115 protein-coding genes and 1 riboswitch (2 of these 116 running past the window's edge) are annotated in these 109,935 nt (G+C 67.2%); of the genes, 47 read left to right on the top strand and 68 right to left on the bottom strand.

Annotation, left to right across the window (positions count from 1 at the left end):
• Positions 1–40, top strand: partial view of a homoserine kinase gene (locus AZL_RS08145; RefSeq protein WP_012974150.1) — the final stretch only. The gene continues 944 nt to the left of window position 1, outside the view; only the last 40 of its 984 coding nucleotides appear in the window; its start codon lies beyond the left edge, outside the window; its stop codon occupies positions 38–40.
• The gene (gene rnhA, locus AZL_RS08150; RefSeq protein ID WP_012974151.1) at positions 37–513 is read left to right on the top strand and encodes a ribonuclease HI; all 477 of its coding nucleotides are present in this window, start codon (positions 37–39) and stop codon (positions 511–513) included. Before AZL_RS08145 ends, rnhA begins: the two co-directional genes overlap by 4 nt.
• Positions 514–656: 143 nt before the next feature.
• Here the strand turns inward: rnhA and AZL_RS08155 are convergent, their stop codons facing one another.
• The 3 genes from AZL_RS08155 to AZL_RS08165 form a co-directional block, all read right to left on the bottom strand.
• The gene (locus AZL_RS08155) at positions 657–1,139 is read right to left on the bottom strand and encodes a peroxiredoxin (protein WP_012974152.1); all 483 of its coding nucleotides are present in this window, start codon (positions 1,137–1,139) and stop codon (positions 657–659) included.
• Positions 1,140–1,323: 184 nt separating this feature from the next.
• Positions 1,324–1,677 carry a zinc ribbon domain-containing protein YjdM gene (locus AZL_RS08160; protein WP_042443656.1) on the bottom strand — a complete coding sequence of 118 codons (354 nt, stop codon included), beginning with the start codon at positions 1,675–1,677 and terminating at the stop codon, positions 1,324–1,326.
• Between the two features lie 92 nt (positions 1,678–1,769).
• Positions 1,770–3,866, bottom strand: coding sequence for a protein-disulfide reductase DsbD family protein (locus AZL_RS08165; protein ID WP_042443658.1), 2,097 nt, complete (start codon positions 3,864–3,866; stop codon positions 1,770–1,772).
• 195 nt (positions 3,867–4,061) lie between these two features.
• Here AZL_RS08165 and AZL_RS08170 point away from each other — a divergent pair, with 195 nt between their 5' ends.
• A complete protein-coding gene (locus tag AZL_RS08170; protein WP_012974155.1) occupies positions 4,062–4,652 on the top strand; it encodes a YqgE/AlgH family protein in 591 nt (196 codons plus the stop codon).
• Between the two features lie 30 nt (positions 4,653–4,682).
• Here the strand turns inward: AZL_RS08170 and moaE are convergent, their stop codons facing one another.
• From moaE to AZL_RS08210, 8 genes are all read right to left on the bottom strand, one after another.
• Positions 4,683–5,135, bottom strand: a complete 453-nt coding sequence (gene moaE, locus AZL_RS08175; RefSeq protein WP_012974156.1) for a molybdopterin synthase catalytic subunit MoaE — start codon at positions 5,133–5,135, stop codon at positions 4,683–4,685.
• A gap of 4 nt (positions 5,136–5,139) precedes the next feature.
• On the bottom strand, positions 5,140–5,391 hold the full coding sequence (moaD, locus tag AZL_RS08180) for a molybdopterin converting factor subunit 1 (protein WP_012974157.1): 252 nt from the start codon (positions 5,389–5,391) through the stop codon (positions 5,140–5,142).
• A gap of 10 nt (positions 5,392–5,401) precedes the next feature.
• On the bottom strand, positions 5,402–6,676 hold the full coding sequence (gene glp, locus AZL_RS08185) for a molybdopterin molybdotransferase MoeA (RefSeq protein WP_012974158.1): 1,275 nt from the start codon (positions 6,674–6,676) through the stop codon (positions 5,402–5,404).
• 9 nt (positions 6,677–6,685) lie between these two features.
• On the bottom strand, positions 6,686–7,381 hold the full coding sequence (locus AZL_RS08190) for an HAD hydrolase-like protein (RefSeq protein WP_012974159.1): 696 nt from the start codon (positions 7,379–7,381) through the stop codon (positions 6,686–6,688).
• Between the two features lie 17 nt (positions 7,382–7,398).
• Positions 7,399–7,899 (bottom strand): molybdopterin-guanine dinucleotide biosynthesis protein B, encoded by a 501-nt coding sequence (mobB, locus tag AZL_RS08195; RefSeq protein WP_012974160.1) that lies wholly within the window; start codon positions 7,897–7,899, stop codon positions 7,399–7,401.
• Positions 7,900–7,928: 29 nt separating this feature from the next.
• A complete protein-coding gene (gene pgsA / locus AZL_RS08200; RefSeq protein WP_012974161.1) occupies positions 7,929–8,531 on the bottom strand; it encodes a CDP-diacylglycerol--glycerol-3-phosphate 3-phosphatidyltransferase in 603 nt (200 codons plus the stop codon).
• Positions 8,532–8,609: 78 nt separating this feature from the next.
• Positions 8,610–10,589, bottom strand: a complete 1,980-nt coding sequence (gene uvrC / locus AZL_RS08205) for an excinuclease ABC subunit UvrC (RefSeq protein ID WP_012974162.1) — start codon at positions 10,587–10,589, stop codon at positions 8,610–8,612.
• 403 nt (positions 10,590–10,992) lie between these two features.
• On the bottom strand, positions 10,993–11,763 hold the full coding sequence (locus AZL_RS08210) for an SDR family oxidoreductase (RefSeq protein WP_012974163.1): 771 nt from the start codon (positions 11,761–11,763) through the stop codon (positions 10,993–10,995).
• 96 nt (positions 11,764–11,859) lie between these two features.
• Between AZL_RS08210 and AZL_RS08215 the strand changes: the two genes are divergently transcribed.
• Positions 11,860–12,684 carry a hypothetical protein gene (locus AZL_RS08215; protein WP_012974164.1) on the top strand — a complete coding sequence of 275 codons (825 nt, stop codon included), beginning with the start codon at positions 11,860–11,862 and terminating at the stop codon, positions 12,682–12,684.
• A 223-nt stretch (positions 12,685–12,907) separates the two neighbouring features.
• Entirely contained in the window at positions 12,908–13,075 is a 168-nt protein-coding gene (locus tag AZL_RS36260) for an RSP_7527 family protein (RefSeq protein ID WP_158305968.1), read from the top strand.
• Positions 13,076–13,195: 120 nt separating this feature from the next.
• Here the strand turns inward: AZL_RS36260 and AZL_RS08220 are convergent, their stop codons facing one another.
• Positions 13,196–13,576 carry a DUF983 domain-containing protein gene (locus AZL_RS08220; protein ID WP_042442813.1) on the bottom strand — a complete coding sequence of 127 codons (381 nt, stop codon included), beginning with the start codon at positions 13,574–13,576 and terminating at the stop codon, positions 13,196–13,198.
• A gap of 163 nt (positions 13,577–13,739) precedes the next feature.
• Here AZL_RS08220 and AZL_RS08225 point away from each other — a divergent pair, with 163 nt between their 5' ends.
• From AZL_RS08225 to AZL_RS08235, 3 genes are all read left to right on the top strand, one after another.
• Positions 13,740–14,720, top strand: coding sequence for an ABC transporter substrate-binding protein (locus AZL_RS08225; protein WP_012974166.1), 981 nt, complete (start codon positions 13,740–13,742; stop codon positions 14,718–14,720).
• Between the two features lie 91 nt (positions 14,721–14,811).
• Positions 14,812–15,708, top strand: a complete 897-nt coding sequence (locus AZL_RS08230) for an ABC transporter permease (protein WP_012974167.1) — start codon at positions 14,812–14,814, stop codon at positions 15,706–15,708.
• Positions 15,705–16,502 carry an ABC transporter ATP-binding protein gene (locus tag AZL_RS08235; RefSeq protein ID WP_012974168.1) on the top strand — a complete coding sequence of 266 codons (798 nt, stop codon included), beginning with the start codon at positions 15,705–15,707 and terminating at the stop codon, positions 16,500–16,502. The genes AZL_RS08230 and AZL_RS08235 overlap by 4 nt, the downstream gene beginning before the upstream one ends.
• On the opposite strand, the gene AZL_RS08240 is transcribed toward AZL_RS08235, so the two are convergent.
• From AZL_RS08240 to AZL_RS08265, 6 genes are all read right to left on the bottom strand, one after another.
• Positions 16,499–18,310 carry a monovalent cation:proton antiporter-2 (CPA2) family protein gene (locus AZL_RS08240; RefSeq protein WP_247894173.1) on the bottom strand — a complete coding sequence of 604 codons (1,812 nt, stop codon included), beginning with the start codon at positions 18,308–18,310 and terminating at the stop codon, positions 16,499–16,501. The two genes, AZL_RS08235 and AZL_RS08240, sit on opposite strands and share 4 nt — an antisense overlap.
• Before the next feature lie 129 nt (positions 18,311–18,439).
• Positions 18,440–19,282 carry an FTR1 family iron permease gene (locus AZL_RS08245; RefSeq protein ID WP_012974170.1) on the bottom strand — a complete coding sequence of 281 codons (843 nt, stop codon included), beginning with the start codon at positions 19,280–19,282 and terminating at the stop codon, positions 18,440–18,442.
• A 35-nt stretch (positions 19,283–19,317) separates the two neighbouring features.
• A complete protein-coding gene (locus AZL_RS08250; protein ID WP_012974171.1) occupies positions 19,318–19,665 on the bottom strand; it encodes a cupredoxin domain-containing protein in 348 nt (115 codons plus the stop codon).
• A gap of 194 nt (positions 19,666–19,859) precedes the next feature.
• Positions 19,860–20,297 carry a GFA family protein gene (locus AZL_RS08255; RefSeq protein WP_012974172.1) on the bottom strand — a complete coding sequence of 146 codons (438 nt, stop codon included), beginning with the start codon at positions 20,295–20,297 and terminating at the stop codon, positions 19,860–19,862.
• Complete coding sequence (locus AZL_RS08260; RefSeq protein WP_012974173.1) at positions 20,294–20,749, bottom strand: GFA family protein; 456 nt, start codon at positions 20,747–20,749, stop codon at positions 20,294–20,296. Before AZL_RS08260 ends, AZL_RS08255 begins: the two co-directional genes overlap by 4 nt.
• 28 nt (positions 20,750–20,777) lie before the next feature.
• Positions 20,778–21,017: a DUF1127 domain-containing protein gene (locus AZL_RS08265; protein ID WP_012974174.1), complete on the bottom strand. Its 240-nt coding sequence runs from the start codon at positions 21,015–21,017 to the stop codon at positions 20,778–20,780.
• 173 nt (positions 21,018–21,190) lie between these two features.
• Between AZL_RS08265 and AZL_RS08270 the strand changes: the two genes are divergently transcribed.
• From AZL_RS08270 to plsY, 4 genes are all read left to right on the top strand, one after another.
• Positions 21,191–22,078: a transcriptional regulator GcvA gene (locus tag AZL_RS08270; RefSeq protein WP_012974175.1), complete on the top strand. Its 888-nt coding sequence runs from the start codon at positions 21,191–21,193 to the stop codon at positions 22,076–22,078.
• 92 nt (positions 22,079–22,170) lie between these two features.
• A complete protein-coding gene (locus AZL_RS08275) occupies positions 22,171–23,148 on the top strand; it encodes an aspartate carbamoyltransferase catalytic subunit (protein ID WP_012974176.1) in 978 nt (325 codons plus the stop codon).
• On the top strand, positions 23,145–24,440 hold the full coding sequence (locus AZL_RS08280) for a dihydroorotase (RefSeq protein ID WP_012974177.1): 1,296 nt from the start codon (positions 23,145–23,147) through the stop codon (positions 24,438–24,440). Before AZL_RS08275 ends, AZL_RS08280 begins: the two co-directional genes overlap by 4 nt.
• Before the next feature lie 4 nt (positions 24,441–24,444).
• Positions 24,445–25,044, top strand: a complete 600-nt coding sequence (gene plsY, locus AZL_RS08285) for a glycerol-3-phosphate 1-O-acyltransferase PlsY (RefSeq protein ID WP_012974178.1) — start codon at positions 24,445–24,447, stop codon at positions 25,042–25,044.
• 19 nt (positions 25,045–25,063) lie between these two features.
• On the opposite strand, the gene AZL_RS08290 is transcribed toward plsY, so the two are convergent.
• Positions 25,064–25,408 (bottom strand): ribbon-helix-helix domain-containing protein, encoded by a 345-nt coding sequence (locus tag AZL_RS08290; protein ID WP_012974179.1) that lies wholly within the window; start codon positions 25,406–25,408, stop codon positions 25,064–25,066.
• Positions 25,409–25,527: 119 nt separating this feature from the next.
• A complete protein-coding gene (locus AZL_RS08295; protein ID WP_012974180.1) occupies positions 25,528–26,109 on the bottom strand; it encodes a DJ-1/PfpI family protein in 582 nt (193 codons plus the stop codon).
• 283 nt (positions 26,110–26,392) lie between these two features.
• Between AZL_RS08295 and AZL_RS08300 the strand changes: the two genes are divergently transcribed.
• Both AZL_RS08300 and AZL_RS08305 read left to right on the top strand, forming a co-directional pair.
• Positions 26,393–28,345: an acetoacetate--CoA ligase gene (locus AZL_RS08300; protein ID WP_042442815.1), complete on the top strand. Its 1,953-nt coding sequence runs from the start codon at positions 26,393–26,395 to the stop codon at positions 28,343–28,345.
• A 1-nt stretch (position 28,346) separates the two neighbouring features.
• Entirely contained in the window at positions 28,347–28,805 is a 459-nt protein-coding gene (locus tag AZL_RS08305) for a hypothetical protein (RefSeq protein WP_012974182.1), read from the top strand.
• Between the two features lie 51 nt (positions 28,806–28,856).
• On the opposite strand, the gene AZL_RS08310 is transcribed toward AZL_RS08305, so the two are convergent.
• Positions 28,857–29,849: a TerC family protein gene (locus tag AZL_RS08310; RefSeq protein ID WP_012974183.1), complete on the bottom strand. Its 993-nt coding sequence runs from the start codon at positions 29,847–29,849 to the stop codon at positions 28,857–28,859.
• 438 nt (positions 29,850–30,287) lie between these two features.
• Here AZL_RS08310 and AZL_RS08315 point away from each other — a divergent pair, with 438 nt between their 5' ends.
• From AZL_RS08315 to AZL_RS08335, 5 genes are all read left to right on the top strand, one after another.
• On the top strand, positions 30,288–30,563 hold the full coding sequence (locus AZL_RS08315; RefSeq protein WP_012974184.1) for an HU family DNA-binding protein: 276 nt from the start codon (positions 30,288–30,290) through the stop codon (positions 30,561–30,563).
• A 35-nt stretch (positions 30,564–30,598) separates the two neighbouring features.
• Positions 30,599–31,009, top strand: a complete 411-nt coding sequence (locus tag AZL_RS08320; protein ID WP_012974185.1) for a MucR family transcriptional regulator — start codon at positions 30,599–30,601, stop codon at positions 31,007–31,009.
• A gap of 735 nt (positions 31,010–31,744) precedes the next feature.
• Positions 31,745–32,635 (top strand): RNA polymerase sigma factor RpoH, encoded by an 891-nt coding sequence (gene rpoH, locus AZL_RS08325; RefSeq protein ID WP_042442817.1) that lies wholly within the window; start codon positions 31,745–31,747, stop codon positions 32,633–32,635.
• 399 nt (positions 32,636–33,034) lie between these two features.
• A complete protein-coding gene (locus AZL_RS08330; RefSeq protein ID WP_012974187.1) occupies positions 33,035–34,381 on the top strand; it encodes a globin-coupled sensor protein in 1,347 nt (448 codons plus the stop codon).
• 239 nt (positions 34,382–34,620) lie between these two features.
• Positions 34,621–35,265, top strand: coding sequence for a GNAT family N-acetyltransferase (locus tag AZL_RS08335; protein WP_012974188.1), 645 nt, complete (start codon positions 34,621–34,623; stop codon positions 35,263–35,265).
• A 3-nt stretch (positions 35,266–35,268) separates the two neighbouring features.
• Here AZL_RS08335 and AZL_RS08340 read toward each other — a convergent pair whose 3' ends face one another.
• Complete coding sequence (locus tag AZL_RS08340) at positions 35,269–35,757, bottom strand: hypothetical protein (protein WP_148219257.1); 489 nt, start codon at positions 35,755–35,757, stop codon at positions 35,269–35,271.
• Between the two features lie 202 nt (positions 35,758–35,959).
• Here AZL_RS08340 and AZL_RS08345 point away from each other — a divergent pair, with 202 nt between their 5' ends.
• The gene (locus AZL_RS08345) at positions 35,960–37,144 is read left to right on the top strand and encodes an alpha/beta hydrolase (RefSeq protein ID WP_012974190.1); all 1,185 of its coding nucleotides are present in this window, start codon (positions 35,960–35,962) and stop codon (positions 37,142–37,144) included.
• Between the two features lie 34 nt (positions 37,145–37,178).
• On the opposite strand, the gene AZL_RS08350 is transcribed toward AZL_RS08345, so the two are convergent.
• The 3 genes from AZL_RS08350 to uvrB all read right to left on the bottom strand — a co-directional run bounded on the left by AZL_RS08350 (position 37,179) and on the right by uvrB (position 41,199).
• Positions 37,179–38,042, bottom strand: coding sequence for an alpha/beta fold hydrolase (locus AZL_RS08350; protein ID WP_086935350.1), 864 nt, complete (start codon positions 38,040–38,042; stop codon positions 37,179–37,181).
• Between the two features lie 46 nt (positions 38,043–38,088).
• Positions 38,089–38,979 (bottom strand): lytic transglycosylase domain-containing protein, encoded by an 891-nt coding sequence (locus AZL_RS08355; RefSeq protein WP_247894174.1) that lies wholly within the window; start codon positions 38,977–38,979, stop codon positions 38,089–38,091.
• Between the two features lie 78 nt (positions 38,980–39,057).
• Positions 39,058–41,199 carry an excinuclease ABC subunit UvrB gene (uvrB, locus tag AZL_RS08360; RefSeq protein WP_012974193.1) on the bottom strand — a complete coding sequence of 714 codons (2,142 nt, stop codon included), beginning with the start codon at positions 41,197–41,199 and terminating at the stop codon, positions 39,058–39,060.
• Between the two features lie 329 nt (positions 41,200–41,528).
• Between uvrB and AZL_RS08365 the strand changes: the two genes are divergently transcribed.
• Positions 41,529–42,545, top strand: a complete 1,017-nt coding sequence (locus AZL_RS08365) for a sensor domain-containing diguanylate cyclase (protein WP_012974194.1) — start codon at positions 41,529–41,531, stop codon at positions 42,543–42,545.
• Positions 42,546–42,585: 40 nt separating this feature from the next.
• Here the strand turns inward: AZL_RS08365 and AZL_RS08370 are convergent, their stop codons facing one another.
• The 3 genes from AZL_RS08370 to AZL_RS08380 form a co-directional block, all read right to left on the bottom strand.
• Positions 42,586–42,972 (bottom strand): DUF6285 domain-containing protein, encoded by a 387-nt coding sequence (locus tag AZL_RS08370; RefSeq protein WP_012974195.1) that lies wholly within the window; start codon positions 42,970–42,972, stop codon positions 42,586–42,588.
• A complete protein-coding gene (locus AZL_RS08375) occupies positions 42,972–44,063 on the bottom strand; it encodes a phosphotransferase family protein (RefSeq protein WP_012974196.1) in 1,092 nt (363 codons plus the stop codon). Before AZL_RS08375 ends, AZL_RS08370 begins: the two co-directional genes overlap by 1 nt.
• 215 nt (positions 44,064–44,278) lie before the next feature.
• Entirely contained in the window at positions 44,279–46,924 is a 2,646-nt protein-coding gene (locus AZL_RS08380) for a glycosyltransferase (RefSeq protein ID WP_012974197.1), read from the bottom strand.
• A 189-nt stretch (positions 46,925–47,113) separates the two neighbouring features.
• On the opposite strand from AZL_RS08380, the gene AZL_RS08385 reads away from it, so the two are divergent.
• Positions 47,114–47,329, top strand: a complete 216-nt coding sequence (locus tag AZL_RS08385; protein WP_042442821.1) for a hypothetical protein — start codon at positions 47,114–47,116, stop codon at positions 47,327–47,329.
• A 49-nt stretch (positions 47,330–47,378) separates the two neighbouring features.
• Here the strand turns inward: AZL_RS08385 and gcvPB are convergent, their stop codons facing one another.
• The 4 genes from gcvPB to gcvT are packed head-to-tail and all read right to left on the bottom strand — an operon-like array spanning position 47,379 to position 51,831.
• Positions 47,379–48,950: an aminomethyl-transferring glycine dehydrogenase subunit GcvPB gene (gene gcvPB / locus AZL_RS08390; RefSeq protein ID WP_012974198.1), complete on the bottom strand. Its 1,572-nt coding sequence runs from the start codon at positions 48,948–48,950 to the stop codon at positions 47,379–47,381.
• The gene (gene gcvPA / locus AZL_RS08395; protein ID WP_012974199.1) at positions 48,947–50,290 is read right to left on the bottom strand and encodes an aminomethyl-transferring glycine dehydrogenase subunit GcvPA; all 1,344 of its coding nucleotides are present in this window, start codon (positions 50,288–50,290) and stop codon (positions 48,947–48,949) included. The genes gcvPB and gcvPA overlap by 4 nt, the downstream gene beginning before the upstream one ends.
• Before the next feature lies 1 nt (position 50,291).
• Positions 50,292–50,666 carry a glycine cleavage system protein GcvH gene (gene gcvH / locus AZL_RS08400; RefSeq protein ID WP_012974200.1) on the bottom strand — a complete coding sequence of 125 codons (375 nt, stop codon included), beginning with the start codon at positions 50,664–50,666 and terminating at the stop codon, positions 50,292–50,294.
• A gap of 52 nt (positions 50,667–50,718) precedes the next feature.
• The gene (gene gcvT / locus AZL_RS08405; protein ID WP_012974201.1) at positions 50,719–51,831 is read right to left on the bottom strand and encodes a glycine cleavage system aminomethyltransferase GcvT; all 1,113 of its coding nucleotides are present in this window, start codon (positions 51,829–51,831) and stop codon (positions 50,719–50,721) included.
• A gap of 168 nt (positions 51,832–51,999) precedes the next feature.
• A riboswitch (glycine riboswitch) is annotated at positions 52,000–52,115 on the bottom strand.
• Positions 52,116–52,239: 124 nt separating this feature from the next.
• On the opposite strand from gcvT, the gene AZL_RS35380 reads away from it, so the two are divergent.
• Complete coding sequence (locus AZL_RS35380; RefSeq protein ID WP_148219258.1) at positions 52,240–52,968, top strand: hypothetical protein; 729 nt, start codon at positions 52,240–52,242, stop codon at positions 52,966–52,968.
• A gap of 201 nt (positions 52,969–53,169) precedes the next feature.
• Here the strand turns inward: AZL_RS35380 and AZL_RS08410 are convergent, their stop codons facing one another.
• Complete coding sequence (locus AZL_RS08410) at positions 53,170–53,706, bottom strand: lipoprotein (RefSeq protein ID WP_012974202.1); 537 nt, start codon at positions 53,704–53,706, stop codon at positions 53,170–53,172.
• Positions 53,707–53,925: 219 nt separating this feature from the next.
• On the opposite strand from AZL_RS08410, the gene ispH reads away from it, so the two are divergent.
• The gene (gene ispH / locus AZL_RS08415) at positions 53,926–54,888 is read left to right on the top strand and encodes a 4-hydroxy-3-methylbut-2-enyl diphosphate reductase (protein ID WP_012974203.1); all 963 of its coding nucleotides are present in this window, start codon (positions 53,926–53,928) and stop codon (positions 54,886–54,888) included.
• Between the two features lie 36 nt (positions 54,889–54,924).
• Here the strand turns inward: ispH and AZL_RS08420 are convergent, their stop codons facing one another.
• The 4 genes from AZL_RS08420 to AZL_RS08435 are packed head-to-tail and all read right to left on the bottom strand — an operon-like array spanning position 54,925 to position 58,022.
• A complete protein-coding gene (locus AZL_RS08420; protein WP_012974204.1) occupies positions 54,925–56,388 on the bottom strand; it encodes a cobyric acid synthase in 1,464 nt (487 codons plus the stop codon).
• A 4-nt stretch (positions 56,389–56,392) separates the two neighbouring features.
• Positions 56,393–57,004 carry a cob(I)yrinic acid a,c-diamide adenosyltransferase gene (cobO, locus tag AZL_RS08425; protein WP_012974205.1) on the bottom strand — a complete coding sequence of 204 codons (612 nt, stop codon included), beginning with the start codon at positions 57,002–57,004 and terminating at the stop codon, positions 56,393–56,395.
• A gap of 20 nt (positions 57,005–57,024) precedes the next feature.
• Positions 57,025–57,564 (bottom strand): bifunctional adenosylcobinamide kinase/adenosylcobinamide-phosphate guanylyltransferase, encoded by a 540-nt coding sequence (gene cobU, locus AZL_RS08430; RefSeq protein WP_012974206.1) that lies wholly within the window; start codon positions 57,562–57,564, stop codon positions 57,025–57,027.
• Positions 57,561–58,022 (bottom strand): cupin domain-containing protein, encoded by a 462-nt coding sequence (locus AZL_RS08435; RefSeq protein ID WP_012974207.1) that lies wholly within the window; start codon positions 58,020–58,022, stop codon positions 57,561–57,563. The genes cobU and AZL_RS08435 overlap by 4 nt, the downstream gene beginning before the upstream one ends.
• A gap of 178 nt (positions 58,023–58,200) precedes the next feature.
• Here AZL_RS08435 and AZL_RS08440 point away from each other — a divergent pair, with 178 nt between their 5' ends.
• Positions 58,201–59,022, top strand: coding sequence for an alpha/beta hydrolase (locus tag AZL_RS08440; RefSeq protein ID WP_012974208.1), 822 nt, complete (start codon positions 58,201–58,203; stop codon positions 59,020–59,022).
• 25 nt (positions 59,023–59,047) lie between these two features.
• On the opposite strand, the gene AZL_RS08445 is transcribed toward AZL_RS08440, so the two are convergent.
• From AZL_RS08445 to AZL_RS08455, 3 genes are all read right to left on the bottom strand, one after another.
• On the bottom strand, positions 59,048–59,275 hold the full coding sequence (locus AZL_RS08445) for an FmdB family zinc ribbon protein (RefSeq protein ID WP_012974209.1): 228 nt from the start codon (positions 59,273–59,275) through the stop codon (positions 59,048–59,050).
• A 102-nt stretch (positions 59,276–59,377) separates the two neighbouring features.
• Positions 59,378–59,584, bottom strand: a complete 207-nt coding sequence (locus AZL_RS08450; RefSeq protein WP_012974210.1) for a heavy-metal-associated domain-containing protein — start codon at positions 59,582–59,584, stop codon at positions 59,378–59,380.
• Positions 59,585–59,609: 25 nt separating this feature from the next.
• Positions 59,610–60,752: a divergent polysaccharide deacetylase family protein gene (locus AZL_RS08455; protein WP_247894175.1), complete on the bottom strand. Its 1,143-nt coding sequence runs from the start codon at positions 60,750–60,752 to the stop codon at positions 59,610–59,612.
• A gap of 84 nt (positions 60,753–60,836) precedes the next feature.
• On the opposite strand from AZL_RS08455, the gene AZL_RS08460 reads away from it, so the two are divergent.
• From AZL_RS08460 to lexA, 8 genes are all read left to right on the top strand, one after another.
• Positions 60,837–61,292, top strand: a complete 456-nt coding sequence (locus AZL_RS08460) for an STY0301 family protein (RefSeq protein ID WP_012974212.1) — start codon at positions 60,837–60,839, stop codon at positions 61,290–61,292.
• A 91-nt stretch (positions 61,293–61,383) separates the two neighbouring features.
• Positions 61,384–61,977: an anthranilate synthase component II gene (locus tag AZL_RS08465; protein ID WP_012974213.1), complete on the top strand. Its 594-nt coding sequence runs from the start codon at positions 61,384–61,386 to the stop codon at positions 61,975–61,977.
• Positions 61,974–63,008: an anthranilate phosphoribosyltransferase gene (trpD, locus tag AZL_RS08470; RefSeq protein WP_012974214.1), complete on the top strand. Its 1,035-nt coding sequence runs from the start codon at positions 61,974–61,976 to the stop codon at positions 63,006–63,008. The genes AZL_RS08465 and trpD overlap by 4 nt, the downstream gene beginning before the upstream one ends.
• Positions 63,008–63,811 (top strand): indole-3-glycerol phosphate synthase TrpC, encoded by an 804-nt coding sequence (trpC, locus tag AZL_RS08475; RefSeq protein WP_012974215.1) that lies wholly within the window; start codon positions 63,008–63,010, stop codon positions 63,809–63,811. The genes trpD and trpC overlap by 1 nt, the downstream gene beginning before the upstream one ends.
• Positions 63,812–63,815: 4 nt before the next feature.
• A complete protein-coding gene (locus AZL_RS08480) occupies positions 63,816–64,319 on the top strand; it encodes a GNAT family N-acetyltransferase (protein ID WP_012974216.1) in 504 nt (167 codons plus the stop codon).
• Positions 64,316–64,825 carry a cyclic pyranopterin monophosphate synthase MoaC gene (moaC, locus tag AZL_RS08485; RefSeq protein ID WP_012974217.1) on the top strand — a complete coding sequence of 170 codons (510 nt, stop codon included), beginning with the start codon at positions 64,316–64,318 and terminating at the stop codon, positions 64,823–64,825. Before AZL_RS08480 ends, moaC begins: the two co-directional genes overlap by 4 nt.
• Before the next feature lie 4 nt (positions 64,826–64,829).
• Positions 64,830–66,059, top strand: coding sequence for a molybdopterin molybdotransferase MoeA (gene glp / locus AZL_RS08490; RefSeq protein WP_012974218.1), 1,230 nt, complete (start codon positions 64,830–64,832; stop codon positions 66,057–66,059).
• Positions 66,060–66,257: 198 nt separating this feature from the next.
• On the top strand, positions 66,258–66,980 hold the full coding sequence (gene lexA, locus AZL_RS08495; RefSeq protein WP_012974219.1) for a transcriptional repressor LexA: 723 nt from the start codon (positions 66,258–66,260) through the stop codon (positions 66,978–66,980).
• Between the two features lie 64 nt (positions 66,981–67,044).
• Here lexA and AZL_RS08500 read toward each other — a convergent pair whose 3' ends face one another.
• Positions 67,045–69,255: a ComEC/Rec2 family competence protein gene (locus AZL_RS08500; RefSeq protein WP_247894176.1), complete on the bottom strand. Its 2,211-nt coding sequence runs from the start codon at positions 69,253–69,255 to the stop codon at positions 67,045–67,047.
• Between the two features lie 99 nt (positions 69,256–69,354).
• Here AZL_RS08500 and gltX point away from each other — a divergent pair, with 99 nt between their 5' ends.
• The 3 genes from gltX to AZL_RS36265 all read left to right on the top strand — a co-directional run bounded on the left by gltX (position 69,355) and on the right by AZL_RS36265 (position 72,371).
• Positions 69,355–70,761 carry a glutamate--tRNA ligase gene (gltX, locus tag AZL_RS08505; RefSeq protein ID WP_012974221.1) on the top strand — a complete coding sequence of 469 codons (1,407 nt, stop codon included), beginning with the start codon at positions 69,355–69,357 and terminating at the stop codon, positions 70,759–70,761.
• Between the two features lie 100 nt (positions 70,762–70,861).
• Positions 70,862–72,175 (top strand): citrate synthase, encoded by a 1,314-nt coding sequence (gltA, locus tag AZL_RS08510; protein ID WP_012974222.1) that lies wholly within the window; start codon positions 70,862–70,864, stop codon positions 72,173–72,175.
• Positions 72,176–72,197: 22 nt separating this feature from the next.
• Positions 72,198–72,371, top strand: a complete 174-nt coding sequence (locus AZL_RS36265) for a hypothetical protein (RefSeq protein ID WP_158305969.1) — start codon at positions 72,198–72,200, stop codon at positions 72,369–72,371.
• A gap of 25 nt (positions 72,372–72,396) precedes the next feature.
• On the opposite strand, the gene AZL_RS08515 is transcribed toward AZL_RS36265, so the two are convergent.
• Positions 72,397–72,795, bottom strand: a complete 399-nt coding sequence (locus AZL_RS08515) for a rhodanese-like domain-containing protein (protein WP_012974223.1) — start codon at positions 72,793–72,795, stop codon at positions 72,397–72,399.
• A 91-nt stretch (positions 72,796–72,886) separates the two neighbouring features.
• Between AZL_RS08515 and ftrA the strand changes: the two genes are divergently transcribed.
• Positions 72,887–73,921 (top strand): transcriptional regulator FtrA, encoded by a 1,035-nt coding sequence (gene ftrA / locus AZL_RS08520; RefSeq protein ID WP_042442823.1) that lies wholly within the window; start codon positions 72,887–72,889, stop codon positions 73,919–73,921.
• Between the two features lie 12 nt (positions 73,922–73,933).
• On the opposite strand, the gene gloA is transcribed toward ftrA, so the two are convergent.
• The 16 genes from gloA to aspS form a co-directional block, all read right to left on the bottom strand.
• Positions 73,934–74,329 carry a lactoylglutathione lyase gene (gloA, locus tag AZL_RS08525; protein WP_012974225.1) on the bottom strand — a complete coding sequence of 132 codons (396 nt, stop codon included), beginning with the start codon at positions 74,327–74,329 and terminating at the stop codon, positions 73,934–73,936.
• 17 nt (positions 74,330–74,346) lie between these two features.
• Positions 74,347–75,558, bottom strand: a complete 1,212-nt coding sequence (gene lpxB, locus AZL_RS08530; RefSeq protein ID WP_012974226.1) for a lipid-A-disaccharide synthase — start codon at positions 75,556–75,558, stop codon at positions 74,347–74,349.
• Positions 75,555–76,406, bottom strand: a complete 852-nt coding sequence (locus AZL_RS08535; protein WP_012974227.1) for an LpxI family protein — start codon at positions 76,404–76,406, stop codon at positions 75,555–75,557. Before AZL_RS08535 ends, lpxB begins: the two co-directional genes overlap by 4 nt.
• 12 nt (positions 76,407–76,418) lie before the next feature.
• Positions 76,419–77,213, bottom strand: coding sequence for an acyl-ACP--UDP-N-acetylglucosamine O-acyltransferase (lpxA, locus tag AZL_RS08540; RefSeq protein ID WP_012974228.1), 795 nt, complete (start codon positions 77,211–77,213; stop codon positions 76,419–76,421).
• Positions 77,210–77,692, bottom strand: a complete 483-nt coding sequence (gene fabZ / locus AZL_RS08545) for a 3-hydroxyacyl-ACP dehydratase FabZ (RefSeq protein WP_012974229.1) — start codon at positions 77,690–77,692, stop codon at positions 77,210–77,212. Before fabZ ends, lpxA begins: the two co-directional genes overlap by 4 nt.
• Before the next feature lie 211 nt (positions 77,693–77,903).
• A complete protein-coding gene (locus AZL_RS08550; protein ID WP_012974230.1) occupies positions 77,904–78,545 on the bottom strand; it encodes an OmpH family outer membrane protein in 642 nt (213 codons plus the stop codon).
• Between the two features lies 1 nt (position 78,546).
• Positions 78,547–80,886 carry an outer membrane protein assembly factor BamA gene (gene bamA, locus AZL_RS08555; RefSeq protein ID WP_042442825.1) on the bottom strand — a complete coding sequence of 780 codons (2,340 nt, stop codon included), beginning with the start codon at positions 80,884–80,886 and terminating at the stop codon, positions 78,547–78,549.
• Between the two features lie 27 nt (positions 80,887–80,913).
• Positions 80,914–82,047 carry an RIP metalloprotease RseP gene (gene rseP, locus AZL_RS08560; RefSeq protein WP_042442827.1) on the bottom strand — a complete coding sequence of 378 codons (1,134 nt, stop codon included), beginning with the start codon at positions 82,045–82,047 and terminating at the stop codon, positions 80,914–80,916.
• 36 nt (positions 82,048–82,083) lie between these two features.
• Entirely contained in the window at positions 82,084–83,292 is a 1,209-nt protein-coding gene (locus tag AZL_RS08565) for a 1-deoxy-D-xylulose-5-phosphate reductoisomerase (protein WP_012974233.1), read from the bottom strand.
• The gene (locus tag AZL_RS08570; RefSeq protein WP_012974234.1) at positions 83,283–84,089 is read right to left on the bottom strand and encodes a phosphatidate cytidylyltransferase; all 807 of its coding nucleotides are present in this window, start codon (positions 84,087–84,089) and stop codon (positions 83,283–83,285) included. Before AZL_RS08570 ends, AZL_RS08565 begins: the two co-directional genes overlap by 10 nt.
• Positions 84,090–84,123: 34 nt before the next feature.
• The gene (locus tag AZL_RS08575) at positions 84,124–84,864 is read right to left on the bottom strand and encodes an isoprenyl transferase (protein WP_012974235.1); all 741 of its coding nucleotides are present in this window, start codon (positions 84,862–84,864) and stop codon (positions 84,124–84,126) included.
• A gap of 6 nt (positions 84,865–84,870) precedes the next feature.
• Positions 84,871–85,392: a ribosome recycling factor gene (gene frr / locus AZL_RS08580; protein WP_042442829.1), complete on the bottom strand. Its 522-nt coding sequence runs from the start codon at positions 85,390–85,392 to the stop codon at positions 84,871–84,873.
• Between the two features lie 40 nt (positions 85,393–85,432).
• Positions 85,433–86,188: a UMP kinase gene (gene pyrH, locus AZL_RS08585; RefSeq protein WP_012974237.1), complete on the bottom strand. Its 756-nt coding sequence runs from the start codon at positions 86,186–86,188 to the stop codon at positions 85,433–85,435.
• Positions 86,189–86,254: 66 nt separating this feature from the next.
• Entirely contained in the window at positions 86,255–87,187 is a 933-nt protein-coding gene (gene tsf / locus AZL_RS08590) for a translation elongation factor Ts (protein WP_012974238.1), read from the bottom strand.
• Positions 87,188–87,336: 149 nt separating this feature from the next.
• Entirely contained in the window at positions 87,337–88,116 is a 780-nt protein-coding gene (gene rpsB / locus AZL_RS08595; RefSeq protein WP_012974239.1) for a 30S ribosomal protein S2, read from the bottom strand.
• Between the two features lie 242 nt (positions 88,117–88,358).
• Complete coding sequence (gene aspS, locus AZL_RS08600; protein ID WP_012974240.1) at positions 88,359–90,185, bottom strand: aspartate--tRNA ligase; 1,827 nt, start codon at positions 90,183–90,185, stop codon at positions 88,359–88,361.
• Between the two features lie 381 nt (positions 90,186–90,566).
• On the opposite strand from aspS, the gene rnd reads away from it, so the two are divergent.
• Complete coding sequence (rnd, locus tag AZL_RS08605; protein ID WP_012974241.1) at positions 90,567–91,757, top strand: ribonuclease D; 1,191 nt, start codon at positions 90,567–90,569, stop codon at positions 91,755–91,757.
• 283 nt (positions 91,758–92,040) lie between these two features.
• On the top strand, positions 92,041–93,327 hold the full coding sequence (locus tag AZL_RS08610; protein WP_042442831.1) for a hypothetical protein: 1,287 nt from the start codon (positions 92,041–92,043) through the stop codon (positions 93,325–93,327).
• Between the two features lie 11 nt (positions 93,328–93,338).
• Here AZL_RS08610 and AZL_RS08615 read toward each other — a convergent pair whose 3' ends face one another.
• A complete protein-coding gene (locus AZL_RS08615) occupies positions 93,339–94,100 on the bottom strand; it encodes an SDR family NAD(P)-dependent oxidoreductase (RefSeq protein ID WP_012974243.1) in 762 nt (253 codons plus the stop codon).
• A 164-nt stretch (positions 94,101–94,264) separates the two neighbouring features.
• Here AZL_RS08615 and AZL_RS08620 point away from each other — a divergent pair, with 164 nt between their 5' ends.
• Positions 94,265–95,131, top strand: coding sequence for a YicC/YloC family endoribonuclease (locus AZL_RS08620; protein WP_042443670.1), 867 nt, complete (start codon positions 94,265–94,267; stop codon positions 95,129–95,131).
• A 39-nt stretch (positions 95,132–95,170) separates the two neighbouring features.
• On the top strand, positions 95,171–95,818 hold the full coding sequence (gene gmk / locus AZL_RS08625; RefSeq protein ID WP_042443671.1) for a guanylate kinase: 648 nt from the start codon (positions 95,171–95,173) through the stop codon (positions 95,816–95,818).
• Here gmk and AZL_RS08630 read toward each other — a convergent pair whose 3' ends face one another.
• A complete protein-coding gene (locus AZL_RS08630; protein ID WP_012974246.1) occupies positions 95,819–96,550 on the bottom strand; it encodes a DUF6065 family protein in 732 nt (243 codons plus the stop codon).
• 189 nt (positions 96,551–96,739) lie between these two features.
• Here AZL_RS08630 and AZL_RS08635 point away from each other — a divergent pair, with 189 nt between their 5' ends.
• Positions 96,740–97,864, top strand: a complete 1,125-nt coding sequence (locus AZL_RS08635; RefSeq protein WP_012974247.1) for a PLP-dependent cysteine synthase family protein — start codon at positions 96,740–96,742, stop codon at positions 97,862–97,864.
• A gap of 17 nt (positions 97,865–97,881) precedes the next feature.
• Positions 97,882–98,301 carry a winged helix-turn-helix domain-containing protein gene (locus AZL_RS08640; protein ID WP_012974248.1) on the top strand — a complete coding sequence of 140 codons (420 nt, stop codon included), beginning with the start codon at positions 97,882–97,884 and terminating at the stop codon, positions 98,299–98,301.
• A gap of 67 nt (positions 98,302–98,368) precedes the next feature.
• Here the strand turns inward: AZL_RS08640 and AZL_RS08645 are convergent, their stop codons facing one another.
• Together AZL_RS08645 and AZL_RS08650 are read right to left on the bottom strand one after the other, a co-directional pair.
• Positions 98,369–98,611, bottom strand: a complete 243-nt coding sequence (locus tag AZL_RS08645; RefSeq protein ID WP_012974249.1) for an Lrp/AsnC ligand binding domain-containing protein — start codon at positions 98,609–98,611, stop codon at positions 98,369–98,371.
• A gap of 4 nt (positions 98,612–98,615) precedes the next feature.
• Entirely contained in the window at positions 98,616–100,181 is a 1,566-nt protein-coding gene (locus tag AZL_RS08650; protein ID WP_012974250.1) for a DEAD/DEAH box helicase, read from the bottom strand.
• 256 nt (positions 100,182–100,437) lie between these two features.
• Between AZL_RS08650 and AZL_RS08655 the strand changes: the two genes are divergently transcribed.
• Positions 100,438–100,983: a hydrolase gene (locus tag AZL_RS08655; protein WP_012974251.1), complete on the top strand. Its 546-nt coding sequence runs from the start codon at positions 100,438–100,440 to the stop codon at positions 100,981–100,983.
• 17 nt (positions 100,984–101,000) lie between these two features.
• Positions 101,001–101,705 (top strand): alpha/beta fold hydrolase, encoded by a 705-nt coding sequence (locus tag AZL_RS08660; RefSeq protein WP_012974252.1) that lies wholly within the window; start codon positions 101,001–101,003, stop codon positions 101,703–101,705.
• A 27-nt stretch (positions 101,706–101,732) separates the two neighbouring features.
• Here the strand turns inward: AZL_RS08660 and AZL_RS08665 are convergent, their stop codons facing one another.
• Both AZL_RS08665 and parE read right to left on the bottom strand, forming a co-directional pair.
• A complete protein-coding gene (locus AZL_RS08665) occupies positions 101,733–102,287 on the bottom strand; it encodes a hypothetical protein (RefSeq protein ID WP_042442833.1) in 555 nt (184 codons plus the stop codon).
• 132 nt (positions 102,288–102,419) lie between these two features.
• Positions 102,420–104,408 (bottom strand): DNA topoisomerase IV subunit B, encoded by a 1,989-nt coding sequence (parE, locus tag AZL_RS08670; protein ID WP_012974254.1) that lies wholly within the window; start codon positions 104,406–104,408, stop codon positions 102,420–102,422.
• A 108-nt stretch (positions 104,409–104,516) separates the two neighbouring features.
• On the opposite strand from parE, the gene AZL_RS08675 reads away from it, so the two are divergent.
• Positions 104,517–104,912, top strand: a complete 396-nt coding sequence (locus AZL_RS08675; RefSeq protein ID WP_012974255.1) for an acyl-CoA thioesterase — start codon at positions 104,517–104,519, stop codon at positions 104,910–104,912.
• Positions 104,913–104,918: 6 nt separating this feature from the next.
• On the opposite strand, the gene AZL_RS08680 is transcribed toward AZL_RS08675, so the two are convergent.
• The 4 genes from AZL_RS08680 to AZL_RS08695 form a co-directional block, all read right to left on the bottom strand.
• Positions 104,919–105,353, bottom strand: coding sequence for an ArsC/Spx/MgsR family protein (locus AZL_RS08680; RefSeq protein ID WP_012974256.1), 435 nt, complete (start codon positions 105,351–105,353; stop codon positions 104,919–104,921).
• Positions 105,354–105,505: 152 nt separating this feature from the next.
• Positions 105,506–106,534, bottom strand: a complete 1,029-nt coding sequence (locus AZL_RS08685; RefSeq protein WP_012974257.1) for an ABC transporter substrate-binding protein — start codon at positions 106,532–106,534, stop codon at positions 105,506–105,508.
• A gap of 23 nt (positions 106,535–106,557) precedes the next feature.
• Positions 106,558–107,358: an ABC transporter permease gene (locus tag AZL_RS08690; protein ID WP_012974258.1), complete on the bottom strand. Its 801-nt coding sequence runs from the start codon at positions 107,356–107,358 to the stop codon at positions 106,558–106,560.
• A 7-nt stretch (positions 107,359–107,365) separates the two neighbouring features.
• Positions 107,366–108,190, bottom strand: coding sequence for an ABC transporter ATP-binding protein (locus tag AZL_RS08695; RefSeq protein WP_012974259.1), 825 nt, complete (start codon positions 108,188–108,190; stop codon positions 107,366–107,368).
• A 268-nt stretch (positions 108,191–108,458) separates the two neighbouring features.
• Here AZL_RS08695 and ftsH point away from each other — a divergent pair, with 268 nt between their 5' ends.
• Positions 108,459–109,935, top strand: the 5' portion of a protein-coding gene (gene ftsH / locus AZL_RS08700) for an ATP-dependent zinc metalloprotease FtsH (protein ID WP_012974260.1). It continues 305 nt past the right edge of the window; 1,477 of the gene's 1,782 nt are visible here — the first part of the coding sequence; it begins with the start codon at positions 108,459–108,461; its stop codon lies off the right edge, out of view.

Consider the following 109,935-nt stretch of genomic DNA (forward strand, 5'->3'; position numbering starts at 1 on the left):
CGATTATTTCCTGGATGATTCCGAGGCGGGCGCGGAATGAACGGCGACGCCATCCCGGCCGAGGCGCGGCCGAAGACCGTCGACATCTTCACCGACGGCGCCTGTAGCGGCAATCCCGGCCCCGGCGGCTGGGGCGCCATCCTGCGCTATGGCGAGGTGGAGAAGGAGCTGTATGGCGGCGAACCGGCGACGACCAACAACCGGATGGAGCTGATGGCCGCCATCATGGCGCTGGAGGCGTTGAAGAAGCCGGTGACCGTCCGCCTCTTCACCGACAGCGAATATGTGAAGAACGGCATCACCAAATGGATCCATGGCTGGAAGGCCAAGGGCTGGATGACCGCCGACCGGAAGCCGGTGAAGAACGTCGATCTGTGGCAGCGCCTGGAAGAGGCGAAGCGGCAGCACCAGATCGAATTCCATTGGGTGCGCGGCCATGCCGGCCACCCGGAGAACGAACGCGCCGACGAACTGGCCCGGCGCGGAGTGGCGGACGTGCGGGCGCAGGGCTGACCATAGAATCCCTCTCCCGCCCCGGCATCCCCTCTCCGCGGAGAGAGGGTCAGGGGATGCGCTGCGGATCTCCACCGAGACTCCAGCCCGTTTCCCCCATCCCCGCTTCCCTCTCCCGAGACGGGAGAGGGAAGGTCTCGCCCTCAGAGCGTCTCGAGCACCGCTTCGGCCGATGACACTTCGAACTTGCCGGGGGCCTCGACGGCGACATGGGTGACCTTGCCGTCCTCCGCCACCAGGGCGAAGCGCTGGCCCCGGGTGCCCAGGCCATAGCCCGAACCATCCATGGTCAGGCCGAGCGCGCCGGTGAAGGTGGCGTTGCCGTCGGGCAGCATCGTGACCTTGTCGCCGACCGAACCCTTGTCGCCCCAGGCGCGCATCACGAACGGGTCGTTGACCGCGAGGCAGATGATGCTGTCGACGCCCTTGGCCTTCAGCGCGTCGGCCTGCTGGACGAAGCCCGGCAGGTGCTTGGCCGAACAGGTCGGGGTGAAGGCGCCGGGAACGGAGAACAGGACGACCTTCTTGCCCTTGAACAGCTCGTCGGTGGTCACTTCCTGCATGCCGTTGTCGGTCAGCCACTTCAGCGTGACGGACGGAATGGTATCGCCAACCTGGATGCTCATCGTCTCTAACCCTTCCCGTTTTGGGGGTTTGACCCGTTTTGGGTTGGCCCGGACCCTCTTGGCGGAGCCCGGTCCTGCATCCCTTCTATCCCCGGCGGCGGATGGCCGCAAGGCGTGGTTGACGCCCCCAACAATCCGCATCCGGCAATCCGCATCCGGCCGATCCATGCCCGGCGGGTCTGCCTCAGGCCTTCTTCACGAATTCCGACTTCAGGTTCATGGCGCCGATGCCGTCGATCTTGCAGGCGATGTTGTGCCCGTCGGCGCCGTCCACGAGACGGATGTTCTTCACCTTGGTCCCGCCCTTCACCACCAGCGACGATCCCTTGACCTTCAGGTCCTTGATCACCGTCACGCTGTCGCCGTCGGCCAGCGGGTTGCCGTTGGCGTCGCGCACGCCCTGCCCAGCCTCGGCATCGGTCGCGGCGGCGGCGGTGTCGGGGTTCCAGTCATGGCCGCAGTCGGGGCAGTTCCACAGGCTCCCGTCATGGTAGGCGTTCTCGGAGTTGCACTGCGGGCAGTTGATCTGATCGTCCATCATCGTCCTCATCGCGCGGGAGACGCTCCCGAAGGCGCCCTGTTACCGCAGAATAGCCGCAACAGCCATAGGACTTTTCCGGCGGTCCCCGATCAGGACGCCCGACCCTGCGCCGTGCCCGCCGCCTTCCCCAGCGCCTCCAGCACCGCGCCATCGCTCAGCAGTTCCGGCAGGGCGATGCCGCCGGGCGCGCCGGGGCCATAAACGATGTTGAAGGGGATGCCGTAGCGGCCATGGTCGGCCAGGAACTTCGCGATCACCGGGTCCGGCCGGGTCCAGTCGGCGCGCATCGCCACCAGGGTCGGATCCTCCAGCCGCCGGGCGACCTCGCCACGGTTCAGCACCAGCTTCTTGTTGGCCTGGCAGGTGATGCACCAATCGGCGGTGACATCGACGAACACCGTGCGGCCGGCGGCGACATGGTCGCGGATCGCCGCTTCGGCGAAGGGCGCCCAGCGCGCCTTGGCGTCGCTGACCACCGGCGCCGCCCCGGCGGACGGGCCGACCACCGCCGGCATGGCGAAGGCCGCCACCGCCAGCACGCCCGCCAGCGCCGGGCCGGCGGTCCGCGCAGCACCACCGGCGCCGCGTCCCAGCCACAGAGCCAGGACCAGCGCCGCCATCATCAGCCCGATGGTGGCGGCGGCCACCTCGCCGATCTGCGCCATCAGAACCGACAGCAGCCACAGCGCCGTCAGCATCAGCGCGAAGCCCAGAACCACCTTCAGCATCGCCATCCAGCGCCCCGGCCGCGGCAGCCATCCTGCCATCCGCGGCCACGCCGCCACCGCCAGATAGGGCAGCGCCAGACCAACGCCCAGCGCGACGAAGATCGCATAGATCTCCAGCGCTCCCTTGGACAGGGCGAAGCCGACCGCCGTGCCCAGGAAGGGCGCCGAGCAGGGAGTCGCCAGCAGCGTCGCGAACATGCCGGTGGCGAACGGCCCGGCCAGCCCGTCGCCGCCCAGCCGGTCGGCCAGGACGCGCGGCAGCGGCACCTCGAACAGCCCCCACAGATTGGCGGAGAACAGGGTGACCAGCACCACCATGAAGACCAGGAACAGCGGCTGCTGGAACTGGATGCCCCAGCCGACCGCCCCGCCCGCCGCCTTCACGGCCACCAGCGCCGACGCCATCAGCAGGAAGGAGGCGAGGATGCCGGCGGCGCTCGCCAGGAAGCCGGCACGCATCGCCGCGGGCGCCCGTCCGCCCTGCTTGACCACCGACATCAGCTTCAGCGACAGCACCGGCAGCACGCAGGGCATCAGGTTCAGGATCAGCCCGCCGAGCAGGGCCACGCCCAGCATCGCCATCAGTCCCGCCGTCCCGCCGGAAGCCGGCGCAGCACCCGCGGCGGACACCGTCACCGGCGCCTCCACCGCCTTCTCGCCGTCGACCAGCGTCAGGGTCAGCGCGCGCCCGGCGAGATCGAGAGCCGGCTGCGGATCGGTCACCGCCAGGGTCAGGCGGACATGGCGGTCATTGTCGGAAAAGACCGTCTTGGGAGCGGAGAAGGTCAGGGGCGGATCGGTCTCGACGAACAGGTCCGGGGAAACGAAACCGTCGATGGCGGTCGCCTCGACCTCCAGCGTGGCGCCCTTGCCCCGGACGGAGTCGACGGTCAGCAGGCCGTTCGGCCCCTTGGGCACCAGCGCCTGGGCACGCGCCACGTCGTTGGCGGCATCGCTCGGCTCCGCCATGCCGGCCGGCAGCGCCAGCGCCAGATCCAGCGTCTGCGGCACGCAGATCTCCGAACAGACCAGCAGTTCGGCGGTCAGCGCCAGGTCGACCGGCTTGCCGGGCGTCGCCGGCACGCCCTGGACCGGGAACAGAACGGCGGTGTCATAGCCCGCCGTCTCGAATCCCAGCACGGAGAAGCGGTGCGGCGCCGGATAGGACAGCGTGGCGGAGCCCAGGTTGACCGACCGGCTCCAATCCAGGCGCGGCGCGAAGCCGGCGTCGCCGGGGGTGCGCCAATAGGTCTTCCACCCCGGCTCCAGCCGCAATTCCAGCCCCAGCGGCAGCGTCGCCAGATCGCCGGTGCCGCGTACGGAGGACATCAGCCGCGCCTCCACCTGGCCGGCCTTGACCCAGGGTCCGACGCCATCCGCGGTCTGCGCGGCGGTAGGCATGGCGCCGCCGGCCAGCACGGCCGAAAGCAGCAGGAGGGCGAGGGCATGTCTTTTCATGGCGCGCACTGTTCTCTTCCCGGGAAGGGGCGTATCGGCGTCCCCGACACCCTATATATGATAGCCCATATAATGGTGACAAAGCTCGACCGGTGCTGTCACACTCCGGTGAAAAGCGTCGCCAGAGCGCCAACCACAACCGACCGTACGGGCGGGGCGGCCTCCGCACCGGACCGACGACAAGGATAATCGCCCATGCCGCGCCTGACCAAGTCTATGGACTCCAGGACCACGGACTCGCTGACCGGCCAACTGCTGATCGCCATGCCCGGCATGGAGGACCCGCGTTTTCAACGTACGGTCATCTATGTCTGCGCCCATAACGAGGACGGCGCGATGGGGCTGGTGGTGAACCGGCTGTTCGGGCAGATCACCTTCGAGGATCTGCTGGAGCAGCTCGACATGGACATCGCGCAGCCGGCCCACAATCTGCCGGTGCATTATGGCGGCCCCGTCGAGTCGGGCCGCGGCTTCGTCCTGCATTCCACCGACTATGTCCGCGACGGTACTTTGGTGGTGAATGACGACGTGGCGCTGACCGCCACCATCGACATCCTGCGCGCCATCTCCGAGGATCGCGGACCGCGCCGCAACCTGCTTCTGCTCGGCTATGCCGGCTGGGGGCCGGGCCAGCTCGATGCCGAATTCCAGGCCAATGGCTGGCTGAACGTGCCCTGCGACGAGAAGCTGCTGTTCGACACCGACCTGGACGCCAAGTGGGAGCGTGCCATCGGCAAGCTGGGTGTCAGCGTCTCCATGCTGTCGGGCGAGGCCGGGCACGCGTAGGCGCGTGCCCCCTCCCCTCGGCTCTCCATCTCACTCGGCCCAGCGCGCCGCCGCCGCGTCGTCGCTCTCCTTCGCCTCGACCCAGCGTTCGCCGTCGGGGGTCGCCTCCAGCTTCCAGAAGGGCGCCTTGGTCTTCAGCCAGTCCATCAGGAAGCGGCACGAGTCGAAGGCGGCGTCGCGGTGGGCCGACGCGGTGGCGACCATGACGATGCGGTCGCCCGGCTCCAGCCGGCCATGGCGGTGGATCACCAGAACGTCGTCGAGCGGCCAGCGGCGCCGCGCCTCCTCCTCGATCGCCTCCAACTGCCTCTCGGTCATGCCGGGATAATGTTCCAGCGTCATGGCGCTGACCGCCGCACCGCCGGCGATGTCGCGCACCAGCCCGACGAACATCGCCACCCCGCCGACGCTGGTGCGGCCGGCGGTGAAGGCGGCATACTCGGCCCCGACGTCGAAATCCCCGGCCTGGACGCGGATCGCCATCCCGTCAGCCCCCCGTCACCGGCGGGAACAGCGCCACCTCGTCGGTCGCGGTGATGGGATGGTCGTAGGGCACATGTTCCTGGTTCACCGCCACCTTGACCACCTTGCTGTTGGCCAGCGCCTCGGCATGGCGGGGGCTGCGGGTCTTCAGCCATTCGACAAGATCACCGGCGGTGGCGACCTCGGCCGGCAGGTCGATGGTTTCGGCCGGCACGCCGATCTTGCTGCGCAGCCAGGCGAAATAGAGAATCTTCATCACGCGCCCTCTACAGGAATTCTTTGAAAGGCAGGAAATCGACGGTCATGCCGGCCTCGACCCGCGCCAGATCCTCCGGCAGCTCGATCAGCCCCTCGGACTCGACCAGCGACGACAGAACGCCGGCGCCGTCGCGCGGATATTTGGTCGCCTCCAGCGTCCCGTCCGCGGCCCGTGTCAGCGACCCACGCAGGAACTCGCGCCGGCCCGGCTTCTTCTTGTGGCCGAAGGCCGCCCGCACCGGGATCGGCCGCGGTGTCTCGGCCGCCGCCCCCATCAGCCGCAGCAGGATGGGCTGGGCGATGCGCAGGAAGGTGACCACCACCGCCACCGGGTTGCCGGGCAGCCCGACGAAGACGGCGTCGCGCACGCGGCCCAGCGCCACCGGACGGCCCGGCTTGATCGCCAGCCGCCAGAAATCGAGCCGCCCGTTCGCCTCGACCGCCGGCTTGACGTGATCCTCCTCCCCCGCCGACATGCCGCCGGAGGTGATCAGCGCATCATGGCCGCCCGCCGCCTCGGCCAGCGCATCACGGATGGTCTCCAACCGGTCAGGCAGGATGCCGAGATCGGTGACGGCACAGCCCAGCCGGGTCAGCAGCGCGATCAGGGCGAAGCGGTTGGCGTCATAGACGGCACCCGGAGCCAGCTCCCGCCCCGGCTGCCGCAGCTCGTCCCCGGTGGAGAAGACCGCCACCCGCAGCCGGCAACGGACCGTCAGCTCCGCATGGCCAAGCGAGGCGGCCAGCGCGATGTCCTCGGGCCGCAGGCGGCGCCCGGCGGCCAGCACGACCGAGCCCTCGCGGACATCCTCGCCGGCCAGCCGGCGGTTGACGCCGCGCCGGATGCCGGCCGGCAGGATTACGGTGGCGCCGCCATCCGTGCCGGCAGCGCTCCCGGTCCGGCAATCCTCCTGCATGAAGACGGTGTCCATACCGGCCGGCATCGGCGCACCGGTGAAGATGCGCACCGCCTCCCCCGGCAGGGCCGGACGGCCCAGCCATTGCCCGGCGGCGACCCGCGCCGTCACCGGCAGCACGGTCGGCCCATCGGCGGCAAGGTCATCGAAGAAGACGGCATAACCGTCCACCGCGGCATTGTCGTGCGGCGGAACGTTGAAGGGCGCCACCAGATCGGCGGCGAGCACCCGGCCCAGCGCCCCGGCCAGCGGCACGGCCTCGGTCGCCGTCACCGGCCCGACCCGTCCGGCCAGCAGGGCCAGCGCCGGACCCACCGCCATCATCGGCCCGCCGAAGGCGAAGCAATCATTGTCGAGCTGCACCATGCCGCCATTCTAGTCCGTCGCGGCACCGGGTGCGAAGGGGGAAATGGCGGCGTTTCCGGGACGCGGCACCTGGCCGCCAAACAGCTCCACCATCTCATCGACCCGCGTCAGCAGCCTGTCGGGCTGGCTGGCGGCCAGCGCGTCGCCACGGGTGTAGCCCCAGGCGACCGCGGCGCAGGCGATGCCGGCCTTTCGCGCCGCCTCGATGTCGCGCAGTTCGTCGCCGATGCCGATGGCCCGGTCGGCTGGAACGCCACTGACGCGCAGCATCCGGCGGAACTTGCCGGCCTTGCCGAACAGCGAGGCGCCGCAAGCGTAATGGTCCACCAGCCCGGCCGCCTGCGGCCCCAGGATCCGGCGGATGTTGGCTTCGGAATTGGAACTGACGATGGCGACGGTCACGCCCCGCTCCCTCACCAGCCGCAGCATCTCCGGCACGCCATCGAACAGCCTTATGCCATCGATGTCGCGCGCCATCAGCCGGCGCATATGGGTGGCGATGAAGGGAAGCTTCCAGGCGGGCACCCGCAGATGTCCGATGATCCGTCGCGCGTCCCAGCCACGCAGCAGTTCCAACTCCTCCGCCCGAACCCGGTTGAAGCCATGGCGGTCGGCGACATCGTTCAGAACGCCGACGAACCAGGGGAAGCTATCGGCCAGCGTGCCGTCGAAATCGAAGATGGCGAGCCGATACGCGCCGATCATCCGGTCCCGGCCGCGTCTCAGCCCAACCCGCAGCGTGCGACGATGAAGGCGGCGACCGCCTCCGCGTCATTCAGGTCCAGCAGCGGAACCGGGCAATTGGGAACGGGACCGTCGCTCGCCACCGCGACGATGGTGGGATCGCCCGGCGCGATCAGCGGCTTCTCCACGTCGGCCCGCCAGATCTCGAGCTTCTCATGCCGGTCGCGCTTGAACCCCTCGATCAGCAGCAGATCGACAGGCGCCACCTTGGTCAGCAGCTCGTCCAGCGTCAGCTCCGGCTCGCCATCGCGCAGCTCATGCATCAGCGCCCAGCGCAGCGGAGAGCTGACCAGCACCTCGGTGGCGCCGGCAAGGCGGTGGTTGTGGCTGTCCTTGCCGGGATGGTCGATGTCGAAGCCCTTATGGGCATGCTTCACGGTGGACACGCTCAGCCCCCGGCCGGTCAGCGCCGGAATCAGGCGCACCATCAGCGAGGTCTTGCCGCTGCCGCTCCAGCCGGTCAGCCCGAAAATCTTCATGGCCAAAGAATCTTCCTGATGTGAAACGCTCAGCCGGCGCTGCGGGCGGATCGGGCGCCGCCGGGCTTCGCCGGCTGTTCGGCCATCATGTGGGTCAACCCCGCGCGCATGTAATCCCACCCGGTGTAGAAGGTCAGCGCCGCGGCGATCCACAAGCCGACCGTGCCGATGAAGGTCACCGGCAGCTCCGCCGGACCATAATCGCCGACGATCAGGAAGCCCAGGGCGATCATCTGGATCGTCGTCTTCCATTTCGCCAGCCAGGTCACCGGCACGCCGACATGCAGACCGGCCAGATACTCGCGCAGTCCCGACACCAACACCTCGCGCAGCAGGATCACCACCGCCGGCAGGATCGACAGGCCGGTCAGCCGGTGGAAGCCGGCCAGCATGATCAACGTCGCCGCCACCAGCAGCTTGTCGGCGATCGGATCCAGGAACTTGCCGATCACGCTTTCCTGGGCCCAGGCACGCGCGAGATAGCCGTCGAACCAGTCGGTGATGCAGGCGGCGGCATAGAGCGAGCAGGCGGTGTAGGCGGCCCAGGCCTCCGGCACATAGAACAGCCCGACCACCACCGGGATCACCGCGATGCGTGACAGGGTCAGCAGGTTGGGCAGGCTGGTCAGCATGACGGAGGACTCGAACCGCTGGAGGATTTCGGCACCCGGCACCCGTGGGAGGGCCGGCTGTTTGCAGATGCCCGCATTCTAACCATCGGGATGGAAGTGATCGTATATCTTTTTCGCAACGGCCCGATTGATCCCTTCCACCGCCTCCAGATCGGCCAGCCCGGCGCGCGACACCGCCGCCCCGCTGCCGAAATGATGCAGCAGCGCCTTCTTGCGGGCGGGGCCGATGCCGGCGATCTCGTCGATCGGCGACTTGCCGATGGCCTTGGTGCGCTTGGCCCGGTGAGTGCCGATGGCGAAGCGGTGGGCTTCGTCGCGCAGCCGTTGCAGGAAATACAGCACCGGGTCGCGCGGCTCCATCTGGAAAGGCGGGCGGTTCTCCATCAGGAAATGCTCGCGCCCGGCGTCACGGTCCGGTCCCTTGGCGATGCCGACCAGCGTCACGTCGTCGATGCCCAGTTCGGCGAACACCTCCAGCGCCACGTTCAATTGGCCGATGCCGCCGTCGATCAGCACCAGATCGGGCCAGCTTCCCAGGCTGCGCTCCGGATCCTCCTTCACCGCCCGGCCGAATCGGCGGGTCAGCACCTCGCGCATCATGGCGAAGTCGTCGCCGGCCGCTCCCTCGCTGCGGATGTTGAACTTGCGGTAGGCGTTCTTGATGAAGCCGTCCGGCCCGGCGACGATCATCGCCCCGATGGCGTGCGCCCCCTGGATGTGGGAGTTGTCGTAGACCTCGACCCGCTCCGGCGCCGAGTCCATGCCGAAGGCCGCCGCCACCCCCTCCAGCAGCCGCGCCTGGCTGGAGCTTTCGGCCAGCCGCCGGCCATGCGCCTCCCGCGCGTTGATCAGGGCATGTTCGACCAGCCGGCGCTTCTCGCCGCGCTTGGGTTCCGCCAGCTCCACCTTGTGGCCGGCGCGGATGGCCAGCGCCTCGGTCAGCAGTTCCAGCTCCGGCAGGGCGTGGCTGACCAGCACCAGCGGCGGCGCCGCCTTGTTCTCGTAGAATTGGGCGATGAAGGCGGCCAGCACTTCCTCGGTCTCCGCCACCTTGTCGTGGCTGGGGAAATAGGCGCGGTTGCCGTAGTTGCGCCCGCCGCGGAAAAAGAAGACCTGGACGCAGGTCGTCCCGCCTTCCGCATAGGCGGCGATGACGTCGGCATCCTCCACCACCCCCTCGACATTGATGTCCTGGTGGGCCTGGATCGCGGTCAGCGCGCGGATACGGTCGCGGTAGCGCGCCGCCGTCTCGAAATCCATCGCGTCGGAGGCCGCCATCATCCGCTCGGCGAACTCGGTCTGGATGTCACGGCTCTTGCCCGACAGGAAGGCGCGGGCCTGATCGACCTGCGCCCGGTACTCCGCCGGACTGACGCGCTCGACGCAAGGCGCCGTGCAGCGCTTGATCTGATATTGCAGGCAGGGCCGGGTCCGGCTGGCGAACACCGTGTCGGCGCAGTTGCGCAGCAGGAAGGCGCGCTGCAACGCCGTGATGGTGCGGTTCACCGCCCCGGCGGAGGCGAAGGGCCCGAAATAATCGGCGTCGCGCCCACGGGCGCCGCGATGCTTGGTCAGCTGCGGATAGTCATGGTCCCTGGTGATCATGATATGCGGAAAAGTCTTGTCATCCCGCAACAAAACGTTGTAACGGGGCATCAGCTTCTTGATCAGATTCGATTCGAGGAGCAGCGCCTCCACCTCGGTATGGGTGTTGACGAACTCCATCGTCTCGGTCTCCGCGACCATGCGCTGGAGCCTGACCGGCAGCTTTCCGACCTGGGTGTAGTTGGTCACCCGGCGCTTGAGGTTGCGCGCCTTGCCGACATACAGCACAGCGCCGTCCCCCGCCAGCATGCGGTAGACGCCGGGGGTCTGCGGCAGCGTCTTCAGATGCTCCCGGATGATCTCGACGCCCCGGTTGATGTCGGCGGGACGGCGCTTCCGGCGCGCGGCACCGCCACCGGAACCATCGCCGGCCGGCGCGTCCGTGGCCGGCGCATCGGTGGGAAGGACGGCCGAGGCGGACGTCAGGGCGTCTGAGGATTGCATTTCGGACATGACCAGAATGTCGTCGAGCAGCCGCCCCGGGTCAACCGTTGGGCAGGAGGACAGCGCATATGGGACGACTCACCCCTCCCGGAGAATATCCACGAAACCTGTGGATAAGTTTGTCGATAACGGAGTGGGTACCCCGTCCGAAGCTAGGCGCCGCAAGGGGTCGCATGCTTCCGCCTAATTTTTGAGCATTTTTGCTAACTCTTTGATTTTCCAAGGTCAGGTTCGAGTCAAGGACAGGAAACGGCGCGCGGCCACAAATTTGTCGCAGGGTCGCAGGCGCCTCTTGCGCGGGGTGGGGCACCTGTGTAAAACGCGCGGTCGTTTTTCTCCCCGCCTCCCCCGCTTCCCCTGGCGCCGGATCCCGCCGGGCCGGATCCGCCAGATGAAAGCCTTGTAACACAGGCTATTCGGTGGGGACGAAGCCATGCACCGGCTGCGCCCATCCCAGATGCTCCCCGCCGTCCAGCGCGATCATCTGGCCAGTCACCGCCGGTGCGGCGATGAGAAAGCGGATGGCCGCGCAGACCTCCTCCGGCGTCGTGCCGCGCCGAAGCGGAGTCGAGTCCCACTGGGCGGCGAACTCCTCCTCGGTCTGGCGGTCGTTGCGCAGGGTGGGACCGGGGCCGATGCCGTTGACGCGGATGCGCGGGGCCAGCGCCATGGCCATGGTGCGCGTCAGCGCCCACAGCCCCATCTTCGACAGCGTGTAGGAGATGAAATGCGGGGTCGGATTCCACACGCGCTGATCGATCACGTTGACGATCAGGCCGCTCTCCCCCTCCGGCAACCTGGACGCGAAATCCTGCGACAGCACGAAGGGTGCCCGCAGGTTCGCCTCCATATGCGCGTCCCACGAGTCGCGGGTGACGGTGGCGACCTCGTCGCACTCGAAGCGGGACGCGTTGTTGACCAGCAGGGTCAGCGGTCCGAGCTGTTCGGCAACAACCGGAACCAGCGCCTTCACCTCCGCCTCGCGATCCAGGTCGGCGGCGAAGGCCATGGCGCGGCCCCCCGCCCGCCCGATCTCGGCGACGACGGCATCCGCCTCCGCGCGGGAACTTCGGTAATGGACGGCCACGTCCCACCCCTGCCCCGCCAGATCGAGCGCGATGGCCCGCCCGATACGCTTGCCGGCCCCGGTCACCAGGGCCGTTTTCTTCTTGATCTCGACCATGGGGCCATAGGTACCTTGCCACCGTCACGGGTCAAGGGGCGAGACGGCCGAAGGCGACACCGGAGAGGGCACGGGGAGAGGGGAGCTCAGCCGACGATGTTGCGCGAAGCCTTCGAATATCTGACCACGCCCTGCCCGCCGCTGGCCCGCCGGTTCGGCTATCTGGCGGAGATGGTGGCGCTGGGCGCCCGTTACCGCCGCCAGCGGCGTGCCTGGGCTCCGCACGTCGCCGCCTGCCATCGCTTCATCGATCAGGCGGTGCGGCGGGCGGAACCGGGCGGGCGGGCTCTGGTCGCCGGCTCCGGGTTGCTGATCGAAGTCCCGCTGGAGACGCTGGCCGCCCGCTTCGACGAGGTGGTGCTGGCGGACCTCCTGCACGGCCGCGCCGTCCGGCGCCGCGCCGCCTCCCTGCCGAACGTCCGGCTGCTGGAGCTGGATGTCAGCGGCGCCCTGGTCCCGCTCGCCGCCGCGCTCGACCATGGCGCTCCGCTCCCCACGGCGTTCGAACCGCCGGTGCCGGCGGGCGGTCCCTTCCGCTTCGTCCTGTCCTGCAACCTGCTGTCCCAGTTGCCGTTGCTCCCCCTCGACGCGGTGGAGCGGCGCGCGCCCGCGACTCCGGAGGCGGAGCGTATGGCCTTCGCGCTGCGGCTGGTCCGCGGCCATCTTTGGTGGCTGTCGGTGATCGCCGAACGGGCGGCGCTATTCACCGACATCGACGCCTCCTGGCTCGATGGCGGCGTGGTCACGGAGGTCGAGGACTCGACCTGGGGCCTCGACCTGCCCGCTCCGGACATGTCCTGGCTGTGGGACATAGCACCAGCGCCCGAACAGCACCGGCGGCAGGATCTGCGCCATAGCGTCGGCGGCTGGTTCGATGTCCGGACGCTGGACATCCCCACCGGCAACCTCCTCAAGCGCTGAGCCTCGGCCATGCCGGCCCCCGCTCGCGGTTGAAAGGAAAATCGTGTCAGGCGGCAATAATCCGCAGATCTGTTGATTGAACGTGCTGATATGGAAAACATCGGTCGGCGTTGCGTACGCTGCGTTTCATCGGGCGGCGGCTCCGCCCTATCCTGGTCTGCACAAGGCAAACGAACCCGAGGGGAGTGGACGCCTCTCACGTCATGTGGAGAGTCCCGGAGTCATGAACACGCAATTCAACGAAGTCCGCGACCTCCGCAGCCATGACGAGATCATGCAGGCCGCCCGCCAGATGCGCGCCAACCATCTGCGCCAGCTGTTCGGCAAGCTGCGCGCCAAGCTGTCCGGGGCCAGCACCGGCCGTGGCGGCGCACTGCCAAGCGCTCGCTGACGGACTCCGCTCCTCCGCCAAAGGGGGAGCGACGGCCGCAAGCAGAGGCATCGGCACATCCACATGGCACCTCGCCACGCCGCGCGGTGCCAGGCGCGTTTCCGGGACTGTCCGGTCCGGCTAATCGCGCTCCGACCCCTGGGCACCGGTGCTCCACAGCAGCCCCAGCACCAGCCCCTTGCAACGCGGCAGCAGAATCAGCGTCAGCACCAGCGTCAGCACGGGCCACACCGTCAGATGCACCCAGGTCGGCGGCTCGTAGGTCTGTTCGACCGCCAGCAGGGCGGGAATGACGATGTGGCCGACGATCAGGATCGTCATCCAGGGCGGCGCATCGTCGGCGCGAAGATGGCCGTAGGCCTCCCCGCAGACCGAACACCGGTCGACCGGCTTCAGAAAGTTCCGCAGCAGCCGGCCGCGCCCGCAATTGGGGCAGCAGCCGATCAGGCCGCGGACGGAGGCGAGAAACTTCGACGGCGCCGCTTCGGTTCCTGCGATCATATCCATTCCTTCGGTTGCGCCCACAATATAGGCTCTTTCGGAACGAACGACATCCCCGATCACGGTGCCGGCCTGCCCTGGGAACTCCCGGCACCGCTGCCGAGTTGACGGCGGACGCCGCGCGGTCTAGGGGAAGATCCTCGCGTTCCGGAGACCCGCAGCCATGTCCTTCACCCGCCTGTTGTGCGCCGCGGTGGCGCTCGCCGCCTTCGCCGCTCCGATCGCCGCGCCGGTTCCGGCGTTGGCGCAGAGCAAGACCGTCGCCATCACCGCCATCGTCCAGCACCCCGCCCTCGACGCGACCCGCGACGGCGTGGTCGAGGCGCTGAAGGAGGCGGGCTATGTCCAGGGCCAGACCCTGAAGGTCGAATACCAGAGCGCCCAGGGCAACCCGGCCACCGCCGCCCAGATCGCCCGCCAGTTCGCCGGCTCCCGTCCCGACGTGATCGTGCCGATCTCCACCCCCTCGGCCCAGGCGGTGGCGGCGGCGACCCGCGACATCCCGGTCGTCTTCACCGCGGTGACCGATCCGGTCTCGGCCCAGATGGTGAAGTCGATGGACAAGCCCGGCGCCAACATCACCGGCCTGTCGGACATGGCCCCGGTGGCCGAGCATGTCGCGCTGATCCGCGAGATCCTGCCGCAGGCCAAGCGCATCGGCGTGCTCTACAACCCCGGTGAACCGAACTCCGTCGTTCTGGTCAAGGCGCTGAAGGACGAGGCGGCCAAGTCCGGTCTCGGTGTCGTCGAGGCCTCCGTGCCCAAATCCTCCGATGCCCAGCCGGCGGTGCGCAGCCTCGTCGGCAAGGCTGACGCCGTCTATATCCCGCTCGACAACACCGTCGTCTCGGCGCTGGAAAGCGTGATCGCGGTCGGCCAGCAGGCCAAGCTGCCGGTCTTCTCCGCCGATACCGACAGTGTCGCCCGCGGCGCGGTCGCCTCCATCGGCTTCGATTATTTCCAGGTCGGCAAGCAGACCGGCGCCATCGTCGCCCGCGTGCTGAAGGGCGAGAAGCCCGGCGACATCCCGGTCACGCTCGCCAAGGGCACCGACCTGTTCGTCAACCCGAAATCCGCCGCCGCCATGGGCGTCACCCTGCCCGACGCGGTGGTGAAACGCGCGACCAAGGTCGTGGGGCAGTAAATCGAGTTCGATTCCCTCTCCCGTGCAGACGGGAGAGGGTTAGGGAGGGGGCGAAACACCCTCTCCGCCAAGTCTCCTCAAAAGCACCGCAATGACCGAAATCGCCCTGTTCGGCGCCATCGAGATCGGCCTCGTCTATGCGCTGGTCGCCATCGGCGTCTATCTGTCCTTCCGCATCCTCGACTTCCCCGACCTGACGGTGGATGGAAGCTTTCCCCTGGGGGCGGCCGTCTGCGCGGTGCTTCTGATCACCGGGGTCAATCCATGGCTCGCCAGCCTCGCCGCAGCTCTGGCCGGCGCGGCGGCCGGGCTGGTGACGGCGACGCTGAACGTGCGCTTCAAGATCCTGCATCTGCTTGCCAGCATCCTGACGATGATCGCCCTGTTCTCGGTCAATCTGCGGGTGATGGGGCGGCCGAACGTGGCGCTGCTGATGCAGGACACCGTCCTGACGCCCTTCTACGGGCTGGGCGTGCCCGACCACATCGTCCGGCCGCTGGTGGTCGGCGCCATCGTCGCCGTGGTCGTCCTGCTGCTCGCCCGCTTCCTCGCCAGCGAGTTCGGGCTGGCGATGCGGGCGACCGGTGTCAACGCGCGGATGGCGCGGGCGCAGGGCGTCGACACCGACGCCCATGTCTATGCCGGCATCGCCCTGTCGAACGGTCTGACCGGTCTGGCCGGCGCCCTGTTCGCCCAGACCAACGGCTTCGCCGACGTCACCACCGGCATCGGCACCATCGTCGTCGGGCTGGCCGCGGTGATCGTCGGCGAGACGGTGCTGCCCGCCCGCGCGCTGGCGCTGGCGCTGGTTGGCTGCGTCGCCGGGTCGATCCTCTACCGCCTCGCGGTGCAGCTGGCGCTGTCGGCCGACGCCATCGGCCTGCAGGCGTCCGACCTCAATCTGGTGACGGCCGTCCTGGTCGCCGTCGCCCTGATCCTGCCACGCCTGAAGGCGAAGGCCAGCCGCACCACAAGAGCCGCCCGATGATCGTCGTCGAGAACATCCACGTCACCTTCGGGCGCGGCACGCCGCTGGAGAAGCACGCGCTGCGCGGCGTCGACCTGACGATCCCGGAAGGGCAGTTCGTCACCGTCATCGGCTCCAACGGCGCCGGGAAATCGACCTTCCTCGGCTCGCTGGCCGGCGACGTGCTGGCGGAGCGGGGCCGTATCGCCATCGACGGCACCGACGTCACCCGCTGGGACACGCCGCGCCGCGCCGGTCTGGTCGCCCGCGTCTTCCAGGACCCGATGGCCGGGAGCTGCGCCGCCCTGACCATCGAGGAGAACATGGCGCTGGCCGCCGCCCGTGGCCGGCGCCGCGGGTTCTCCCTGGCGCTGGGCGGCGACCGCCGCAAGGGCTTCCGCGACCGCATCGCCGCGCTGGGGCTGGGGCTGGAGAACCGCCTGCACGACCGCATGGGGTTGCTGTCCGGCGGCCAGCGCCAGGCGGTCAGCCTGCTGATGGCGACGCTGGCCGGCTCCAAGATCCTGCTGCTGGACGAGCACACCGCGGCACTCGATCCCGCCACCGCCGATTTCGTGCTGGACCTGACCCGGCGCATCGTCCGCGACAACCGGCTGACCACGCTGATGGTCACCCATTCGATGCGCCAGGCGCTGGATTACGGCGACCGCACGCTGATGCTGCACGAGGGCCGGGTCGTCCTCGACGTGGCGGGAGAGGAGCGCGCCGGGCTGGACGTGCCGCATCTGCTGGCGCTGTTCGCCCGGCAGCGCGGCGGGGCGGAGATCAGCGACGACAGCCTGCTGATCGGCTAGGCCTTCGCCGCACCCTTGGCCTCGCGCCCCCCCCCGCCTTCGCTCCCCTCGCCCTCCCGGTCCGCCTCGAACAGCGACAGAAGCTCTTCGGCGGCATCGCGGGAGGTCTGGATCAGCTTGGTCTCGTCATTGTGGACGGCGTGCTGGCTGATCAGGGTGCGTTCGTCATGGGCGCGGAAGGTTTCCAGCATCCGCGTCACCTCGCCCTCGGGAAACCCCATCTCGCGCAGCACGTCGCCGGTCAGGCGGATGCTGGACTCGAAGGTCTCGCGCACGATGTGGGTGACGCCACGGTCCATCAGATGGTGGACATGGCGGCGGTTGCGGGCGCGGGCGAAGATGGTCAGGTTGGGGAAATGGCGAGTCGCCATCTCCACCACCCGCAGCGACTGCTCCATGTCGTCGAGCGCCACCACCAGCACCCTGGCCTTCTCCGCCCCGGCGGCGCGCAGCAGTTCGACCCGCGTGGGGTCGCCGTAATAGGCTTTGCTGCCGAACTTGCGGACGAAATCGACCTGGGCGGCGCTGCTCTCCAGCGCGGTGAAGGGGATGCCGCGCATGCGCAGCACGCGGCCGACCACCTGCCCGACCCGGCCGAAACCGCAGATGATGACCGGCGGGTTCTCGTCGGGCGGGGTGTCGAAGGGACGCTTGGGCTTCCCCGCCATCAAGCGCGGCGCGAACCAGCGCTCCTCCGCCGCGAACAGGAAGGGGGTCGCCAGCATGGACAGCGTGACCACCAGCATCGCCGCCGACGCCTGCCCCCCCGTCATCGCGCCACCACCGGCCGCCAGTCCGAACAGCACGAAGCCGAACTCGCCGCCCTGGCTCAGCACCGTCGCCATCCGCATCGACCCCACCCAGGGCACGCCGGCGGCGCGGGCCAGGACCAGCATGACCAGCCCCTTCACCACCAGCAGTCCGACGGCAAGCCCGAGGAAGCGGACCGGATGCGCCAGCAGGGTCGGCACATCCGCCCCCATGCCGACCGAGACGAAGAACAGGCCGAGCAACAGGCCCTCGAACGGCTCGATATCGGCCTGCACCTCGTGCCGGTATTCCGAGTCCGACAGCAGGACGCCGGCCATGAAGGCGCCCAGCGACATCGACAGCCCGGCCTCCTCGATCAGCACGGCGGTGCCGACCACGATCAGCAGGGCGGTGGCGGTGAAGATCTCCGGCGCGCCGGCCCGGTCGACGGCGTGGAAGATCGGGCGCAGCAGATAGCGCCCGCCGATCAGCACCACAATGACCGCCACCACCGCCTTGGCGACCGCCAGCCAGGCGCCGTCGGCGTGCGGCACGCCGCCATTGCCCAGCAGCGGCAGCAGCGCCACCGCCGGGATGATCGCCAGATCCTGGAACAGCAGGATGGAAAAGGCGTTGCGCCCGGATTGGTTGGCGAGCAGCCCGCGCTCCGCCATCATCGGCAGCGCCATGGCGGTGGAGGACAGGGCGAAGCCGAACCCCAGCACCACGGCGGTCGGCCAGGCGAGCCCCAGCCCGCCGATGCACAGCCCGGCGATCGCGGCACCGGTGACGGCGACTTGCGCGCCACCCAGCCCCAGCACCGATTTCCGCATGACCCACAGGCGGGCGGGTCTCAGTTCCAGCCCGATCAGGAACAGCAGCATGACGACGCCGAGTTCCGAGGCGTGGGCGATCGCCCCCACATTGGTGACCAGCCCCAATCCCGCCGGTCCGACCGCCAGCCCGGCGGCCAGGTAGCCGAGCGGCGCCCCGAACCCGAAGCGTTTCGCCACCGGCACCGCGACCACCATCGCCGCCAGCAACACAACCAACGTCACAAGCTCCGCCATATCCCCCGCCGCCCGATTGTCGCAGCGGCACTATGGCGCGATTTCAAGGGCGGAGGCCAGACGCTTGACCGCCGGCCCGCCCCCACACCTTCATGCTATTGATCATTCCGCCATTGGTCATTCGGCCGGGGATGCCACGCGCGTTCCCTTGCGCGGCGGACCGCCGGCCGCCCAGCGGGTCAGCAGCAGGATGCCGGCCACGACGCCGACATAGGCGATCAGTTGCGCCTCGGTCGGACGGTCGGTGTAGCCGACCAGGACATGCAGCGCCTGCCCGACAAGGCTGTTGTCGCGCAGGATGCCCGAGCTGTCCCACAGCACGGTGCCGCCGGCATCCAGAACGCCGCCCTGGGCCAGGAAATTGACCGCCGTCGCCGCCATGCCGGCGGCCAGCAGGGTCAGCAGCCAGGTGGTGGTGGAGAAGAGGTAGCGCGTCGGAATTTGCACGAGCCCGGCATAGAGCAGGACCGAGACCAGCGCCCCCAACGCCATGCCGCCCAACCCGCCGGCGGCCACGGTGGCGAAACCACCCTCTTCCGACGCCAGGATGCCGGTCAGGAACAGCACGACCTCCGACCCTTCGCGCAGCACGGCGACACCGATGACGACGGCCAAGGCGGCAAGCGACTTGTCGCCGCTCCGCACCGCCTGGCCGACCGCCTTCATGTCGCGCGCCAGTTCGCGGCCATGCTGGGCCATCCAGGCATTGTGCCAGGCCAGCATGGCGACGGCGATCAGCAGCACGGTGGCGTTGAACAGCTCCTGCCCGGTATCGGCGAACAGCGAACTGATGCCGTCGGCGAAGGCGGCGACGATGCAGGAGCCGACGATGCCGCCGACGATGCCGAGCGCGATCCAGCGGCCGCGTCCAACCACCCCCTGGGTGGCGGCCAGCACGATGCCGACGATGAGGCCCGCTTCAAGGACCTCGCGAAAGACGATGATCAGACTGGCGAGCATGGGCGGCTCCGGTACGGGCGGTCTTCAGAACTGCATCACTCGGCGACCACGGCGCCTTGCGCCGTCGCCTCGTGGAATTCGCCGAAGAAGGGATAGCGCCCCGGCTTCAACGGACCGACCATGACCTTGATCTGCTTGCGGCCGCCGACGATCTTCTCGACCTTCATCTCGCCGCTTTCGAACTCCTCCGAGGTGGCGTCCTGGTTGTCGACCAGCAGAGTCACCCGCTTGTTGGCCGGGATCCTGACCTCGGCCGGCTCGAACTTGTGATCCTTGATGACGATGGTCACCACATCCTCGGCCCGCGCGGGACCGGCATGGATCAGGGTCGCGCCAAACAGGGCGATGGCGCAGACGGCGGAAAGCAGCGGAACACGACGCATTCGCGGAAAACCTCAGAGCGGGGCGGCGGAGCCGAAGGACGTTTGCTTGTGAAAATCATTCTCACCGCGATCCCTTCGGGTCAAATGAAAAGGGACCCGTGGGCTCCGCAACGCACCTGCGACGGAACAGCACACCCCGCCGGGCGGCCGCCGTTTCCGTCCCCTTCCTCCTTCGATCCCGGACTACCGGCCGCCTACTCGTCCTCGGAAGACCCGGCGAACTGTTCCAGCCCATCGGCGATGTCATAGTAATCGGCCTTGTCGGCGACATAGCCATGACACAGCGTGGTCAGCCCGGTCGGCTGGTCGAGGCAGCCGGCGGCGATCTCGATCTCCCGCTTGCCGTCGCCCTTCCAGAACAGGGACGACCCGCAACGGCCGCAGAATCCGCGCTCCGCGAAGCTTGAGGAGCGGTACCAGGACAGCGTCCCATCGGCATCGAAGGTGACGGTGTCGCGCGGCACGGTGATGTAGGCGCCGAAATGACCGTGGAAGCGGCGGCACTGGCTGCAATGGCAGGTCACCACCCCGTCGGGCCGCTCCGCCAGCAGGAAGCGCACGCCACCGCACAGGCATCCTCCGGACAATTCCGTCCCGCGTCCGGCACCGCCGCCGCTTACGTCACCGGTCATTCCACGCTCTCCCCCGTGCTGGTCCGCGCCGTGCTGGTCCGTCGCTCGACGCCGTCATCGCCGATGTCGTAATAGGCGCCCTTCCGATCGACGAAGATATGGCGGTCGACCCGGAGCCCCGATGCGTCGTCCAGGCTGCCGGCGGTCACCGTGATGCGCGCGCGCCCCTCGGCATCGGGCTGGTGCAGCGCCTCCCAGAACAGCCCGGCACCGCAACGGCTGCAAAAGCCACGGCGCGCCCGGTCGGAGGAGGCATACCATGTCAGCGTCGTCTCAGTGAGCAGACGCAACGCCGCACGCGGCACGCCGGTGTAGGCGCCGACATGGCTGTGCTGGCGTCTGCACTGGGCGCAGTGACAGAAGGAGATCGGCTCCGGATGGATGCCGATGGCATAGCGCACGCCGCCGCACAGGCAGCCGCCCGTCCAAACCCGGTTCCCGATCCCCGTCATATCCGCCTCCCCCCATCGGTCACGCGCATCAGCCGCGCCAGAACGGCTTTTCGGCCTCATGATCGGCGTCGGCACGCGAGATGCCGATGTCCGACAGCAGGTGATCCGGCAGAGCCTCCAGCGCGCGGCGCTGCCTACGCCGCTCGTTCCAGGTGGCGAGGCCGTCGAACAGCGCCGCCAGACGGTCGCCCAGGCCCTCGCCCGCGCGCGCCGGCTTGCGAACGAACATCCGTGCGCCGGACATCGACGATTGCGTTCCCTTTGTCATGATCCGGTTCCTTATCGCTGGATGGGGAGCGGGGCCGTGGCCTCGCCGCTCCGGTTTGAACGACCGCTTGTGGAACTGAGGATGGGACAAAGGCCGCTTGCCGACAAACGACGCTTTCTCATAGAATCGATTAGCTGTCCTAATCCGAACCCGACACCGGTCCGCCCCACCCCATGTCCCGCCGCCTGCCCCCGCTGAACGCGCTGCGCGCCTTCGAAGCCGCCGCCCGCCATCTTTCCTTTACAAAGGCGGCCGACGAGCTGCATGTGACCCAGGCCGCCATCAGCCACCAGATCAAAGCGCTGGAGGAGTGGCTCGGATTACCGCTGTTTCGCCGAATGAACCGCGCGCTGGCGCTGACAGAAGCCGGGCAGAGCTACCTGCCGCCGGTGCGCGAGGCGATGGACACGCTGTCCCAGGCGACCGACCGGCTGATCCGCGCCGACAGCAGCGGCACCCTGACCATCTCCACCATGCCCAGCTTCGCGTCGAAATGGCTGGTGCCCCGGCTGATGCGCTTCCAGAAACGCCATCCGGAGATGGATGTGCGGGTGCACAGCACGTCGCAGATGGTGGATTTCGCCCGCCACGACGTCGATCTGGCGATCCGCTTCGGCAGCGGCCTCTGGCCCGACCTGCGGGTCGAGCGCCTGCTGACCGAGGACATCTTCCCGGTCGGGCATCCGTCGCTGCTGTCCGGCAACCGGCCGCTGGTCAACCCGGAGGATCTGCGGCATCACACCCTGCTCCACGACGACTACAACATCTCCTGGGCGGTGTGGTGCCGGGCGGCGGGGATCGAGGGGGTGGACACCGAACGCGGCCTGCGCTTCGACGATTCCTCCTTCACCCTCCAGGCGGCGATCAACGGCCACGGCATCGCGCTCGCCCGCGGCGTCCTGGTGGCCGACGACATCGCCGCCGGGCGGCTGGTCCGCCTGTTCGAGGTGCGGCTGCCGGGAAGCCTCGCCTATTACGTGGTGGCGCCACATCACTATTATTCCCGGCCGAAGGTGAAGGCCTTCCACGACTGGCTGTTCGAGGAGGCGGACGCGGTCTGAAAAGCCCCGCGAAAGGCCGGCGGCGCCGCTGTCTTGACCGGGCGTCTTGAACGGCTTGCGGGCGTAACCGACGGCTCCTATAGTCCGCGCCCATGAGCGCGAACCCGTCCCCCGACACGGTCTTCCCGCACCGCCATCTTCTCGGAATCGAGGGACTGCGGGCCGGCGAGATCACCCGGATCCTCGACCTCGCCGATGGCTATGTCGAGCAGAACCGCCGCCCCGTGAAGAAGTCCACCCTGCTGGACGGCCGCACGCAGGTGAACCTGTTCTTCGAGAACTCCACCCGCACCCGCACCAGCTTCGAGCTGGCCGGCAAGCGGCTGGGGGCCGACGTCATCAACATGTCGACCGACAGCAGCTCGGTGAAGAAGGGCGAGACCCTGATCGACACGGCGATGACGCTGAACGCCATGCATCTGGATGCGCTGGTGGTGCGCCACACCGATTCGGGCGCCGTCAAGCTGCTGGCCGACAAGGTCAACTGCTCGGTCATCAATGCCGGCGACGGCCATCACGAACACCCGACCCAAGCCCTGCTCGACGCGCTGGCGATCCGCCGCCGCCTGGGCCGGCTCGACGGGCTGATCGTGGCGATCTGCGGCGACATCCTGCACAGCCGCGTCGCCCGCTCCAACATCCACCTGCTGAACGCCATGGGGGCGCGGGTGCGCTGCGTGGCGCCGCCGACCCTGCTGCCGTCGCAGATCGAACGGCTGGGCGTCGAGGTCCATCATTCGATGAAGACCGGCCTGCGCGACGCCGACGTCGTGATGATGCTGCGCCTGCAAACCGAGCGGATGAGCGGCCAGTATGTCCCCTCGACCCGCGAGTATTTCTACTTCTACGGCCTCGATTACGAGAAGCTGGAGGTGGCGAAGCCCGACGCGGTGATCATGCACCCCGGACCGATGAACCGCGGTGTCGAGATCGACTCGGAGGTCGCCGACGATCTCAAGCGCTCGATGATCCTCGATCAGGTGGAACTGGGCGTGGCGGTGCGCATGGCCGTGCTCGACCTGCTGACCCGTGAACGCCGCCAGTCCGACCTTGCGGGAGTTGCCCGATGACCGCCCGTATCGTCTACCGCGACGCCCGCCTGCTCGATCCGGCGACCGGTCTCGACCAGCGTGGCGACCTGCTGATCGATGGCGAGACCATCGCCGATTTCGGCCCCGGCCTGTTCAACGACTCCACGCCCGACGGCGCCGAGGTGATCGACCTCGCCGGCCTCTGCCTCGCCCCCGGCCTCGTCGACATGCGCGTGCTGATCGGCGAACCGGGCGAGGAGGAGAAGGACACGATCAAGAGCGCGTCCCGCGCCGCGGCGGCCGGCGGCATCACCGCCATGGCGCTGCTGCCCAACACCGACCCGGTGCTGGACGAGGTCGCCGGGCTGGAGTTCATCGCCAGGCGCGCCCGCGAGGTGAAGCTGGTCAAGGTCTTCGCCTATGGCTCCGCCACCCGCGGCACCGAAGGCAACGAGATCACCGAGATGGGCCTGCTGGGTCAGGCCGGTGCGGTCGCCTTCACCGACGGCACCAAGGCCATCGCCAGCGCCAAGACGATGCGCCGGGCGCTCAGCTACGCCAAGACCTTCGGCAAGCTGATCGTCCAGCATCCGGAGGAACCGTCGCTGGCGGCGGGCGGCATGATGAATTCCGGCGAGATCGCCACCCGCCTCGGCCTCGTCGGCATCCCGCGCGAGGCCGAGATCATCATGATCGAGCGCGACCTGCGGCTGGCCGAGCTGACCGGCGGGCGCCTGCATTTCGCCCACGTCACCACCGGTGAATCGGTCGACCTGATCCGCCGCGCCAAGGCGCGCGGGCTGACGGTGACCTGCGACACCGCCCCGCATTACTTCGCGCTGACCGAGACCGACGTCGGCGATTACCGCACCTACGCCAAGGTCTCGCCGCCGCTGCGCGGCGAGATGGACCGCCGCGCCATCGTCGAGGGGCTGGCCGACGGCACCATCGACGCCATCGCGTCGGACCATGTGCCGCAGGACCAGGACCAGAAGCGCCTGCCCTTCGCCCAGGCCGCCCCTGGCGTGATCGGGCTGGAGACCCTGTTCCCGCTGACGCTGGAACTGGTGCACAAGGGCAGGATGCCGCTGCTGAAGGCGCTGGCCTGCGTCACCGCCAACCCGGCGGCGATCCTCGATCTTGCCGTCGGCCGCATCGTCAAGGGCGGGCCGGCCGATCTGGTCGTGTTCGACGCCGACGTGCCGTGGCAGGTCGACGTCAGCCGCTTCAAGTCGAAGTCGAAGAACTCGCCCTTCGAGAACCGTCCGGTCCAGGGCCGGCCGCTGCGCACCATCGTCGACGGCCGCACCGTCTGGCAGGCGGAGGACTGATCCGGTGCCGACCCTCCTGCTTGCCGCTCTGCTGGGCTATCTGCTCGGCTCGATCCCCTTCGGACTGGTGCTGACCCGGATGGCCGGTCTGGGCGACATCCGCCAGATCGGCTCCGGCAACATCGGCGCCACCAACGTCCTGCGCACCGGCAACAAGCCACTGGCGCTGGCGACCCTGCTGCTCGACAGCGGCAAGGGCGCCATCGCGGCATTGCTGGCCCTGTGGTGGGCCGGGCCGGAGGCGGCGGTTCTGGCCGCCGGCGGCGCCATGCTGGGCCACAGCTTCCCGGTCTGGCTCGGCTTCAAGGGAGGCAAGGGGGTGGCGACCGCCATCGGCGTCCTTCTGGCGATTTCCTGGCCGGTCGGGCTGCTGGCCTGCCTGACCTGGGTGGTCATGGCGGCGCTGTTCCGCATCTCGTCGCTGTCGGCGTTGACGGCGATCGCCATCAGCCCGCTGACAGGCTGGTATTTCGGCGGGCCGTTGGTGGGCGGCCTCTGCCTGTTCATCGCCGCTCTCGTCTTCGTCCGGCACGAGGCGAACATCCGCCGCCTGCTGAAGGGCGAGGAACCCAGGATCGGCTCGGGCAAGAAAAAGGCGGCCTGACCGTTACTGGCCCCGACCGTTACAAGCCGGGCCGCAGGCTGACCACATTGTCGGAAAGGCGCCGTGGCGATTGCGACGGCGCCTTTTTGCCTTCCGCCGCATTCACCACCAGCGACAGATAGCGCAGGCAGCTCACCCGCAGGAACGAAGCCAGATTGGGCACTTCGCCGCGATACTCGACGATCTCGTCGTAGAGCTTGGCGATGAGCTGGTTGGTGGTCATGCCGTCGCGGGCGGCGATCTCCGCCAGCACGTCCCAGAACAGCGATTCCAGACGGATCGTGGTGACGACCCCATGGATCCGCACCGAGCGGGAGCGCGGTTCGTACAGGATCGGATCGGCCTTCACATAGATCTCGCACATCGGTGGCATCCTTCCGGTATGAGGCGGCTCCGACGAAAGAAGGCGACGGCACATCGCCGCCGCCGATCACATCCCAACTCACTCACATCCCAATTCGCTCACATCACAGCTCGATCACATCACAGTTCGATGCGGGTTCCCAGCGCCGTGATGAAGCGCGACAGCCAGGCGGGATGGGCGGGCCAGGCCGGCGCGGTGATCAGATGCCCATCGGTGACGGCGTCATCGATGGCGATGTCGGCATACTCGCCGCCCGCCAGTTCGACCTCCGGGCGGCAGGCCGGATAGGCCGAGACCCGGCGCCCCTTCAACACGCCGGCGGCGGCCAGCAGTTGCGCCCCATGGCAGACGGCGGCGATCGGCTTGGCGGCATCGTCGAACGCCCGCACCAGCGCCAGCACGGCCGGGTTGAGCCGCAGATATTCCGGCGCCCGCCCGCCCGGAATCACCAGCCCGTCATAGGCGTCGGCCGACGCCGTCTCGAAAGCGGCGTTGAGGGTGAAGTTATGGCCCCGCTTTTCGCTGTAGGTCTGATCGCCCTCGAAATCATGCACCGCGGTGGCGATGCGGTCACCCGCTGCCTTTCCCGGACACACCGCATCCACCAGATGCCCGACCGCCAGCAAGGTCTGGAACGGCACCATGGTCTCGTAATCCTCGGCATAGTCGCCGACCAGCATCAGGATCTTCTTCGCTGCCATCTCGCCCTTCCCGAAAAGAACGGCCCCAGTCGATTGGCCGACCCGATTGTATGGGCTGGAAACGTGAGGCGGGTAACAACGGGCTATGACATGGCAAGATTGTTTCCCGAAACCGTTGCCGGTAACGCCGCCGTCGGTCCCGAACGGAATTCGCCGGGCCGGGCCCGACGAGAGGGGAAAAGACAAGCGCTTCGCGCTTGCGTTATGCTGCCCCGCAATCCGCGGGGGTCGAACACCCCCATCCGATCATTTGAACGGCAACGAAGACCCGAGGGAACCGAGAATGGACACTCCGCTGTGGAGCCCCAGTGGGGAGCGCATCGCGCAAGCCAACCTGACCGCTTTCCGCACGGCGGCGAATGCGCGGTTCGGACTGCGGCTGGATGATTACGACGCGCTCTACAACTGGTCGATCGCGGAAAAGGAGCGGTTCTGGCGCTTCCTGTGGGAATGGGCCGGGCTGACCGGCGACCTCGGCGCCGTCGATCTTGTGGATGGCGACAGGATGCCGGGCGCCCGCTGGTTCCCGGAAGCCAGCCTGAGCTATGCCGAGAATATGCTGGCCGGCGCGCCCGATGAGAACGCCGTCGTCTTCTGGGGCGAGGACAAGGTGAAATACCGCTGGAGCGGGGCGGAGCTGAAGGCAACCGTCTCCCGCCTGCAACAGGCCTTGAAGGCCAAGGGCGTCGGCAAGGGCGACCGTGTCGCGGCGATCATGCCGAACATGCCGGAAACGCTGGCGGCGATGATCGCCACCGCCAGCCTGGGGGCGGTCTGGTCCTCCTGTTCCCCCGATTTCGGCATCCAGGGCATCACCGACCGCTTCGGCCAAATCGAGCCGAAGGTGGTCTTCGCCCCCGACGCCTACTGGTACAACGGCAAGAGCCACGACGTCCGCGCCAAGGTGGCGGAGGTGCTGAGGGATCTGCCGACCGTCGTCGCCACCGTCATCATCCCCTATGTCGACAAGGCGCCCGACCTGTCGGCGATCCCCGGCGCCGTCGGCTTCGCGGAGTTCATGGCGCCCCACCCGGCGGCCGAACCGGTTTTCGAGCGGGTCGCCTTCGACCACCCGCTCTTCATCCTCTACTCCTCCGGCACCACCGGAAAGCCGAAATGCATCGTCCATGGCACCGGCGGCACCATTCTTCAGCATGTGAAGGAGCACCGCCTGCACTGCGACCTCAAGCCCGGCGACCGGTTGTTCTATTTCACCACCTGCGGCTGGATGATGTGGAACTGGCTGGTGACCGGGCTCGCCAGTGGCACGACGCTGGTGCTCTATGACGGCTCGCCCTTCGCCCCCACCGGCAACATCCTGTTCGACTATGCCGATGCCGAGCGGGTGACCCTGTTCGGCACCTCCGCCAAATTCATCCAGTCGCTGGAGAAGTCGGGGCTGGAGCCGGTCAGGACCCATTCGCTGGCCAGCGTGAAGACGCTGACCTCCACCGGCTCGCCGCTGATGCCGGAGAATTTCGAGTTCGTCTATCGCGCCATCAAGCAGGACGTCCATCTGGCCTCGATCAGCGGCGGCACCGACATCATGTCCTGCTTCGTGCTGGGCAACCCGATCTCCCCGGTCTGGAAGGGCGAGATCCAGACGCGCGGTCTCGGCATGGCGGTGGAGGCGTTCGACGACAACGGCGTCGCCGTGCGCGGCGAAAAGGGCGAGCTGGTCTGTACCCGCCCCTTCCCCAGCATGCCCATCGGCTTCTGGGCCGATCCCGACGGGGCGAAGTACCGCTCCGCCTATTTCGACCGCTTCCCCAATGTCTGGGTCCATGGCGACTTCATCGAACAGACGGACCATGGCGGCTGGGTGATCTACGGCCGCTCGGACGCGGTGCTGAACCCCGGCGGCGTGCGCATCGGCACGGCGGAGATCTACCGCCAGGTCGAACAGTTGCCGGAGATCATGGAGGCGGTCTGCATCGGCCAGGAATGGGACGGCGATGTCCGCGTCGTGCTGTTCGTCGTGCTGCGCGAGGGGATGAAGCTGGACGAGACGCTGGCGGCGACCATCCGCAAGCGGATCAAGGACAATTGCTCGCCCCGCCATGTGCCGGCGAAGATCGTCCAGGTCACCGACATCCCGCGCACCCGCTCCGGCAAGATCACCGAATTGGCGGTGCGCGACGCCGTCCATGGCCGCCCGATCAAGAATACCGAGGCGCTGTCGAACCCGCAGGCGCTCGACGAGTTCCGCGAACGGACGGAACTGGCCGGGGCATGAGGTGGCGCCGCCGCTGTTCCTCGACCTCGACGGCGTGCTTGCCGATTTCGACCGCGGCGTCGTCGCGGTCACCGGCAAGCGGCCGGAACAGCAGCCGATGAAGGAGATGTGGCGGGCGCTGTCCCGCCACGCCGACTTCTTCGGCACGCTGGAGTTCATGCATGACGCGCGGGAGCTTTGGGCCTTCTGCGCCCCGCACCAGCCGACCATCCTGACCGGCCTGCCGATGGGCAGCTGGGCGCCGGACCAGAAAAAGCGCTGGGTCGCCCGCATGCTGGGGGCCGACGTGCCGGTCATCACCTGCATGGCCCGCGACAAGGCCCGTTATGCCAGCCCCGGCGCCATCCTGGTCGACGACCGCGAGATGGCCCGCGCCCCGTGGGAGGCGGCCGGCGGCCGCTTCATCCTCCATCGCAGTGCCGACGGCAGCATCGCCGAACTCGTGACGCTGGGGTTCTGACGGCAAAGGAGGCGGCTTGCCGCCCCCTTCCGCGCCCCTCCGGTCGAAGCGTCACTCCGCCGTAGCGGTCCCGGTCCCGCGGCTGGTCTTCCACAGCGACACCAGCACGCCGCCGCCGATCAGGGCGAAGGTGACGCCCAGCGCGATCAACGGGTCGGGCTTGCCGAAGATCTGCGTGTAGAAGATCTTGCCGCCGATGAACACCAGCACCAGCGCCAGCGCGTATTTCAGATAGCGGAAGCGATGGACCATCGCGGCCAGCGCGAAATACAGCGCGCGCAGGCCGAGAATGGCGAAGATGTTGCTGGTGTAGACCAGATAAGGATCGGTGGTGATCGCGAAGATCGCCGGCACGCTGTCCACCGCGAAAACCAGATCGGCCAGTTCCACCATGATCAGCGCCAGCAGCAGCGGCGTCGCCGTCCAACGCAGGGCGCCGCCCTCGCCCGCCGGCGCCCTGACGACGAAGCGATGGCCATGGAAGCGGTCGGTGACACGGATATGGCGTTTCAGGAAGCGCAGCGCGGCGTTGTCGCCGATGTTGGCCTCCTCATCCTTCGCGAACAGCATCTTGATGCCGGTCAACAGCAGGAAGCCGCCGAAGACATACAGGATCCAGTGGAATTCCGACACCAGCGCCGCACCGGCGCCGATCATCAGACCGCGCAGCACGATGACGCCCAGGATGCCCCAGAACAGGACCCGGTGCTGCAACTCGCGCGGCACCGCGAAATAGCTGAAGATCAGCGATATGACGAAGACATTGTCCAGCGACAGGCTCTTTTCGACGAAGAAGCCCGTGTAATATTGCAGACCGGCCTCGCCGCCCATCGACCACCAGACCCAGCCGCCGAACAGCAGGGCGACGGCGATATAGAAGGCCGAGAGCTTGAGGCTTTCGCCGACGCCGATGACATGGTCGCGCCGGTTCAGGACACCCAGGTCAAGCACCAGAAGAGTCAGCACGATGCCGACGAAGACGACCCAAATCCAGACGGGTTTTCCTAAAAACTCGAGAAAAAACGGCGCAATCATACCGTCCATCGCAAAACCCACTTGATGACGCTGCGTGAGCGGAGAGATCAAGCGGTTCCGACATCACGACCGACGCCTCGGTCGCCAGAGGGGCCCGGACCCGAACTACACGGGCACATGGTGTCGCCGCGACGCAGATCAAGACGGCAACAAGCAGAGCGGCCGTCTCCGAAAGCAAAATCATCGCCTCCACATCCCCTCCGCTCTCTCGCGAGTCGCGGGTCCGGCACGGCTCAAAGCGTGGCGGCGCCCCGCAAAGCCGGGGCCCGGCCGGACCGGGCACCACCGGGACTCGGCGCTTGATGCGCTGTCGCCACAGATGGGGAAGGAATGGCGGGTAATAAAAACACCGATGGTTGCTCGATCTGTGTTCGCTCTTGTGCGGATGGTGCCGTTCTGCCAATAACTCCGAAAAACCGAAACCAAACTGAACAAATGGAGTTTTGCATGAACCAGGCCGAGCTGATCGAAACCGTCGCCACGAACGCCGGCATCAAGAAGGCCGACGCGGCCAAGGTCGTTCAGGCCGTGTTCGAGGGAATTTCCGGCGCGCTGGGCCGCGGCGAAGATGTCCGCCTCGCCGGTTTCGGTATTTTCGAGGTGGCGGAGCGTGCCGCCCGCGAAGGCCGCAATCCGCGCACCGGCGAAGTCGTCGCGATCGCCGCCTCCAAGGCTCCGAAGTTCAAGCCGGCCAAGCAGCTGCGCGATCTGGTGAACGGCTGACACGCATTTATTCACGTCCCACCGGGAGCGCAGCCATGACCATCGATCAAACCGAACTGCAATCGCTGACCGCCAAGGTCGTCGCCGCCTATGTCGGCAACAACTCGGTTCCGGTCCAGGATCTGCCCACGCTGATCAACAGCGTTCAGGTGGCCTTCCGCAGCCTGGGCGATGACAAGCCGGTGCCTGCCAAGGCCGAGCTTGTTCCTGCGGTCGCGATCAAGAAGTCGGTCACGCCCGAATACATCGTCTGCCTGGAAGACGGGAAGAAGCTGAAGATGCTGAAGCGGCATCTGAAGACCGTCTATGACATGACGCCGGACGATTACCGCGCCAAGTGGGGCCTGCCGCCGGAATATCCGATGGTCGCCCCGAACTATGCGAAGGCGCGCTCGGAAATGGCGACCAAGCTCGGACTTGGCCGCAAGCGCGCGGCGGCCGAATAACGGCCTGCCCTCGTCGATGCCAAAAAAAAGGCGCGCCTCCCGGGCGCGCTTTTTTCTTTGCAGACTCCCGGCCCCGCATCTCCTTCTTTCCTGGCCCATAATCCTATGACAAATGTCCGGGTGGTGAATCGGCTCGGCCTTCCCATCTAGGGTTCCGGTAGGGCCAGGTGGCCCGGACTTTCAAAACCGGAGCACCGCTATCGCCTTCCTCGGCACAAAGGCATAGGCATCCGCCATGCTGATCGACCGGGTCCCATCTGTTGCAAGCCGATTTCCGCTGTGGCCAGTCGACGACAGGCAACGTAAGCCGGAGCCGGCCGAACAGGGAGGCGGGAGGCGGACTAACTTGGCCGGAAGTCACCTGGCCGGAAGTCAGGGGTCATAGGTCAGCATCTCTTCCAGACTGCCGGTGCAAATGGAAGAAGAGCCTGGGTATACGCCGAAAAACACCCGGAACACGCCCTTTACCGGGTTGATCCGCCGCGTTTCCGCGGCCACATTATCCTTGTCATGAGGACGCTGTTCCTTACGACAATCAGGAAAAAACCAAACCCACTGCGAAACCAGAGCGGCCAAAGCCGAAAAGACGGACGAAATTCCTGCGTTCCGCCGATGGATCATCGCCTCTATGGCGACCCCGCCACCGGCCCCGACATGAGCGCCGAGATTGGCGCCGACATGGCCCGGCCTTTCAACAGAGGCCGTCCCAGGAAGCGTTGGAGAGGAGGCATTCGCGTGCTGAAGAAACTGCTGACCGGTGAAAACGCCAGCCTGACCCGCTACATCGAAGAGTCGAAGCGCTTTCCGATCCTTGCGCCGGATGTGGAGCGCGACCTCGCCATCGCCTGGCGGGAGCGCGGAAATCCGCGGGCCCTGGAACAGCTGGTGGGCAGCCATCTCCGCCTCGTGATCAAGATCGCCCGCGGCTTCGGCGGCTACGGCCTGTCGCTGGTCGATCTGGTTGCCGAAGGCAATGTCGGCTTGATGCAGGCGGCGCAGAAATTCGATCCGCAGCGCGGCTTCCGCTTCGCCACCTATGCCACGTGGTGGATCCGCGCCGCGATCCAGGAATACATCCTGCACAGCTGGTCGCTGGTGAAGATGGGCACGACCGCCGCACAGAAGAAACTGTTCTTCAACCTGCGCCGCCTGAAGAGCCAGATGGCGGAGCTGGAACAGGGTGATCTTTCGCCGGAGACGGTGGCGACCATCGCCGCCGAGCTGGATGTGCCGGAGACCGAGGTGGTGGAAATGAACCGCCGCCTCGCCGCGAACGACAGCTCGCTCGACGCCACCCTGTCGACCGATGGGGAGACCAATTGGCTGGAGCTGCTGGCCGACGACCGCCCGACCCAGGACGCCATGTTGGCCGACGCCGACGAACTGGCCCTGCGCCGCCGGCTGGTCGGGCAAGCATTGGACCGGCTGGATCCCCGCGAACGCCGCATCCTTTTCGAACGCCGCCTGAAGGATGACCCGTCCACCCTCGAGGCGCTTAGCCAGCAATTCTCGGTATCGCGCGAACGGGTCCGTCAGATCGAGGTGCGGGCGTTCGAAAAGCTTCAGAAGGCCGTACTCGGCGCGGCGCAGGCGTTGCGCCGTCCAGTCACCCCGATGATCGCCTGAGGGCGGCACCCCGCCCTCTTCCAAACCAACTCCCCCAGCTGTCCCGTCCGATACGGCAGCACCGGACGGGCATCATGCGGGATCGGCCTTTCGGCCGCTCACCGCATCGTTCCAGCGGATCGGCGGTTCCGCCCGCCAGTTCGCCCATCGTCTCCAGACCTGTCACCTGAATGCCGGCGGCGCCCATGGCTCCGCCGGCTTTTTCTTTCCTTCTTGTAGTAATATTCTATCAAAATCCAGCCATACCCATCACATTACTCGCCAATTCATGAATGATCTGCGACACATTGACCCGTTCAACAACCAGAGTGCCTGGGCATGATGGGCAACCCTTGAGAGTTATTTTACTTTTTTAGTCGAATAATTCTTTTGTCATATAGCCGTTGAAAGAGGGGCTCCATGTCGCACGCCGCCCAGACTCAATCAATCATCGACCGCATCACCTTTCTGCGCATCGACGAGGCGACAAAGGCGACCCTGCGGGAGTTCCAACCCCATCTGGCGCAGCGGATCGATCAGATTCTCGAGGAATTCTACAGCTATCTCCGCTCGGTGCCCCAGGTGGCGCCGATGCTGACCAATGCCGCCGTGACCAACCGGGCGCGGGATCTGCAAAAGCAGCATTGGCTGCGCAACGTCTTCACCGGCACCTTCGATGACGCCTACGTCACCCAGGTTCTGAAGATCGGTCAGACGCATCAGCGCATCGGCCTGGAGCCGCGTTGGTACACCGGCGCCTATTGCTTCACCCTGAACAAGCTGATCGAACTGGCGGCGCAGATCCACCGCAAGAAACCGGAAAAGCTGGCACAGCTTCTCCAGGCCATCAACAGGGCGGTGTTCCTGGACATGGATCTCGCCACCTCGGTCTATATCGACCTGAACACCGCGGCGATCATCAGCCGCGAATTGGGCAGCACCGCGGACAGCTTCGAACGCGAGGTCAAAGGCGTGGTACAGGCGGTGGCGAGCGCCGCCCAGCGGTTGCAAGGCACCGCGCAGGCGATGAATCGAACCGCCGAGATCACCAGCGTGCAATCGACCCAGGTCGCCGCCGCGGCGGAGGAGGCGTCCGCCAACATCCAGACCGTCGCGGCGGCGGCGGAGGAACTGACCGCCTCCATCGGCGAGATCAGCCAACAGGTGACGCAATCGGCGGCCATCGCCAATGCCGCGATGACGGAGGCCGAACGGACCAACGCCACCGTGCAGGGTCTTGCGGAGGCCGCCAGCCGCATCGGACAGGTGGTGAAGCTGATCCACGACATCGCCAGCCAGACCAACCTTCTCGCCCTGAACGCCACCATCGAGGCGGCCCGCGCCGGCGAGGCGGGAAAGGGGTTCGCCGTGGTGGCGAGCGAGGTGAAAAGCCTGGCCAATCAAACCGCCAAGGCAACCGAAGAGATCAATGCGCAGATCAGCGCCGTCCAGGGGGCGACCCAGGAGGCGGTTGGCGCCATCCGCTCCATCTCCAGCACCATCGCCCGCATCAACGAGATCTCCACGACCATCGCCAGCGCCATCCAGGAGCAGGGCGCCGCCACGACGGAAATCGCCCGCAACGTCCAGCAGGCGTCGCGGGGCACCCGTGAAGTCAGCGAAACCATTGTCGCGGTCAACGCATCGGCCAACAGTGCCGGTAAGGAAGCCCGTCAGGTGCTGGTGGCGACCGATGAGCTGTCGCGCCAATCCGACACCCTGCGAAGCGAGGTCGACCGCTTCCTGGCCAGCGTCCGCGCCGGCTGAGCCCGAACCGGCTGGATCTGGACCGTCTGGATCTGGGCCATCTGGATCGGGGCCATCTGGATCGGGGCCGGCGAGCCTCCCTTTCATGCGAAGGCTCCGGCGTGGTGCTCGCCACCGGCCGAAAGCCTTATCCCGACCGCACATGATGGGGAACGCCAGCGCGCCGTGTAGGGTTGTTACGGAAGCCGCCAAACCCAACGGCGGCACGTTGCGGGAAAAACCTGCGAGGCATCGGCATCATGGCAACTGCACAGCGCGGCTCCGACCCCGGCGGCGCCGTCCCAGGCGGGCGCTTCCAAGCGGAAGCGGACAGCGAGCCCGATGACCGCGCCACCCTTGCGCTGCCGCTGACGATCCGCCCGGCAAGGCGGGAGGATCTGCCGACGCTGGAATGGTTCGGCTTGCACACCCCCCATCGCGAGATCATCGCCACCGCCTTTCGCCTTCAGGAGCATGGCGACGGCGCCATGCTGCTGGCCGAGGTCAACGGCTTTCCCGCCGGTCAGATCTGCATCGATTTCCTGCGGAAGCGCCAGCAACGCCGGGCCACCCTGTGGGCCTTGCGCGTGTTCCAGCCCTTCCGCAGGCTCGGCATCGGGGTCCGGCTTTTGGGGGCGGCCGAAAGGGTGGTGATCCAGCGCGGGCTTCCGGTCGCCGAACTGGGTGTGGACCGCGACAATGCCAGGGTCCTGCCCTTCTATGAGCGGCTGGGCTACGACCATTGCGGCCGGGAGCGTGGCCAGTTCCTGTACCACACGCCCGAAGGCCGTCTCGTACGCGTCGCCATCGATCAATGGCTTCTGCACAAGCGGCTTTCCAGAGACGACAACGCCGCCGAAGCCGATCCGGACAGCGGCCGTGGGCTGCGGCTGGCGGGCGACTGAGCGCTATTCCGCCGCCAGCGCCGCGTTGGCGGGCAGCGACACCAACCGGGCGATTCGACGGCGCGGCAGAAAGATGCGAGCGCCATCGAGGATTCCCCCAAGTTCCCCCATCGCATCGGCCGCCATGAACAGCGCCACCGGTGGAAGCCAGCGGTCGAGCACCTGCGCCGCCACTTCACCATCACCGCTCTGGACCGCCGCCAGGGAATCCAGCAGGGCGATCTCGTCGACGCTGATGCGGTTGCAGGCGGGGCAGCGGATTTCCGGCTTGCGGGCGCCGGAAACCGCGAAGGTGCCGAGCAGGGCGAACAGCGGCAGCAACGCCGTATTCGGCACGCCGGCGACGTTCAGCCCGATGCGCATCGACGCCATCGCGCCGGCGGTGCCCGCGCGGAACCACTGGCGGACACCGGTCAGCAATGCCCGTTCGGCCGTCGTCAGCTCCGTCACCGTCCAGGGCGACGGCCGCCCCTCTTCCACCGTACCGCACATGCCGAAAGCTCCTTCATCCGGTTGCAGGACCATCCTAGCGCCTCACGCGATTTATTGCGAGTCATTCTTATTTGCGATTATTGACTGTGACAAAAGGTGGCGTCCGGCACTGGGGAGACCGCGGGAAAGGGCGCGTTAACGAAGGGCGGCAATCCTGAGTTCACTGGCAAGGCGGGGTATCGCTGGGCATGAGGCGGACGGCATGAGGCGGACGATTGGATGGGGGATGGGGCGGGCCTTTCTCGGACCGGTCGCGGCAATCACACTCTTTGTCGCCTGGGGCCTGACGGCGGCCCATCCGGCCAGGGCGCAGATCCTTCTGAAATCCGCTTACGGCGAGGCGTCGCTGGCCGGTCCGGCCAAGGCACGCGGTGCCGTGGTGTGGAGCCATGGCCGCTCGGTGGAGTCAGAGGATTCCGAGGCCCCCACGCCGCTCTACATGAAGGCGTTGCGCGACGCCGGTTGGGATGTCTACCGCCTCGACCGCATGCGCGTCAGCGATACATTGCCCAACAGCTCCCGCGCGCTGGCCGGCTATTCCGAGGCGCTGAAGGCCAAGGGCTACCGGCGTGTCGCCCTGGCCGGCCAGTCCTTCGGCGCCTTCATCTCGCTGATCGCCGCCGGGCAAACCAACGCCGTCGATGCCGTGATCGCCACCGCCCCCGCCGCCTACGGCAACTTCACCGAATCCTTCGACAGCTATCGCGAGAACGCCGCCCAGCTCTGGCCGATCCTGCGCGAGGTCCGCCGGGCGCGGGTGATGATGGTTTTCTTCCACGGTGACGATTTCGATCCGGGCGGACGGGCGGAGCCGGCCCGCGGCATCCTGGCCCAGCGCGGGTTGAGCAGCCTGATCATCGACCAGCCGGCCCTGCTGACCGGTCATGGCGCCGCCAACACCGGCCTGTTCGTCCGCCGCTTCGGCGCCTGCATCGTCCGTTTCGCCGAGGAGGCGCCGGGCCCGAACGACCCGCCCTGCGACCAGTCCTGGGGCCGCAGCCCCAGCGCCGAGCTGCTGCAGGCCACCCTGCCCGCCAACGGCTCCGGGTCCGCCCAGGGCAACGACACCGCCGCCGCGACGCTTCGTCCCTATATGGGCCTGTGGTATGGCAGCTACATCAATGGCCGAGAGGTCGCCCTCTCGGTTGAGAAGGCCGAGGGGGATGCCGTCCATGCCGACTATGTGCTGGGCGCCGGCATGGAACCCGACCAGCCCGCCGAACGGGTGCGCCGGAAGGGCCATATCGAGAATGGCGAACTGGTCTTCGACGAGAAGGGCCGCAACATCCTGCGCTATCGCCTGCGTCCCGACGGCCGCATCGCCGCCAGTTGGCTGGACAAGGACGGCCACGGCCGGCTCGACACGGTGCTGCGCCGGGTGAATTGACCGCCATGGCCTGCCCCGCTCCGCCGGTGGGCGCTCAGCCTTCGGCCAGAAAGGCGCGGACGATGGCGATTTGCTCGTCGGTCATCAGCGACGGCGCATGGCCGGTGTTGGGGATTTCCACCACCCGCACCAGACCGGAGGCGCCCGGCCCCCGCTCCGCCATCCGCTCCGCCGTCTCGGCGCTCAGCAGGTCGGACTCGGCGCCGCGCAGAACCAGAACCGGGCAGCGCACGCGGTCCCACAGCGCCCACAGATCGACATCGCCGATGGGCGCGGTCTTGAACGCATCGCCGATGGCGGGATCATAGGCCAGACGGAATCTTCCATCCGGCAGCGGCCGGGCGCTGTGCTCCGCCATATGGCGCCAGCAGGCGTCACTGATCGTGCCGAACCCCATCAGGACGAAGCGCAGATAGGAATCCAGCGCCGCCAGATCCTCGAACACCGGATCCTTGCCGACGTAATCGGCGATCCGCTGCAACCCGGCCTGGGCGATGAAGGGGCCGACATCGTTGATCACCATGCGGCGGATCGGGCTGTTGGCCTGGGCCGCCAGCGTCATGCCGATCAGCCCGCCCATCGAGGTGCCGACCCAATCGACCGTCTCGACCCCCATGCGGGCGATCAGCGCCACCATGTCGGCACAATATTGCGGATAGCCGTAAAGCGCCGGCACCGGCAGCCAGTCGCTGCGCCCGCGCCCGACCACATCCGGGCAGGCGACCCGCCAGCCGTCGGCCAGCGCCAGCGCCAGCCGGTCGAAGTCGCGGCCGTTGCGCGTCAGCCCATGGACGCAAAGCGCCGTCCGCGCCGCATCGTCGCGCCCCCACTGGGTATAGGCGATCCTGTGGAACCCGGCGGCGCTGAGGCCGAGGACGCTGCGTTCGGACATCGGCACGGGCGGACACTCCTGTTCAGATTGGGCCTGTCGAGATGGGATGGGACTATCCCTTTTTCGGCGCTCTGGCACCATGCGGCAACTCCGCCTCCACGTCCCGCCCGGCGGCGGCGCGGATGGCGGGCAGCGCCGACGAGGGCTCCGTCACCGAGGCATCGAAGGGATGGCTGCTGTTGTCGTAGAGGCGGCGGATCACGCGGATGTAGTTGCGCGTCTCCTCATAGGGCGGAACGCCCTTATGACGGTCGACGGCGCCCTCCCCGGCATTGTAGCCGGCGAGCGCCAGCGTGACGTCGCCCTGGAAATAGGCCAGCAGCCAGCGTAGATACCTCACCCCGCCGGTGATGTTCTGTTTGGGGTCGAAGACGTCCGCGACGCCGAAGCGGTCGGCCGTGTCGGGGATCAGCTGCATCAGGCCGGCGGCCTCCTTGGGCGACACCGCATCGGTGCGGAAGGCGCTCTCCGCCTGGATCACCGCCAGCACCAGCGCCGGGTCCACCCCGTATTTCGGAGCGATGGCGTTGACCAGCCCGGCCACCTCCGCCGGCGGCGGCCCGACCTCGCGAACCGGACCGCCGCCGGGCCGGCACCAGGGGCGGATGCGTCCCATGCGACCGGGGACATAATTGACCAGCCGCCGCGCCTCCGGATGCCCGCGCGAAGCGGCGGCACGCAGCCAGGCGGTGCCGAGCCGCTTGTCCTTGCGCACGCCCGTGCCGAACAGATAGCGGCGGGCCAGCCGGAAGGCGGCGTTGGCGTCGCCCTGTTCGGCCAGCTCGCAATCGGTGGATTTGACCTTGGGCGAAGGTGGCGGCAATGCCGCGATCGCCTTCGGCCCCTCCGCGGCTTCGGCCGTCCCCGCAAAGGATGCCAAGGTCATACCGGCAGCCCACAGCGCCAGCGCAACCAGCGGCACCTTCACAACACGGCCAAGCAACGAACGCCCCTCCCCGCAAGCCCGCGCATCCCACGGGAAGCAGAAGTATGGTGACGCAACCCGGAGCCAGCAAGAGCGTTACGGACCGCGACGGCGGCGCCCCTGCTTCTTCGGCGCCCCCTCCGGAATGCCGCGGCCTTGGCGGGCGCTGCTGATGCCGATGCTGCCGGGGGTTTCCAGCCCGAGATCCATCGCTTCCAGCCGGCGCAGCTCGTCGCGCAGGCGGGCGGCCTCCTCGAACTCCAGGTCGGCGGCGGCGGCGCGCATGCGCTTCTCCAGATCGGCGATCACCGCCTTCAGATTGTGACCGACCAGTTCCTCCTTGCCGAGGCCGGTCTTCACCGTCACATGGTCGCCGCGCTCGAACACGCTTTCCAGAATGTCGCCGATCGCCTTCTTCACCGATTCCGGCGTGATGCCATGTTCGAGATTGTAGGCCATCTGCTTCTCGCGACGGCGGGCCGTCTCGTCGATGGCGTATTTCATGCTGTCGGTGATCTTGTCGGCATAGAGGATTGCCCGCCCGTCGATATTGCGCGCCGCGCGGCCGATGGTCTGGATCAGCGAGGTCCTGCTGCGCAGATAGCCTTCCTTGTCGGCGTCCAGGATCGCCACCAGCGCGCATTCCGGGATGTCCAGCCCCTCGCGCAGCAGGTTGATGCCGACCAGCACGTCATAGGCGCCCAGCCGCAGGTCGCGGATGATCTCGATGCGCTCCAGCGTCTCCACGTCGGAGTGGATGTAGCGCACGCGCAGTCCCGCCTCGTGCATGTATTCGGTCAGCGCCTCCGCCATCTTCTTGGTCAGCGTGGTGACCAGGACGCGATAGCCCTTGGCGACGACCTCCTTGCACTCGCCGATCAGGTCGTCGACCTGGGTCTCGGTCGGGCGGATGATCACCGGCGGGTCGATCAGGCCGGTCGGCCGCACCAGCTGTTCGGTGAAGGCGCCGCCGGTGCGCTCCAGTTCCCACGGACCGGGGGTGGCGGAGACGAAGACCGTCTGCGGCCGCATGCCCTCCCACTCCTCGAACTTCAGCGGGCGGTTGTCCTTGGCGCTGGGCAGGCGGAAGCCGTAGTCGGACAGCGTCGATTTGCGCATCAAGTCGCCACGGTACATGCCGCCGATCTGCGGCACCATGACGTGGCTCTCGTCGACGATCAGCAGGGCCTCGGCCGGCAGATACTCGAACAGGGTCGGCGGCGGCTCGCCCGGCGCGCGGCCGGTCAGATAGCGCGAGTAGTTCTCGATGCCGGCACAGGAGCCGGTGGCGGCCATCATCTCGATGTCGAAGGTCGTCCGCTGTTCCAGCCGCTGCGCCTCCAGCAGCTTGCCCTCGGCGGCGAATTCCTCCAGCCGCTCCTTCAGGTCCTTCTTGATCTGGGATATCGCCTGATTGAGCGTCGGCTTCGGCGTCACATAGTGGCTGTTCGGATAGACGCGCACCGCCTCCAGCGCCGCCAGCTTCTCGCCGGTCAGCGGGTCGATCTCATGGATGCCCTCGATCTCGTCGCCGAACAGCGAGATGCGCCACGCCCGGTCCTCCATGTGGGCCGGGAACAGCTCCACCGTGTCGCCGCGCACGCGGAACAGGCCGCGGCCGAAGGCGGCATCGTTGCGCTTGTATTGCAGTTCGGTCAGCTTGCGCAGCAGCTCGGGCTGGGCGATCACCTCGCCCTTGCGCAGATCGACCGTCATCTCCGAATAGGTTTCGACCGAGCCGATACCATAGATGCAGGACACAGACGCCACGATGATGACGTCGTCGCGCTCCAGCAGCGCCCGCGTCGCCGAATGGCGCATGCGGTCGATCTGCTCGTTGATCGAGGATTCCTTCTCGATATAGGTGTCGGTGCGCGGGACGTAGGCTTCCGGCTGGTAATAATCATAGTAGGAGACGAAGTACTCCACCGCGTTGGTCGGGAAGAAGGACTTCATCTCTCCATAGAGCTGGGCCGCCAGAGTCTTGTTGGGCGCCAGGATCAGCGTCGGGCGCTGCACCGTCTGGATGACATGCGCCATGGTGAAGGTCTTGCCCGAACCGGTGACGCCCAGCAGCACCTGATCCTTCTCGCCCTGCCCGAGGCCGGCGGTCAGTTCGGCGATCGCGGTCGGCTGGTCGCCCGACGGCTTGAAATCCGACGAGATGACGAACTGCTTTCCGGCTTCCAGCTTCGCCAGCGGCCTGGCGGGGATGGCGGACAGGACGGGACTTGCCATGGGGCGATCCGAATCGGGAGGAGGGGGTACGGAACGGGAACCACTTATATGGCCGCTCTGCTGCCGTCTGTCGAGTGTGGGCTGCCCGCCAACCGCAATCTCCTGCCGGACAAAATGGCTCATGCAAATCTCTTTTAAGTTGAGATCGCCGGAATGGAAGATTCGATATCTTGAACGCTGCAATAGATTATGGCATCGTCTTGTTTAGAGTATGAATTTAATTCGATTCACGAGGCCTATACGGACGAGTTGACACGGGCAGCTCCCTGTCCGCACGGCGTGACAACGTTTCGTGGATCGTTTTTTGTTACGCATCCGGTGGATCATCCATGTCAGACAGGTTTTTTTCCGAGATTTCCGACACCCTGTCCTCCGCCCGGTCGGTCGAAGACCTGACCCGTCCGCTGCTGAGCCTGCTTGAAGCGGTAACGGAACTGGAGGCGACCTATCTGACCTGCATCGATCGGGAATTGGGCATACAGCGCGTTCTGTTCGCCTACAATACCAAGACGATGCGGATTCCCGAAGGGCTCGTCGTTCCTTGGGAAGGAACCCTGTGCAAGCGCGCCCTCGACGAGGGAAGGTTCCACACCGACGACGTGCCGGCGCTGTGGGGCGATTGTGATGCCGCCAAGGCGCTCGGCATCCAGACCTATGTCAGCACCCCGGTCAGGCTGAATGACGGCACCCTCTTCGGAACGCTGTGCGCGGCCGGGTCGGAACGCAAGCCGCTGACCCCGAAGGGGGAGCAGATTCTCCGCCTCTTCTCCTCGCTCATCGGCCTGCATGTGGAGCGGGAGCAACTCCTTGAAAACCTCCAATCGGTCAACAGCGCGTTGGAAGCCCATTCCTTCACCGACGTTCTGACCGGATTGCCCAACCGGCGCTTCCTTCTGAAGGAGATGAAGCGTCTGTTCGCCAGCGCCGAATCGGCCGGGCAGACGGTCCTGATCGCCTTCATCGATCTCGACGGCTTCAAGGCGATCAACGACCGTCACGGCCACGAGGTCGGCGACACGTTTCTGATCGAGGTGGGCAAACGCCTGTCGCCGGGGCTTCGGGCCGGGGATATCCTCGGCCGCTTCGGCGGCGACGAATTCATCATCACCGGCCTGGGACCATCCGGGGATACCGCGGCCCAGGCGGCGGCGGAGAGCCTGTGCGGCCGCCTGGCGCCGCTGCTGGTCGGAGAGTACCGGGTGCGGGGCGTCACCCTGTATTATTCCGGCGCGAGCTTCGGTCCCACCGCCATTGATCCGCGCACCGTCACGGTGGACGCGGCGTTGCGGAAGGCCGATGCCGCCATGTATAAGGTGAAGCGCCAACGGAAGGCGCACAGGGCCTGACCCGGACATCCGACCGGGAAGCGGGGCGCGGCCGGCGCCCCTACCCCACCATTTTCGGATTGGCGATCCCCAACCGCGCCCTGACGATTGCTTCCAGCGAGTCCATCAGCACATCCTGGCCGTCGTGATCGAAATCGCCGGCACCGATCTCGATGCACAGGCGATGCTGGAGCGCCTCCACCCGCTTGCCCAGGTCGCCGCCGGACAGGGCGCCATCGGCGTCCTCGCCATAGAGCAGGGCGAGCGCCTCCAGCATCGAATGGCCGGCGGCATCCAGCCCCTTCAACTCACGCTCGGCGATCTCCAGCGCGTTGGCGATCATCAGCGCGGCGAAGCGGGCCTCCGGCGCCACATGGGGAAGCACATCGGCGCGGAAGGTGGAGGCGGCGATCTCCAGCAGGCCACGGGCGTCGGGATTGGCGCGCATCAGGCCACCTTCTCCACCGCAGCGGACGCCATGCCCCCAAGGGCGCCGATGGAGCGGAGATGGCGCAGCATATCCATCTCGATCTCCGGCAACATCCGCCCGGTCAGCGCCAGTTCCAGCGAGGGTTGGGCGCCGGAGCTGTGGCGCAGCCCCTGCTCCACCGCGATGGCCGCCCAGCGCAGATAGGCGGCCGTCTCCCAATAGGCGATGCGGACCGGATCGACGCGGCGGCCCGCCGTCTCCTCATAGCCGGCATAGAAATCCGCCCGGTCGGAAATGCCGCCGGCTTCGCGGTCGGGCCGGCGGAACCGCCAGGAGCGGGCGCAGAACCAGCCCAAATCCTCCATCGGATCGCTGAAGCCTGCGAACTCCCAATCGAGGACCGCCGTCAGGGCGCCGTCCTTGACCAGATAATTGCCGGTTCGGAAATCGCGATGGCACAGCACCACCGCCCCCGGCAGCGGCGCGTTGATCTCCATCCAGCGCAGGCCCCAGGCGATCACCGGATCGCGACGCCCGAGATCACCGAACCAGCGGCGGAATTGCGCCAGCGTTTCCTGCGCCGGGCAATCCGGCGCCTCGCCCAGCCGTTCCAGCCCCTCGACATCCGGCGTGATCCGGTGCAGCAGGCCAAGCTGCCGGCCAAGCTCGCGCGCCAGTTCCGGTTGCGCCGTCTCCGAACGGGTCAGCGCATGGCCGGCGCCCAGCCCCTCGGCCCGGCGCATGATGTAGAAGTCATGGCCGAGCACGGCGGGATCGTCGCAGGCGAACAGCGGTTCGGGCGCCATCACCCCGGCGGCGAAGGCGGCGCGCAGCACCACGAACTCCCGCAGCTTGCCGATGCTGGCGGAGATGCGTCCGCCACCCTCCGCCCGCAGCACGCAGGCATGGCGCCCGCCAAGCGGTCCTCCAAAGATGTCCAGCGTCACCGCGAGATTGAGGGAAATCGCGCCACCGCCCAGCCGTCCATCCTCCGTCACGGTGACGCGGGAGGCACCGGCCTGCGCGGCCAGCCAGTTCTCCAGTTTATTCCGGTTGTCACCGGACAGCAGCGAAGGCGGGGACCGGTCGGACGCTTTCACGACATGCATGGCGTTCTCCCTCCGAAATTTCCAGGGCGCGTTGGCTCGCGCGTCTTTGTCCATTTCAGCCGCCGATGGTACGCGCGAAGCGCTGTTGCCGACAAGCTTCACCTAGGTGAGAAAGCGGCTCCACCTCCAAAAAATCCGGCCCCTCCCCCACCTTGCGGGCGGGAAAGGGGCCGTTTTTTGCATAAGGTGTTTCGAGATCAATCCCCGAGGGGGTGTCAGGCGGCGATCGGCTGGTTCGTCCCCTGCTCCTGGCCGGCCGGGGCGAGCTGCTGCATCGCGGGGACCGGCACCGGCTTGGCTTCGCGAACCGGCAGCATGTCGCCGATGCCGAAGGCGACCGCCATCAGGTTCGGTACCGCCATGGCGGCAAGCAGGATCGACCACAGCTCCAGCGACAGGGTGCCCAGCGGATTGGCCAGCGCGGCGGTGACGGAGGCGGTGGCCAGGGCGGCCGACAGCCAGGCCTCCGGCTTGGCGCAGAAGCGGCCGGCGGTGCGCTTGCCGCCCTTGGCGGTCACCCGGAAGGCATCATGCTTGCGGACCAGACCACGGACGACGGCGAGCGCGACGGTGGTGGACAGCGCCATGCCGACGGCGCAGGCGCCCAGGCTTTCCTTCCAGCTGTTGCCGGAGGCGTAGCGCGAGGCCAGCAGGCTGGAGCCGGCACGCAGAACCAGAGCCCCCAGCACGGCGGCGGTGGCGGCCACCGGCGGCAGATGCAGCGGGAGGACAAGCGAGGCGAAGGTCCAGACCACGCCGGCGATCGCGGCGAACAGACCGACGGCATCGGACCACCAGCGGATCCAGTTGGTGACGTAGCCCAGCTTCTGCCGCGCGCTCAGCTCGGCGGCACCCGGCAGGAACTTCTTCCAATGGGCGCGGACGATCTGGGTCGAGCCGAACACCCAGCGGTCACGCTGCTTGCGGAACTGCATGAAGTTGTCCGGGGCCAGACCGGCGCCGAGCCGCTCGTCGGTGTAGGCGGCGCGATAGCCGGCCGACAGGATGCGCAGGCCCAGCTCGGTGTCCTCGCAGATGCCGGCCTCCGACCAGCCGCCGACCCGATCCATCGCCGACCGGCGCAGCATGATCATCGTGCCGTGGCAGATGAAGGCCTGGGACGACAGCCCCTCCTGCATGCCGACGTCGAAGAAGGGACGGTATTCCGCCGTCATCGCCGCTTTCAGCGCCGTCTCCTGGCCGTCGCGGTGCTCCTGCGGCGCCTGTACGATGCCGACCGACGGATCGGCGAAGGCCGGGGCGAGCTTCGACAGCCAGTCGGGCGAGACGGTATAATCGGCGTCGAGCACGGCGACGATCTCGGCATCCTTGTCGGTGTGACGCAGCGCGGCATTGAGCGCGCCGGCCTTGAAACCGGAGATCTTCTTGTACCAGTGGAACTTGAACTTCGGCCCCAGCGCTTGGCACATCTCCTCCACCGGGCGGACCAGATGCTCCTCCTCGGTGTTGTTGATCAGCACGACGACCTCGTAGTTCGGGTAGTCGAGCCGCGACAGCGAGGCCAGCGTGGCGTTCAGGACATCCGGCTGCTCGCGGCAGGCGGCGACATGGATCGAGACCATCGGCTGGTGATCGGTGCCGGGCGCGGCGTGCGGCAGCAGCGCCGGGGCGCGGCCGGTCAGCAGGCGGCGGGCGACATCGACCAGATCGGCGAAGGCGACGCTCATCATCAGGGCGCCCAGCGCGAAGGCGGAGCCCCAGGTGGTGACGGCGCCGAAGGTCAGATACTCGGCGAAGGCGCCGGCGACGGCGGAGCCGATGGCGAAGCCGATGATGTTGGCGCCCAGCGAGGCGGCCAGGGCGAAACCGGCATTGGTCCGGCGGCGGAACACGGCGAAGGCCGACAGGGCGAGGCCGACGGCCAGCGCCACCCCCGCACCGACCCGCTCGCCATAGGGAGCGGCGACGGCACCGGTCATCGCCCATTTCGGCTGACGGTCGGCATCCAGCACGCCCCAGGTCGGGCCGGGCGAACCTTCGATCGTCGATTTCCACACGCCGTCGAAAGCCTCGACGACATTATAGTGCAGGCCGAGCGCATTGGCCTCCGCCGCGAAACCGCGGACGACGGCGGCCTGGGCCTCCGGCGTCGGGTAGGCATTGTGGAAATTCTCGCCGCCCGACGGCCAGCCGACCTCGCCGACGAACAGCGGCTTGCCCGGATGGGCCTTGCGCACGGTGTCGAGCCGGTCACGGATCCAGGTCAGCGCATCCGACACCGGCACGCCTTCCCAATAGGGCAGGACGTGGACGCCCATGAAGTCGGACGCCTTCACCGTGGCATCGGCCTTGACCATCTCCGACCACACGTCGGCGGTGCCGACCTTGATGCCGGGCGGAACGGCGGCGCGCACCCGCTTGATGTAGGTGGACAGTTCGGCGTCGGTGAGCTCCGCGCGCAGCAGCGTCTCGTTGCCGACGACGATGCGCTTGATGCCGCGGAATTCCTTGGCCAGCGCGATGCCGTGCAGCACCTCCCGCTCGTTGCGGGCCTTGTCCTTGCTCAGCCAGATGCCGAGCGTGACGTCCAGCCCCTTGGACACCGCGATCTCCGGCACCTCGCCCTGGGAGCCGAGGGTCGAGTAGGTGCGCACGCCGTCGGCGAAGCCGGCGATGGCGGTCATGTCCCTCTCGATGTCCTTGCGCGGCACCACCGGCTGGTGATTGGGGTCGTAATTGCGGCCGGAGGGCGAGTAGGATACCGATTCGATGCGACCGGGCTCCGCCTCCACCGGCGTCGGCGCGTTGCGCCAGGACCAGAAGGACGCGTGGCCGGCGGTCACGGCCAGCAGTGCGGCGGCGATGGCTGCGCGCCGGATCGGGTTCTTCGGGTTGCTCATGGGGAGTTCGCGTTGCCCTGTTGCGGGGTGGCCGTTCGCCACCGGACATCCGCACAAACGGGCTGACCGACTTCCCTATTCCGCCACTTCGGAAAATTTTTTGTGCGGTGCGGAGGACGGAACGCCGGACGGGCGCGCCCTGTTGGACAACCGCCGGTTCCACACTCCCGAAACACAGGAGAACGCCCCATGGCCACCCGCCACGAAGACAGTCCGGAGCACAAAAAGGCCCATGATCTGGCCGAACAGGCGCTCGACAAGGCCGCCGACGGCGATGTCCGCAAGGCGCGCGACCTGATCGAGGAAGCCAAGAGCATCGACCCCAGGATCGGCGAGGAAATGTCCCGCGAGTCCGCCGAGGAACAGAAGAAGGCCGACAGCGTCATCGACAAAAACGACAAGTGAGCGACGAGATTTCCCTCTCCCCCAGGAGAGGGAAATCTCGCATTTCTCCTTACTCCGCCGCCAGAGCCTCCGCCGTCACCGGCGGGGTCCAACGCAGCACCGGCTTGCGGGCCGCCGCCGTCTCATCCAGGCGACGGCGCGGCGTCAGACGCGGCGCCGCCTGGAAATAGGCGGCATCGCCCGACTTGGCCCGCTCGGCCAGCGCGCGCAGGGCATCGACGAACTGGTCCAGGCTGGCCTTGCTTTCCGTCTCGGTCGGCTCGATCAGCAGGGCGCCATGGACGACCAGCGGGAAATACATGGTCATCGGGTGGAAGCCCTCGTCGATCAGCGCCTTCGCCATGTCGAGCGTGGTGACCCCCGTCCCCTTCAGGAAGCGGTCGTCGAACAGGCACTCGTGCATGCACGGCCCCTCGAAGGAGGCGGTCATCACATCCTCCAGCCGCGCCATGACATAGTTGGCGTTCAGCACCGCGTCGCCCGACGCCTGCCACAGCCCGTCGGCGCCATGGCTCAGCATGTAGGACAGGGCGCGGACGAACATTCCCATCTGGCCATGGAAGGCCTTCATCCGGCCGAAGGCAGGGCCGTCGCCGACGGTCTCGACCAGCGCGAAGCCGTCCTTGCCATGGGTGACGTAGGGCACCGGGATGAAGGGCGCCAGCGACTCCGCGAACACCACCGGCCCCGACCCCGGACCGCCGCCGCCATGCGGGGTGGAGAAGGTCTTGTGCAAATTGATGTGCATGACGTCGACGCCGAGGTCGGCCGGACGGACCCGCCCGACGATGGCGTTGAAGTTGGCGCCGTCACAGTAGAAGTAAGCCCCGGCCGCATGCACCGCCGCGGCGATCTCGACGATATCGCGCTCGAACAGGCCGCAGGTGTTGGGGTTGGTCAGCATCAGCCCGGCGACGTCGGGACCGAGCTTGGCCTTCAAGGCCTCCAGATCGACGCGGCCATCGGCGGTCGCCGGGATGGCGTCGACGCTGTAGCCGCAGGCGGCGGCAGTCGCCGGGTTGGTGCCGTGGGCGCTTTCCGGCACCAGGATCTTGGTGCGCCCGCTGTCACCCCTCGCCTCATGGGCGGAGCGGATCGCCATGATGCCGCACATCTCGCCATGGGCACCGGCGGCGGGGGCCAGCGTCACGGCGGCCATGCCGGTCAGCGTCTTCAGCCAATAGGCCAGCTGGTCCATCAGCTCCAGCGCCCCCTGCACCGTGCCGACCGGCTGCAACGGATGCACGTCGGAGAAGCCGGGCAGCCGCGCCATCTTCTCATTGAGGCGCGGGTTGTGCTTCATCGTGCAGGAACCCAGCGGATAGAAGCCGCTGTCGATGGCGTAGTTCTTCTGCGACAGCCGGGTGTAATGGCGGACCACCTGCGGCTCGGCGAGGCCGGGCAGCCCGACCTTGGCGCGCGGCTTCACCGCCCCCAGGCGCGAGGCGACCTTCGGCAATTCGGGCAGGTCGACGCCGGTACGGCCGGCGCTGTCCTGTTCGAAGATCAGCGGCTCCTCGATCTGGAGACCGCGGTTGCCGGTGACGGTGCCGGTCACGCCGTCGAACGAGGCGGCACCGGCGGGGATGGCCGACGGACGGCCCTGGTTGTTCATGCTCATGCCAGAACCTCGGTCAGGGCGGCCACGAAGGCGTCCATGTCGGCGTCGGTGTTGGTCTCGGTGACGGCGACCAGGAGAAGATCCTCCATCTCGCCGGGGTACAGGCGCGACACCGGCACGCCGCCCAGGATGCGGCGCTTGGCAAGCTCCTCGACCACCCCGGCGGCCGGCTTCGGCAGCTTGACGGTGAATTCGTTGAAGAAGCCGTCATTCAGCAGCTCGACACCGGGAACCGCCGCCAGCTTGTCGGCCAGCTGGACCGCCTTGGCATGGTTCAGCTGGGCCAGCTGGGTGATCCCGGCCTCGCCCAGCAGGCTGACATGGATCGAGAAGGCCAGCGCGCACAGGCCGGAGTTGGTGCAGATGTTCGAGGTCGCCTTCTCGCGGCGGATGTGCTGCTCGCGGGTGGAGAGCGTCAGCACGAAGCCGCGGCGGCCATCGGCGTCCACCGTCTCGCCGCACAGGCGGCCCGGCATCTGGCGGACATATTTGTCCTTCACCGCGAACAGCCCGACATAGGGGCCGCCGAAATTCAGGGCGTTGCCGAAGGACTGGCCTTCCGCCGCGACGATGTCGGCGCCCATCTCGCCCGGCGGGGTCAGCAGGCCGAGCGACAGAGCCTCCGTCACCACGACGATCAGCAGGGCGCCCTTGGCCTGACAGGCGGCGGCGAGTTCGCTGTAGTCGCGGACATGGCCGAAGACATCCGGATTCTGCACGACGACGCAAGCGGTCTTGTCATCGACCAGCGCCAGCAGATCCTCGCCGCCGGTCGGGGCGGCCGGGAGCGCGACCGCCTCGAAGCCGATGAAACGGGCGTCGGTGGTGGTCACGTCGCGGTAATGCGGGTGCAGGCCGCCGGACAGGATCGCCTTCTTCCGTCGGGTGACGCGGTTGGCCATCATCACCGCCTCGGCGCAGGAGGTGGCGCCGTCATACATCGAGGCGTTGGCCACATCCATGCCGGTCAGCAGCGCGACCTGGGTCTGGAATTCGAACAGGACCTGCAAGGTGCCCTGGCTCACCTCCGGCTGGTACGGGGTGTAGGCGGTCAGGAACTCGCCGCGCTGGACCAGATGGTCGACGGTGGCCGGCACATGGTGACGGTAGGCGCCGGCGCCGAGGAAGCTCGGCACCGACCCCGCCGGCACATTCCTCGCCGCCATGGAGCCCAGCAGCCGTTCGACCTCGAGCTCGCCCATATGGTTGGGCAAGCCCCCGATCGGGCCGGCCAGCCGGGCCGACGTTGGAACGTCGCGGAACAGGTCTTCGACCGATGTCGCGCGGATGGCCTCCAGCATCGACTGCCGGTCGGCCTCGGTCAGGGGCAGATACCGCATGTCAGTTGGATTCCTCCACGAAGGCCTTGTAGGCCGATTCGTCCATCAGGCCATCGAGTTCAGAGGCGTTCTTCAACTGGATCCTGAAGAACCAGCCCTCACCCTCGGCGGCGCTGTTGACCATCGACGGATCGTCGACCAGGGCCTGGTTGGCCTCGATGACGGTGCCCGACACCGGGGCGTAGACGTCGCTGGCGGCCTTCACCGATTCGACGACGGCGGCTTCCTTGCCCTGTTCCAGCACGCGGCCGGCCTCGGGCAGCTCGACGAACACCACGTCGCCCAGCTGGCTCTGGGCGAAGTCGGTGACGCCGACGGTGGCGACGTCGCCATCGACCTGAACCCACTCGTGGTCCTTGGTGAATTTCTTGGTCATCTGAGGAATTCCCTGTTCGAAGCGGTTGCTTGCGGTCGAAGTGCCGAGGGCATCAGCCCCGGTAATAGCGTTGCGGCACGAAGGGGGTGGCGGCGACGCGGGCGGGCAGCGGCTTGCCGCGCACCACCAGCGTCAGCGGCGTGTCCAGCGCCGCATGCGCGATATCGACATAGCCCATGGCGACCGGCGCCCCGGCGGTCGGGCCGAAGCCGCCGCTGGTGATCTCGCCGATGCGGTTGCCATTGGCGTCCTGGATTTCAGTGTGCTCGCGGGCCGGCTGGCGGCCGTCCGGCTGGATGCCGACGCGGCGGCGGGTGGCGCCCCCGGTCAGCTGCCGGTGGATGATGTCGTATCCGGGGAAGCCGCCCTCGGCGCGGCGGCGCTTCGGCAGCGTCCATTCCAGCGCACCCTCGACCGGCGTCGTTGTGGTGTCGATGTCGTGGCCGTACAGGCAGAGCCCCGCCTCCAGCCGCAGGGAGTCGCGGGCGCCGAGCCCGATCGCCTCGACCTCCGCTTCGGCCAGCAGGGCGCGGGCGATCATCTCGGCATCGGCCTTGTCGCAGGAGATCTCGTAGCCATCCTCGCCGGTGTAGCCGGAACGGGTCAGGATCACCGGCACGCCCTTGAAGCTGGCGGACAGGCAGCTCATGAACTTCATGCCGGCGGCTTCCGGCACGAAGCGGGCCATCACCTCGGCCGCCAGCGGACCCTGGAGCGCCATCAGCGCCAGATCGTCCAGCAGTTCCACCTCGACCTTGCCGGCCAGCTTCTCACGCAGATGGGCGACGTCCTGCTCCTTGCAGGCGGCGTTCACCACCAGGAACAGATGGTCGCCGCCATTGGTCACCATCAGGTCGTCGAGGATGCCGCCCTGCTCGTTCAGGAACAGCGTGTAGCGCATGCGGCCCTGCGCCAGCCCCGTGATGTCGCCGGGAACCAGCGTTTCCAACACCGCGGCGGGATCGGCTCCGGTCAGGCGTACCTGCCCCATGTGGGACACGTCGAACAGCCCGGCCTTCTCGCGGGTGTGCTGGTGCTCCTTCAGGATGCCCAGCGGATACTGCACCGGCATGTCGTAGCCGGCGAAGGGCACCATGCGGGCGCCAAGCTCGACATGGAGAGCGTGCAGCGGGGTGGTCTTGAGAGCGGTTGCGGCCTCGGTCACGCGGGTCCTCCGACAGGGTTCGGCTCCCGCGCCGGGATCGGCGCGGGACGCTGCCCCCTCTGTCTTGGACCTGAGAGATTCACCGCCGTCCGGTCGAGCCGGGCACCCGGTTTACTCCTTCGGTGAGTCGCGGCGACTGGGCGCCGAGGCTGCTTTCCAGAGTTGCCTTATCCCCTTGCGGTCCTTTTGCCTGAGAGTTTCCGGGGGCGGTTGCTCCTTCGGCGCCGCCCGCGTCCCCATCCGTTTCCGGTGGTTCCACAGGCGATCTCTCCCGCGAGGGATCATCGGCGTATATGCGGCGCACCTTGTCGCGATCAGACAGGTTTGTCAATCGACGCTTTGGGCAAGCAATCAGCCAGTGTGACGTACTACAGCAAGACCACCACTCCACTGAGCACGTCATAGACGATGGTTGCAAAACGCACCGTTAGAGACAGAACAAAGATATTCCACAATGAGTCGAACAATGGTATCTGGATAAAAATTTTAAGCGATGACGGGATAATACCGATGGGAAACAACTTATCAGAGAGAATGAGGGTAATTATAGGTTGCTTAGGTGGCGGATTTGTTGGAATTTCTACATATCCAATCCCTGCATACAAATTGCTCATTGCAGATCCAAGCATGGAAGTAACAGTATTTGGCTGGGTTTGTCGTATTATTTTTTCGGCATTTGTTGGCGGCCTGTGGGTTTTCTTAAATGAAGAAGAGCACAATAGAATGAAGTTGTTTCAGCTTGGCATCGTTGGTCCAGCAATGATTTCAGCATTAATATCAGCAAATTCTTCATCAATCGAAAGATTGGCAAGCAGAGCCAATCTGTTTAATCTGACAAACTCAGCCTTTGCCGCTGACGGAAAAATAAAAGTTATGAAAAATGATGATAGGGATTTCAGTATTTCTGGTGACGCCAATGTTTCCGGTTCTGCCGCGATATCATTAAAAGATAAAATAAAAACGGAAGGAACCATTGTTCAGAAATTTATTGGTGGATTCACAGGAAATTCAGCCGTAATAGAGACAGGGAATTCTACAAAATCATCGCAACATATAGGAGTTATAGAAAGCAAATCAAAAAATTCTTGCGCTTCAAATTCTATTGGATCAATAACAAGTATCAACAACTGCAATTAGAACAAAATTATCTCAATATGTTATTGTTTATTTTTAATGCATTATTTCATATAAATTTCTATAAAACAAATTTGAATGCCGAATTCATAAATAATTACTAATGAAAGGCCTAAACTTTTATCCTATAATTTTTCCGATAAACCATGCGAGAGAGTCGCTTTTATGACTCCCTCGCATGGCTTATATTTAGAAAAGCTTTAGTTACTTCTTAACCTGCGTCCGGTTGAAGCTCAGCTGCTCCGGCGTCAGCTGGAAACCCAGATAAATCTTCCAGTCCTTGGCGTTGGCGTCCTTGGGCAGCGGGATCTTCGGCGTCAGCTCCTCCTTGGTGCCGGCGCGCGGCTGGCCGGGGACGAAGGTGACGTCGGTGTCGAAATAGGCCTTCGACACCAGCGAATCATCCGGCTTGGCGATGGCGACGAAATACTGGTACTTGGCGGTGTTGCCCTGCAACGCCGGGCCGCGTTCGGCGATCAGATAGACGTTCACATTCACGGTGACGCCGTTGCTGGTGTAATCGCAACTGCCGCTGAAGTCGGTCAGGGCGGCGCGCGACTCCAGATCGGTCAGATCCTTGCCGCCGGGGCGGAAGACCGTCACCTCCTGAAGGTCGCGGACGATGTTGACCTTCGGGCAGGCCAGCGCCGCCTCCGCCGGGTCCTTCGGCCCCAGCCCCATGCCGGAGCAGCCGGACAGCACCAGCACGGCCCCGGCCGCGAGCAGCGCAGGGCGGCCCATCCCGGAGAGGGACGCCAGCGGGCTTTTCCGGGCGGGGGTTCCTATATTACGGTCGCGGCGGTCCATCGGTTCGGCCTGATCGGTTAACGGGCTGTTGGACCGCGACTTTAGTGTCCCGGCGTGACCGGCACAAGACCGCGCGGCGGTTCGCGCCTTGTGACCGTTCACCACAGGACCACCTAAGGGCGACGTCTCACAGGCAAGGGCGGAACAGCGCATATGACCACGACCACTCCCCTGACCATTCTCCTCGCGGCGCCGCGCGGATTCTGCGCCGGGGTGGACCGGGCGATCCAGATCGTCGAGACGGCGCTCGACCGCTATGGCGCGCCGGTCTATGTCCGGCATGAGATCGTCCACAACCGCTTCGTGGTCGAAAGCCTCGAATCGAAGGGCGCCGTCTTCGTCGACGAGCTGACCGAGGTGCCGGACGGACGCCCGGTGGTGTTCTCCGCCCATGGCGTGCCGAAATCGGTGCCGCAGGCGGCGGAGTCGCGCGGGCTGTTCTATCTCGACGCCACCTGTCCGCTGGTCAGCAAGGTTCACCGCGAGGCCGAACGCCATTTCGACGAGGGCAAGCAGATCGTCCTGATCGGCCATGCCGGCCATCCCGAGGTGATCGGCACCATGGGCCAGCTACCCGACGGCGCCGTCGTTCTGGTCGAGACGGTGGCCGACGTCGCGACGCTGGCGGTGCGCGATCCGGAAAACCTCGCCTACGCCACCCAGACCACCCTGTCGGTCGATGAGACGACGGAGATCCTCGCCGCCCTCCAGGCCCGTTTCCCCGCCATCGCCGGGCCGAAGAAGGAGGATATCTGCTACGCCACCACCAACCGTCAGGCGGCGGTCAAGGCCATCGCGCCGAAGGTGGACGCGCTGCTGGTGCTCGGGGCGCCCAACTCCTCCAACTCCAAGCGGCTGGTCGAGGTGGCGAAGACCCATGGCTGTCCGGCCGCCCAACTGGTCCAGCGCGCCGCCGACATCGACTGGAGCGCGCTGGCCGGCGTCACCCGTCTCGGCATCACCGCCGGCGCGTCCGCCCCGGAGGTGCTGGTCGAGGAGGTGATCGACGCCGCCCGCGCCCGCTTCGACGTGACGGTCGAGGAACTGCGCACGGCGACGGAAAACATCGTCTTCAAGCTGCCGCGCGCCCTGCTGGAGGATCGGGAGGAGGCTTGAAGGAGGATGCTTGACCGAGGGGGCGCGCCAGCGCCCTCATCCCTCCGCCACCCGCAACAGCCCCTCAACATCCACAACGCTTTCCAAACGCTCGGCAACGGCATCCAGCGCCCGTTCCACGGCAAGGCCGTAGTCGAGGTCCGATAGCGCGCCGCCCAATCCCCTCAGATAGGCGGCGCGGAAGCCGTCCGCCGTGAACAGCCCGTGCAGGTAGCAACCCGCCACCCGCCCGTCCGCCGACTCCGCCCCGTCGGTTCCGCCGCCGGCAAGCTCCAGCATCGGCCGCGCCCGGTCCGGCCCGTCGGTGCGGCCCATATGCATCTCGTAGCCCGCCACCGCCGCGCCGGTGCGCCGCTCGGTGCCGTGCGCCTCCTCCAGCACCTTCGGCCCCATCAGCACCGTCTCGACCTCCAGCAGGCCGAGCCCGGCGGCCTCGCCCGGCGGGCCTTCGATGCCGTCGGGATCGGCGATGCGGCGGCCCAGCATCTGATAACCGCCGCAGATGCCCAGCACCCGCCCGCCGCGCCGCCAATGGGCCAGCAGGTCGATGTCCCAGCCCTGCATCCGCAGGAAGGCGAGGTCGGCGATGGTCGTCTTGGTGCCGGGCAGGATCACCAGATCGGCGTCGCCCGGCAGCGGCCGTCCCGGACGCACCATGGTCAGCGCCACTCCCGGCTCCTGCGCCAGCGGATCGAAATCATCGAAATTGGCGATGTGCGGCAGCATCGCCACCGCAACGCGCAGCGCCCCTTCTCCAGCCGCCCGTGGCCGGTCGAGCGCCACCGCATCCTCCGCCGGCAGCGTCGCCGCCTCCTTCAGCCAGGGCACCACGCCGAAACCGCGCCATCCGGTGTGCCGCTCGATGATCCGCAGCCCTTCATCGAACAGGCGAACATCGCCGCGGAACTTATTGATCAGAAAGCCCTTGATCAGCTCCTGCTCAGATTTTGGTAGAAGGGCGTGGGTGCCGACCAGACTGGCGATGACCCCGCCGCGGTCGATGTCGCCGACCAGCAGGACCGGCACATCGGCGGCGGTGGCGAAGCCCATGTTGGCGATGTCGCCGGCCCGCAGATTGACCTCCGCCGGGCTGCCGGCACCCTCGACGACGACGATGTCGGCCTCGGCCCGCAGCCGCTCGAAACTGTCGAGCACGGTGCCGAGCAGCTCGCGCTTGCGCGCCTGATAATCGGCGGCCCGCGCGGTGCCCACCACGACACCGCGCACCACCACCTGGGATCCGACATCCGACTGCGGCTTCAGCAGCACCGGATTCATGTGGACGCTGGGCGCCACGCCGCAGGCCCGCGCCTGAAGCGCCTGGGCCCGGCCAATCTCGCCGCCGTCGGCGGTGACGGCGGCGTTGTTCGACATGTTCTGTGGCTTGAACGGCCGGACGGTCAGCCCGCGCCGCGCCAGCGCCCGGCACAGCCCGGCCACCAGCAGCGACTTGCCGACGTCGGAGCCGGTGCCCTGCAACATGATCGCCCGAGATCTCATGATCTTAGAACTCGATGCCGGCCTGGGCCTTCACCCCGGCCTCGAACGGGTGCTTGACCAGCGTCATCTCGGTGACGAGGTCGGCGGCGGCGATCAGCTCCGGCTTGGCGTTGCGGCCGGTGACGCAGACATGCAGGTCGGGCCGGCGGGCCGCCAGCACCGCCAGCACCTCGTCCAGCGGCAGATACTCCATGCGCAGAACGATGTTCAGCTCGTCCAGCACGATCAGGCGGTAACGCGGGTCGGCCATCAGCTCCTTGGCCTTGGCCCAGGCGGCCTCGGCGGCGGCGATGTCGCGGGCGCGGTCCTGGGTGTCCCAGGTGAAGCCCTCGCCCATCGTGTGGAAATCGACCAGATCCTCGAAGCGCTCCAGCGCCACCGTCTCGCCGGTGGACCAGGCGCCCTTGACGAACTGCACCATGCCGACGCGCATGCCGTGGCCGACCGCGCGCATCATCAGCCCGAAGGCGGCGGTCGATTTGCCCTTGCCCTTGCCGGTGTGGACCATCAGCAGGCCCTTCTCCAGCGTCTTCGACGCCAGCGCCCGCTCCTGCAAGGCCTTGCGGCGCTTCATCTTCTCGGCATGGCGGCGGTTTAGCTCGCCGGCGTCGGCCATGGTGTCGGCCATGGTGTCGGTCATGCGGGGGTTCCCTTCACGAACATCGGCAGACCGGCGACGGTCAGCACGACGCGCGGCGCCACGGCCGCGATGGATTGATGCAGGCGGCCGGCATGGTCGCGGAAACGGCGGGCCAGCGCGTTGTCGGGCACGATGCCGAGCCCGACCTCGTTGGAGACCAGCACCACCCGCCCCGGCAGGGTCGGCAGAAGCGCGACCAGCGCCGCGCTCTCCGCCGCGATGTCGGCGTCGGCCATCATCAGGTTGGTCAGCCACAGGGTCAGGCAATCGACCAGCAGTCCGGTGCCCGCGGCGGCGTGGCGGCGCAGGGCGCCGGTCAGATCGCGCGGCTCCTCCACCGTCGTCCAGTCCGGGCCGCGGTCTTCACGGTGCTTCGCCACCCGTTCCGCCATCTCGGCATCCCACACCTGCGAGGTGGCGATGTAGACGCGCGGGCCGCCCGGCGCGGTCACCAGCCCCTCGGCATAGCGGCTCTTGCCAGAGCGGGCGCCGCCCAGCACCAGGGTCAGGTCGGCGTTCGGTATCCCGGCGCTCATTCCCAAACACGTCCGTCGCGGTGGCGATAGGCGCCGTCGCGCCAGACCATGTCCTCGTCGGAATAATCGATCTCGTCGCCGGCGCCGCGGTCGCCAACCTCCAGATAGCTGGCCGGGCGGTCGCCGTGGTTGATCAGCCGGTGGCCGTCGGCGACGCCGTGGGGAAAGCCGGCGCACATGCCGGCGCTCAACGGAGTCTCGCCGGCATCGGTCACCAGCGTCAGCTCGCCCTCGACCACATAGACGAACTCGTCCTGCCGGCTGTGCCAATGGCGCAGGGCCGACGAGGCACCGGGCGCCAGCCGGGTCAGGTTGACGCCGAAATTGCTCAGCCCCAGCGGATCGCCCAGCACCACCCGGTGCCGCCCCGCGACCTGCCCCCGGAAGGGCTGCGGATAGTCGGTGGCGCCGGTTTCGGCGGACAGGCTGGCGGGATCGATGACCGGCGGTTTTGGCATGGCCCGTCTCCGGTTTGGCTGTGCGGGTCCGGACTGTCGCAAACCGCACCGGCTGCGTCAAACGGCGCAAGCCCCTTCGGCGGGCAGGGTTGCCGATCGGGCTTGCCCGCGCCCCGGCCGACAGGCATCCTCGCAGCCGGCATTCTTGCTGCATCGCAACATCAAAAGCCGCGAACCGATGACGACCCTGGAACTGATCAGCCGCCACCCCGCCGGCACGGCCAAGGCGCCGCCGCTCCTGTTCGTTCATGGCGCCTTCAGCGGCGCCTGGATCTGGGACGCCAAGTTCCTTCCCTGGTTCGCCGCCCGCGGCTGGGAGGCTCACGCCGTCTCGCTGCGCGGCCACGGCGACAGCGAGGGGCGCCACCGGCTGGACAGCTTCGGCATCGCCGACTTCGTCGATGACGTTCTGGAGGCGGCCGGCCGCCTGTCCGCCCCGCCGGTGCTGATCGGCCATTCCATGGGTGGCATGGTGGTCCAGCGGGCACTGGCGAAGCGCCGCTTTCCAGCCGGCGTGCTGATGGCGTCGGCGCCGCCCTACGGCCTGCTGTCCTCGACCATGGGGCTGGCCTGGCGCTCCCCCTTCGTGTTCCAGCAGATGTCGATGCTGATGACCTTCGGCGAGAGCGCCTTCGATCCGGAGGCGATCCGCCGCGCCATGTTCTCCGACAAGATGCCTCGCGACGAAGCCGCGCAATATGACAGGCGCATGCAGGAGGAGTCGCGCCGCGTCCTGCTGGATATCGGCGGCTGGATTCCCTTCCCCGTGCTGCCGCCCCGCGATTTGCCGATTCTGGTGATGGGGGCGGAGGAGGATCTGCTTTTCCCCCGCGCCGAGGTGGTCGCCACCGCCATGGCGCTGGGCACCGAGCCGGTGTTCCTGCCGGGCATGGGCCACGCGATGATGCTCGAACAGGACTGGCAGTCCGCCGCCGAGCGGGTCGAAGGCTGGATCGCCGAGACGCTCGGGGTCAAGGCGGGGACGGTCGAGGCGGCCTGAAGCCGCCTTATCCCCTTGGCCCGCCCTATCTGGGCCGTTCCGACCGCGAATAATTGCTGAAATGCCCCTCCTTGGCCGCCATCCGGCGGGCGGACTGGACGACGGCGCCGGATTTGCCCTCCGGCGCGACCGCCGACAGCTGCCGGCTCAGGTCGGCGCTGCCGCAGGACGGGCAGACAGGCGTCTCACCGGAGCGGACCAGGGTCTCGAACCCATGGTCGCAGGCCTTGCAGCGATAGGAATAGAGCGGCATCGGGACCTCGCGGAACGGATGGCAACATGCCGAGTATCCCGCAATATCCATACTCTGAAAACGGTTTTGTTGCGGCGCACATCGCGGTGCACGGCGGCGGCGTCAGCCGGCCACCCCGCCGAAATCGAAGCCGGCGGTTTCCACCGCCTGCCGAACCAGTTCGGCCGGAATGCCGCCATCGACCAGCACGGTGCCGGTGGCGAGATCGACGGTGACCGCTGCGTCGGGCGCCGCCTTGATGATCGCGTTGGAAACCGAGCGGGCGCAGCCGCCGCAGGTCATCCCATCCACCTTGTACGCATCGGCCATCGTCGCGGGCTCCCCTTCGGTCGGGTCAGCCGCCGGCATGGTGCGTCCGCACCACGGCGCTGACCGGGACAAGAACGAAGCCACGCTTTTGCACATCCGGCAGCCAGGACGCCAGTGCCTCGATTGTCGCATCATGCGGGTGGCCGATGGCGACGGCATAGCCCTGGCGCTTCGCCACCTGCTCGGTCTTCGCCAACTGGGCCTTCACCGCCGCCACCGTTTCCTGGTTGTCGAGGAAGACGTCACGGCCGACCCAGGGCATCTTCAACTCCTGCGCCAGCCCGATTCCGGCGCTGTTGGGCGTGGTCCGGCTGTCGAGCCACAGCAGGCCCCGGCGGTGCAGTTCGGCCAGCACCGGCGCCAGCGCCGCCCGATCGGCGGTGAAGCGGCTGCCCATATGGTTGTTCACCCCGACATAACCGTCGAAACTGTCCAGCGCCGCGCGGAACCGCTTCACGATCTCCCCCTTGTCGAGCGAGACCAGCAGGGCGTTCGGACCGGGGTCGGCCTTGACGCTGGGCTCCATCGGCATGTGCAGCATCAGTTCATGGCCGTTGGCGCGGGCCGCCTTCGACTGGGCCGACAGGTCGCGGGCATAGGGCAGCCAGGACAGCGTCAGCGGACCGTGCAGCGATGCCATCCGGGTCGAGCGCCTGCGGTCCAGCCCCATGTCGTCGATGACGATGGCGATGACCGGCTTGCCCGGCGGCACCTCGGCCGGCAGGGCGTTCCTGCGCCACAGCGCGGCATTGCCCGGCGGCGGCTGCACCGGCGCCACGGCGGGCGGAACCGGTGGCGGCAGCATCGCCACGGTGGTCGCCGGCGGGCGCGATTCGGCCTGGGGCTGGGCGGACGCCGGCCTTTCCGGCACCGCATGCTCCGGTCCTTCCGCGGCCTGCGGAGCGGTCGCTTGCTGGGCGGGCGCCTCCGTCTTCGCCGCCGGCAGGGCGGGTGGGGCGGGTGCAGGCACGGCGGCCGGTCGCACGGCGGCTTGCTGCGCCGGCTCGCCGCCGGATCGGCCGCCGGTCAGCGTCGCGACGCCGATCGCCACGGCGAACACCGCGGCGACCGCGGCCAGGGCCAGAAGGAAAGGGTTCGACAGAAAAGGCGGAAGGGAAGACTTGCGGGCTCTCGAAGGCGCCTTGCGGGCCATGGTGACGACGTCCATCCTGCGACCGGGGCGCCGCACAGTGGCACCCCGCCACGGAGACCGCAATCGCCCAAACGGCGCAAACCAGAGCGAGGCCACCCGATGCGTCCCTTCCTTGTCACCGCCTCGCTCGCGCTGGCGACCGCGTCTTGCCCGGCGCTGGCGGCGGGCGGGCCGCAATGCCCGGCTTCGGTCACCGTCACCGCGCAACCGGACGCTCCCGGCGGCTGGGCGCCCTATTCCGGCCGCGACAGCCATCCCTTCATCGGCATCACCCTGATCGAGGGCGATCGGACGGAGCAGATGGCCAGCGCCGCGCGCACCACGCTGGCGCCCGACCGCGAGGCCCGGCACGCCCGCCGCCTGATCCAGCTTTGGGAGTTCGACACCCGGCAGATGGGGAAGATCTTCGTTCTCTGCCGCTACCGCGATACCCAGGCGACCCTGGCCGCCGACCTGCCGCGCCATACCCGCCGCTGTACCCTGACGCTGGAAACCGACCTCGGCGGCGCCGTCCTCGACGACCCGAAGACACCACCGCAGTTCGATTGCCGCTGAGGCTGGAAATCCGCCCCCTCAAGGGCTAGGGTGTCGGTCGTTGGAACAGGGCCGGAACGGCCCAGAGGATCCGGGCGAAGGTGGAAGGCGCATGCTGCTGCTCATCGACAATTACGACAGCTTTACCTACAACCTCGTCCATTATCTGGGCGAGCTGGGCGCCGACGTGCAGGTCCGCCGCAACGACGCCCTGACGGTGGAGGAGGCGATGGCGCTCCGCCCCGCCGGCATCGTGCTCTCCCCCGGGCCCTGCGATCCCGACCGCGCCGGCATCTGCTTGGCCCTGATCGACGCCGCCGCCAAGGCGCGCCTGCCGCTGATGGGCGTCTGCCTGGGTCATCAGTCGATCGGCCAGGCCTTCGGCGGCCGGGTGATCCGCGCGCCGGTTCCCATGCATGGCAAGGTCGACAACATCCGCCATGACGGGCGCGGCGTGCTCGCCGGCCTGCCCAGCCCGTTCCGCGCCACCCGCTACCATTCGCTGATCGTCGAGCGCGACACCCTGCCCGCCTGCCTGGAGGTGACCGGCGAGGCCGCCGACGGCCTGATCATGGCGCTGGCCCATCGCGACCTGCCGATCCACGGCGTGCAGTTCCATCCCGAGAGCATCGAGAGCGAGCACGGCCATAAAATTCTTCGGAATTTCCTGGATCTGACGTCCCCCCGCCTGGAGAAGGCGGCATGAGCGGCGACCTGACCGACATGAAGGCGATCCTGGGCAAGGTCGCCACCGGCGCCGCCCTGACCGAGGCCGAGGCCGGCTTCGCCTTCGACATCATCATGTCCGGCAACGCCACCCCGTCGCAGATGGGCGGCTTCCTGATGGCGCTGCGCGTGCGCGGCGAGACGGTGGACGAGATCGCCGGCGCCGCCCGCGTCATGCGTTCCAAGGCGATCCCGGTGGAGGCGCCTCCCGGCACCATCGACACCTGCGGCACCGGCGGCGACGGGGTCGGCACCTACAACATCTCCACCGCCGCCGCCCTGGTGGTCTCGACCTGCGGCGTGCCGGTGGCCAAGCATGGCAACCGCGCCATCTCGTCCAAATCGGGCGCCGCCGATGTTCTCGGCTCGCTCGGCGTCAACCTCGACTGCGATTTCGCGCTGGTGCGCAAGGCGCTGTGGGACGCCGGCATCGCCTTCCTGATGGCGCCGCGCCACCATCTCGCCATGCGCAATGTCGGGCCGACCCGCGTCGAGCTCGGCACCCGCACCGTCTTCAACCTGCTGGGGCCGCTGGCCAACCCGGCGACCGCCGGACGGCAGGTGCTCGGCGTCTTCTCCAAGCAATGGGTGGCGCCGCTGGCCCATGTGCTGAAGCGGCTGGGGTCGGAGGCCGCCTGGGTCGTCCACGGTTCCGACGGGCTGGACGAGATCACCACCACCGGCCCGACCACCGTCGCCCAGCTGAAGAACGGCGAGGTCACGGTGTTCGAGGTGAAGCCGGAGGATGCCGGCCTGCCGCGCGCCCGCATCGAGGATCTGAAGGGCGGCGACGCCCAGGTCAACGCCGCCGCCATCCATGCCCTGTTCGACGGTGTGCGCAGCCCCTACCGCGACATCGTCCTGCTGAACGCCGCCGCCGCCCTGCTGGTGGCCGGCAAGGCCGCGACGCTGAAGGAGGGTGTCGCGATGGCCGCCGACGCCATCGACAGCGGCGGCGCCCGCGACCGGCTGCGCCGGCTGGTTGCCATCACCAACGAGACGGTGGCCTGATGAGCGACGTTCTGACCCGCATCAACGACGACAAGCGCGCCCTGGTGGCGGCCCGCAAGGCCGCCCGCCCGCTGTCGGAGGTCGAGGCCGCGGCCAAGGCCGCCAACGAGACCAATCCGCCGCGCGGCTTCATCCGGGCGCTCAGCGCCGCGGTGGAGGCCGGCCGCTACGGCCTGATCGCCGAGATCAAGAAGGCGAGCCCGTCCAAGGGCCTGATCCGCGCCGACTTCGACCCGCCGTCGCTCGCCCGCGCCTACCGGGAGGGGGGAGCGACCTGCCTGTCGGTGCTGACCGACGAGCCCTATTTCCAGGGCCGGGACGAGTATCTGGTGGCCGCCCGCGCCGCGGTCGATCTGCCGGTGCTGCGCAAGGACTTCATGGTCGATCCCTATCAGATCGTGGAGGCCCGCGCGCTGGGCGCCGACTGCATCCTGATCATCATGGCCTCGCTGTCCGACGCCCAGGCGGCGGAGATCGAGGATGCCGCGATCGCCCAGGGACTGGACGTGCTGGTCGAGGTGCATGACCGCGCCGAGCTGGACCGCGCGCTGGCGCTGAGGACGCCGCTGCTCGGCGTCAACAACCGCAACCTCAAGACGCTCACCGTCGACATCGCGACGACGGAGGAGCTGGCGGCCAATGTGCCGGCCGACCGCATGCTGGTCGCCGAAAGCGGGCTCCACACCCCCGCCGATCTGGCACGGATGGCGAAGGTCGGAGCCCGCTGCTTCCTGGTCGGCGAATCGCTGATGCGGCAGGCCGACGTCACCGCCGCCACCCGCGCCCTGCTCGCCCCGGTCTGATCCGATGGCGGCCGTCTCGACCAATGACATCGCGATCGCCACGGAAAGCCCGCGCCAGGACGCGGTGATCGCGCTGGTCGCCGCCCTCGACCGCTATCTGCTCGACCTCTATCCGGCGGAGACCTGCCACCTGCTGGACATCGCCTCGCTGGAGGCGGCGGACGTCCGTTTCCTCGTCGCCCGCAAGGACGGCGTGCCGGTCGGCTGCGCCGCGCTGCGCGTCGATCATTCCGGCTATCGGCCGGGCGGCTATGGCGAGGTCAAGCGGATGTATGTCGATCCATCCGCCCGTAGCCACCGCGTCGGCGAGCGCCTGCTCGCCCGCCTGGAGGAACTGGCGCGGGCGGAGGGGCTGTCCGCCCTGCTGCTCGAATCCGGCATACACCAGCACGAGGCGCTGGCGCTCTACCGCCGGGCCGGCTTCGCCGACCGTGGCCCCTACGGCTGCTACAAGGACCACGACGTCAGCGTCTTCATGGAAAAACCGCTTCAGGAGACCGGCCGATGAGCGGCTTCACCCATTTCGACGCCGACGGCAAGGCGGTGATGGTCGATGTCTCCGACAAGGCCGACACCGAACGCACCGCCACCGCGGCCGCCACCGTGCTGATGCGGCCGGACACCCTGGCTCTCATCATGCAGGGCGGCGTCAGGAAGGGCGACGTGCTGTCGGTCGCCCGGCTGGCCGGCATCATGGGGGCGAAACGCACCCCGGACCTGATCCCGCTGTGCCACCCGCTGATGCTGACCTCGGTCAAGGTGGATCTCTCCTGCGACCCGGCCCGCAACGCGGTGGACGTGACCGCCACCTGCAAGCTGAAGGGCCAGACCGGCGTGGAGATGGAGGCGCTGACCGCCGTCACCATCGCGGCGTTGACCGTCTACGACATGTGCAAGGCGGTGGATCGCGGCATGACCGTCACCGATGTCCGCCTGCTGCACAAGGCCGGCGGCAAGAGCGGCGACTGGGGTGGCGCCGCCGTGACGCCCGCCGTTCCATCAGCCGGGACCTGACGCCATGATCTCCGTCGCCGAGGCGCGCGCGCGCATCCTGTCGGCCTTCGCCCCGCTGCCGGCGGAGACCGTGGCATTGCCCGAGGCTCTCGGCCGGGTGCTGGCCGGACCGGCGATCGCCCGCCTGACCCAGCCGCCCTTCCACGCCGCCGCCATGGATGGCTGGGCGGTGCGCGCCGCCGACATCGCCGCCGCGACCGCGGAGACACCCGTCACGCTCCGCCGCATCGGCGAATCCGCCGCCGGCCATGCCTTCGCCGGCAGGATCGGGCCGGGCGAGGCCGTGCGCATCTTCACCGGCGCGCCCCTGCCCGAGGACGCCGACGCCGTGGTGATGCAGGAGGATTGCGACGCCGACGATACCAGCGTCCGGATCGGCCGCGCCGTGGTCGCCGGCCGCTTCGTCCGGCAGGCTGGATTCGACTTCACGGCCGGGCAGGAGCTGCTGCCGCGGGGCCGGCGCCTGACCGCCCGCGACATCGCGCTGGCCGCCGGCGGCAATCTGCCCTGGCTGTCGGTCCATCGCCGGCCGCGCATCGCCATCCTCGCCACCGGCGACGAGATCGCCCTGCCCGGCGACCCGCTGGGGCCGAGCCAGATCGTCAGCACCAACGCGCTCGGCCTGTGCGCCCTGGTCACCGCCCAGGGCGGCCTCGCCCACAATCTCGGCGTCGCCAGGGACACGCCGGACAGTGTCGCCACACTGGCGAAGGGAGCGGCCGGCTGCGACCTGCTGGTCACCACCGGCGGCGCCGCCCATGGCGATTACGACCTTGTGCGCGACGTTCTGGCCGACTACGGGCTGACGCTGGAGGTTCAGGCCGTGGCGATGCGGCCGGGCAAGGCGGTGATGTTCGGGCGCGCCGGGTCGGTTCCGCTGCTGGGCTTGCCGGGCAATCCGGTTTCCACCGGTGTCACCGCCCTGCTGTTCCTACGCCCGGTCCTGCGCCTGTTGCAGGGATTGCCGCCCGAGGACGACCGCCCGCCGCCGCGCGCCCGCCTGGCCACCGCCCTGAAGGCCAACGACCGCCGCGAGGATTACCTGCGCGCGACCCTGGCCACCGGCCCCGACGGCATTCCGACGGTGACGCCCTTCGCCCGCCAGGACAGCGCCATCACCTCGCTTTACGCCCAGGCCGACTGCCTGATCCGTCGCCCGCCCAATGCCGACCCGGAGCCGGCCGGCGCCATGGTGGCCGTGCTTCCCCTGACTGATGGAGCGCTCAGCGTCTGACCGCCCGCCATCCTCGCGACCTTGCGGATTGAACAGTGAACGGAGGCGGGAAAACCGTTTCATACCGTTCCAAATGTTCCATTCAAGTTCTCAAATAGGACGGTGGGGGCTTGACGCGCCCCAGGAACCAAACTAGAACAGGGGAGCAACGTTTGGTTTTTGTTCCATCTTCAGTCTGGCGACGGCCGGGAGGCATCGATGCTCACGCGCAAGCAGCATGAATTGCTGCTGTTCATCCACGAACGGCTCGGCCAGGGCGGTGTCTCGCCGTCGTTCGACGAGATGAAGGACGCCCTGGGGCTGAAGTCCAAGTCGGGCATCCACCGCCTGATCACCGGGCTCGAGGAACGCGGCTTCATCCGCCGCCTGCCCCATCGCGCCCGCGCGCTGGAGGTTCTCCGCCTGCCCGAGGGGCTGGACGCCGCCCGTTCCCGTGCCGCCGTCAAGCCGAAATTCCAGCCCAACGTCATCCGGGGCGATTTCGCCTTCGCCAGCCGTGACGCCGCCCCGCCCGCCCCCGCTCCGGCGTCCGCGAACGAGACGGTGCAACTGCCGCTCTATGGCCGCATCGCCGCCGGCACCCCGATCGAAGCCCTGCGCGACAACAGCGCCTTCGTCGATATCCCCGCCTCGATGCTGAGCACCGGCGACCATTACGCGCTGGAGGTGTCCGGCGACTCGATGGTCGAGGCCGGTATTCTCGACCACGACACCATCATCATCCAGCGCTGTGACTCGGCGGAGAACGGCACCATCGTCGTCGCTCTCGTCGATGAGGGCGAGGTGACGCTGAAGCGCCTGCGCCGCAAGGGCAACACGGTGGCGCTGGAACCCGCCAACGCCGCCTATGAAACCCGCATCTTCGGCGCCGACCGCGTCCGCGTGCAGGGCAAGCTGGTCGGGCTCGTTCGGAAATACTGAGACGCTGACACCCCCTCCCCCGCCCGGCGGGGGAGGGTCGGGGGGGCAAGGAGCCCGCCCACATTCACCTCCCTCCGGTCCAGGGCCGATCGCCCCGCACGCCCCGCACCGTCTCCACCTTTATCCCATCGGCCGTGACGGTCAGCGCATGCGCCCCCTCATGGCGCAATGCCCAGCGGTCGATCACCAGATCCGCCCGGCATCCGCGCGCCACCGCCGTCGTCACCACCGCATCCGCCGCCCCGCAATCCTCGTCCAGCGCATCCGGCAGGCGGGACAGGGCCATGCTCCTCCCCCGTACCCGATAAAGACAGCCCAGCCCATCGCAGCCCAGCGACCGCTCCCCGTCGCTCCATTCTCCCGCCGCCGGCCAGGGGTCGGCCGCCGTCCGCTCGCCATCCCGCTCCCGCCAGGTCTCGGTCACCCGTCCGCCCCCCTTGACCGACGCGCTGAGCCGCCCATCCGGCATCCTCACCGCCATCACCGTGCCATCCCCGGCCACCAGCACGTCCGGCCGCTCCGCCAGCATCGGTGCGGCCAGGCCGGCGAGGATCGGCAGCATTCCCAGCCAGCGCCACCGCCGCGTCCACACGCAGAGCCAGATGCCGCCCAGCACCAGCGCCGTGAAACCCCCGGCCGGCATCGCCGGCACGGTCAGCGACGCCCAGGGCAGACGGCCGAAGAATTCGGCGGTCCAGATCACCGCGCGGTCCCCCCAGTTCATGGCGATCAGCGCCGGCTCCTCCCATCCGAAGGGCAGCAGCGCATAGGCGATCAGGCTCCACGGCATGACCCAGAAGGAGGTGATGGGAATGGCGATCAGGTTCGACAGCACGCCATAGAAGGCGATCTGCTGAAAATGGAAGAGCGAGAAGGGCAAGGTCGCCAGCGTCGCCACCACGCTGGTCAGCAGAATGCCGCCGACATAGAACAGCCCGCGCACGACCCACCCGGCATCGCGTCGCCACTCGGCCAACCGGGGACTGCCGCGCTCGAAGGCGGCGATCAGCGCCACCACCGCCGCGAAGGACATCTGGAAGCTGGGGCCGAGCATCCCCTCCGGATCCATGGCGATGGTGACCATCCCGGCGAAGGCGACCAGCCGCATGCTCAAGGGATGGCGGTCGAGCATGATCGCCCCCATCACCATGCCGGTCATCAGCACCGACCGCACCGTCGGCAACGGCGCCCCGACCAGCAGCGTGTAGGCGAGCGCCGACAGGATGCCGAACAGAGCCGCGATCTTCTTGATCGGCCAGCGCAGCGCGATGTAGGGCACCAGCGCCAGCAGCGCCCGGACCACATAGAACAGGATGCCGGCGGCGATGCCGACATGCAGGCCCGAGATTGACAGCAGATGCGCCAGTCCGCTGTTGCGGAAGTCGTCCATCGTCCCATCCGGGATCCCGAACTCCTCGCCGTTCAACAGGGCGGTGGTGACGCTGGCCTCGACCGGGTCGCCGATGGCGGTGGCCACGCGCTCGGCGATGGCGCCGCGCGCCCGCTCGAAGGCGATGGCGATCGTGCTCCACCCCGTCACCGGCGGCGCCTCGATCTGCTCGGGCCCACCGGTGGCGAAGCCGGTGGCGCCGAGCCCCATGAACCAGGCCCGGCGCTGGAAATCGAAGGCCCCCGGTTCGGCCGGCGCCTGGGGCGGCAGCAGCGTCGCCCGCACCCGCACCACCGATCCGGGCGGCGGAGCGGGATAACGGTCCGACAGGCGGATGCGCAGCGCCGCCGGCGTCCGTTCCGGCGCCAGCCGGCTGACCGTCACCTCCCGCAAGGTGATGCGGGACGCCCCCGGCCGCCGCTCCACCGCCATCACCCGGCCGGTGACGGTGGCGCCGGCGATGCAGCGGCTCAGGACCGGCGCCGCCACCCGCGCGGTATGGGCCTGGGCCACCAGAAAGCCGGCGGCCACCATCAGCAGCATCGTCACGGCGGCGGCCAGCGCGAACCAGCGCCGCACCATCAGCAGCAGACCGCCGCCGCAGCCGGCCGCGGCCAACCCGCTCCACCAGACAGGCTCCTGGCGCAGGCCGAAATACAGCGATACCCCGGCCCCGAAGGCGACGGGAAGCCACAACACCCAGCGCTCCGCCTCGGCCTCGGCCAACGCCGCGAGTCGCCTGCCCGTGAGCGCCAGCAGGCGCCGCCAGCCGCCGCCGAGCGCCGCCGGACCGTCCGTCTCCTCCTCCGGCCAGCCGGCCGCCGTCACCGGGAACGGACTCCCGGCGCGGCGATGACGCCCGCGTACCCCATGGCGATCGTCCATGCGCGCATCGCATTGCCTCCAAGCCCGGTGGCTGTGTTAAACCACGGTGTCGAACCACCGGCGCATCATACCAGCGCCGAACCGGAAATTGAGAGACCGATGACCGTCGTCACCCGCTTCGCTCCGTCGCCGACCGGCTTTCTGCACATCGGCGGTGGCCGCACCGCCCTGTTCAACTGGCTGTACGCCCGCAACACCGGCGGCAAGTTCCTGCTGCGGATCGAAGACACCGACCGGCAACGCTCCACCGACGCGGCGGTCGACGCCATCCTCGACGGGCTTAAGTGGCTGGGGCTGGATTGGGACGGCGACGCCATCAGCCAGTTCGGACGCAAGGACCGTCATGCCGAGGTGGCGCACCAGATGCTGGCCGCCGGCAAGGCCTACCGCTGCTATTGCAGCCCGGAGGAACTGGAGGAGATGCGCGCCGCCCAGAAGGCCGCCGGACAGCCGATGCGTTATGACGGCCGCTGGCGCGACCGCCCCGACTCCGACGCCCCGGAGGGGGTGGCCCCGGTGATCCGGCTGAAGGCGCCGCAGGAGGGACAGACCGTCCTCAACGACCTCGTCCAGGGCGAGGTGACGGTGCAGAACGCCCAGCTCGACGACCTGATCCTGCTGCGCGCCGACGGCACGCCGACCTATCTGCTGGCGGTGGTGGTGGACGACCACGACATGGGCGTGACCCACGTCATCCGCGGCGACGACCATCTGACCAACACCTTCCGTCAGATCCAGATCTTCAACGCCATGGGCTGGGACCTGCCGCGCTTCGGCCATATCCCGCTGATCCACGGGCCCGACGGCGCGAAGCTGTCCAAGCGCCACGGCGCGCTCGGCGTCGATGCCTATCGCGACATGGGCTATCTGCCGGAAGCCATCCGCAATTACCTGCTGCGGCTCGGCTGGTCGCATGGCGATGACGAGATCATCTCCACCGAGCAGGCGATCGAGTGGTTCAACCTGGAAAACATCGGCCGTTCGGCCTCCCGCTTCGACTTCGCCAAGCTGGAGAACCTGAACGCCCATTACATGCGGCTGGCCGATGACGCCCGGCTGGTCGGGCTGATCGCGCCGCGGCTGGAAGCCGACCTCGGCCGCAGCCTGAGCGATGCGGATCGCGACCTTCTGACTCGGGCGATGAACGGGCTGAAGCAGCGCGCCCGCACCGTGGTCGACTTGGCACAGAGCGCGCGCTTCTACGTCGCGCCTCAGCCGCTCGGCTACGATGAGAAGGCAACCGCGCTGCTCGACGAAAAGGGCCGTAGCCTGTTGAAGGAGCTGGCTGCGGCCTTCGCCGCCGAGCCGGACTTCTCCGCCGCGGCACTGGAGGCGCAGGTCCGCGCCTTCGCCGAGGCGCGGGGCGAGAAGCTGGGCAAGGTGGCCCAACCGCTCCGCGCCGCCCTGACCGGTTCGACGGTCTCTCCACCGATCTTCGAGGTCGCCGAATTGCTGGGTCGGGATGTGACGCTTTCCCGCATCCGCGATGCTGCGGGTGCAGCATAAAGGTCATTTCCGTGCGTTGCCATCAGGCAGCCATGGAACTATGCTGCGCCGACGAAAAAAGGGCGCCAAGCCCGACCCTCAACGATAAGGACGTGCCGAGATGACCAAGACCGAGGACGGCAAGGACACCGTTACCCTCATCGATAACAAGACGGGCAAGCAGGTCACGATGCCGGTCATGCACGGCAGCGTCGGGCCGAGCGTGATCGACATCCGCAAGCTCTACGCCGAGACCGGCTATTTCACCTATGATCCGGGCTTCACCTCCACCGGCAGCTGTGAATCCGGCATCACCTACATCGACGGCGACGAGGGTGTCCTGCTGCACCGCGGCTACGCCATCGACGAGCTGGCCGAACATTCGACCTTCCCGGAGGTCTGCTTCCTCCTGCTGAACAACCACCTGCCGACCGCGGCCGAGCGCACGGACTTCGAGAACATCCTGCGCCGCCACTCGATGGTGCACGAGCAGCTGACCAAGTTCTACAGCGGCTTCCGCCGCGACGCCCACCCGATGGCCATCATGTGCGGCGTCGTCGGCGCCCTGTCGGCCTTCTATCACGACTCCCTCGACATCAACGATCCGCAGGAGCGCAAGATCGCCGCGCACCGCCTGATCGCCAAGATGCCGACGATCGCGGCGATGGCCTACAAATATTCGAATGGCCAGCCCTTCATGTATCCGCGCAACGACCTGTCCTACGCGGAGAACTTCCTCTACATGACCTTCGGCACGCCCTGCGAGCCGTACAAGGTCAATCCGATCCTGTCCAAGGCGATGGACAAGATCTTCATCCTGCACGCCGACCACGAGCAGAACGCCTCGACCTCCACCGTCCGTCTGGCCGGTTCGTCGGGCGCCAACCCGTTCGCCTGCATCGCCGCCGGCATCGCCTCGCTGTGGGGTCCGGCCCATGGCGGCGCCAACGAAGCTGTTCTGAAGATGCTGGAGGAGATCGGCTCGGTGGAGCGCATCCCCGAGTTCGTCCGCCGCGCCAAGGACAAGAACGACAACTTCCGCCTGATGGGCTTCGGCCACCGGGTCTACAAGAACTACGACCCGCGCGCCCAGGTGATGCGCCAGACCTGCCACGAGGTCCTCGGCGAGCTCGGCATCAAGGACGAGCCGCTGCTGGACATCGCGATGGAGCTGGAGAAGATCGCCCTGTCGGACGAGTACTTCATCGAGAAGAAGCTCTATCCGAACGTCGATTTCTATTCGGGCATCATCCTGAAGGCGATGGGCTTCCCGACCAGCATGTTCACCGTGCTGTTCGCGCTGGCCCGCACCGTCGGCTGGATCAGCCAGTGGAAGGAGATGATCGAGGATCCGGTGCAGAAGATCGGCCGTCCGCGTCAGCTCTACACCGGCGACATCAAGCGGCCGTTCGTGCCGCTGGCCGAGCGTGGCTAACCGGCCGACAGCCCATAAGGGAATGGGCGGCTCCAATGGAGCCGCCCAGGACCCGACCGCGTACATCGTTCCGGTCCGGCGGGTGCGTCTGCGCCCGCCGGCCAACGATAACAGGGCGCCGCTTGGCTGGCGGATGCGCCGGCTGGTCGTCTATCTGCTGATCCTGGCTCTGATCGCCGGGATCGTTCTGATTTGACAGCGTTCTGATCTGATATCGGCGGTCAGCTTCCGCCCTCCAACGCGAATCCTTCGTCGATCCAGCCGGTCACGCCGCCGATCATCAGTTTGACCGGCCGCCCGAGCCGCGCCAGACGCAGGGCCGCGCGATCCGCCCCGTTGCAATGCGGGCCGGCGCAATAGACCACGAACAGCGTATCCTCCGGCCAATCGGCCATCCGCCGCTCCGTCATCTTGCCATGCGGCAGATTCAGCGCGCCCGGCACATGGCCTTTCGCGTAAGCGGCCGGACCACGCACGTCAAGCAGCACGAAATCCGCCGCACCGGACTTCAGACTCTCCTGCACGTCCCAGCAATCGGTTTCCAGCGATAAGCGCCTGGCGAAATGGGCGGCCGCCTCCGCCGAGGATGCCGCGGGAATTTCGGTAACGAGACTGGCCATGGGGGGCCTCCATTTGTTGCGGAAATGGGCATATCATCCGGATCAGAGCGCGGGCTGGAAAGTGGCGCGACTGCCAGCTATCGTGCAGTTCATGCCAAAAGCCCTGCCTCCGCTCGCCGTCGCCCTCGCCTATGACGGCCTCTGCACCTTCGAATTCGGCGTCGCCGTCGAAGTGTTCGGCCTGCCGCGACCTGAACTTGGACCCGATTGGTATCGCTTCGCCGTCGCCGCCCTGGAATCCGGTCCGCTGCGCGCGGTTGGCGGAATCCGGGTCGTCGCCGATGGCGGTCTGGACCTGATCGAGCAGGCCGACATCATCGTCGTCCCTGGCTGGCGTGGTGCCGGTGAACCGGTGCCGGCTCCCCTGGTCGCCGCCCTGCGCCGGGCCGTTGCCCGTGGCGCGCGCATCCTGTCGATCTGCTCCGGCGCCTTCGTCCTTGCCGCCGCCGGCCTCCTGAACGGCCGCCGCGCAACGACCCATTGGCGCTACGCCGATACGCTCCGTGACCTCTATCCCGATATCCGCGTGATACCCGATGTTCTGTATGTGGACGAGGGCAACATCCTGACATCCGCCGGCAGCGCCGCCGGCATCGACCTCTGCCTGCATCTGGTCCGCCGTGACTTCGGCCCCGAGGCCGCCAACAGCATCGCCCGCCGGTTGGTCGTCCAGCCGCACCGCGAGGGCGGGCAGGCGCAGTTCATCGAAGCGCCCGTTCCCATCGCCCGCGAGGGAACCCGCCTGGCTCCCCTGCTCGACCATCTGCGCGAAAGGCTGGCCGAAAAGCACAGCCTGACCGGCATGGCGTCGCGGACCGGCATGAGCCTGCGCACATTCCTGCGCCGGTTCCAGGCGATGACGGGCACCAGCCCCGGCGACTGGCTGCTGACGGAACGGCTGAACCGGGCCCGTGAGCTGCTGGAATGCGGCAACCTGCCGGTGGAGGAGGTGGCGAGCCGGACCGGCTTCGGCTCCGCCGCCACCCTGCGGCATCACTTCCGCCGGCGGTTGGGACTGAGCCCGGCGACTTACCGGGCCCGCTTCCGCCGAGGCGTGGGAGCGGAGCCCACGGCAACGAAAAAGGGCGCGGCCGCGACCGACCACGCCCTTTTCCAGGATCCCTGAAAGGCTGGAGAGTTACTTCCGCTCGATCAGCTCGACCTTGTAGCCATCGGGATCCTCGATGAAGGCGATCACGGTGGAGCCGTGCTTCATCGGACCGGGCGCCCGCGTAATCTTTACGCCTTCGGCCGCCAGCTTCTCGCAGGTGGCGTAGATGTCCGGCACGCCGAGAGCGATGTGGCCATAGGCGGTACCGATCTCGTACGGTTCCTTCTGGTCCCAATTATGGGTCAACTCCAGAACGGCAGTATCGGACTCCTCGCCATAACCGACGAAGGCCAGGGTGAAGCGCCCGCCCTCGTAATCATTGCGGCGCAGCAGCTTCATGCCGAGCAACCGGGTGTAGAAGTCGAGAGACTTCTCCAAATCCAGCACGCGCAGCATCGTATGCAACAGTCGGAATTCGCTCATGGTGTCGGTTCTCCCGTTCAGGGGTTGCCCTCTTGGGGCGTGGTCGAGCGGTGCTGTGAGACGACGGCAAGAACGGTGCGTGCAGCCCGCTCGCTGGGCGGAACATCACCTTGCCCCAACCAGCAGGCCACCTCGACAACCCCGTCGATCTGTTTCCGACGCGCCGCCGGATCGTCCAGCAGGCGGCCAACCTCCTCCGCCAATCGACCGGGCCGGCACTCCTGTTGCAGCAGTTCCGGCACCAGCATCCGATCGAGCATCAGATTGACGAGGTTGACGTATTTCACCCGGATCAGCCGACGATAGAGCGCGACCGTGACCGGGTTCAAGCGATAGGCGATGACCGTCGGCAGACGGGCGAGCGCCAACTCCAACGCGACAGTGCCGGATGCGGCGAGCGCCACCTCCGCCGCCGCGAAGGCGTCATATTTCTCCGAATCCCCTTCCACCAGCACGGTGCGGACCGGCCAGTCAGCGATGGCGGCCGCCACGCGGTCGCGCACCGTCGCCACCGTCGGCACGACAGCGACCAGATCGGCATGAGCCGGCCTCAGCAGATCCAGCGTCGCGCGGAAGTCGGGCAGCAGACGCGACACTTCCCCCTTGCGGCTTCCGGGAAGCACGGCCACGACACGATCCGTTGCCGCCAAGCCATGACGCTGGCGGAAAGCGGCACCGTCGCCTTTCCCCGCTCCCCCCTCGACCACGGAATGGCCGACGAAGGTGCAGGGCAGTCCCTCCTTCTCGAAATAGGGCGGTTCGAAGGGAAGAACGGCGAGAAGATGATCGTAGATCGCCGCGTATTTCGCGGCACGGCCTGGCTTCCATGCCCAAACCGTCGGCGCGACATAGTGCACCAACGGAATCGCGGGGGCCGCCGCCCGTACCTTCCTGGCCACCCGCAAGGTGAATCCGGGAGAATCGATGCCGACGACGACGTCAGGGCGCGAACGAATGATCTCCGCGACCGTCTGGTCGATGCGGCGGATCAGATTCGGCAGATGGGGCAGCAGCTCGAAGATGCCGAACAGCGTCAATTCCGCCATCGGGAAGAGACTGACCAGCCCTTCGGCCGTCATCCGTTCGCCACCGATCCCGACGAAGCGGATCTTGCCGCCGGTCAACCGCTTGGTAGCCGCCATCAGCCGGGCGCCAAGCGCGTCACCCGACGGCTCGCCGGCGATCAGGAACAGCGTCGGACAATCGCTGGCACCATCTGGGACCGTCATTGCGGGATCTCGATGCCGACCACGAACAGGCCGAGACGGTCAGCCGTCTCGGCGACCGCCGCGCGGTCGATCAGCAGGCTTCCCCCCGCCTCCACAGCGACCCCGCGCAGGCCGGCTGCGGCGGCCCGCTCAACCGTGGTGACGCCCATCGTCGGCAAATCTATGCGACGGTCCTGCTTCGGCTTCTTCACCTTGACCAGGACTCCGCCGGGACCGGGCCGCGCAAGTCCGGCACAGCGTCCAAGCATGGCATCGGTGCCCTCGATCGCCTCGACCGCCAGAACGATCCCCTGCTGGACAACCGCGCCCTGCCCGACATCGAGCGTCCCCATCGCCCGCGCCACCTCGATCGCCCGCGAGATGTCGCGCTCCGCATCCGAATCCGGGACCAGGCGGCCCACCGGGCCGGTGACGGTCATCAGATCTTTCAGCAGGTCATGCAGCCCCACCACGCGGAAGCCGTCCTCCTCGACCTCGCGCACCACGGCGCGCAGCAGGCCGTCGTCACCCAGGGCGCGGCTTCCGACACGGGCGAGGAAACGGGCGGTGCGCCAGTCTGGCATCAGTTCGGTGAAGGAGGGACGCCTCACCGGTCCGGCGAGAACCACCTCCGAAACGCCTTCCTCATGCAGACGGCGCAGGATTGTTCCGGCGGCACCAAAACGGCTCCAGATATGGGGAAGCCCGGCGACCGTCGGCGGATCGGTGTGCCCATCGAAGGCGACGATGAAGACATCGCGCCCCTGTCCCCGCACCGCCTCGGCTATGCGGGCCGGAAGCGTGCCGCCGCCGGCCAGAATGCCGAGCTTCGGTCCGGCAACCGGTGCCGCTTGCGAATTATCGGCCATCGGCCGGTCGCCTCAGCTCTCGCGCGGCTGGCAGAGGGACCGCGCCTCTTTGGCCCGGATGAAGGTCAGCACGTCGGAGATCAGCGCCCGCTCGCCGAAATCCCGGCCGACTTCCTCGACCCGCTCGGCGAAGGTCCCCTCCGGCCCGAACAGCATGCGGTAGGCCGCGCGAAGGGCATGGATGTCGTCCTTCTTGAAGCCACGCCGCTCGAGCCCGACGAGGTTCAGCCCGGCCAGACGGGCGCGGTCGCCCATCACGAGGCCGAAGGGAATCACGTCGTTCTCTACGCCGGACATCCCGCCGATCATGGCGTGGGAGCCGATGCGCACGAATTGCCGAACCGCCGAAAGGCCGCCGATGATGACATAGTCACCAAGCGTGACATGACCGCCCAAGGTGGCGTTGTTCGCCATGATGACATGATCGCCGACAATGCAATCATGCGCCACATGCGAGCCCATCATGAACAGCCCGTCGTCGCCGACGCGGGTGATCATGCCGCCGCCCTCGGTGCCGGGATTCATCGTCACATGCTCGCGGATCTGGTTGCGGGCACCGATGACGAGTTCCGACGGCTCGCCATGGAATTTGAGATCCTGCGGGCGATGGCCGATGGAGGCGAATGGATAGATGATGGTGTCGGCGCCGATGCTGGTGCGTCCGTCGACGGCCACATGCGAAACCAGCCGAACGCCGTCGCCCAGCGTGACGTCGGGACCGACGACGCAGAAGGGGCCGATCTCGACCCCTTCCCCCAGCTTGGCCGCGGGATCGACGATGGCGGACGGATGGATGGTGACGGTCATTTTTCGTCCAGGATCATGGCGGAATAGACGGCTTCGGCGACGAGGACGCCGTTGACCTTGGCCTCGCCCTTGAACTTCCACACATTGGCGCGCTGGCGCTGCTTGGTGACGTGGATATGGATGGTATCGCCGGGAGTGACGGGGCGGCGGAAGCGCGCCTCGTCGACCGTCATGAAATAAACCAGCTTGCCTTCGGCATCCGGGCCCAGCGTCGCCACCACCAGCACGGCGGAGGTCTGGGCCATCGCCTCGATGATCAGGACGCCGGGCATGACCGGACGCGACGGGAAATGGCCCTGGAAGAAGGGCTCATTGATCGTGACGTTCTTGACGCCGGTGGCACCCTCGCCAAGCGTGATATCGATCACCCGGTCAATCATCAGGATCGGGTAACGATGCGGAATCATCTGCATGATCCGCCCGATATCGAGGTCGTCGATCTTGTTGCTTTGCGCGTTGTTGTCCGCCGTCACGTCCATTGCTCGGCCGCCCGCCTTTCCACCAACCGATAGGGTTCAGCATTCCCAATCCCAGGGAATGGGCGCCATTGCCCCGAAGAGGAGCGCGGCGCCTTGTTCTTTGCTCCGACTTCTTGCCCCATTTCCGCGACGACCGCAACCGCCGAACCCGGAAACGGAACAGGGCCGCCGCCATCCCCGACGGATGACGGCGGCCCTGTTCAGGCATCGATCACTGCTTGGGAACGTTCAGCGCAACCTGAGGCAACTTCTTGTTGACCCGTTCCATCACCGCGTCGGTCACGTCCAGTTGGGTATCGACGAGAACGAACTGCTGACGGGCGAGAACGAGATTGGCGCCACGTTCACGCGAAATATCGGCGACCACCTCGACCATCGTCTTGTGAACGACGGCCATCGCCTCGTTCAGGCTGGTCTCCAGCGCCCGCTTGCGGGTCTGAACGGTCTTCTGAACATCGGCGACCTGCTTTTCGAAGTCCCGGCGCTTGTTGGCGAGCGCTTCCGGCGACAGAACGGTCTGCTGCTTGCGCAGTTCATCCTCGTTCTTGCGGAGCTTGTCCTCCAGCGCCGAGATCTCCTTCTGATAGGAGTCGCGCAGAGCCTCGAAGGATTTGGTGATACCCTTCGAAGCGTTGGACTCCTGCATGATCTTCTGGACGTCGATCACGGCGATGACCGGCGCCTTCAGTTCCGCGGTGGAAGCCGGAGCGTCGGCCTTTGGCGCCTCGGCCTTTGGCGCGGCCGGCTGTGCCGACTGGGCCTGAGCGGAGGTCGCGGCGAAAAGGAGCCCCGCAGCCGTGACGGCCGACAGGGCGGCGACGCGAAGCGGCGTCTTCGACAGGATGGATTGCATCTTAGAACCTGGTCCCGAAGCTGAAGCGGATAAGCTCTTTCTTGTCGTAGCCTTCCTTGCGGATCGGCAACGCCACGTCGAGCCGGATCGGGCCGAACGGCGATTTCCACGACACGCCCGTACCGACGGAAACACGGATGCTCTCGTCATCCTTCACGTTCGGATCGCTGATATCGACCTTGCCCAGCGTGCCCACGTCGGTGAAGGCATGGCCGAGCAAGCCGAATTCCTCCGGCAGGCCGAAGGGGAAGCTCATTTCCACCGAGGCGCGGGCATAGCGTGTGCCACCCAGCGCGTCGCCGGTGGAGATGTCGCGGGGGCCGATGCCGGCCGTCTTGAAGCCACGCAGTGTATCGCCGCCGATGAAGAAGCGATCGCCAAGATCGACCTTCTTGCCCATGCCGTAGATGTATCCGATCTCGCCGGTCGTGCTGAGCACCCACTGGTCCTCACCGAGCGGGATATAATATCCGCCGGCCAGCTTGTTGCGCAGGAAGCGAACGGAACCGCCGAGACCGGCGACATCATTGGTCAGCCGGATGAAATAGCCCTCGGTCGGCGTCAGCTTGCTGTTGCGGACATCGTAGGTCAGTTCCTGGCCGATCAGCGACGTCAGTCGCTCGCCGCGCTGCTCCCTGATGTACCTCGACGCGTTCGATGGAACCTCTTCGATCAGCGTATCCTGGAGCTGGTAATAGACGCGCTGGCGCAGCTGTTCGGTCAGCGGATACCCCAGTCGCAGGGCGAAGCCGGTGTTCTTTTCGTTGAACGAGCTTTCGTTCTGATAATTGTAGCGGGTCCGGAAAATGTCGACACCGGCCGACAGGTCGCGGTCCATGAAGTACGGCTCCGTGAAGGAGATATCGTACAGCTGGCGCTTGCTGGACAGCGTCGCCCCCAGACGCAGATCCTGTCCACGGCCCAGGAGATTGCGCTCGCGGATCGAGAAGTCGCCCAGCGGACCGTCGGAGGTCGAGAAACCGGCACCGATGGAGATTTCACCGGTCGACTGCTCCGCCACATCGACATTCACCACGGTGCGGTCAGGCGCGCTGCTTTCCGCCGTGGTGACGTTCACACGCTCGAAGAAGCCGAGATCCTTGATGCGCTGCTCGGAACGCTTCAGCTTCGAGGAGTTGAAGGGATCGCCTTCCGAAAGAAGCATCTCGCGGCGGATCACCTTGTCGAGCGTCCGCACATTGCCGGAAATGTCGATGCGATCGACGAAGGTGCGGGGCCCTTCATTGATCTCATAGGTGATGTCGATGGTGTGGGTTTCACGGTTGCGGGAAATCCGCGGCCGGACATCGACGAAGGCGTATTGCAGATCGCCGACCGCGTTGGTCAGCTTGGTGATCGTATCCTCCACCTTCTGGGCATTGTACCAGTCGCCCTCGGTGGTGATGACGCTGTTCTGCAACACGGTCGGATCGAGCTGCTTCAGCGTGGTCTTGATGTCGACCTTGCCGAACTTGTAGCGCTCGCCTTCCTCGATCGTGAAGGTGATGAAGAAATCCGACTTGTCCGGCGTCAGCTCGGCGACCGCCGAGACGACACGGAAATCGGCATAACCTTCCCTCAGGTAGAAGCGGCGCAGCAGATCGCGGTCGTAGTTCAGGCGGTCCGGATCATAGTTGTCGTCGGACGACAGGAAACGCCACCAGGCGGACTCCTTCGTCTGGACATTCTCGCGCAGGGTGCCGTCGGAAAAATGCTCGTTGCCGATGAAGGTGATGCCGCGCACGCCGGTGCGCACACCCTCATTGATCTCGAACACCAGATCGACGCGGTTCTGGTCGAGCTGAATGATCTTCGGCTCGACCGTCGCGCCGAACCGGCCCTGGCGGCGATAGATTTCCTGGATGCGCTGGACGTCCGACTGGACCCGGGTACGGGTATACACGACGCGGGGGCGCAGCTGGATTTCCTTGTCCAGCGTGTCCTTGTCGATACGCCGGTTCCCTTCGAACGCGATCCGGTTGATGATCGGATTCTCCGCCACCGTCACCACCAGCGTCTCGCCCTCGCGCTTCAGCACGACGTCGGCGAACAGGCCGGTGTTGAAAAGCGCCTTCAGCGACTGGTCGATCCGGTCGGGATCGAACGGATCGCCGGGCTGGACGGTCAGATAGGAGCGGACCGTGGAGGGCTCGATTCGCTGGGTTCCTTCGACCCGGATGTCGCGCACCGTACCGCCGCTGAAAACCTGGGCGACCAAGGATCCCGAGCCCGCCGGTGCCCGAACGGGCGAGGCGGCGGTTTGGGCGAGGGCGACAGACACCGTCGTCATGGCGCAGCCGGCCAGCAGGCCCGCCACCAGAACTTTGCTCGACACCGGCAAATCACGCTCCCTGGCAAGGGGCTGGATTTAGGAAACCAGTCCCCGGAAGAAATCGACCACGCGCAATTGAACGAGGTCGTTCCACGTGGCGAAGACCATGAGCGTTAATACCAAGGCCAACCCAATTCGGAAACCGTATTCTTGCGCTCGCGCCCCGAGCGGCCGGCCAAGCAGCTTTTCGAACCCGTAAAAAAGCAGGTGGCCGCCGTCCAGCATCGGCACCGGGAACAGGTTGATCATCCCCAGATTGACCGAAAGGAAGGTCATGAACCAGACCAGCGGATACCAGCCGGATTGCGCCACCTCACCCGACATCTGGGCGATGCGCAGCGGGCCGCCAAGCTCCTCCGTCCCCCGTGATCCCTGGACCATCTGGCCCAGCGCCGTGAAGGTGCCGGTGATCATCCCTGCGACTTCCCGTCCCGCCTGCCAGACGGCCGTCACCGGATCGTGACGCATCATTCCGACGCTGCCACGGCTGATGCCGAGCAAACCGATCTGATGACTGTTGCCGAGTCGGTCGGTGACGGACTGCGAATCCGGGGTGGCCGTCACTGTCATCATGCGGCCGTCACGCTTCAACTCGACGGTCAGCGGTTCGCCAGGCCGGATCGAAACGATCTGCCGGATCTCCTCGAATCGTTGAACTCCGGTACCGCCGACCGACAGGATCAGATCGCCCGGTTGGATGCCGGCACGCTCGGCGGCGCTGCCGGGCTGCACGCCACCGACATCGGGGGGCGTGAAGGATTGGCCGGCCGTCATGAACAGCAGGGCCAGAACGACGATGGAGAAAACGAAATTGGCGATCGGGCCGGCTGCGACGATGGCGGCGCGCTGTCCCACCCGCTTATGGTGGAAGGAGACCGCACGCTCCTCCGCCGTCATCGCGTCCAGATGCGCCCCCGGCGTGCTGGCCGGATCGGCGTCGCCGAACATCTTCACATAGCCGCCGAGCGGCAGCGCGCTGAACTTCCAGCGCGTCCCGGACCGGTCGGTGAAACCGAAGATCTCCGGCCCGAACCCGATTGAGAAAGTCTCGATCCGCACGCCATTGCGCCGCGCGATCAGATAATGGCCAAGCTCGTGAACGAAGACGAGCACGGTGAGGACCAGAAGAAAGGCCAACACCGAGGTCCAGAAACCGCCGATAACGTCCATTTCCACCCTTGCGCCTTCCAGCGCCTCGAACGCGGATTATCGGCTGCCAACCGCCGTGACACCGATGGCCGCGATACGGCCGGCGGCGTCCCGCCTCGCCTCCGCGTCAGCGTCCCGCACGGCGGCGAGATCGCGTAACGGGCGGTGTGGCAACGCCGCCAACGTCTCCTCGACGATCCGTTCGATGTCGAGAAAGCCGATCCGGCGGTCGAGAAACGCCTGGACGGCCACCTCGTTGGCGGCACTGAGTATAGTAGGGGCGCCCCCACCGCATTGCAAGGCGGCCCGGGCGAGGCGAAGTGCGGGAAAACGCACCGGATCCGGCGCCTCGAACGTCAGGGTCGCCGCTTTGACCAGATCCAGCCGCTCCGCCGGGGTGGCGATGCGGCTGGGCCAGCCAAGCGCATAGGCGATGGGCGTGCGCATGTCCGGCGTGCCGAGCTGGGCCAGGACCGAGCCGTCGACATATTCGACCAGCGAATGGATGACGGACTGCGGGTGGACCAGGACGTCGATGCGCTCCTCCGGGATGCCGAACAGGAAATGTGCCTCGATCAGTTCCAGCCCCTTGTTCATCATCGTGGCGCTGTCGACCGAGATCTTGGCGCCCATGTCCCAGGTCGGATGAGCAACGGCCTGTTCCCGCGTCGCCGCCGCCATGAAGGCGCGGTCCCGGCAGCGGAACGGTCCGCCGGACGCGGTCAGGATCAGGCGGGCGACGCTGTCGATACGCTGGAAATCGAAGACCTGATAAATGGCCGAATGCTCGCTGTCGACCGGCAACAGCGTCGCGCCATGGGCCTTCACCTCCTCCATCATCAGGGCCCCGGCGCAGACCAGGACCTCCTTGTTGGCGAAGGCGACGATGGCGCCGCGGCGGATGGCGGCCAGCGTCGGCTCCAGACCGGCGGCGCCGACGATGGCCGCCATCACCCAGTCGGCAGGACGCTGCGCCGCCGCGACCACCGCGTCCGAGCCGGCGGCAGCCTCGATCCCGGTGCCGGACAGGCTCTCCTTCAGCTCGGCATAGGCGGCAGGGTCGGCCACCACGGCCATACGCGCCTTCAACTGACGGGCCTGCCTGGCCAGCAGGGCGACATTGCGGTTGGCGGTCAGCGCCTCGACCGGGAAGCGTTCCGGGTCACGGGCGACGAGATCCACCGTTTGCGTTCCGACCGATCCGGTGGAACCGAGGATCGTCACGCTGCGCGGCGCGCCCTGCGCCGTTTCCGCCTTCACCACCATGAGAGACCCGTTCCAACGGCCGCGTGAAACAACGCCAGCACCGGGGCGGCGGCCAGAAGCCCGTCGATGCGGTCGAGAATGCCGCCATGCCCGGGAATGAGCTGGCCGCTGTCCTTCACATTGTAGCGCCGCTTGACCGCCGACTCGAACAGGTCGCCGGCCTGCCCGACCACGGCGACGATGGCACCGACCACGACGGCGATGTCCGGCCGCGCCGCGCCGAAGGCGATGGCCACCAGCCAGCCGAACAGGGCCGAGGACACCATGCCGCCGATCAGCCCGGCCCAGGTCTTTTTCGGACTGATGCGCGGCGCCAGCTTCGGTCCGCCGATGCTGCGCCCGGCGGCATAGGCGCCGATATCGGTCGCCCAGATCGCGATCAGAACGAACATGAAAAGGGAAAGCCCGGTATCCGGCAGATCGCGCAGCCACATCAGGCCGGCCATGCCGATCGCCACATAGAACACGCCGAAGCCGAGCAGACCACGGTCACTGCCCCCGCCGACGATGGCGGTCAAAACGGCGAACGCCGCAGCCGCCCCGAGCGCCGTGGCGGGTCCGGCGGCGATGTGCGCCATGAGCGCGACCAGAATACCGATGGCCGCCATAAGCCGCGATGGCAGGCGCCGGGCACTGGGAACGATGTTGGTCCATTCGGAAACGGCAATCACCGATCCGAAGGCGAGCAGGGCATGGAACACCCAGCCCCCAATCCATACCGCACCGAGAACAACCGGCGCCAAGACGAGGGCGGACAACACGCGGGCCTTCAGGTCACCCGCCTTCGCCGGCTTCACCGGGGCCGAAGCCGGCTTTTCAATGGCAGCCGGCTCAGTGGGAGCCGGCGGTGGTGGCGCCGAAGCGGCGTTCCCGTCGATGGAACTCTTCAATCGCCGCCTCCAGATCGCGCTTGGTGAAATCGGGCCAGAGGGTATCGACAAAGACCAGCTCGGCATAGGCCGCCTGCCACAGCAGGAAATTGCTGATCCGCTTCTCGCCGCTGGTACGGATGATCAGGTCCGGATCGGGAATGTCGGCGGTGTAGAGCCGCGCCGACAGCGCCTCCTCGTCGATCGCGCCGGGCGAGAGGCGGCCGGCGGCCACCTCCTCCGCCAGCCGGCGGGCGGCATGGACGATCTCGAGCCGCGCGCCATAGCTGAGCGCCACCACAAGGGTCATCACGCGGTTGTCGCGGGTCAACGCCTCGGCATTGTCGATCAGCCGGTTGATATCGGCGGACAGCCGGGCCCGATCACCGATCACCCGCAGGCGGATACCAGCCCGGTGCAGTTCGGCGACCTCGCTGCGCAGATAGAAGCGCAGCAACCCCATCAGGTCGCTGACCTCCTCCTCCGGCCGGCGCCAGTTCTCCGAAGAGAAGCTGAAGATCGTCAGAGTGCCGATGCCAAGTTCGCGCGCCGCCTCCACGGTGCGGCGGACGGCGTCCACGCCCTTCTTGTGACCGGCGGTGCGCGGCAGGCCGCGCGCCTTGGCCCAGCGGCCGTTGCCATCCATGATGATGGCGACATGCGCGGGTGCCGTGTTGGACCGGTTGTCGTCCGCGTCGCGCATTCCGGATCAGACCTGCATGATTTCCTTTTCTTTTTGCGCAAGCGAGTCGTCGACCAGCTTGATGTGCTGATCGGTCAGGACCTGCACCTTGTCCGCCTGGACCTTGTGCTCGTCCTGGGTGATCTCACTGGCCTTCTCGGCCTTCTTCAGGCCGTCCATGCCGTCACGACGGATGTTCCGGATGGCGACACGGCACTGTTCGGCGTATTTGTGGGCGACCTTCGCCAGTTCGGCGCGGCGCTCCTGCGTCAGGTCGGGCAGCGGCACGCGGATGACCTGGCCTTCGGCCTGCGGGTTCAGGCCCAGGCCGCTGTCGCGGATGGCCTTCTCGACCGCCTTGGTCATGCCGCGGTCCCATACCTGGACGGAGATCAGGCGCGGCTCGGGCACGGAAACCGTCGCCACCTCGCGCAGGTGCATGCGGCTGCCATAAGCCTCCACCATCACCGGTTCAAGCAGGTTGGACGAGGCGCGGCCGGTCCGCAGTCCGCCCAGTTCCTTGCGAAACGAGTCAAGCGCGCCTTCCATGCGGCGCTTCAGATCCGATAGGTCGGGCGCAGCCACGGGCCTACTCCCTTTCTTCCGTTATGATGGTGTGCTTGCCACGGCCCTGCATCACTTCGGCGAAGGCGCCGGGCGTGTGGATCGAAAAGACCAGAATTGGAATGTGATTCTCACGCGACAGCGCGATCGCCGACGCGTCCATCACCTGGAGTTCCTTGGTCAGGACATCCATATAGGTGAGGCGCTCATAGCGCTCGGCCGACGGATCCTTCTTCGGATCGGCGGTGTAGACGCCATCGACCTGCGTTCCCTTCAGCAGACCGTCACAGCCCATTTCCGAGGCGCGCAGCGCCGCGGCGGTGTCGGTGGTGAAGAAGGGGTTGCCGGTGCCGGCGGCGAAGATCACCACCCGACCCTTTTCCATGTGACGGACGGCGCGGCGCCGGATATAGGGCTCGCAGACCGTCGACATGGGAATGGCCGACTGCACCCGCGTGCTGACGCCCATCCGTTCCAGCGCGCTCTGCATCGAGAGCGCGTTCATCACGGTGGCGAGCATGCCGATATAGTCGGCCGAGGCGCGTTCCATGCCGCTCGCCGCACCCTTCACACCCCGGAAGATGTTCCCCCCGCCGATCACCAGACAGACCTGGACACCGAGAGCGATGACCGCCTTCACCTCGCTGGCGATGCGGTTCACCATCTCCGGGTCCAGACCATAGTCGCGCTGACCCATCAGCGCCTCGCCCGACACCTTGAGGAGGACGCGCTTGTAGCGGACGCCCTCGGTCGGCGCGGTGGTCCCGGTGGTTTCGACCATGGGGGGAACGCTCCCTTGCTGTTTCGGAATGCGGCTCGCGGACCCAAGCCTTCGACCTTAGAGGTCTCAGGCCTGACCACCGGCGGCGGCGGCGACCTCGGCGGCGAAGTCCGACTGGACCTTCTCGATGCCCTCGCCCAGGGCGAAGCGGGTGAAGGCCGTGACTTTGACCGGAGCGCCGATGTCCTTGGCGGCGTTCTCCACCACCTTGCGGACCTTGGTCTCGCCGTCGATCACATAGGTCTGCTCCAGCAGACAGACTTCCTCGTAATACTTGCGGACGCGGCCTTCCACCATCTTCTCGATGATGTTCTCCGGCTTGCCCGAGGCACGGGCCTGCTCGGCCAGCACGTTGCGCTCACGCTCCAGCGACGAGCTGTCGACATCGGCGATGTCCAGCGCATCCGGACGGGCGGCGGCGATGTGCATGGCGATCTGCTTGCCGAGGTCGGCCAGCTTGCCGGCGTCGCCGGTCGACTCCAGGGCGACCAGAACGCCGATCTTGCCCAGGCCCGGCGCGATGGCCGAGTGGACGTAGCTGACGACGACACCGGCCGAGACCGACAGGGTGACGGCGCGGCGCAAGTTCATGTTCTCGCCGACGGTGGCGATCAGGCTGGTCAGCTCGTCCTGGGCGGTGTGCGAGGTGCCCGGATAGGTCGCGGCCTTCAGGGCCTCGACGTCGCCGGCGGTGGTCAGCGCCAGCTCGGCGGACGTGGCGGCGAAAGCCTGGAACTTGTCGTTGCGGGCGACGAAGTCGGTCTCGGCGTTCACCTCGACGACGGCACCCTTGGTGCCGGCGGTGGCGACGGCGACCAGACCCTCGGCGGCGACGCGGCCCGACTTCTTGGCGGCGGCGGCAAGCCCCTTCTTGCGCAGCCAGTCGACGGCGCCCTCGAGGTCGCCCTGCGTCTCGTTCAGCGCCTTCTTGCAATCCATCATGCCCGCGCCGGTCTTCTCGCGCAGTTCCTTGACGAGCGAGGCGGTAATCTCGGCCATGTTGCGCCCTCTTTCTTCCAAGCGATCCGGCTGGCGGATCGGATTGAGTCACAAAGTCAAAACGGGTGGCAAGCCATCAAAAAGGCAGCCCATAAAAAAGGCAGCCGGGCCATAGGTCATAAGGCCCGGCTGCCCTTGAACCGTCAGGGTCAGGCCTGGGCGGTCTCGGCGGTCTCTTCCTCCGGCAGCTGTTCAGCCGGGGCATCCTCGGCGGCGCCGACGTCGATGCCGGCAGCGCTCATCTCGGCCTGCAGGCCGTCGAGCACGGCGCCGACCGTCAGGTCGCAGTACATCTCGATGGCGCGCAGGGCGTCGTCGTTACCGGGGATCGGGAAGGCCACGCCGTCCGGATCGGAGTTGCTGTCGAGGACCGCGATGACCGGGATGCCCAGCTTGTTGGCTTCCTTGACCGCGATCGACTCCTTGTTGGTGTCGATGATGAAGATGACGTCCGGCAGGCCGCCCATCTCCTTGATGCCGCCCAGCGCCCGCTCCAGCTTGTCACGCTCGCGGGTCAGCTCCAGCACTTCGCGCTTGGTCAGGCCCGAGGTGTCGCCGCCCAGACGCTCTTCCATCTCGCGCAGGCGCTTGATCGACTGGGAGATCGTCTTCCAGTTGGTCAGCATGCCGCCGAGCCAGCGGTGGTTGACGTAGTACTGGCCGCACTTGGCGGCGGCCTCGGCGATACGCTCCTGGGCCTGGCGCTTGGTGCCGACGAACAGGACGCGGCCGCCGCCGGCGACGACGTCACGCACGGCCTGGAGGGCGCGGTGCAGCATCGGGACGGTCTGCTCGAGATCGATGATGTGCACGCCGTTGCGGACACCGAAGATGTACTGGTTCATCTTCGGATTCCAGCGACGGGTGTGGTGGCCGAAATGGACACCGGCTTCCAGCAGCTGGCGCATGGTGAAGGTGGGCATGGTCATGTGGAAAAATTCCCTTTTTCCGGTTGCTCCGCCGCGGGCATTGTCGACAGCGCATGGAGTCATGGCCGAAGACACCGGATCGGGCCATCGGGGTAAAACCGAGGGTCCGCCAGCCCGCGTGAGGTTTTGACGACGGCGCTTACATAGCCCCGCCCGCGTATGTTGACAAGGAAAAAGGCCATCCGGACCGGCGTCCGGATGGCCTTTTCACCATTTCGCAAAATAGCGGCGGAAGCTGCTCTTCACGCCTGCGGCGCGGACGGGGCCGCCACCTTCGGCTTGGGCAGGTCGAGCTTCAGGTGGAGTTCCCGCAGGCGGGCGGTGTCGACCGGTGCCGGCGCCTGCATCAGCAGGTCTTCCGCCCGCTGGTTCAGCGGGAAGGCGATGACCTCGCGGATGTTCGGTTCGTCGGCCAGCAGCATGACGATGCGGTCGATGCCCGGAGCCGAACCGCCGTGCGGCGGGGCGCCCAGCTTGAACGCGCTCAGCATGCCGCCGAATCGGGCCTCCAGCTCCTCCGGCGGGTAGCCGGCGATCTCGAAGGCCTTGTACATCACCTCCGGCAGATGGTTGCGGATGGCGCCCGACGACAGCTCCACGCCATTGCAGACGATGTCGTACTGGTAGGCCTTGATGTCGAGCGGGTTCATCGTCTCCAGCGCCTTCAGGCCGCCCTGGGGCATGGAGAAGGGGTTGTGGCTGAAGATGACCTTGTTGGTCTCCTCGTCCAGCTCGTACATCGGGAAGTCGACGATCCAGCAGAAGCGGAAGGCGTTCTTCTCGATCAGGTCGAGTTCCTCGCCGATGCGGGTGCGGGCGAAGCCGGCCAGCTTGGCCGCCGGGCCGGGCTGGTCGCAGACGAAGAAGATCGCGTCGCCATCCTCGAGACCGGCCAGTTCGCGCAGGGCGGCTTGCGCCGCCTCAGGCACGAACTTGGCGATCGGGCCCTTGCCGCCGCCGGCCTCCATGACGATGTAGCCGAGACCGGGAGCGCCGAGACCGCGCGCCCAGTCGTTCAGCTTGTCGAAGAAGCTGCGCGGACGGTCGGAGACCTTCGGCGCGCGGATGGCGCGGACGACGCCGCCCTTCTCCAGCGTCTGCTTGAAGGCGCGGAACTCCACGTCGTCGCGCTTGAACACCTCGGTCACGTCGGTGATGACCAGCGGGTTGCGCAGGTCCGGCTTGTCGTTGCCGTATTTCAGCATCGACTCGGCGTAGGAGATGCGGCGGAAGGGCAGCCCGTCGATGGCCGGCTTCGAGTCGCGGCGGAAGCCGCCGAATTCGTCGAAGATCCCGTGCAGAACCGGCTCGATGGCGGCGAAGACGTCTTCCTGGGTGACGAAGGACATCTCGAAATCGAGCTGGTAGAACTCGCCCGGGCTGCGGTCGGCGCGGGCGTCCTCGTCGCGGAAGCAGGGGGCGATCTGGAAATAGCGGTCGAAGCCGGCGACCATCAGCAGCTGCTTGAACTGCTGCGGCGCCTGCGGCAGGGCGTAGAACTTGCCGGGATGGTTGCGGCTGGGCACCAGATAGTCACGGGCCCCCTCCGGCGAGGAGGCGGTGAGGATCGGCGTCTGGAATTCGGTGAAGCCCTGGTCGATCATGCGGCGGCGCGCCGAGGCGATCACGCGCGAGCGCAGCATGATGTTCTCGTGGATGCGCTCGCGGCGCAGGTCGAGGAAGCGGTAGCGCAGGCGGACATCCTCGCCGGCGTCGGTGTCCTGGTTGACCTGAAGCGGGATCTGCTCCGCCTCGCCTTCCACGGCCAGCTCGGCGATCTGCATCTCGATGCGGCCGGTGGGCAGCTTGTCGTTGATGGTCTCGGCCGTGCGCTTCACCACCTTGCCGGTGACGGTGATGACCGATTCCAGCTTCAGCCGGTTCGCGACCTCGAAGGCCGGGTTGGAGGTATCGACCACGCACTGCGTCAGGCCGTAATGGTCGCGCAGGTCGATGAACAGCAGCTGTCCATGGTCGCGCTTCCGGTTCATCCAGCCCGACAGGCGGACGGTCTCACCGGCATTCTCTTCACGAAGCTGGCCGCAGGTGTGCGTGCGGTAGGGGTGCATGGGTCGAAACACCTTGAAAAGGTCGGATTCCGGCGGAAAAAGCGGTTCGACACACCACACCGGACGCGCGCGAAAGTCAAGCCGCGATAGGGCGGCGCACAAGGACGCGACGCCGGAGACGCGGCGGCCGGAACGGAACGTTTGAAACACCGTGAAACGGTTTCCGCCACCCTGTCCACCTGTTCACCACTGCCTCCCGATGGCCGCACCGTCCGGACACCGGCACTGTACCACCGGCGCGACGAGACCACGCCACTTTGGGAAAATCCGGGGGAACGGTCGGCCGCCCCACCGCCCGAGCGCCCCTTTCATTCACCACACGCATCGATCCGGCGCGTCGGCGGACTTTCACCCGCCCGTTCGGTCGTGTATGAAGCAACCATGACGCTCATCACGACAACCGACGCCCTTCAGGCCTTCTGCCAGTCGCTGGCAGGGACCGAGTACATCACGGTCGACACCGAGTTCCTGCGGGAAAAGACCTATTGGCCGCAACTGTGCCTCGTCCAGGTCGGCGGGCCCGACGGGGCGGTCGCCATCGACCCGCTGGCCGAGGGCATCGACCTGACGCCGCTGTTCGCGCTGATGAGCGACCCGTCGGTTCTGAAGGTGTTCCACGCCGCCCGCCAGGATGTCGAAATCTTCTGGCACCTGTCGGGCCAGATCCCGCATCCGCTGTTCGACACCCAGGTCGCGGCGATGGTCTGCGGCTTCGGCGAGAGCGTCGGCTACGAGACGCTGGTGACCAAGCTGGCCGGCGCCCGCATCGACAAGTCCAGCCGCTTCACCGACTGGTCGCACCGGCCGCTCACCGAGCGCCAGCTGACCTACGCCCTGTCCGACGTCATCCACCTGCGCCCGGCCTATGAGAAGCTGAAGCGCCGTCTCGCCCGTTCCGGCCGGTCGCATTGGCTGGAGGAGGAGATGGCGATCCTGACCGACCCGGCAACCTACCGGGTCGATCCCGACAGCTCCTATCTGCGGCTGAAGGTGCGGACCAACAAGCCGCGCTTCATGGCGATCCTGAAGGAACTGGCGGCGTGGCGCGAGCGCGAGGCCCAGCGCCGCGACCAGCCGCGCTCGCGCGTGCTGCGCGACGAGGCGCTGCTGGAGATCGCCGCCCATGCGCCGACCACGGTCGACGACCTCGCCCGCACCCGCGGGCTGGGCCGCGGCTTCGCCGAGGGGCGCCAGGGGGCCGACGTGCTGGCCGCGGTGCGGACCGGGCTCGACCTGCCGGACAGCGCCCTGCCCCATGTCGAACCGCGCGAGGAACCGACACCGGGTTTGCAACCGATCGTGGAGCTTTTGCGCGTCCTGCTGAAGATGAAGTGCGACGAGAACAATGTCGCGGCAAAGCTGGTCGCGTCATCGGCCGATCTGGAAGCATTGGCGGCCGATGATGACGCAGACGTTCCCGCGATGCAGGGTTGGCGACGCGAACTGTTCGGCAACGATGCACTTGCCCTGAAGCATGGAAAGATCGGACTTGCGGTCATCGATCGGCGCGTCCGCATCGTTCCTGCTGGCGAACCGAGGCCATCGGCGGCTTTGGCCGAATCGGAAACTTGACCTTTTCGGATGGCGTCGCTTCGATGATTGGGACGCCTTTTGCCGATGTCCGGGCGCGTGCTGCGCCCGGACATCAGCCTTAAGGGCTTTTTAAAGATGGTTACGATTAAGATCGGTTAGGGTTTGCGGCTTTGGAGGGATCGGAGAAATCCACCAGTCCGCGGACCGGCGCTATCATTCGGGCATCGCCGCCCGGATGGATGACAAAAAGCTGCCGAACAACGAGCGGCTGGCGATCCGGGTGGTTGGCAGGCGCGACGCTTGTTGTGGGAGTGAAAACGGTATGAGCAGGTTTGGCGGCAGACCCCCCATTGGACGGGACCGAGTCCGGCTTTCCACGACGGAAAAGCAGGCCGCCGTCGCCGCCGCCAAGGATCAGAAGCCGGAGTTCGACAACGACAAGCTGCTGAACCTGCTGCGGTCGGCGAAAAACGAACTTCAGGGCATGCGTCTGATCCACATGCACCTGTCTCTTCTGAAGGACCGCGACCCGACCAGCCAGATGATGGTGCGGAGCATCATCCAGGAACTGGCGAACAAGGCGTCCTATCTGCAATCCTTCAACATCTCCAACGGCGACGTCATCATCCTCTACAAGGGATTGAAGCTGACCGGCGTCACCGATGTGTGTCAGACCGTCGAACAGGTGTTCCTGTCCAAAACGACGCTGACCGGCCCGAACCCTTACAAGGAATATTCGCTCTATTCGATCATGGAACTGGCGTTGAACTTCATCAACGTCATCCGTTTCATCGAGGAGTTGCAGGCGAACGAGACCGGCAGCCACGTCACCGAGACAAAACCGCCGATCACGCTGGAGGAGTTGGGCAAGCTCGAACGCTCGATGCAGATGTTCGACCTGTCGCCTTTCCTATTCAACCAGGGCATTGCCAATATCGGTACCGGCGATTCGGAGATGGAGTATTATGAACTCTACATCTCCATCAAGCTGTTGCAGGAACGGCTTTGTCCGGACTATGACATCACCGCCAACAAATGGCTGTTCAATTACTTCACCGCCAATCTCGACCAGTCGGTGCTGCGCGCCCTGAACCACGGGTTGAGCTTCATGCGCGGGCGGCGGATCGGCATCAACATCAACCTATCCACGGTGATCTCGACCGGCTTCGTCAAGTTCGACGAGAGGCTGCCGATCGATTTTCGCGGACAGGTGGTTCTGGAGGTGTCGAAAGGCGACCTGATCGAAAACCTGTCACTGTTCAACGAGGTCGTCGAGTTCGCGCAGGATCGCCGCTACCAGATCGCGGTCGACGGGCTGAACCCGTTCTGGGTGACCAACTTCGATCTGGAATATCTGAACGCCGACTACGCCAAGATCTTCTGGTCCAACGACATGCTGGAGATGGACCCGTCGTTCGAGAAGTATTTCCGCGACCGCATCGCCGAACAGGACCGCTGCAAATTCATCCTGGCGCGCTGCGACAGCGTCACCAGCCTGGTCTATGCCCACAAGATGGGAATCAATCTGGTGCAGGGCCGCGCGGTGGACAACATCATGCGCAAGGGCGTCAGCGTCCGCGAGGCCATCGCCCACGCCAAGGTGGATTGAGGGGTCCTTATTCATGGTTTTCGGGGTGCCCGCCGCAGCACTCCATCGGTCCAGCCCGGCGGCAGCAGCGCCAGCAGCCAGACCGCGGCCATCATCGGCCAGGGGAAGGTGATTCGCGCCGCATTGCGCTCCAGCCCACGGCGGATCACGCGGGCGGCGGCATCGGTTTCCATCAGGAAGGGCATGGGAAAGCGGTTGACCGCTGTCATCCGGCTTTTGACGAAGCCGGGGCAGATGACCGACACGCCGATCCCCTCCCCGGCCAGATCACCGCGCAGTGCCTCGCCATAGACCCGCACCATCGCCTTGCTGGCGCAATAGGCGGGTGCGCCGGGAAGGCCGCGGAATCCCGCCAGCGAGGCCATGAGGGCGATCTGACCGCGCCGCCGCGCCCGCATGGCCGGAAGCAGCGGATGGATGCTGTTCAGCACCCCGTCGATGTTCACCGCCAGGATGCGGCGGGCCTGCTCCTCCGTCTCGCCCCCGTCGCCGGTGCCGGCCGACATGCCGGCATTGGCGATCAACAGATCGACCGGCGCCGCCGCATCGATCCGCGCCAGCCAGCCGGCCATCGCCGAACGGTCCGCCACATCGATCACCGCCGCATCGACGCGGGCGCCGGCGGCCCGGCAGTGCCGCGCCACCGCCTCCAGCCGCGCGGAGTCGCGGCCGGTCAGGGCGAGCGCCATGCCGGGGCCGGCATAAAGCCGAGCCAGGGCCTCGCCGATGCCACTGGAGGCGCCGGTGATGACGATGGAGCGCGGTTGCTTCATGGAGGTCCTGTCCTGCCTGCCGGTCGCCTGCCGATTGCCCGCCGATTGCCCGATGGTGCCGACGCTTGTTGTGGGGTGATGTCGCGTTTATAAGCACGACTCAAATCGAAACCGCTTTTCAAACGAGGCCGCCTTTGCCAGCCCATCGCCCCGTCATCGCCAGCATGACCGGTTTCGCACGCGTCGACGGGCACGGCGACGGTTATTCCTGGACCTTCGAGGTCAAGAGCGTCAATGGCCGCAGCCTGGATCTGCGCTGCCGCCTGCCGTCGGGGTTCGACAGCGTCGAGGCGGCGGCCCGCGCCGAACTGCCGAAGCGGCTCGCCCGCGGCAACGTCAACCTGACGCTGGTGGCCAACCGCGCCCAGGCGGTCTCGCAGTTGCGCATCAACCGCGAGCTTCTGGCCCAGGTGCTGGAGATCGCACGGGAGATCGAGGGCGCCGGCGCCGCCCCGCCACGCCTGGATTCGCTGCTGGCCGTCCGCGGCATCATCGAGCCGGTCGAGGAGGACGAGACCGAGGCGCGCGAGCGCGTCGAATCGGCGCTGAAGACCGATCTGGCCAAGCTGGTGGCGCTGCTGGTGGACAACCGCCTCGCCGAGGGGGGGCGCATCGCCGAGGTGCTGAACGGCCATCTCGACGAGATCGCCCGGCTGGTGGATGCGGCCTCGGCCTGCGCCTCGACCCAACCGGAGGCGCTGCGCGAAAAGCTGCGCGCCCAGGTCGCGGCCATTCTCGGCTCCTTCCCCGCCCTGTCGGAGGAGCGGCTGGCCCAGGAGGCGGCGATCCTGATCGGCAAGGCCGACGTGCGGGAGGAGCTGGACCGGCTGCGCGCCCACATCCAGGCCGCGCGCGACATGATGGCGGAGGGCGGCGCCATCGGCCGCCGGTTCGACTTCCTGTGCCAGGAATTCAACCGTGAGGCCAACACGCTCTGTTCCAAGTCGGCGGACGTCGAACTGACCCGCATCGGCCTGTCGCTGAAAGCCTCGATCGAGCAGCTTCGCGAACAGGTCCAGAATATCGAGTGACCCTCGTACCTGCATGACCGGAAACTGCGAGTGAACGCCATGGCTGCGACCAAAACATCCCCGATCCACCGGCGCGGCCTGATGCTGGTGCTGTCCTCCCCGTCGGGCGCCGGCAAGACCACCATCGCCCGCGGCCTGCTGGAGCGCGACGGCGGCATCACCATGTCGGTATCGGTGACCACCCGGCCGATGCGTCCCGGCGAGGTCGAGGGGGTGGATTACTACTTCATCGACCAGCCGCGTTTCGACCGCATGGCGGAGACCGGCGACCTGCTGGAACATGCCCGGGTTTTCGGCAACTGCTATGGCACGCCGCGGGTGGCGGTGGAGGATGCGCTGGGCGCCGGGCGCGACGTGCTGTTCGCCATCGACTGGCAGGGCGCGCAGCAGCTGGCCCAGAATACCCGTGATGATCTCGTCAGCGTCTTCGTCCTGCCGCCCTCGGTCAGCGAGTTGGAGCGTCGCCTGCGCGGCCGCGGCCAGGATTCGGAGGAGGTCATCGCCAACCGGATGGCGAAGGCGTCCAACGAGATCAGCCACTGGCCGGAATATGACTACGTCATCGTCAACAGCGACGTGGAGGAGAGCATCGCCGCCGTCGAGGCGATCCTGCATGCCGAACGGCTGCGCCGCCGCCGCCAGATCGGCCTGCCGGAGTTCGTGCGCAGCATCCAGGACACGCTGTAACTACCCGTTCGGGAACGGCTTCGCCCTGACCTTGATCTCATGGTCGGGCGGGCCGTCGCCGCCGTCGGGCTGCTTTCCACGATAATAGCCCTTCTGCCAGCGCTCCTGTGCCGCGGCGCTGCCCGCCGTCCGCAGATCGGCGTTGAACTGGCTGCGCGAGGCCGCCCAGGCGCGGTATTGCGCCGCCGTCTCCGGATCGCTGTCCAGGTCGCGGATTTCCGGTGTCAGGCTCTCCACCAGACCACGCTGGACCGGCATCAGATGGGCGAAGGGCTCTCCCTTCTCCCAGGTCACCGGCACGCCGGGCGCCGTGAATTTCCAGTTCATCGTGAAGGGGTACGGCGACCAATCGGTCTCGATGATCCCCGACAGGCCGAGAATGCCATGTTTCGGATGGTTCAGCGGGCCGGTGACCATCAGGTTGACTCCCGGCGGCGTGCGGAACAGCGCCGCGACGTGAAAGGTCAGCACGCCGCTGCCGAAATGGCTGGCCGGCAGCAGATGATGCGGCTCGTCCGCCGTCACGGTGATGGCTTCGACACCGGTACCGCCGTCCCAGACCGCCGTCACCCGCAGGGGACAGCACAGCTCCCACCCATGCATGCTGGCGATGTTCAGCGGCAGGCAGCGGTAGCCATACTGTTCCGGCAATGCGTCGATCCAGTCGCGCGTCGCACGAGCCGGACGGATGTCGGGCGGCGCGCCCGAGAGCGGATAAGCGATCAATGTCATGGCATGGCATCCTGCCAGATTTCGGTCCGCTGCGTCATTCGGCGTCATTCCGAAGCGTCGATGATCGCCATCATCCGGAGGTCCTCCGTGGCAGGCAAGCCTCGAACGGCCAGACAGCCTATTCTACCGGGTGCATTCGGTAAAATTCCGCGCTATGGATGACCCCAGCCAATCGCCGGACAGAGTCCCATGACCACCCCCTTCCCCGCCTCCGCCACCGCAACCAACCGCCGCAGCTGGCTCGACGAGGCCTTGCGCCGACTCGAGGCGGACGTGAACCGCTCCGCCGACACCCACCTGCTGCGGTTGCCCATCCCGGCGGTGCGGGGGATCTCGCTGTACCTGAAGGACGAATCGACCCACCCGACCGGCAGCCTGAAGCACCGGCTGGCGCGCTCGCTGTTCCTCTATGCGATCTGCAATGGTTGGGTGCGCGAGGGCACGACGGTGATCGAGGCGTCATCGGGCTCGACCGCGGTGTCGGAGGCCTATTTCGCCCAGCTGCTCGACCTGCCTTTCGTCGCGGTGGTGCCGCGCAACACCTCGCCGGCCAAGATCGCCCAGATCGAGTTCTATGGCGGCCGCTGCCATATGGTGGACCGCGCGTCGGAGGTCTGTTCCGAGGCGCAGCGGCTGGCCCAGGCCTGCGACGGCCATTTCATGGACCAGTTCACCTATGCCGAGCGCGCCACCGACTGGCGCGGCAACAACAACATCGCCCAGTCGATCTTCGACCAGCTGGCGCAGGAACCCCATCCGGTGCCGGACTGGATCGTCTGCGGCGCCGGCACCGGCGGCACCTCCGCCACCTTCGGGCGCTATGTGCGCTATCGTCGGCTGCCGACCCGCGTCTGCGTCGCCGACCCGGAGCATTCCGCCTTCTTCGCCGGCTTCCGCGACAATGATCCCAAGGCCAGCGTCAGCCGGGGGTCGGGCATCGAGGGGATCGGACGGCCGACGGTGGAGCCGTCCTTCCAGCCGACGGTGATCGACCGTATGATCCGCGTGCCCGACGCCGCCAGCGTCGCCGCCGTCTGGGTGCTGCGCAAGCGGCTGGGCCGCGCCTGCGGCGGCTCCACCGGCACCAATCTGGTCGGCGCCATCGACCTGATCGCCGGCATGATGCGGGAGGGCCGGCGGGGCTGCGTCGCCACGCTGATCTGTGATTCCGGGGAACGCTATATGGACAGCTACTTCAACCGCGACTGGGTCGCCGCGACCGGGCTGGACATTGAGCCATGGTGCGAGCGGATCGACGGCTTCTTCGCCACCGGCGTCTGGAATGGCGACGGGCTGGAAAGCGCGGCGCGCTGACGGGGAGGTACACGGCCATGACCCGGATGCGGATCCGCATCGATTTCGAAAGCGGCGGGTCCATCGGCCCCGGCAAGATCATGCTGCTGGAACGGATCCGCGAGACCGGTTCCATTTCCGCGGCCGGCCGGACGCTGGGGATGTCGTACCGCCGCGCCTGGCTTCTGGTCGACGATCTCAACCGCATCTTCCGCGAACCGGTGGTGAGCGCCGCCGTCGGCGGCAAGCATGGCGGCGGCACCGTGCTGACGGCTTTCGGTGAGCAGGTGATCGACCATTACCGCGCGGTCGAACGCGAAGCCCATGTGGCGACCGCTCACCGGCTGGCCGCCCTGGCTGCGGGAACCAACCCGGATTACGGGGCGGACAAGCAGGCGGATGACGGCAGCTTCGCCAATGATCCGGGAGTCGGACCAGGATGCGAGCCAAGCGCGTGACGTGCTCCACGACCAAAAAAGGCCGGGCAAGATGCCCGGCCTTTTTCGTTTCGCAAGGCAGAATCGCCTATGCGAAGGCCTTGTAGGCGATCAGCGTGAAAGTATCGCGCACGCCGGCCAGGGTCTGGACATGCTCGGTCACGAAGCGGCCGATGTCGTCGTCCTGCTTCAGGTAGCATTTCATCAGCAGATCATACTGGCCGGAGATGGAATGCACCTCCGACACCTGTTCGATCAACTGGACAGCCTGGTCGGCGACCTCATAGGCCCGGCCGAGTTCGCATTTGACCATGACGAAGATGGTCTGCACGGGCTCAGCCCTCCTGCGACGGTTCGGTCGAGGCTTCGGCGGACGGACGCGGGCGGGCCGAGCGCAGCATGAAGGCCGGCATATGATCACCGAAACCGATCACAACCACGTCATCGTCGTCATCGTCACGGCGGCGGCGGCGGTCACGGTCGCGATCACGGCGCGGCTCGCTGTTGCGGCGGGACTCGGCGGCGGCCAGCGATTCACGGGGCTGGCGCTCCTCCCGAACCGGACGCTCATCCCGAACCGGACGCTCCTCGCGCAGGGGCCGCTCCTCACGGGCGGCACGCTCTTCGCGAGGCGCCATCTCTTCGCGCGGGGCGCGTTCCTCACGGCCGCCACGGGGCGGACGGGCCTCGGAACGGGAGTCCGGCTTGGCACCACCACGACCTCCGCGGCCACGGCCACGAGCGCGGGAGCTGCTGTCTTCCTCGCCGAACTCGGCCGTCTCCAGGCCGTCGATGGCGATCATGGGAATCTCCCGCTTGATGAGGCGCGTGATGGCGCCGACCAGTTTCGTGTCATCCGGCGTCGCCAGCATGAAGGCGCGACCCTGCTTGCCGGCGCGGCCGGTGCGGCCGATCCGGTGGACATAGTCGTCGGGCGTCAGCGGCACGTCGAAATTGAAGACGTGGCTCAACCCCTGCACGTCGATGCCACGGGCGGCGACGTCGGAGCAGACGAGCAGCGTGATCTCACCCTGCTTGAAACGCTCCAGCGTCTCGGTACGCTTGGACTGGACCATGTCGCCGTGAAGCGCGCCGACATTGAAGCCATGACGTTCCAGCGACTTCTGCAACACGGCGATGTCGCGCTTGCGGTTGCAGAAGATGAAGGCGTTCTTGACGTCCTCGGTCTGCAACAGATGGCGCAGCGCCCGGCGCTTGTCCATCTCGTGGACCAGGGCCAGGGCCTGGGTCACCGTCTCGGCCGGGGAGGCCGGCGGCGCCACGGTGATCTCCATCGGATCGGTCAGGAAGGCATCGGCCAGGCGGCGGATTTCCGGCGGCATGGTCGCCGAGAAGAACAGGGTCTGACGGTTCTTCGGCAGCTTGCTGACGATGCGCTCGATATCGGGGATGAACCCCATGTCGAGCATGCGATCGGCCTCGTCGATGACGAAGACCTTGATGTCGTTCAGCATGATGTTGCCGCGCTCGAACAGGTCGATGAGACGGCCCGGAGTCGCGATCAGCACATCGACGCCACGGTCGAGCTTCTTCACCTGTTCGGTGAAGGTCTCGCCGCCGATCAGCAGCGCCATGCTGAGCTTGTGGTACTTGCCGTAGACTTCGAAGCTTTCCGCCACCTGGGCGGCCAGCTCGCGCGTCGGCTCCAGGATCAGCGAGCGCGGCATCCGCGCGCGGGCGCGGCCCGACGCCAGGATGCTGATCATGGGCAAGGTGAAGCTCGCCGTCTTGCCGGTGCCCGTCTGCGCGCAGCCCAGCACGTCGCGGCGTTGCAGGACACAGGGAATTGCCTGTTCCTGAATGGGCGTCGGTTGGGTGTAACCCTTGTCCTCGATGGCGCGCAGGACGTCAGGGCCAAGCCCAAGTTCCGAAAAAAGCATCCAACCTGTTTCTGTTCTGGAGTGCGCAAATCGAGCGTACGACGCCCGATGCCTGGATGAGGCCGAAGAATAGGAAGTCAAAGCTGCATGTCAATAGATCCGATGTTCCAATGCCGAAAAACCAGGTGAAAATGCGCCGCGTTGGCGAACTTCGCGCGCTGCGCTAGGTTGGGATCCGGCAGTGCCCGAGTCGCGGCGCTTGCCGGCATCCCTGAACGGGAGTGCCCGCCTCAAATGGAACGGTCGAGAGCATTTTATGATTCTGCGCGCCCAGGAATCGGTGCTGTTGGTGGTCGATGTGCAGGAACGGCTGCTGCCGGCCATCCACGACTCCGATCGCGTCATCCGCAACACCGGATCGTTGCTGAAGGGAGCGGCCGCGCTGTCGGTCCCGGTGCTGGTGACCGAGCAATATCCGCAAGGCCTGGGACCGACGGCGGCGGCGGTGCGCGCCCATCTGCCGGCCACCACGCCGGTGATCGAGAAGATCACCTTCGCCAGCACCGGCGAACCGGCCTTCAACCCCGCGATCGAGGCGCTGAAGCGCCCGCAGATCGTGCTGTGCGGGACGGAGGCGCATGTCTGCGTGATGCAGACCGCCCTCGGGCTGCTCCAGCGCGGCCACAAGGTCTATCTGGTGGCCGATGCCGTGTCGTCGCGCACCGCCGCCAACCATGCGATGGCGCTGGAGCGGATGCGCGCCGCCGGCGTCACCATCGTCACCACCGAAATGGTGCTGTTCGAATGGCTGGAGCGGGCCGGCACGCCCGTCTTCAAGGCCGTTCTGACGCTGATGAAGTGAACGCGGGAGAAAACACGATGTCGGAACGTCCCACCCTGATCCTGCTGCCCGGCATGCCGCTCGATGCGGCGCTGTGGGACCATCAGGTCCGTCATCTCGGCGATATCGCCGCTCCGCAGGTGGTTGAACTGGCAGACTGCTCCAGCATCGCCACGATGGCGTACAAGGTGCTGACCCAGGCGCCGGACCGATTCGCCGTCGCCGGCCTGTCGATGGGCGGCTATGTCGCCCTGGAGATTCTGCGCCGCGCGCCGGAGCGGGTGCGGCGGCTGGCCCTGCTCGACACCAATGCCCGCCCCGACACGGCCGAGGCGACGGCGACCCGGCGGGAGGCGGTGGCGCTCGCCCACCAGGGCCGCTATGGACAGGTCATCCGCGCCGCCCTGCCCCGCCTGATCCATCCCGACCGGCTGGCCGACGACGGCTTCGTCCGCTCGGTGCTGGCGCAGATGGAGCGGGTCGGCGTCGACGGCTATGCGCGGGAGCAGCAGGCGATCATCGACCGGCCCGACAGCCGGCCGGGCCTTGCCGCCATCCGCTGCCCGACGCTGGTGATCTGCGGGCGCCAGGACATCCTGACACCGCCGGCGCTGCATGAGGAAATGGCCGACGCCATCCCCAGCGCCCGGCTGGCGTTGATCGAGGCGTGCGGCCATCTGTCGGCGATGGAACAACCGCAGGCGGTCACCGCCCTGATGCGCGACTGGCTGCTGGGTGACTGACGCCGCGCAACCATCGACACGTCATCCTCAGCAGTTCGGCAGGCCACAGAACAGCTCGGCGCGCTGGGTCGGGAACAGCGACAGGGTCATATCGCTGATCAGGTTGCGGAAATCCGGATCGTCCGGACCCTGCGGCCGGTCGAGCCAGCCGGTGGCGGAGGTCAGCGCGCCACCGGACCGGCAGAAGGCGCCTTGCACGACGATGGGGCCGCCCGGCGGCGCGGTGGGGATCGGCCCCTCGGTGCAGAGGGCGGAATTCAGCATGGTCTCCGCGACGTTGAAGGCCAGCACCACCTTGTAGTCACGCCGCGCCGTGTCGTTGGGCGTTGTGGTCAGGTTGGTCTTCACGCCGAGAACGCGGTCCTGCATATGGGGCAGAACCGCTTCCGCGAAGCGGTCCGGCGGCAGGCCGAAGGGGTTGCCATGCAGCACGACGCGCAGATCGCGGTTACCCGCCGCATAGGCGACCTCGCTGCGCGTATAGGCCGGCGTCGGCTCGCTCGCCACCACCCGCTCATTGGTGCAGGCGGCGAGACCGCAGGCGCTCATCAGAAGGGCGGCGAAGGACGGGAGCATGCGCATGATGAGATCGTCCGTTGATGTCCCAGCACCGGATATGGGCAGCGCCGCCATCAGACGCGAGTGGTCGTATGGAAGCCCATCCCAACAGGCCGTGCCGGCAACGGTCATCGGGCAGCGGGAGGACTGCGATCCCTACACGTCGATGTCGTCGGCCTTCACGAACTTCGCGTTATCCTGGATGAACTTGAAGCGCAGCTCCGGCCGCTTGCCCATCAAATCCTCCACCAGCGACCGCGTGCGCTCGCATTCCGGCTTCTCCTCCGGATCGGCGGCGTTGGGCACGACCACCCGCAGCAGCGAGCGCTTGGACGGATCCATGGTGGTGTCGCGCAGCTGGGCCGGCATCATCTCGCCCAGGCCCTTGAAGCGGCTGATGTCGGGCTTCTTGCCCTTGAACATCTTCGCCAGCAGCTCGTCCTTGTGGGCGTCGTCGCGGGCGTAGACCTGCTTGTTGCCGTGGCTGAGCCGGTAGAGCGGCGGCAGGGCGAGATACAGGTGCCCCTCCTGGATCAGCCCCGGCATCTCGCGGTAGAAGAAGGTCATCAGCAGCGAGGCGATGTGGGCGCCGTCGACGTCGGCGTCGGTCATGATGATGACCCGCTCGTAGCGCAGCTTGTCGGTCGAGAAGTCCTTGCCGATGCCGCAGCCCAGCGCCTGGGTCAGGTCGTTCAGCTCCTGGTTGGCCTTCATCTTGTCGACCGACGCGCTGGCGACGTTCAGGATCTTGCCGCGCAGCGGCAGGATGGCCTGGGTCTCGCGCTGGCGCGCCTGCTTGGCGGAGCCGCCGGCCGAGTCGCCCTCGACCAGGAACAGCTCGGTCCCCTCCGGGGAGTTGCGCGAACAGTCGGCCAGCTTGCCGGGCAGGCGCAGGCGGCGGGTGGCCGACTTGCGCGTCATCTCCTTGGACTGCTTGCGGCGCGCCCGCTCCTCCGCCTTTTCGATCAGCCGCTCTAGCAGGCCGTTGGCGCTCTGCGGGTCACCGGACAGCCAATGGTCGAAATGGTCCTTCACCGCGGTCTCGACGAGGCGCTGCGCCTCCGCCGTCACCAGCTTCTCCTTGGTCTGGCCCTGGAAATGCGGTTCGCGGATGAAGACCGACAGCAGGACGCAGGCGTCGCCCATCACGTCGTCGGCGGTGACCTGCCCAGCGCGCTTGTTGCTGGTCAACTCGCCATAGGCCTTCAGGCCACGGGTCAGCGCGGTGCGCAGGCCGGCCTCGTGGGTGCCGCCGAGCGGCGTCGGCACCGTGTTGCAGTAGGTGTGGGAGAATCCCTCGTCATCGTCGGGCCAAGCCACCGCCCATTCCACCCGGCCCTGGCCATTGGGGAAATCGAGGGCGCCGGCGAAGGGCGACGGCGTCAGCGTCTTGCGGTCCTTCAGCGCGGCGTTCAGGTAATCCTGTAGCCCGCCGGGAAAATGCAGGGTCTCCGAGGCCGGCGTGGTGGCATCGACCGACAGCAGGGACGGGTCACAGGCCCAGCGGATCTCGACGCCACGGTAGAGATAGGCCTTGGAGCGCGCCAGCCGGTAGAGGCGGTGCGGCTCGAAATGGGCGGTCTCGCCGAAGATTTCCGGGTCGGCGTGGAAACGGATGGTGGTGCCGCGCCGGTTGACGTTGCCGCGATGAGCCAGCGGCCCCTGCGGCAGGCCGCGGCTGTACTCCTGGACATGGAGTTGCTTTTCGCGGGCGATCTCGACGGTCAGCCGGTCCGACAGTGCGTTCACCACCGACAGGCCGACACCATGCAGGCCGCCCGAGGTCTGGTAGACCTTGTTGGAGAATTTGCCGCCGGAATGCAGCGTGGTCATGATGACCTCCAGCGCCGACTTGCCCGGATATTTGGGATGGTCGTCGATGGGGATGCCACGCCCGTTGTCGCGCACCATCACCGTGCCGTCCGCGGCTAGTTCCAGGTCGATGCGGCTGGCATGTCCGGCCACCGCCTCGTCCATGGCGTTGTCCAGCACCTCGGCCACCAGATGGTGCAGCGCACGGTCGTCGGTGCCGCCGATATACATGCCCGGCCGGCGCCGGACAGGCTCCAACCCCTCCAGAACCTCGATGTCCTGGGCGGAATAGCTGTCGGCCTTGGGGGCCGTGTTCTCGAAAAGATCGCTCATGGCGGGATGATAGGAATTTCGTCAGGGGTGCGCAAGCGCATCCTGTGCCGTTTATAGTGCGTCGCCACAAGCTTTTGTGGACGAATTTTTTGTGAAGCCGGAGGACACATGAGCGCGGCGGACGGATACGACTTCGACAACGGCCCGGCGTTGCGGGCCATCGCCATGCCGGGGGACACCAACCCCAACGGCGACATCTTCGGCGGCTGGCTGCTGGCGCAGATGGATCTGGCCGGTGGCACGGTGGCGGTGCGGCGCAGCCATGGCCGCGTCGCCACCGTCGGCATCGAGGCGATGACCTTCCACAAGCCGGTCTTCGTCGGCGACGAGGTCAGCTGCTTCGCCCGGATCGAGAAGGTCGGCCGCACCTCGCTGCGTGTCCGCATCGAAACCTGGGTAAGGCGCGAACGCTCCGGCTCCGACCCGATCAAGGTGACAGAGGGCGTCTTCACCTATGTCGCCATCGGCGAGGACCGCAAGCCGCGCGAAGTGCCGCCGGAGTAAGGCCGCTCAGGCCGCCGGAGCCTTGACGAAATGCTGGTGGCCGTGGTCGCACTGGCCGCGCGCATGCTTGTCGTCGCAGCTTTCAGCGGAGGTCAGGCCGATCCAGCCATGCAGTGTGGTTGGATCGAAGCCGGCCTCGCGGCGATCGCCGACCTGGAGCAGCGGACGACGGATCAGCTCGCGGTCGGCCAGCAGCGCGGCCAGCGCCGCGGACTCGTCGAGGGCGTCGGGCTTCACCGCGCCGGACTTTACCGCCGCGGCCCGGCGGTTGAACCAGCCATCGACCTCCTTGTCACCAAAGAAGGCGCGCAATTCGTCCGCCGTCAGCTCGGCGGTGGCGAGGTCGCGCTCGATCAGCAGATGACCGGCGGCGGCCAGCTGCTGCTTCTGCTTGGCATTCGCCGGGCAACCGGCCAGTCCGTAGAAAATCACCTCGGCCATGGGGCTCTCCGCTGTCGGGGGGACGGTCCGGATCAAAGGGGGCAATCAGGACCGATTTCGTCCAGTCTAATGGCGCCGCAGCATGAAAAGGGGCGCGACAGAATGTCGCGCCCACATTTTTTATATGGGTATTTGGAGGCGCCCCGCAGGGCTCACTTCTGGAGACGCTTCAGCGCATCCTCGACGAACTGGTTGGTGTAGGTCTTGGACAGATCGATGCCGGCGGAGGCGACCGCCGGATCGAAGGCCTTCAGCACCTTCAGGGCGGCGTCGGCGCCATCCTGGGTGAAGCGGCCGTCCGGCGAGTAGGTCGGCTTTGAATGCTCGAAGGCCTGGGCATAGAGCGTCCTGTTGCCCAGGAAATACTCCTCCGGCAGCACCTTCAGCACATCCTCGGTGCTGGCCTTGTTCAGCCACAGCATGGTGCGGACGAAGACGTCGGCCAGCGCCTGGGTGGTCTTCGGGTTCGCCGCGATGAAGTCCGGCTTGGCATAGAGCACGGCGGCGGGATAGGGGCCGCCATAGACGTCGAGGGTGCCCTTTTCCGTCCGGGTGTCGGCCAGGATGGTGATGTCACCGTCGGCCTGGGCCTGGCTGATCACCGGGTCGAGGTTGACGATGGCGTCGATCTCGCCGCGCTTGATCGCCGCGATGGCGCTGGGGCCGCCGCCGACGCCGATGACCGACGCATCCTCCGGCTTCATGCCGAGCGAGGTCAGGACATGGTTCAGCATGAAGTTGGTCGAGGAGCCGGGAGCGGTGACGCCGACCTTCCTGCCCTTCAGGTCCTTCAGCGACTTGACGGTGCCGGAGCTGTTGACCGACGCCAGCACGATGCCGGGATAGCGGCCCAACTGCGTCACCGCGACGATGGGCTGGCCCTTGGCCTGCATCTGGATGGTGTGGTCATAGGCGCCGGTGACGACATCGGCCGAGCCGCCGATCAGCGCCTGAAGGCTCTTGGCGCCACCGCCGAAATCGCTGATCTCGACGGTCAGACCGGCCTCCTTGAAATAGCCCAGCCGCTCCGCCAGCGTCAGCGGCAGGTAATAGAGCAGCGGCTTGCCGCCGACCGCGATCTTGATGTCGGTCTTCTCCAGCTTCGGTTGCGCCGCGGCCATTCCCGCCGTCCCGAGAGTCAGGGCGACCGCGGCGGCCGCGATCAGCGATTTGAGCGTCATGGGGTTTCCTCCCTTTTTGAATGTCAGTGCTGCCCGCCGCCGCTGTCCTGCGGGCGCCAGTGCAGGAGCCGCCTTTCGATCATGGTGACGGCGGCGTCGATCAGGACGACGAAGATGGTCAGCACCAGCATGCCGGAGAAGACGCCGACCGTGTCGAACACCCCCTCCGCCTGATGGATGCGGTAGCCGAGCCCGGCGGCGGAGCCCAGATACTCGCCCACCACAGCACCCACCATGGCGAAGCCGACGGCGGTGTGCAGCGAGGAGAAGACCCAGGACAGCGCCGAGGGCAGATAGACATGCCGGAACAGGTCGCGGGAACTGGCGCCCAGCATGCGGGCGTTGGCCAGCACCACCGGGCTGACCTCCTTCACGCCCTGGTAGACGTTGAAGAAAACGATGAAGAAGACCAGCGTCACCCCCAGCGCCACCTTCGACCAGATGCCGAGCCCGAGCCACAGCGCGAAGATCGGCGCCAGCACCACGCGGGGCAGCGCGTTGACCGCCTTGATGTAGGGGTCGAAGACGACGGAGACCAAGGGCGCGCGGGCGAACCAGAAGCCGAAGGCGATCCCCGCCACCGTGCCGATGACGAAGGCCAGCGCGGTCTCCAACAGGGTGATGCCCAAGTGATACCAGATGACGCCCGAGGCGAAATCGGCCCAGCTGCGGGCCAGAACCGCCCCCGGCGTGCCGAAGAAGAAGGGGCTGAGGATCTTCATGTCGGTCAGGACATGCCAGACCAGGAAAAAGACGATCAGGACGCCCAGTTGCAGCAGCAGGATGACCGGGCGGCTGGGCAGGCGTTTGGCGTGGGATCTCATGATGTCGTCACCGCAGCTTGGTCTGGGCGTAGCCCTTCAGCACCTCGTCGCGCAGCTGCGCCCAGATCTCCCGGTGCAATGCCAGGAAGCGCGGGGTCATGCGGATCTCCGCCACGTCGCGCGGACGGTCGAGGTCGATGCGGTATTCGCCGATCAGCCGCGCCCCCGGCCCGGCCGACAGCACCAGAACCCGGTCGGACATGGAAATCGCCTCCTCAAGGTCGTGGGTAATGAAGACCACCGACTTGCGGTCGGCCGCCCACAGGTCGAGCAGCTCGTTCTCCATCATCTGGCGGGTCTGGACGTCGAGCGCCGAAAAGGGCTCGTCCATCAGGATGATCTTGGGATCGACGATCAGCGTCTGGGCCAAAGCCACGCGCTTGCGCATGCCGCCGGAGAGCTGGTGCGGGAAACGGTCGCCGAACCCCTCCAGCCCGACGCGGGACAGCCAGGGCAGCGCCCGCTCCCGCGCCTCCGCCTTCGCGACGCCGCGGAATTCCAGCCCGGCGGCGACATTGTCGAGCGCCGACTTCCAAGGCATCAGCGCCTCGGCCTGGAACATGTAGCCGGCCTTGGGATTGATGCCGGTCACCGGCTGGCCAAAGGAGAGCGCGCGGCCCTCGCTGGGCCTCAGCAGGCCGGCGGCGACATTCAGCATCGTCGATTTGCCACTGCCGGTCGGGCCGACGATCGACACGAACTCCCCATCGGCGACGGTGAAGCTGGCTCCCTGGACGGCGGTGTAGGATCGTCCCCGGCCGTCGGGTGAGGGAAAGGTGCAGGTCACGCCCTCAAGCTGGAGGGCGGGCGCCGCGGCGGCGGCATCGGCCATATCGGTGTGGTCCTTATCGTTCGGGCGATGCGCGCTGATTGGCGGATCCCTTTGGTTGGGAAGCCATACTGTCCGAAGAGAAGCATATCGGCAACCGCTTGAGATCTCCGTGGAATCCGAAAGGAGCCATTCCGCAAACGCACCGCTTACGGTGTCAAAGAAGGGACCTGGGTCCTTATCGGTTGCCGCGGCGGGCCACCCTCCCTCATCAATGCCTCCATCAATGGCATAGACCGAAAGCCAGCCCCCTTCCCTTCGCGGAGCCGCCATGCCCACGCTGCCGAAACGCCCGCTGATCGCGCTCGCCGTCCTGGCCGCCCTGCTCGCCGCGTGGCTCGGCTTCGCCGCCTGGTACGATCACAGCCGGCAGGCGGGTGAAAAGCCGGCCGGCTACAGCGCGCTGATCGAGCGGGCCGGGCGGGGCGAAATCGCGTCCATCACCTTCGCCAACGGCAGCGGCCACGCGGTCGCCACCGACGGCGGCCGCTATCGGGTCGTCATGCCGGTCACCGACGATCTGCTGAGGGAGATGCGCGCCCACAAGGTCGCCATCGCCTTTGACGAGGGTCCGGGCGGACTGATGGCGCAGACGGTGAGCGCGCTGGACCGCGCCGCGCCCTTTCTGGTGATGGCCCTGCTGATCGGCGGCCTGCTGATGAGCGGCGGCCAGTTCTTCGGCATGGGCCGCGCCACCCGCGTCCGGCCGGAGGATAGCCGGACAATCTTCGCCGACGTCGCCGGCGTGGACGAGGCGAAGGAGGAACTGCGGGAGACGGTCCAGTTCCTGAAGGACCCGCGCCGCTTCGCCATGGCCGGCGCCCGTGTGCCGAAGGGCCTCCTGCTGGTCGGACCGCCCGGCACCGGCAAGACCATGCTGGCCAAGGCGGCGGCGGGGGAGGCCGGCGTGCCCTTCTTCGCGGCGTCGGGGTCGGATTTCGTCGAGATGTTCGTCGGACTGGGGGCGGCGCGTGTCCGCAACCTGTTCAAGACCGCCCGCGCCAGCGCGCCCTGCATCCTGTTCATCGACGAGATCGACGCGCTGGCCGGCAAGCGCGGCGAATCGACCAGCCATTCCGAACGCGAGCAGACGCTGAATCAGCTGCTGGTGGAGATGGACGGCATCGTGGAGGGCGGCGCGCTGGTGGTGATCGCCGCGACCAACCGGGCGGAGATGCTGGACGCCGCCGTGCTCCGCCCCGGCCGCTTCGACCGTCACATCCATGTCGGCCTGCCCGATCTGGCCGGACGCGAGGCGATCCTGGCTGTCCATGCCGGCCGGCTGACCCTGGCCCCGGATGTCTGCGTCCGCACCGTGGCGCGGGGCACGCCGGGCTTTTCCGGCGCCGATCTCGCCAACCTGACCAACGAGGCGGCGCTGTCCGCGGCGCGCAATGGCCGTGTCGTCGTGACCATGGCGGATTACGAGTCGGCCAAGGACCGCGTGCTGATGGGCACCGAGCGCCGCAGCCTCGCCCTGTCGGCGCACGAACGGCGGCTGATCGCGGTGCATGAGGCCGGTCACGCGCTGGTGTCGCTACGCTGCCCGCAGGCCGACCCGATCCACAAGGCCACCATCATCCCGCGTGGCGGCGCGCTCGGCATGGTGGTGCGGCTGCCGGAGGGCGACCGGGTTTCGGTGTCGCGGGCCAAGCTGATGGCCGACATCGCCGTCGCCATGGCCGGCCGCGCGGCGGAGGAGATCGCCTTCGGCCCCGATCAGGTCACCACCGGCGCCGAGGCGGATT

It is taken from the genome of Azospirillum sp. B510 (assembly GCF_000010725.1).
In the GTDB taxonomy this organism is placed as follows: Bacteria; Pseudomonadota; Alphaproteobacteria; order Azospirillales; family Azospirillaceae; genus Azospirillum; species Azospirillum lipoferum_B.

What these genes read in the sequence shown, in the direction of transcription:
- parE (WP_012974254.1), bottom strand. Translation starts at nt 104,408, where the DNA reads ATGAGCGATCTTTTCGAGAACACGGCCCCCAAGGCCGACAGCTATTCC.
- AZL_RS08610 (WP_042442831.1), top strand. Translation starts at nt 92,041, where the DNA reads ATGAGCAGGTTTGGCGGCAGACCCCCCATTGGACGGGACCGAGTCCGG.
- AZL_RS08455 (WP_247894175.1), bottom strand. Translation starts at nt 60,752, where the DNA reads ATGGACGTCGTCACCATGGCCCGCAAGGCGCCTTCGAGAGCCCGCAAG.
- AZL_RS08410 (WP_012974202.1), bottom strand. Translation starts at nt 53,706, where the DNA reads ATGGGCCGCCCTGCGCTGCTCGCGGCCGGGGCCGTGCTGGTGCTGTCC.
- AZL_RS08365 (WP_012974194.1), top strand. Translation starts at nt 41,529, where the DNA reads ATGTCAGACAGGTTTTTTTCCGAGATTTCCGACACCCTGTCCTCCGCC.
- AZL_RS08345 (WP_012974190.1), top strand. Translation starts at nt 35,960, where the DNA reads ATGAGGCGGACGATTGGATGGGGGATGGGGCGGGCCTTTCTCGGACCG.
- AZL_RS08380 (WP_012974197.1), bottom strand. Translation starts at nt 46,924, where the DNA reads ATGAGCAACCCGAAGAACCCGATCCGGCGCGCAGCCATCGCCGCCGCA.
- AZL_RS08575 (WP_012974235.1), bottom strand. Translation starts at nt 84,864, where the DNA reads ATGCGCGACGCGGACGACAACCGGTCCAACACGGCACCCGCGCATGTC.
- AZL_RS08615 (WP_012974243.1), bottom strand. Translation starts at nt 94,100, where the DNA reads ATGAAGCAACCGCGCTCCATCGTCATCACCGGCGCCTCCAGTGGCATC.
- gcvPB (WP_012974198.1), bottom strand. Translation starts at nt 48,950, where the DNA reads ATGAGCATGAACAACCAGGGCCGTCCGTCGGCCATCCCCGCCGGTGCC.
- trpC (WP_012974215.1), top strand. Translation starts at nt 63,008, where the DNA reads ATGAGCGACGTTCTGACCCGCATCAACGACGACAAGCGCGCCCTGGTG.
- AZL_RS08440 (WP_012974208.1), top strand. Translation starts at nt 58,201, where the DNA reads ATGACGACCCTGGAACTGATCAGCCGCCACCCCGCCGGCACGGCCAAG.
- AZL_RS08435 (WP_012974207.1), bottom strand. Translation starts at nt 58,022, where the DNA reads ATGCCAAAACCGCCGGTCATCGATCCCGCCAGCCTGTCCGCCGAAACC.
- AZL_RS08190 (WP_012974159.1), bottom strand. Translation starts at nt 7,381, where the DNA reads ATGATCGGCGCGTATCGGCTCGCCATCTTCGATTTCGACGGCACGCTG.
- AZL_RS08550 (WP_012974230.1), bottom strand. Translation starts at nt 78,545, where the DNA reads ATGCAATCCATCCTGTCGAAGACGCCGCTTCGCGTCGCCGCCCTGTCG.
- AZL_RS08315 (WP_012974184.1), top strand. Translation starts at nt 30,288, where the DNA reads ATGAACCAGGCCGAGCTGATCGAAACCGTCGCCACGAACGCCGGCATC.
- AZL_RS08515 (WP_012974223.1), bottom strand. Translation starts at nt 72,795, where the DNA reads ATGGCCAGTCTCGTTACCGAAATTCCCGCGGCATCCTCGGCGGAGGCG.
- AZL_RS08245 (WP_012974170.1), bottom strand. Translation starts at nt 19,282, where the DNA reads ATGCTCGCCAGTCTGATCATCGTCTTTCGCGAGGTCCTTGAAGCGGGC.
- AZL_RS08170 (WP_012974155.1), top strand. Translation starts at nt 4,062, where the DNA reads ATGCCGCGCCTGACCAAGTCTATGGACTCCAGGACCACGGACTCGCTG.
- gltA (WP_012974222.1), top strand. Translation starts at nt 70,862, where the DNA reads ATGACCAAGACCGAGGACGGCAAGGACACCGTTACCCTCATCGATAAC.
- AZL_RS08640 (WP_012974248.1), top strand. Translation starts at nt 97,882, where the DNA reads ATGACCCGGATGCGGATCCGCATCGATTTCGAAAGCGGCGGGTCCATC.
- AZL_RS08165 (WP_042443658.1), bottom strand. Translation starts at nt 3,866, where the DNA reads ATGAAAAGACATGCCCTCGCCCTCCTGCTGCTTTCGGCCGTGCTGGCC.
- AZL_RS08160 (WP_042443656.1), bottom strand. Translation starts at nt 1,677, where the DNA reads ATGGACGATCAGATCAACTGCCCGCAGTGCAACTCCGAGAACGCCTAC.
- AZL_RS35380 (WP_148219258.1), top strand. Translation starts at nt 52,240, where the DNA reads ATGGTTGCAAAACGCACCGTTAGAGACAGAACAAAGATATTCCACAAT.
- AZL_RS08680 (WP_012974256.1), bottom strand. Translation starts at nt 105,353, where the DNA reads ATGGCCGAGGTGATTTTCTACGGACTGGCCGGTTGCCCGGCGAATGCC.
- rpsB (WP_012974239.1), bottom strand. Translation starts at nt 88,116, where the DNA reads ATGACCATGCCCACCTTCACCATGCGCCAGCTGCTGGAAGCCGGTGTC.
- AZL_RS08335 (WP_012974188.1), top strand. Translation starts at nt 34,621, where the DNA reads ATGGCAACTGCACAGCGCGGCTCCGACCCCGGCGGCGCCGTCCCAGGC.
- uvrB (WP_012974193.1), bottom strand. Translation starts at nt 41,199, where the DNA reads ATGGCAAGTCCCGTCCTGTCCGCCATCCCCGCCAGGCCGCTGGCGAAG.
- AZL_RS36265 (WP_158305969.1), top strand. Translation starts at nt 72,198, where the DNA reads ATGGGCGGCTCCAATGGAGCCGCCCAGGACCCGACCGCGTACATCGTT.
- AZL_RS08330 (WP_012974187.1), top strand. Translation starts at nt 33,035, where the DNA reads ATGTCGCACGCCGCCCAGACTCAATCAATCATCGACCGCATCACCTTT.
- AZL_RS08230 (WP_012974167.1), top strand. Translation starts at nt 14,812, where the DNA reads ATGACCGAAATCGCCCTGTTCGGCGCCATCGAGATCGGCCTCGTCTAT.
- AZL_RS08250 (WP_012974171.1), bottom strand. Translation starts at nt 19,665, where the DNA reads ATGCGTCGTGTTCCGCTGCTTTCCGCCGTCTGCGCCATCGCCCTGTTT.
- AZL_RS08535 (WP_012974227.1), bottom strand. Translation starts at nt 76,406, where the DNA reads ATGGCCGATAATTCGCAAGCGGCACCGGTTGCCGGACCGAAGCTCGGC.
- moaD (WP_012974157.1), bottom strand. Translation starts at nt 5,391, where the DNA reads ATGAAGATTCTCTATTTCGCCTGGCTGCGCAGCAAGATCGGCGTGCCG.
- AZL_RS08655 (WP_012974251.1), top strand. Translation starts at nt 100,438, where the DNA reads ATGATTCTGCGCGCCCAGGAATCGGTGCTGTTGGTGGTCGATGTGCAG.
- lpxA (WP_012974228.1), bottom strand. Translation starts at nt 77,213, where the DNA reads ATGACCGTCACCATCCATCCGTCCGCCATCGTCGATCCCGCGGCCAAG.
- AZL_RS08280 (WP_012974177.1), top strand. Translation starts at nt 23,145, where the DNA reads ATGACCGCCCGTATCGTCTACCGCGACGCCCGCCTGCTCGATCCGGCG.
- gltX (WP_012974221.1), top strand. Translation starts at nt 69,355, where the DNA reads ATGACCGTCGTCACCCGCTTCGCTCCGTCGCCGACCGGCTTTCTGCAC.
- cobU (WP_012974206.1), bottom strand. Translation starts at nt 57,564, where the DNA reads ATGAGCGCCGGGATACCGAACGCCGACCTGACCCTGGTGCTGGGCGGC.
- AZL_RS08450 (WP_012974210.1), bottom strand. Translation starts at nt 59,584, where the DNA reads ATGGCCGATGCGTACAAGGTGGATGGGATGACCTGCGGCGGCTGCGCC.
- glp (WP_012974158.1), bottom strand. Translation starts at nt 6,676, where the DNA reads ATGGTGCAGCTCGACAATGATTGCTTCGCCTTCGGCGGGCCGATGATG.
- AZL_RS08685 (WP_012974257.1), bottom strand. Translation starts at nt 106,534, where the DNA reads ATGACGCTCAAATCGCTGATCGCGGCCGCCGCGGTCGCCCTGACTCTC.
- pgsA (WP_012974161.1), bottom strand. Translation starts at nt 8,531, where the DNA reads ATGCTGACCAGCCTGCCCAACCTGCTGACCCTGTCACGCATCGCGGTG.
- AZL_RS08385 (WP_042442821.1), top strand. Translation starts at nt 47,114, where the DNA reads ATGGCCACCCGCCACGAAGACAGTCCGGAGCACAAAAAGGCCCATGAT.
- moaC (WP_012974217.1), top strand. Translation starts at nt 64,316, where the DNA reads ATGAGCGGCTTCACCCATTTCGACGCCGACGGCAAGGCGGTGATGGTC.
- lexA (WP_012974219.1), top strand. Translation starts at nt 66,258, where the DNA reads ATGCTCACGCGCAAGCAGCATGAATTGCTGCTGTTCATCCACGAACGG.
- glp (WP_012974218.1), top strand. Translation starts at nt 64,830, where the DNA reads ATGATCTCCGTCGCCGAGGCGCGCGCGCGCATCCTGTCGGCCTTCGCC.
- AZL_RS08630 (WP_012974246.1), bottom strand. Translation starts at nt 96,550, where the DNA reads ATGACATTGATCGCTTATCCGCTCTCGGGCGCGCCGCCCGACATCCGT.
- pyrH (WP_012974237.1), bottom strand. Translation starts at nt 86,188, where the DNA reads ATGGTCGAAACCACCGGGACCACCGCGCCGACCGAGGGCGTCCGCTAC.
- gcvH (WP_012974200.1), bottom strand. Translation starts at nt 50,666, where the DNA reads ATGACCAAGAAATTCACCAAGGACCACGAGTGGGTTCAGGTCGATGGC.
- AZL_RS08465 (WP_012974213.1), top strand. Translation starts at nt 61,384, where the DNA reads ATGCTGCTGCTCATCGACAATTACGACAGCTTTACCTACAACCTCGTC.
- AZL_RS08215 (WP_012974164.1), top strand. Translation starts at nt 11,860, where the DNA reads ATGTTGCGCGAAGCCTTCGAATATCTGACCACGCCCTGCCCGCCGCTG.
- AZL_RS36260 (WP_158305968.1), top strand. Translation starts at nt 12,908, where the DNA reads ATGAACACGCAATTCAACGAAGTCCGCGACCTCCGCAGCCATGACGAG.
- AZL_RS08500 (WP_247894176.1), bottom strand. Translation starts at nt 69,255, where the DNA reads ATGGACGATCGCCATGGGGTACGCGGGCGTCATCGCCGCGCCGGGAGT.
- frr (WP_042442829.1), bottom strand. Translation starts at nt 85,392, where the DNA reads ATGGAAGGCGCGCTTGACTCGTTTCGCAAGGAACTGGGCGGACTGCGG.
- gcvPA (WP_012974199.1), bottom strand. Translation starts at nt 50,290, where the DNA reads ATGCGGTATCTGCCCCTGACCGAGGCCGACCGGCAGTCGATGCTGGAG.
- aspS (WP_012974240.1), bottom strand. Translation starts at nt 90,185, where the DNA reads ATGCACCCCTACCGCACGCACACCTGCGGCCAGCTTCGTGAAGAGAAT.
- AZL_RS08310 (WP_012974183.1), bottom strand. Translation starts at nt 29,849, where the DNA reads ATGGACGGTATGATTGCGCCGTTTTTTCTCGAGTTTTTAGGAAAACCC.
- fabZ (WP_012974229.1), bottom strand. Translation starts at nt 77,692, where the DNA reads ATGGACGTGACGGCGGACAACAACGCGCAAAGCAACAAGATCGACGAC.
- AZL_RS08210 (WP_012974163.1), bottom strand. Translation starts at nt 11,763, where the DNA reads ATGGTCGAGATCAAGAAGAAAACGGCCCTGGTGACCGGGGCCGGCAAG.
- AZL_RS08225 (WP_012974166.1), top strand. Translation starts at nt 13,740, where the DNA reads ATGTCCTTCACCCGCCTGTTGTGCGCCGCGGTGGCGCTCGCCGCCTTC.
- rnd (WP_012974241.1), top strand. Translation starts at nt 90,567, where the DNA reads ATGACGCTCATCACGACAACCGACGCCCTTCAGGCCTTCTGCCAGTCG.
- AZL_RS08620 (WP_042443670.1), top strand. Translation starts at nt 94,265, where the DNA reads ATGACCGGTTTCGCACGCGTCGACGGGCACGGCGACGGTTATTCCTGG.
- AZL_RS08675 (WP_012974255.1), top strand. Translation starts at nt 104,517, where the DNA reads ATGAGCGCGGCGGACGGATACGACTTCGACAACGGCCCGGCGTTGCGG.
- ispH (WP_012974203.1), top strand. Translation starts at nt 53,926, where the DNA reads ATGACCACGACCACTCCCCTGACCATTCTCCTCGCGGCGCCGCGCGGA.
- lpxB (WP_012974226.1), bottom strand. Translation starts at nt 75,558, where the DNA reads ATGACGGTCCCAGATGGTGCCAGCGATTGTCCGACGCTGTTCCTGATC.
- AZL_RS08220 (WP_042442813.1), bottom strand. Translation starts at nt 13,576, where the DNA reads ATGATCGCAGGAACCGAAGCGGCGCCGTCGAAGTTTCTCGCCTCCGTC.
- AZL_RS08565 (WP_012974233.1), bottom strand. Translation starts at nt 83,292, where the DNA reads ATGGTGGTGAAGGCGGAAACGGCGCAGGGCGCGCCGCGCAGCGTGACG.
- moaE (WP_012974156.1), bottom strand. Translation starts at nt 5,135, where the DNA reads ATGGCGATCCGCGTCCAGGCCGGGGATTTCGACGTCGGGGCCGAGTAT.
- AZL_RS08445 (WP_012974209.1), bottom strand. Translation starts at nt 59,275, where the DNA reads ATGCCGCTCTATTCCTATCGCTGCAAGGCCTGCGACCATGGGTTCGAG.
- AZL_RS08340 (WP_148219257.1), bottom strand. Translation starts at nt 35,757, where the DNA reads ATGTGCGGTACGGTGGAAGAGGGGCGGCCGTCGCCCTGGACGGTGACG.
- AZL_RS08635 (WP_012974247.1), top strand. Translation starts at nt 96,740, where the DNA reads ATGACCACCCCCTTCCCCGCCTCCGCCACCGCAACCAACCGCCGCAGC.
- rnhA (WP_012974151.1), top strand. Translation starts at nt 37, where the DNA reads ATGAACGGCGACGCCATCCCGGCCGAGGCGCGGCCGAAGACCGTCGAC.
- trpD (WP_012974214.1), top strand. Translation starts at nt 61,974, where the DNA reads ATGAGCGGCGACCTGACCGACATGAAGGCGATCCTGGGCAAGGTCGCC.
- AZL_RS08695 (WP_012974259.1), bottom strand. Translation starts at nt 108,190, where the DNA reads ATGGCCGATGCCGCCGCCGCGGCGCCCGCCCTCCAGCTTGAGGGCGTG.
- AZL_RS08320 (WP_012974185.1), top strand. Translation starts at nt 30,599, where the DNA reads ATGACCATCGATCAAACCGAACTGCAATCGCTGACCGCCAAGGTCGTC.
- tsf (WP_012974238.1), bottom strand. Translation starts at nt 87,187, where the DNA reads ATGGCCGAGATTACCGCCTCGCTCGTCAAGGAACTGCGCGAGAAGACC.
- gloA (WP_012974225.1), bottom strand. Translation starts at nt 74,329, where the DNA reads ATGAGCGAATTCCGACTGTTGCATACGATGCTGCGCGTGCTGGATTTG.
- AZL_RS08480 (WP_012974216.1), top strand. Translation starts at nt 63,816, where the DNA reads ATGGCGGCCGTCTCGACCAATGACATCGCGATCGCCACGGAAAGCCCG.
- AZL_RS08460 (WP_012974212.1), top strand. Translation starts at nt 60,837, where the DNA reads ATGCGTCCCTTCCTTGTCACCGCCTCGCTCGCGCTGGCGACCGCGTCT.
- AZL_RS08300 (WP_042442815.1), top strand. Translation starts at nt 26,393, where the DNA reads ATGGACACTCCGCTGTGGAGCCCCAGTGGGGAGCGCATCGCGCAAGCC.
- AZL_RS08650 (WP_012974250.1), bottom strand. Translation starts at nt 100,181, where the DNA reads ATGCTTTTTTCGGAACTTGGGCTTGGCCCTGACGTCCTGCGCGCCATC.
- mobB (WP_012974160.1), bottom strand. Translation starts at nt 7,899, where the DNA reads ATGAAGATTTTCGGGCTGACCGGCTGGAGCGGCAGCGGCAAGACCTCG.
- AZL_RS08420 (WP_012974204.1), bottom strand. Translation starts at nt 56,388, where the DNA reads ATGAGATCTCGGGCGATCATGTTGCAGGGCACCGGCTCCGACGTCGGC.
- AZL_RS08155 (WP_012974152.1), bottom strand. Translation starts at nt 1,139, where the DNA reads ATGAGCATCCAGGTTGGCGATACCATTCCGTCCGTCACGCTGAAGTGG.
- AZL_RS08690 (WP_012974258.1), bottom strand. Translation starts at nt 107,358, where the DNA reads ATGAGATCCCACGCCAAACGCCTGCCCAGCCGCCCGGTCATCCTGCTG.
- AZL_RS08660 (WP_012974252.1), top strand. Translation starts at nt 101,001, where the DNA reads ATGTCGGAACGTCCCACCCTGATCCTGCTGCCCGGCATGCCGCTCGAT.
- AZL_RS08375 (WP_012974196.1), bottom strand. Translation starts at nt 44,063, where the DNA reads ATGCATGTCGTGAAAGCGTCCGACCGGTCCCCGCCTTCGCTGCTGTCC.
- gmk (WP_042443671.1), top strand. Translation starts at nt 95,171, where the DNA reads ATGGCTGCGACCAAAACATCCCCGATCCACCGGCGCGGCCTGATGCTG.
- rseP (WP_042442827.1), bottom strand. Translation starts at nt 82,047, where the DNA reads ATGGACGTTATCGGCGGTTTCTGGACCTCGGTGTTGGCCTTTCTTCTG.
- AZL_RS08665 (WP_042442833.1), bottom strand. Translation starts at nt 102,287, where the DNA reads ATGCGCATGCTCCCGTCCTTCGCCGCCCTTCTGATGAGCGCCTGCGGT.
- ftrA (WP_042442823.1), top strand. Translation starts at nt 72,887, where the DNA reads ATGCCAAAAGCCCTGCCTCCGCTCGCCGTCGCCCTCGCCTATGACGGC.
- cobO (WP_012974205.1), bottom strand. Translation starts at nt 57,004, where the DNA reads ATGGCCGACGCCGGCGAGCTAAACCGCCGCCATGCCGAGAAGATGAAG.
- AZL_RS08290 (WP_012974179.1), bottom strand. Translation starts at nt 25,408, where the DNA reads ATGTGCGAGATCTATGTGAAGGCCGATCCGATCCTGTACGAACCGCGC.
- AZL_RS08370 (WP_012974195.1), bottom strand. Translation starts at nt 42,972, where the DNA reads ATGCGCGCCAATCCCGACGCCCGTGGCCTGCTGGAGATCGCCGCCTCC.
- AZL_RS08270 (WP_012974175.1), top strand. Translation starts at nt 21,191, where the DNA reads ATGTCCCGCCGCCTGCCCCCGCTGAACGCGCTGCGCGCCTTCGAAGCC.
- uvrC (WP_012974162.1), bottom strand. Translation starts at nt 10,589, where the DNA reads ATGTCCGAAATGCAATCCTCAGACGCCCTGACGTCCGCCTCGGCCGTC.
- AZL_RS08265 (WP_012974174.1), bottom strand. Translation starts at nt 21,017, where the DNA reads ATGACAAAGGGAACGCAATCGTCGATGTCCGGCGCACGGATGTTCGTT.
- AZL_RS08255 (WP_012974172.1), bottom strand. Translation starts at nt 20,297, where the DNA reads ATGACCGGTGACGTAAGCGGCGGCGGTGCCGGACGCGGGACGGAATTG.
- AZL_RS08260 (WP_012974173.1), bottom strand. Translation starts at nt 20,749, where the DNA reads ATGACGGGGATCGGGAACCGGGTTTGGACGGGCGGCTGCCTGTGCGGC.
- AZL_RS08235 (WP_012974168.1), top strand. Translation starts at nt 15,705, where the DNA reads ATGATCGTCGTCGAGAACATCCACGTCACCTTCGGGCGCGGCACGCCG.
- AZL_RS08295 (WP_012974180.1), bottom strand. Translation starts at nt 26,109, where the DNA reads ATGGCAGCGAAGAAGATCCTGATGCTGGTCGGCGACTATGCCGAGGAT.
- AZL_RS08275 (WP_012974176.1), top strand. Translation starts at nt 22,171, where the DNA reads ATGAGCGCGAACCCGTCCCCCGACACGGTCTTCCCGCACCGCCATCTT.